Source organism: Duganella fentianensis (assembly GCF_964031615.1).
In the GTDB taxonomy this organism is placed as follows: Bacteria; Pseudomonadota; Gammaproteobacteria; order Burkholderiales; family Burkholderiaceae_D; genus Rugamonas; species Rugamonas fentianensis_A.
Genome location: NZ_CAXIQN010000022.1, coordinates 114940 through 230282 on the forward strand (window position 1 = coordinate 114940; position 115343 = coordinate 230282).

The window sequence follows — 115343 nt, forward strand, 5'->3', positions numbered from 1 at the left end:
CCGTGCCCGCGTGAAAGGCGACTTCATCTGGTTCCGCGATGGTCAGCAAGCCTATGTGATACAGGACGCTGCCACGCTGGCGCAGGCACAGGCCGCATGGGCGCCGGTGGAAAGTCTGGGGGCCCGCATGGAAGCACAGGGCAAGAAGATGGAGCAGCAAGGGCAGGTGATGGACCAGTTGGGCAAGCAGATGGACGCCATGGGCCGCGAGCTGGAGCGCCAGTTCGCTGCCCCTGCGGCCGAGCAGCAGCGCAAGATCGAGGCGCTGGCACGCCAGCAGGAAGCCATCGCGCGCCGTATCGAACAGGCTGCCCGCAAGCTGGGTGACCCGCCGACGGCAGAACAGTTGCAGCAGTTCCATCAGCGGCAGGCCGAATTACAGCGTGAAATGGCGCCGCTGCAACAGCAGATCCAGCAACTGGCCCAGCAGCATGCGCGCCAGCAGGTGCAGGCTCAGGAACAGGCGCTGCAGCAATCCATGCAACGCCTGCACGCCCGTATGGCCGAAGCCAGCCAACCCATGGCTGCGCTGGGTCAGCAGATGGGCGAACTGGGGCGCGAACAGGCGCAGGCCAGCCGTGCTGCCGAGCGGACTTTGCGCGCGCTGCTGCGCGAGGCGAAAAAGAACGGTAAAGCCCAGCAGATCGGCGCGCCCGATCCAGCCTGAGGTGCCAGTGCCGGTATAATCACGGCATGCAAAATCTTTTACACAACCTCAACGAAGAGCAGCTGGCAGCGGTCACGCTGCCACCGCAAAGTGCCCTGATTCTGGCGGGGGCCGGCTCCGGTAAAACCCGCGTGCTGACCACCCGCATCGCCTGGCTGATCCAGACCGGACAGGTATCGCCGTCCGGCATACTGGCCGTGACCTTTACCAACAAGGCGGCCAAGGAAATGCTCACGCGGTTGTCGGCCATGTTGCCGATCAATACGCGCGGCATGTGGATAGGCACTTTCCACGGGCTGTGTAACCGTCTGCTGCGCACCCATCACCGCGATGCCGCGCTGCCGCAGACCTTCCAGATTCTCGACACCCAGGATCAGCTGTCGGCCATCAAGCGCCTGATCAAGGCGCATAACGTGGACGACGAAAAGTTTCCGCCGAAAGAAGTCATGTACTTCATCAACGGCGCGAAAGATCAGGGTCTGCGGGCCGACAAGATCGAGGCTTACAACGCCGACGAGCGCAAAAAGGTCGAGCTGTACCAGCTGTACGACGAACAGTGCCAGCGCGAAGGCGTGGTGGATTTTGCCGAACTGCTGCTGCGCAGCTACGAGCTGCTGAGCCGCAACCAGCCCCTGCGCGAGCACTACCAGCAGCGCTTCCGTCACATTCTGGTCGACGAGTTCCAGGATACCAATGACCTGCAATACAAGTGGCTCAAGCTGCTGGCCGGCGTGCCGGGCCAGCACAGCAGCGCACTGTTTGCCGTCGGCGACGACGACCAGAGCATCTATGCCTTCCGTGGCGCCAATGTGGGCAATATGAGCGCCTTCGAGCGCGAGTTCCACGTTAAGAACCTGATCAAGCTGGAGCAGAACTACCGCTCGCACGGCCACATCCTCGATGCCGCCAACCAGCTGATCTCCAACAACAGCAAACGGCTGGGCAAGAATCTGCGCACCGATGCAGGGCAGGGCGAACCGGTACGCGTGTACGAAGCCAGCTCCGATCTGGCCGAAGCCCAGTGGATCGTGGAAGAAACCAAGAACCTGATCTCTGACGGCGCCGAGCGGCGTGAAATCGCCGTGCTGTACCGTTCCAATGCGCAGTCGCGCGTGATCGAACATGCGCTGTTCTCGGCCGGCATTCCGTACCACGTGTACGGCGGCCTGCGCTACTTCCAGCGCGCCGAGGTCAAGCACGCCATCGCCTACCTGCAACTGATGGACAACCCGCATAACGATTCGGCCTTCCTGCGGGTGGTGAACTTCCCCACCCGCGGTATCGGCCTGCGCAGCATCGAAGCGCTGCAGGCGGCGGCGGACCAGTATGGTATTTCACTGTATGCCGCTGTGCCCCACGTGGCCGGCAAGGCCGGTTCCGCACTGGCCGGCTTCGTGCGTCTGATCGAAGGCGCGCGCTTCGAAACCCAGCAGATGGCTTTGCCGGAACTGGTGCGCGTGGTGCTCGAACAGAGCGGCCTGCTGACCCACTACCAGACGGAAAAAGAAGGCGCCGACCGCATCGAAAACTTGGAGCAGATGGTCAGCGCGGCCACCCAGTTTGTGTCCGAAGAGGGCTACGGGCAGGGCGCGCCAGCCCATCTGGGACCGGCCGCGCAGGCACAGGCAGGTGCTGCCGTGGTCAATCAGGATGGCATCGAAATTCTCGACGCCGACGCACCGCTGCCAGCCGTGATGTCGCCGCTGTCGGCCTTCCTGTCGCATGCTTCGCTGGAAGCGGGCGACAATCAGGCCACGGTGGGGCAGGATGCTGTGCAGATGATGACGGTGCACTCGGCCAAAGGGCTGGAGTTCAACAACGTCTTTATCACGGGGCTGGAAGAGGGACTGTTCCCGCACGAGAGCAGCTCGCGCGAGCATGACGGAGTGGAAGAAGAACGCCGCCTGATGTATGTGGCGATCACCCGTGCCCGTCAGCGCCTGTACATGTGCTTCGCCCAGACCCGCATGCTGCACGGCCAGACGCGCTACAACATGAAATCGCGCTTCTTCGACGAACTGCCGGAAGAATCGCTCAAGTGGCTATCGGCCAAAGTGCAGTCGCACTGGTTTGCCTCGCCCAAGTCGGCCTGGGACGCGGCGCCCGTGCTGGGTTCGGACAACGCGATTGCGCAGAAGATCGCGCACAAAGCTGCCGGCAGCGGCTGGCGCATCGGCGAGTCGGTCCAGCATGCCAAGTTCGGCGAAGGGGTGATCGTGAATATCGAAGGCAGCGGCCCCAGCGCGCGTGCGCAGATCAACTTCGGCAATGTGGGCATGAAAGTGCTCGATCTGAGCATCGCCAAGCTGGAGCGGATCTAGCCGGCTTGCTGGCGGGGGCTGCCGCAGCCTGGCGGGCTGTGTCAGGCAACGCTGTCGCTGCTGGTGCTGGCAGCGCGGCGGCCGGCCAGCTTGGCGCGGACATAGGCCAGTGCTGGCGCTTCCACGCAGTGCCAGCTGAACACAGACAGCGGCAGCACGACGGCCAGCGTGGCCGCCAGCATGGCCCAGATGCCGACGGGCGGCAGCACGGCTTTCAGCATCAGCATAACGGGCCAGTGATAGATGTAGATGGCGTAGGAATAATCGTGGCGCTGCAGATGGCGCCATGGTAGCCAGCGCGAACCCAGCAGGCGCGAACTGCCCACCCACAGCGCCAGCGTGACCGCCACCAGATTCACCCCGAACACGGTCAGGGCCTGATGTTCGAGATCGAGCCAGCGCGTCGAATTCAAGGCCAGCAGCACGCAGGCAACGAGGAAAGGCCGCACACCGATGCGTACCTGCTCGGCCAGCGTCTGCAGCAGCATGCCGCACAGGAACAGACTCCACAGGCGCGCCTCCCAGATATAGCCTGCCAGTACGCCAGGGAACTGGAACGCGGCCAGTGCCAGCAGCAGCGACATCACCATCATCCAGCGCCGCATCGGCAGGATGGCGGCTGCACCGATCAGCGCCACCATCACATACATGCGGCCTTCCCAGTACACCGTCCACAGCGAGCCATTCAGGGCTGCACCGCCCAGCACATCGGGCAGTGCCAGTTCGGCCGGCGGAATGATGTAGACCAGCCAGTGCAGCATGGCGCCGTTGAGGATGTAGCGCCACGGCGCGCCATCGGCCAGTCCGGCCACGCCTTTGGGCGAGAAGCAGATCACGGCAACGATCGTGGTCAGCGCCAGACAGACCAGCAGTCCCGGCACCAGCCGCGCCACCCGCCGCACGGTGAAGCGCAGCAGGTTAGGATCGCGCAGCCAGCTTTGCGTAATGAACAGACCACTGAGAACAAAAAACACATCCACCGCCAGCGCGCCGATATCGGCCACCGGCAGCATCAGAGCGCTGAGCGGGTCCGGCCCCGGCGCCACGGTATTGTGTTCGCCCGCGTGGAATAGCACCACCAGCAGCGCCGCAATCAGGCGCACCAGATTGAAACTGTTATCGCTGGAAGCGATGGCGCTGGCCAGCGTGCGCGGTGTCTGCATGGGCGAAGTCCTGAAGTGCTGCGCGCTCAGGGGCGCTGCAGCGGCACGGCCGGCGTAGTGGCGGCCGGAGTGCCGAAGAAGTGGCGATAGCAGGCATACAGCGTGCAGTGCAACAGCACCACCAGCACCAGAAACACGGCGAAAATCACCGTCAGCTTGAGCTGCGGCGAGCCCAGTAGCAGCACCGGCAGCGCCGTGCCTACCTGAAACAGCATGAACAGCAGCAGCGCGGCGCCGAAGAAGGCGCGGAATTCGCGCGTGACGGTGACCACGCTGAAGAACAGCGCTTTGCCCAGCGCCATTTTCTGCCAGACGATCAATGGCGCCGTCAGACAGGTCAGCAGCCAGCCCAGCATATAGATCAGCGAAGCGACAAACAGGGGGCCGCGCGACTGCTCTAGCGCTTCCTCATCCATGGCCACCTCGCGGTTCGCCATGTGGATCAGATTGCCGTCGTCGAGCAGCGTCAGCACGCCCAGCGCCACCAGCATGATCAGCAGGTACACCAGCCCCATGCCCAGCAAGGGGTGACGGGCCGGCGGGCGGAAGCCGTTGAACAGCACGCGGGGCTGGGCGCGCTGGCCCTGATCGACATCGGTGCAGGCCTGCAGCAGCGCCACCGTGAACATGGGCGCCAGCAGGGTCGGTGCAATCGAGCCGAGCAGGGGCACGAACAGCGTGAACATGGATAGGAACATGCAGCAGAAGAACAGCGCCATCAGGCCGCCCGGCTGCTTGCGGAATAGCTGCCAGCCCTGTTTTACCCAGCCGAAGCCGGCACGCATGGGTAGTCGCTTCATCCGCGTAACTCCGGTGCCGGCGTGGCGATGCGCTCGCGCAGTATGCGCTCGAAGTGGGTGGGATCGTGCGGCGTCAGCATTTCCGCCTCGCGCGGCTGGTAGAAGTCGTACAGACGCGACAGCCAGAAGCGCAGCGCAGCGGCACGCAACATGGGTTGCCATGCAGTCTGTTCGGCATCCGTGAACGGCCGCACCGCGTGGTAGGCATCGAGCATGGCGCGCACCCGCGCCGTATCGAGCACACCGGTGGCGAGGTCGATGCACCAGTCGTTAATCGTCACGGCCACATCGAACAGCCAGGTATCGCAGCCGGCAAAATAGAAGTCGAAGAAGCCGGTCAGGCGCTCGCCATCGAACATCACATTGTTGCGGAACAGGTCGGCGTGGACGGGGCCGCGCTGTAACTGGCGGTAGGTGTCGCAGCCGGCAAAAGCTTCCTGAAAGTGCATTTCCGCACGCAGCAGATGGGCATTCTCGGCCGACAGATAGGGCAGCACTTTGGGCGTGGTCAGGTTCCACCAGTCCAGCCCGCGCAGATTGGGCTGCTCGAGCGGATAGTCCTGCGCGGCCAGATGCATGCGCGCCAGCATGGTGCCCACGGCGGCGCAGTGCACCGCTTGCGGCGCCATCTGCGAACTGCCTTCCAGCTTGGAGACGATGGCGGCCGGTTTGCCGTGCAGCGCCACGATCAGTTCGCCGTCATGGGTGGCTACGGGGGCCGGCACCAGCACGCCCCGCTCGGCCAGATGGTGCATCAGCTTGAGGTAGAACGGCAGTTGCTCGAAGGAGAGGTTCTCGAAGATAGTGAGTACATACTCGCCTGCTTCGGTGGTGAGGAAGAAATTACTGTTTTCGATGCCGGACGAGATGCCTTTCAGGGCAACCGCCTGTCCGAGAGGGAATTGTTTGATCCACTGGGTTAGATCGCCCAGCGTGACCGAGGTAAACACTGCCATGGGTATAAATCAGGTTCGGTGAGCGGTGCCGCCGGAAGGCGGCAGCCGCAGGCGCCCGCAGTTGCGGACGTGCGCGTGGCTAGTCTGGCAAACTATTTCGCGGCAGGTGGTGGCGTAGTGGTTTCGGCTGCGCCTTCTTCCTCTGCCGTTTTTTTCTTTTTCTTGCCGATATCAAATTCCATCACCGTCCACTGCGGGCCGCGGTTGGCGCCGCCCATTGCGTCGCCGGGCAAAGCCGTGCCGGCAGGGTGATTGGGCCGCACTGTGTAAGTGCTAGGGCCGCTCTTGACGGTGGCTTCCACCACTTTGCCCGAGTTATCACGGCGTTCCGTGATCTTGGTTTCCGGCCCCTGCTTGGAGGTGACGGTGATCGGGTCTTCCGTGACTTCCTCGAGCTTTTCCAGTTTTGGTGGCGCCTGACTAGGAGTGGACTGGGCGAACGCCGTGTGGGCGCTCAGGGTCAGAAGCAGGGCAGGCCAGAGGGTGGAAGTGCGCAGCATGGTGGATCGCCTTAATCGGGTACGGGTGTTTAAAACCGGGGGATAAAAATCCGTCAAAATTTTCTGTATGATCCATTGTAACAAACTGACACGCAAGACTGGCTTAAAAGCGCTGCCTGCAGGCGCTTTTTCCCCTGAAGACAGCCTCTACTTGTTTTTTTGAAAAGTTGTCTAATGGGTCAGTCGACCCCTTAAAACCTGCGATAATGCACGTTTATGGCGGCGCCTAGCTGCCTCATCCCAGATTTCAAGCTATGCAAAATACCCTGCTGTTAGTTGACGGTTCCAGCTACCTCTATCGTGCCTATCACGGCCTGCCCGACCTGCGCAGCGCCGACGGCTACCCGACGGGCGCCATGCACGGCATGGTCAATATGCTGCGCCGCCTGCGCGCCGACTATCCGGCCGCGTATATCGCCTGCGTGTTCGATGCCAAGGGCAAGACCTTCCGCGACGATATGTATCCCGAATACAAGGCCACCCGCGCCTCCATGCCGGACGACTTGCGCCTGCAGATCGAGCCTATCCACGAAGTGGTAAAAGCCATGGGCTGGCCCATCCTGATGGTGGAAGGGGTGGAAGCGGACGACGTGATCGGCACGCTGTCGGTGCAGGCCGCGCAGGCCGGCATGAACGTAGTGATCTCGACCGGTGACAAGGATCTGGCCCAGCTGGTCAATCCGCAGGTCATGCTGATCAACACCATGACCAATGAAAAAATGGATGAAGCGGGCGTGCTGGCCAAGTTCGGCGTGCCGCCGAATCGCATTATCGACTACCTGACCCTGATCGGTGACACCGTCGACAACGTGCCGGGCGTGACTAAGTGCGGCCCCAAGACGGCGCTCAAATGGCTGACCGCTTACGACAGTCTGGACGGCGTGATGGCCCATGCTGCCGAAGTGGGCGGCGCCGTGGGCGAGCACCTGCGCAATGCGCTGCCATGGCTGCCGAAAGGCCGCGAGCTGATTACCGTGAAGCTGGACTGCGACCTGTCGGCCCACATGGACAGCATCAGCGCCTCGCTGGTAGCGCAACCGGAAGACAAGGACGGCCTGCTGGCCTTCTTCAGCAAATACGGCTTCAAGACCCTGCTGCGCGAACTGGGCAGCGGCGCGGCCGGTGCCGCTGGTGGCGCCGCCGCTGGCGCGGCAGCATCAGCCTCTGGCCGCGCTGGTGCAGGCGCTGGCATGGGCGCAGGCGCAGGCGGCCAAGCCGCGGCTGCTGCGCCTATCGCCGCCGGCGGTGCAGTCTCGGCCAACCTCGACATGTTCGGCACGGCGCCGGAAATCAAGGCCGAATACGAGACCGTGCTGACGCAGGAACAGCTGGCGCGCTGGATCGCCCTGATCGACGCCGCCGCGCTGACGGCAGTGGACACGGAAACCACCTCGCTGGAACCGATGACGGCCCAGCTGGTAGGCATTTCGCTGTCGGTGGAAGCGGGCAAAGCCTGCTACATCCCGCTGGCGCACGCCTATCCGGGCGTGCCGCAGCAGCTCGATCGCGCTGCCACGCTGGCAGCGCTGCGGCCATGGCTGGAAGACGCCGGCAAAGCCAAGGTAGGCCAGAATCTCAAATACGACGCGCACATCTTTGCCAATCAGGGCATCACTCTGCGCGGCATCGCCCATGACACGCTGCTGGAATCGTATGTATTCGAATCGCACCGCAGTCACGACATGGACAGTCTGGCACTGCGCCACCTGAACTACACCACCATCCCCTTCGTCGACGTGTGCGGCAAGGGTGCCAGCCAGATCACCTTCGATCAGGTCGAGATCGAGCGTGCTACGGCGTATGCGGCGGAAGATGCTGACATCACCCTGCGCCTGCATCAGGCCATGATCGGTGAAGTGGAACCGCACGACAAACTCAACTTCATCTACCGCCAGATCGAGCTGCCGACCGCCGTCGTGCTGCAAAAAATCGAGCGCAACGGCGTGCAGATCGATGCCGCGCTGCTGCAGCAGCAATCGGCCGAACTGGGCGCGCGGATCGCCGAACTGGAAGCCAAGGCGCACGAACTGGCCGAGCAGCCGTTCAATCTGGGTTCGCCCAAGCAGATCGGCGAAATCTTCTTCGAGAAGCTGAAACTGCCGGTGGTGAAAAAGACCCCGAGCGGCGCACCGTCGACGGATGAAGAAGTGCTGCAGAAGCTGGCAGAAGATTATCCGCTGCCGAAAGTCCTGCTGGAATACCGCAGCCTGTCCAAGCTGAAATCGACTTACACCGACAAGCTGCCCAAGGGGATCAATCCGGCTACGGGCCGCGTCCACACCAACTACGCGCAGGCCGTGGCGGTGACGGGGCGGCTCGCTTCTAACGATCCGAATCTGCAGAACATTCCCGTGCGTACCAAGGAAGGCCGGCGCATCCGCGAAGCCTTTGTGGCACCGGCCGGCAGCCACATCGTCTCGGCCGACTACTCGCAGATCGAACTGCGCATCATGGCGCACATCTCCGAAGATGCGGCCATGCTGCGCGCCTTTGCCGACGGCGTCGACATTCACCGTGCCACTGCCAGCGAAATCTTCGGCGTGGCAGCAGAAGACGTGGACAGCGAACAGCGCCGCTACGCCAAGGTGATCAACTTCGGTCTGATCTACGGCATGAGCGCCTTCGGGCTGGCCGGTAATCTGGGCATCGAACGGGGCGCTGCGCAGAACTATATCGAGCGCTATTTCGCCCGCTTTGCTGGCGTCAAACAGTATATGGATGACACCCGCCAGCAGGCCAAGGCACGCGGCTATGTGGAGACCGTGTTCGGCCGCCGTCTGTGGCTGCCCGAGATTAATTCGCCTAACGGCCCGCGCCGTCAGGCGGCAGAACGGGCGGCGATCAATGCACCGATGCAGGGCACGGCGGCCGACCTGATCAAGCTGGCCATGGTGGCCGTGCAGGACTGGCTGGAAGCGCAGCAGCTGCAGACCCGCATGATCATGCAGGTCCACGACGAACTGGTGCTGGAAGTGCCGGACGCTGAACTGGCGCTGGTCAAGGACATGCTGCCGAAACTGATGGCTGGCGTGGCCGCACTGAAGGTGCCGCTGATCGCCGAAGTCGGCGTCGGCAACAACTGGGAAGAAGCACACTAGTCAAGCACAGGGAGAGCAATGCATGGATGATCTGCAAAAAGACGCACAAAGTCTGCTGGCGAAAACCAGCTTGTCGGACGGAATAGCACGACGCGATTTCATCAAGGTGGCACTGGGTACGGGCTTCGCTGCGGCAGCCATGCCGGTGGTGGCGCAGAATGTGATCAGCACCGATACCAAGGGCCTGATCGCTGGCACCGTTGAAATCGAGGTAGCAGGTCAGCGCGTGCCCGTATATCGCGCCCAGCCCGAAGGCAAGGCCAACCCGCCCGTGGTGCTGGTAGTGTCGGAAATCTTCGGCGTGCACGAGCATATCGCCGATGTGGCGCGCCGCTTCGCCAAACTCGGTTACATGGCGCTGGCGCCCGATCTGTTTGTGCGTCAGGGTGATCCGCAGAAAGCGGCTTCGATCGCCGAACTGCAGCGCGACATCATCGCCCGTACGCCGGACGAGCAAGTGATGGCCGATCTGGATGCCACCGTGGCGTGGGCTGCTGCGCAGGGCGCCAATACGGACAAGCTGGGCATCACCGGCTTCTGCTGGGGTGGCCGCATTACTTGGCTGTACTCGGCGCATAATCCCAAAGTCAAAGCAGGTGTCGCGTGGTATGGCCGTCTGGTGGGAACCAGTAGCGCCATGACTCCCAGGCAAGCTAGCGATATCGCTGGATCTCTGAAAACCCCTGTGCTGGGCCTGTACGGCCTGAAAGATGCGGGCATACCGCAAGACAGCATCGCCATCATGCAGAAGGAACTGGCCAAAGGCAGCAGTGGCTCGCAATTCGTCATCTATCCCGATTCGGGCCACGCCTTCCACGCCGACTACCGCCCCAGCTATGTGGCGGCCGACGCGCGCGATGGCTGGCAGCGTTTGCAGAACTGGTTCAAACAATATGGCGTGGCGCCTTGAGCATCCCCGTGCTAGCGCGGCGGGGCGGCCGCTGGTAGCCGCTCCGGCGTAGTTTTAGGCAGAAAACCGGGCTGGGCGTTAAAATAACGCCCCCGCAGTCGCATTTGGCAGCGGTTCCCCCGTAAGAAGAGGCGATAAGATCGATCCCGTACTGATTTCCATCCTGTTAGCCACCACCGTGGCCGGCGTCGTCAGCATTTCTGCTGCCGCGCTGTTTTCGTTCGCCCTGCTATCGAAAATGGTGGAACGGATGGTCAGCCTGTCGGTCGGCATCATGCTTTCGACCTCGCTGCTGCACGCGCTGCCGGAAGCCTTCGAATCGCAGGCCAGCGCGCGCAGCCTGTTCGCCACTTTGCTGGCGGGCCTGCTGGCCTTCTTCCTGCTGGAGAAGCTGGCCATCCTGCGCCACTCGCACCACCACGAAGGCGACGGCCACCACCACCACTACGGCCACGACAAGCACGAAGCAGGTAAAGCGGGCTGGATGATACTGGTGGGTGACGGCATGCACAATTTCACCGACGGCATCCTGATCGCCGCGGCGTTTCTGGCTAATCCGGAACTGGGGCTGGTGACGGGTATCGCCATCGTCGCGCATGAAATTCCGCAGGAAATCGGCGACTTCATCGTGTTGCTCAATGCCGGCTTCTCGCGCACCCGCGCTTACGTCTACAACCTGCTATGCAGCCTGCTGTCGATCGCCGGCGGCCTGCTCGGCTACTACACCCTGGACCGCGCTAGCGGCCTGATTCCCTACGTGCTGGTATTCGCTTCGTCGGGCTTCATCTACATCGCTGTGAGCGATCTGATGCCGCAGATGCAGCGTCGCGCCACGCTGCGCGAAAGCGTGCCGCAAGTGCTGCTGATCGCAGCCGGCGTGGCGATCGTGCTGTGGCTGACCCATAGCCACCACTGAACCGCCCGCACGGCCTGCTGCGTGACAGTCTAGTTGCCGGTTGCGACAGGGCGGGCCGGATCGGCGCACCATTCGCTCCACGAGCCCGGATACAGGGCAGCGCCGGGCATGCCCGCCACTTCCAGCGCGAGCAGATTGTGGCAGGCCGTCACGCCCGAGCCGCACTGCATGATGGCTTGCGCGGCGGTGGCGAACAGCGGCGCGAATTCGCTGCGCAACTGGGCGGCATCCTTGAAAGTGCCGTCGGCTGTCAGGTTGTCCTTGAAGAAGCGGTTGCGGGCATGGGGAATGTGGCCACCGACGGGGTCGATGGTTTCGTTTTCGCCCCGATAGCGGTCGGCCGCACGGGCATCGACCACGATGCGGTCCTGGGTGGACAGATTGAACAGCACATCTTCTACCGTCACGGTCTGCACCAGCGCCGCGCGTTCATTCAGCGTGCCGGCTGCCGCGGCCGACAGGGCCGGCGGCGCATCCGTTTCCAGCGGCTGGCCCAGCGCCTGCCATGCAGGCAGACCGCCATCGAGCACGGCCACACCGGCATGACCCATCCAGCGCAATAACCACCACAGACGGGCCGCAAACATGCCGCCGTGGGCGTCATAGGCCACCACCTGCGTGTTGTCGCTGATGCCCCAGCTGCGCAAGGTCGCCAGCAGGGCAGAGCGTTCCGGCAGCGGGTGGCGGCCACGGAACACGCCGTCGGCGCCCGTCTTGGCGCCCGACAGATCCGTGTCGATATTGGCGAAACGGGCGCCGGGAATATGGCCGGCGGCATAGGCATCGCGCCCCGCCGCAGGATTCATCAGGTCGTGACGGCAATCGAGCACGACCCACTGGCTATCGTGGGTGTGGCGCGCCAGTTCGGCGGCGCTGATCAGGGTGGTGTGCATAACAGGGCTCCTCGTAGGGAATACGGACTCAGACTTCGCTGGCGATCGGATCGGTACTGGCGATGGCCTTACCGCGCTCCGTGTTACGGGTATTGTAGAACGTTGCGGCCACGCCTGACAGCAAGATCACGCTGATGCCTACCCAGCTATGCCAGCTGAAAGCGTCGTCGAATACCAGTACGCCCCACACGCTGGAGAACACGATGCCGGTGTACTGCAGATTGGCTACCACCAGTGTCTGGCCCAGCCGGTAGGCGCGCGTCATGGCGATCTGCGCACTGGTGGCGCAGATGCCTATGCCCAGCAGCAGTAAGCCGCCGTGCCAGCTAGTGATGGGGTGCCAGACGGCCACGCCATGGGGCGCCAGCGCGTAGTTACCGGCGATGCCGGCCACGAGATTCATGGCTGAGAAATACAGCACCACGCGATTTTCCGGCTCGCCGGCCAGCCCCAGTTTGCGCACCTGCATATACGCCATGGCCGACAGCACGCTGGAGCCCAGTGCGATCAGCGCCGTGCCCAGCTGGTTGGCATGGAAAGCCGGTTGCAGCAGCAAGGTGACGCCGCAGAAGCTGGCGCCAATGGCTGCCAGCAGCGGCCACTTGACCTGATTCTTGGCATGCCACCAGCCCATGATGAACAGCCACAGCGCGATCCAGATGGGCGCCATGTAGTTGAGCGTGACGGCCGTGGCCAGCGGCAGATTGGCGATGGCATAGAACCACATCCATAGCGACACTACGCCCACCACGCCGCGCCACAGATGGGCGCCCGGCATGGTGGTGCGGAAGCTGCCGCCCTGCAGGCGGATGATGAGGGACAGTACCACGACACCGACGATGCCGCGGTACATCACGATTTCGGAAGTGGAGAACTGTTGCGACGCCAGTTTCACGCACACGCCCATGGCGGCGAACATGAAACTGGCAAACAGCATCCACAGCGACTGCATCGTTACTCGGGGAGGGTGATGTTAGCGCGGTACCATTCGTGGAAGTGCTGCATGCCGTCTTCCATCGGCGACTGGTAAGGCCCCGCATCGGTCATGCCGCGCTTCATCAGCGCCTTGCGGCCCGCATCCATGCGCTGGCCGATTTCGTCGTCCTCGATGCAGGTTTCCATATAGGCGGCCCGCTCGGCTTCGACAAACTCGCGCTCGAACAGCACGATTTCTTCCGGATAGTAGAACTCCACCACATTCTTGGTGCGCTGCGGACCGTCCGGCCACAGAGTGGACACGATCAGCACGTGGGGATACCACTCGACCATGATGTTGGGGTAGAGCGTCAGCCAGATGGCGCCGTACGGTGGCGCTTCGCCGCCACGGAACTGCAGCACCTGCTCTTGCCAGCGCTTGTAAATCTCCGAGCCGGATTTCTGCAGGCCTTTGTGCACGCCCACCGTCTGCACACTGTAGTCGGTGCCGAATTCCCAGCGCAGATCGTCGCAGCTGACAAAGCTGCCCAGACCCGGATGGAACGGTTCGACGTGATAATCCTCCAGATAGACTTCGATGAAAGTCTTCCAGTTGTAATCGCAGTGGTGCACTTCCACGTGATCCAGCATATAGCCGGTGAAGTCCAGATCCTTGGTGACGGACAGCTGCGCCAGCTTCTCCATCACGTTGTAGCCGTTCTGCTCGAACAGCAGGCCGTTCCAGCTTTGCAGCGTGGTTTTCGGCAGGTTCAGACAGGGCGTGGCAGGGAAGTGCGGCGCGCCGATCAGTTCACCCTTGAGATCATAGGTCCAGCGGTGCAGCGGGCAGACAATGTTGTTGGCATTGCCACGGCCGTTGACCATCACCGCCTGCCGGTGACGGCACACGTTGGAGAGTAATTCCAGTCCGTTGGCATTGCGCACCAGCACGCGGCCCTCGTCTTCGGCCGTCAGGGTGGCATAGTCGCCCACATTCGGCACCATCAGCTCGTGGCCGATGTAGCGCGGACCGTTCTGGAAAAGTTGCTGCATTTCACGCTGCAGTAGCGCTTCGTCAAAATAGACGTCAACCGGTAGTTGCGCGTTAGAACGCGCCAGCTTAGCGTGGGTACCCAGATCGGACATCCCAACCCCCCTTAATATGTACTTCAAACCAAGAAGAGACAGAATCCGTAAAGACCTGAATTCAAGTTTGTTGAAAATGGTATTTCGGACAGAACCGGCGATTATACCGTGTTTCCTCCGTGCCTGCCTCCGATTTCCCGTCCTGCCGGCAGGCTAAAAGGCAGGTTTGCGCTGTCCGCGTGGCTAATTGCGATAAAATCTACGGTTTCCACCGCCGCGCGGGGCGCTAGAGTACCACCGGATCAGGTGGTTTGTTCTAAAATAACGGGCTACACTGCGCGGGCACGTGTATTGCCATACAACTTGAGTAACTATGTCTAAGAAATCAACTGCCGAAGCGGCGGAGGCTGTTCCGGCCTCGTTTGAGGACGCCATGGCCGAACTGGCGCAACTGGTGGCCCAGATGGAAGGCGGCCAGCTGCCGCTGGAAGGCTCGGTGGCGGCCTATGCACGCGGCTCGACGCTGGTGCAGTTCTGCGCCGCCCAGCTGGAAAAAGTGGAAGCTCAAGTCAAAATTCTGGAAGGCGACATGCTTAAACCGTTCGCTCCGGGCGGGGAGGCGGAACAATGACGGCCGCTTTCGACGACTGGATGAAAACCGTACAGGCCGGATCGGAACTTGATCTAGCCGGCTTTTTACCCGCCGCCACGGTGGTGCCGGGCAAGCTGCACGAAGCCATGCGCTATGCGCTGCTGGGCGGCGGCAAACGGGTGCGCCCGCTGCTGGTGTATGCGGCCGGCGCATTATTCGGCGCCGATGCGGAAGCACTGAGCCGCGCTGCGGCCGCAGTGGAAATGATCCACGCCTATTCGCTGGTGCACGACGATATGCCGTGCATGGACGACGATGAACTGCGCCGTGGCAAGCCCACCGTGCACGTGGCCTATGACGACGCCACCGCGCTGCTGGTGGGCGATGCGCTGCAATCGCAGGCCTTCATGGTGCTGGCCGAAGCGACCACGCTGCCGCCGGCCCGTCAGATGGCCATGCTGCGTGTGCTGGCCCATGCATCCGGCTCGGCCGGCATGTGCGGCGGCCAGGCGATCGACCTCGATAGCGTGGGCCTGAGCCTGACGCTAGAACAGCTGGAACAGATGCACCAGCTGAAGACGGGCGCGCTGCTGCGCGCCTCGGTGGTACTTGGTGCGCTGGCCGGCAAGGATCTGGATGCGGCCGAACTGCAGGCGCTGAACGACTATGCGCGGGCCATCGGTCTGGCCTTCCAGGTGGTAGATGATGTGCTCGACGCGACGGCCGATTCGGCCACGCTGGGCAAAACGGCTGGCAAGGATGCCGCCGACAACAAGCCGACCTATGTCTCGATACTGGGTCTGGAACCGTCACGGGCACTGGCGGAAAAATTGCGGCTCGATGCGCATGCAGCGCTCGCGCCGTTCGGAGATAAAGCTTTGCGGTTACGCGAACTCGCGGATCTGATCGTGCAGCGGAAGGCATAAATGGACTTGCTAGCAACTATTAATTCGCCAGCGGATGTGCGCAAACTGGCGCGCACCCAGCTGACGCCACTGGCGCATGAACTGCGCGCCTACCTGCTCGATTCGGTGTCGAAAACGGGCGGCCACCTGTCGTCCAATCTGGGCACGGTGGAACTGACGGTGGCACTGCATTACGTGTTTAACACGCCTTACGACCGCATCGTGTGGGACGTGGGCCACCAGACTTATTCGCACAAAATCCTCACCGGACGGCGCGAGCGCATGCACACGCTGCGCCAGCTGGGCGGCATCTCCGGCTTCCCCAAGCGCGACGAAAGCGAATACGACACCTTCGGAACGGCACACTCGTCGACCTCGATTTCGGCTGCACTGGGCATGGCGCAGGCGGCCAAGATCAAGGGCGAAAACCGTCACGCCATCGCCGTGATCGGCGACGGCTCGATGACGGCCGGTATGGCCTTCGAAGCGCTGAATAACGCCGGTGTGCAGGAAGACCTGAATCTGCTGGTAATCCTGAACGACAACGACATGTCGATCTCGCCGCCCGTCGGTGCGCTGAACCGCTATCTGGCGCGATTGATGTCGGGGCAGTTCTACGCTGCGGCCAAGAACGTGGGCAAATCCGTGCTGCCGGCACCTGTGCTGGAACTGGCCAAGCGGCTGGAAGAACATGCCAAAGGCATGGTGGTACCGGCCACCATGTTCGAAGAATTCGGCTTCAACTACATCGGCCCGATCGACGGCCATGATCTGGAATCGCTGATTCCTACGCTGCAGAATATCCGCCACCTGAAAGGCCCGCAGTTCCTGCACGTGGTGACCAAAAAAGGTCAGGGCTACAAGCTGGCCGAAGCGGAACCGATTCTGTACCACGGCACGGGCAAGTTCAATCCGGCCGAAGGTATCAAACCGCCCACCGCGCCGAGCAAACTGACCTACACGGAAGTTTTCGGCAACTGGCTATGCGACATGGCCGCGGCCGACAAAAAGCTGGTGGGGATTACCCCAGCCATGCGCGAAGGCTCGGGCATGGTGCGTTTCGATCAGGAATATCCGGATCGCTATTTCGACGTCGGCATCGCCGAGCAGCACGCGGTAACGTTTGGCGCCGGTCTGGCCTGCGAAGGGCTGAAGCCTGTAGTGGCGATCTACTCCACCTTCCTGCAGCGCGGTTACGATCAGCTGATTCACGACGTCGCGTTGCAGAATCTGGACGTAACGTTTGCGCTGGACCGTGCCGGTCTGGTGGGCGCTGACGGAGCCACCCATGCCGGTAACTACGATCTGGCCTATCTGCGCTGCATCCCTAACATGGTAGTGATGGCGCCATCGGACGAAAACGAATGCCGCCAGATGCTGACCACGGGTTACCACTATGCGGGGCCGGCGGCGATCCGCTATCCGCGCGGTGCCGGTATCGGCGCGGCTGTGGCAAAAGAACTGACCACGCTGGAAATCGGCAAAGGCGAAATCAAGCGCCGTGGCCAGAAGATCGCCATCCTGGCCTTCGGTTCGATGGTGGCGCCGGCCATGGCAGCGGGCGAAGCACTCGACGCGACGGTCGCTAACATGCGCTTCGTCAAACCGCTGGACGTCGAGCTGGTGCGCCAGCTGGCGGCCGAGCACGACTATCTGGTGACAGTGGAAGAAGGCTGCATCATGGGCGGCGCCGGTGCCGCTGTGGCCGAAGCACTGGCTGCCGAAGGCATCGTCAAACCGCTGCAGATGCTGGGTCTGCCGGACCAGTTCATCGACCATGGCGATCCCGCCAAACTGCTGGCCAGCGTAGGCCTTGACGGCGACGGCATCACCTCCGCCATCCGCCAGCGCGTCGCGAGCGCACCGCGCCTAGCCGTCAGCAACGGCTAATCACACGGGGTCAGGTCGGGCAAAGTGCAGGGGTCAGGTCGGGCGTTTGTGCGTTCTTTGAGAATTCTCAAAAACTGCACTTTGCCCGACCTGACCCCTGCATATTGCCCGACCTGACCCCGATTTATTTGCGGCGCTCGTGCTGCCACAGCACGTCGCTGCCGCCGGCGTGACGGTTCAGTACGCGTGCTAGTACGAACAGCAGGTCGGACAGGCGGTTGACGTACTGGCGCGGATGCTCGTGGATGGTTTCTGCTTTGCCCAGCGTGACGATGGCGCGTTCGGCGCGGCGGCACACGGTACGACAGACGTGGGCCTGCGCGGCGGCGCGCGAGCCGGCCGGCAGGATGAATTCCGTCAGCGCAGGCAGGGTGGCGTTGTACTTGGTCAGATGCGCGTCCAGTCGCAGCACGTGGTCTTCGGTAATCATCTGATAGCCGGGGATGCATAGTTCGCCGCCCAGATCGAACAGGTCGTGCTGGATCGTCACCAGTTCTTCGCGCAGTTCGGCCGGCATGTCTTCACACAGCAGCAGTCCCAGATGGGAGTTGAGTTCATCGACTTCGCCGATGGCCTGTATGCGCACGCTGTCCTTGTCGGTGCGGCTGCCGTCGCCCAGGCCGGTGGTGCCGCCGTCGCCCGTGCGGGTGGCGATTTTCGATAGTCGGTTACCCATGTCGTTTCCTTGTGTTGGAGGTTAGCGCCCCGAAGAATACAACAGTTTGCGTCTGTATTTCAGCGGCAAGCCGGTTTGACGCCACGTTTGTGCTTACAATTCTGCTCTGATCCCGTGCTTTCAGGTGCCCGCTCCATGAACACAGTCAATTCAGATACCACAGCTGCGCCGGCTGCTCCGTACTCGCCGGCCGCGCTTTCTGCCCGCCGTCTTCAACTGGCCGCCGCGCTGCAGCAGGTGCTGCCGCCTTCTGCCATTCTGTCCGATCCCGAAGATACCCGTCCGTATGAGTGCGATGGTCTGGCTGCCTACCGCCAGATGCCGCTGATCGTGGTGCTGCCCGATAGCGAGGCGCAGATTGTGGCGGTGCTCAAGCTGTGCCACGAACTGCAGGTGCCTATCGTGCCGCGCGGTGCGGGCACGGGGCTGTCCGGTGGCGCTATGCCGATTGCGGACGGAGTGGTGCTGTCGACGGCGCGGCTGAACCGTATTCTGCGCATGGATGCGTATTCGCGTACGGCGGTGGTGCAGCCGGGTGTGCGCAATCTTGCGATTTCCGATGCGGCAGCCCAGCATGGTCTGTATTACGCGCCCGATCCATCTTCGCAGATCGCTTGCACCATAGGCGGCAACGTGGCGGAGAACTCGGGCGGGGTGCACTGCCTGAAGTATGGCCTGACCGTGCATAACGTGCTGCGTGTGCGCATGGTGACGATACAGGGCGAAGTGGTGGAACTGGGCAGCGAAGCGCTCGATGCGGCCGGGCTGGATCTGCTGTCCGTGTTTATCGGCTCGGAAGGTATGCTAGGTATCGTCACGGAAGTGACGGTGAAGCTGGTGCCCAAGCCGGCCTGCGCGCGCGTCATCATGGCTTCGTTCAACGAGGTGGTGGCAGGCTGCAATGCGGTTGCTGCGCTGATCGCGGCGGGCATTATTCCGGCCGGTCTGGAAATGATGGACCAGACTTCCTCGCGCATGGTGGAGCCATTCGTGCATGCCGGTTACGACACCGAGGCCGCCGCGATTCTGCTGTGCGAGGCCGATGGTACGGCCGAGGAAGTGGAGGAGGAAATCGCGCGCATGTCGGCCGTGCTGCAGCAGGCCGGTGCCAGCGCGATCGCCGTATCGCAGTCGGAGGCGGAACGGATGAAGTTCTGGTCGGGCCGCAAGAACGCTTTCCCGGCGGCGGGGCGGATTTCGCCCGACTACTACTGCATGGACGGCACCATTCCTCGCAAGCGTCTGGGGCAGGTACTGGAAGGCATCGCGCAGATGGAAGTGAAGTACGGTCTGCGCTGCGCCAATGTGTTCCACGCGGGCGATGGCAATCTGCACCCGCTGATTCTGTTCAACGCCAATATCCCTGATGAATTCGAACGGGCCGAAGCCTTTGGCGCCGAGATACTGGCGCTGTGTGTGGAAGTGGGCGGCACTATCACGGGCGAACATGGTGTGGGCATAGAGAAGATCAATTCCATGTGTGCGCAGTTCGCACCGGCCGAGCTGGAAGCCTTCTTCGGCGTAAAGCGTGCGTTTGATCCGGCCCGTCTACTGAATCCCGACAAGGCCATCCCGACGCTGAACCGCTGCGCGGAATTCGGCAAGATGCGCGTCAGCGGTGGCAAGCTGCCGTTTGCCTACCTGCCGCGCTTCTGAGGGGAATGACATTTATGACGACAGCAAGCATGGCTGCCACTGGCGCAACGCAGGCCGATGACTACGCCGCCATCGCGGCGCAATTTGCCGAGCGTATCCGCGCTGCCAGCGCTAGCGGTAGTCCGCTGTGCCTGCGCGGCAGTGGCAGCAAGGACTGGTATGGCCAGCCGCCGCAAGGCGAGGTGCTCGATACGCGCGCCTATCGGGGCGTGGTGTCGTATGAGCCGACCGAACTGGTAATCACCGTACGCTGCGGCACGGCGCTGGCCGAGATCGAAGCGTTGCTGGCCCAGCATCAGCAGATGCTGGCCTTCGAGCCGCCCCGCTTCGGTGCCGGTTCGACCATAGGCGGGGTGGTGGCCAGTGCGCTGTCCGGCCCGCGCCGTGCCAGTGCCGGGGCCGTGCGTGATTTCGTCCTCGGTGCGGTGTTGATGGACGGGCAGGGCACGATTCTGCGCTTCGGCGGGCAAGTGATGAAGAACGTGGCTGGTTACGACGTGTCGCGTCTGCTGGCCGGTTCGCTCGGAACGCTGGGCCTGATCCTCGAAGTCTCGCTCAAGGTGCTGCCGCTGCCGCTGTGCGAAACCAGTCTGCGCTTCGAGTTGAGCGAGATCGACGCACTGCGCCGTCTGAACGAATGGGGCGGCCAGCCTTTGCCGATTTCGGCCAGTTGCTGGTATCAAGGTGTGCTGGCGGTGCGGCTGTCCGGCGCACAGGCTGCGGTGGCGGCAGCGCAGCAGCGCATGGGCGGCGCGCCACTCGAACATGCGGAAGCATTCTGGAACGCGCTGCGCGACCAGACCCACCCCCACTTCAGCGGCGGCTGTCTGTGGCGGCTATCGCTGCCGTCTGCGGCCAGTGCCGTGATCCTAGGTGGCGAACAGCTGATCGAATGGGGCGGCGCGCAGCGCTGGCTGAAAACTGCCGCCGTCGATGCAGCACAGGCCGAATCGATACGCCGTACGGTGGCGGCGGCTGGCGGCCATGCCACGCTGTACCGCAGCGAGCACAAACCCGTCAGCGTGTTCCATCCACTGGCGGCGCCACTGATGCGCATACACCAAGGGCTGAAAGCTTCGTTTGATCCGGCCGGTATTTTCAACCCCGGCCGCATGTACTGAGAGCGCCATGCAGACTAATCTTGCTGACTTCATCCGCAACACCCGCGAAGGCGAAGAGGCCGATGCCATCCTGCGCGCCTGCGTGCATTGCGGCTTCTGCACGGCTACCTGCCCTACCTACCAGCTGCTGGGCGACGAACTGGATGGACCGCGTGGCCGCATTTACCTGATCAAGCAGGTGCTGGAAGGCGCGCCCGTTACGGCCAAAACCCAGCAGCATCTGGATCGCTGCCTGACCTGCCGCAACTGCGAAACTACCTGTCCGTCCGGCGTGAAATATAGCCGGCTGGTGGATATCGGCCGCAAGGTGGTGGAGCAGCGCGTGCAGCGCCCGTTCATGGAACGCATGCAGCGCCTGCTGGTGCGCGAAGGGGTATCGCGCAAGGCGGTATTCGGCGCGGCACTGGCAGCGGGGCGGCTGGTCAAGCCGCTGCTGTCGCCAGCCATGCAGGACAAGCTACCGGCGCGGCAGGATGCCGGCGTGTGGCCCACGCGCAGTCATGCACGCAAAATGCTGGTGCTGGATGGCTGCGCCCAGCCAGCCATGGCGCCGAATATCAATGCTGCCACGGCGCGCGTGCTCGATGCGCTCGGTGTGCAGTTGCTGGTCGCGCCGCGTGCCGGCTGCTGCGGCGCTTTGCGCCACCACCTCAACGAACACGAGGCTGCGCTGGATGATATGCGGCGCAATATCGATGCATGGTGGCCCATGCTGCAGGATGGTTCGGTGGAGGCCATCGTGATGACGGCATCCGGTTGCGGCGCGACCGTCAAGGATTACGGCCATCTGCTGGCGCACGATGGGGACTATGCCGCCAAGGCGCAGCAGGTAGCTAGCGCTACGCGCGACCTGAGCGAAGTGCTGGCGCCATTCGAAGCGGAACTGGGTATGCGTACCCGTCTGAGCGAGCGGGTAGCCTATCACCCGCCCTGCACACTGCAGCATGGCCAGCAGATACGCGGCAAGGTGGAAGGCATCTTGCGTGCGGTGGGCGTGGATGTGGTGCTGTGCGCCGACAGCCATCTGTGCTGCGGTTCGGCCGGTAGCTACTCGCTGCTGCAGCCGGAGCTGTCGCGCCAGCTGCGTGACCGCAAGCTGGCCACTCTGGCCGACACGGGTGCCAGCACCATCGTTTCGGCCAATGTGGGCTGCAGCGCTCATCTGCAGACGGGCACGCAGACGCCCGTGATGCACTGGATAGAATTGCTCGATCGCGCGTTGAACTAGCTTTGCTGGAAGGCGGGTATCTGCCCTGTGCCCGGCACTGGCTGGTGCAGGCTGTGCTCGTGGTGCAGATTGACGATGGGCGGCAGTTGCGCAGCGGCCTGCCACACGGCGGCGCTGCCGAAGTTGTCCACCCATGGCTGGACTTCGCTGGCCGGCATAGGACGGGCAATGCCGTAGCCCTGCACCAGATCGCAGCCGAGGCGCATCAGCATGGCGCCATGTTCTATCGTCTCCACGCCTTCGGCGATCACGCCTAGCCCGAAGGAGCGGGCCAGCCCGATGACGGCGCTGACCAGATGCAGGTCGTCGCGGTCCACCAGCATATTGCGCACAAAGCTCTGATCGATTTTCAGCACATCGGCCGGTAGGCGCTTGAGGTAAGACATGGACGAGTAGCCAGTCCCGAAATCATCGAGCGCAAAGCTGATGCCCAATGCCTGACAGTCCAGCATGATGTTGCGCACATGGGCCATATCGCTGAGCGCGGACGATTCGAGTATCTCCAGTTCCAGCATGTGGGGCGGCACGTCGGGGTATTCGGCCAGTATGGTTTTCAGCTTGGGCACGAAGTCGGCGCGCTGGAAGTGGCGTGCAGCGATGTTCACGCTGACCACCCATTCGGCGTCATAGCTGCGCCACTGCTGCAACTGGCGCAGCGCTTCGCGCAGCACCCATTCGCCGATGTCCACGATCACATCGCTATGCTCGACGATGGGCAGGAATTCCATCGGCCCGACGATGCCCCGTTCCGGATGGGCCCAGCGCACCAGTGCTTCCATGCCGATGATGCGGCCTTTGCGCATATCCAGCTTGGGCTGGTAGTACAGCCGCAATTCGCCGGCCCGCACGGCGGTGCGTACTTCGGTGCGGCGGTTGTGGTGGGTGCGCACCTGTTCATCGAGATCGGCGTCGAAGAAGTGGGCGCGGTTGCGGCCCGTGATCTTGGCCTGATACAGCGCCTGATCGGCCTGCCGCAGCAGGCTGTCGGCACTGACTTCGCTGCCGCTGTAGATCGTCACGCCGGCACTGGCCGACATGCTGACCTGCTGGCCGTTGCACAGATAGGGGCGCGACAGTTCGGCCAGCAGACGTTCCAGTGCCTGTTCGGTGGCGAGACGGTCATCCAGTTTGGGCAGCAGCATGACGAATTCGTCGCCGCCCAGACGGGCCACATAGTGGCGCGGTCCGGCAAAGTCGTGCAGGCGGCTGGCCGCTTGCTTGAGTACTTCGTCGCCGATGTTCTGGCCCAGCGTATCATTGACGTGCTGGAAGCGGTCCAGATCGAACAGGCAGACGGCCAGCGGATAGTGTTCTTCCCGCGCGCGGAACACTTCCTGCTCGAAGCGGGTGGTGAGGGCAGTGCGGTTGGGCAGGCCGGTCAGCAGGTCATGGCTGCTCTGCCACGAAATCTGCTGCATCAGCTGACGCCGTTCCGTCACATCGCGGAACACCAGCACGGCACCCTGTATTTCGTCTTCGGCCGAGCGGATCGCATTGGCCGTGTATTCCACCGTGTAGAGCTGGCCATTGCGGTTGCGCATACTCTGGTTGCCCACCTTGATCACCGAGCTGCCTGCATAGATGGCGGCCATGGATTTGAGCAGCGAGTGCTGGCCGAAGTTATTCGCCAGTACAAACACCTGATGCAGCTCCATGCCACGGGCGCGTTCTTCCTGCCAGCCTGTCAGCTGCTGCGCCATGACATTGACGCTGGCGATGCGGCCCGACAGGTCGGTGGTGATGACAGCGTCGCCGATCGATGCCAGCGTGACTTCGATGCGTTCCTTTTCCGTCTGCAGGGTAGCCTGTACCTGTAGGGTTTGCGATAACTGGGCACTGAGCTGGGTCTGACTTTGCTGCAGTTTGTGCACCAGCGACTGCATGCGCTGGGCCATGTTGTTGAAGCTGATAGCCAGCGTGCGCGCTTCCAGCGTGCCAGTAACAGGTAGGCGCACACCGTAGTCACCATCCTGAAAACGCGCCGTGCCATCCGTTACGCGGCGCAGCATGCGGGTGTTTGCGTAGATGAGCAGACCTAGCAGGGTGTAGATGATGGTGACGTTTCCTGCGGTGATGAAGGCTTGCTGGCGTAGGGTGCGCCACACCTGCGTCAGCGGCAGGGTCGGTACAAAGCTCATGACCAGCTTGGCATTGCCCAGATCGAGCGTGCGTTGTTGCGGGGTGATGCCGCCCAGTCGGGCAAACCATTCGGGATATTCGGCGACGCTAGGCTGGCTGCGCAGAGCTTCCAGATGGCCACCCGGATAGTCGAGATGGACGGCCGCCAGATCGGCTTCCAGCAGCATGGCGCTGGCCAGTGTGTTATCGAGTGCGGCACGGTCACGCACCAGCAATGACGGCAGCAGTGCCTTGTGCAGATAAGCCTGTAGATCGCCCGCTTCGCGCTGGTAGCGCTGGTTGGCATACTCCGTCTCGTTACCGTACAACATGGAGTAGCGCACGCTCAGCGCGATCAGGATGATGATGAACACGGGGATGAACATGCGCGCGTACATACCGGTGCGCATCCAGCGCGACTGTATTTTCTCGAACAGCGTCATGGGCGCCAGTTTTCCTCTTGTGGTGGCATGGCGGCTTATTCGGCGAGCAGGGTTTCGATATCGGCGATCAGCTGTTCCGGTGTGGTGCTGGGCGCATAGCGTTTGTAGACACGGCCATCTTTACGCACGAGGAATTTGGTGAAGTTCCATTTGATGGCCTGCGTGCCGAGGATGCCGGGGGCGTCTTTCTTGAGCTGCTGGAACAACGGGTGCGCCTGTGCGCCATTCACATCGACCTTGGCGAACAGGGGGAAGCTGACGCCGTAGTTCTTTTCGCAGAAAGCGCCGATTTCCTCGGCCTGTCCCGGCTCCTGCTGGCCGAACTGGTTGCAGGGAAAACCCAGCACGGTCACGCCGCGATCTTTAAACTGCTGATACACCGCTTCCAGTCCTTTGTACTGGGGCGTAAAGCCGCACTGGCTGGCGGTGTTGACGATCAGGAGAACCTGACCACGGTATTGGTCCAGACTGGCCGGCGTGCCGGCCAGCGTATCGGCGCTGTAGTCGAAAATTGTACTCATCAGATAATGCCCAGATGTTCGGTGCCGGCGCTCAGGTCACGGTTGCGTGCGGTTTTGCTTTCCAGTTTGATGGCGAGGCGTAGATCGTTGACGGAATCGGCATTGCGCAGCGCATCTTCGTAGCTGATCAGTTCTGCCTCGTGCAGATCGAACAGCGACTGGTCGAAGGTCTGCATGCCCAGCTCGCGCGATTTCTTCATCAGTTCCTTGATGTCGTGAATCTGGCCCTTGAAGATCAGGTCCGAAATCAGCGGAGAATTCAGCAGGATTTCGATCGCCACCACACGGCCCGCGCCTTCCTTGCGCGGAATCAGGCGCTGCGACACCATACCTTTCAGATTTAGCGACAGATCCATCAGCAGTTGCTGGCGGCGTTCTTCGGGGAAGAAGTTGATGATGCGGTCGAGTGCCTGATTGGCGCTGTTGGCGTGCAGCGTGGCCAGACACAGGTGGCCCGTTTCGGCAAAAGCGATGGCGTGGTCCATGGTTTCGCGGTCGCGGATTTCACCGATCTGGATCACATCCGGTGCTTGCCGCAAGGAGTTTTTCAGCGCTACTTCCCAGTCTTCCGTATCGACGCCCACTTCGCGCTGGGTGACGATGCAGTTGCGGTGCGGGTGCACGTATTCGACCGGATCTTCGATGGTGATAATGTGGCCGTAGCTGTTTTCATTACGGTGCCCCACCATCGCCGCCAGCGTGGTGGATTTGCCCGAGCCGGTGGCGCCCACCATGATGACCAGGCCGCGCTTGGCCATCACGATCTCTTTCAGCACGGGCGGCAGCCCCAGATTTTCCAGTTGCGGAATCTCGGTATTAATCGTGCGCAGCACCATGGCCACGGAACCCATCTGCACCAGCGCGGACACGCGGAAGCGTCCCAGATCGCCGGGACTGATGGCGAAGTTGGCTTCCTTGGTAAGTTCGAACGTGGCGGCCTGTTTGTCGTTCATGATGGAACGCGCCAGATCGGTGGTGTGCGCTGCCGTCAGCGCCTGCGCCGAGACGGGCGTGAGCTTGCCGTCGATCTTGATGGCAGGCGGGAAACCGGCCGTGATGAACAGGTCCGAACCCTTCTTGCTGGTCATCAGGCGCAACAGGTCGAACATGAATTTAGAGGCCTGATCGCGTTCCATGGTGCGTCCTGTCCTTGAGTTTGGGATTAACCGGGGAAGTTATCGGGCGATTTGGCTGCGCTACGCGCCGCCGCCGCACTGATCACGTTCCGTCGCACCAGATCGCTGAGGTTCTGGTCCAGCGTCTGCATGCCCACGTTGCTGCCCGTCTGGATGGCGGAATACATCTGCGCCACCTTGGCTTCGCGGATCAGGTTACGGATGGCCGGTGTGGCCACCATGATCTCGTGCGCGGCCACGCGACCGCTGCCATCCTTGGTTTTTAACAGGGTCTGGGAAATGACGGCCTGCAGCGATTCCGACAGCATGGCCCGCACCATTTCCTTTTCATCGGCCGGGAACACGTCGACGATACGGTCGATGGTTTTGGCGGCCGAGGAGGTGTGCAGCGTGCCGAATACGAGGTGGCCCGTTTCGGCGGCCGACAGGGCTAGCCGAATGGTTTCCAGATCGCGCATCTCGCCGATCAGAATCGCATCGGGGTCTTCGCGCAGCGCCGAGCGCAGCGCGTTATTGAACGACAGCGTGTGCGGTCCCACTTCGCGCTGGTTGATCAGGCACTTCTTCGATTCGTGCACGAATTCGATCGGGTCTTCGATGGTCAGGATGTGGCCATACTCGTTTTCGTTGAGGTGGTTGACCATGGCCGCCAGCGTGGTGGACTTACCGGAGCCGGTCGGCCCCGTCACCAGTACCAGACCGCGCGGCTTGAGCGCGAAATCGGCAAAAATTTTCGGTGCGTTGAGTTCTTCCAGCGTCAGGATCTTAGACGGGATGGTCCGCAGCACGGCCGAAGCCCCGCGTTCCTGATTGTAGGCATTCACCCGGAAACGGGCCAGACCGGGGATGGAGAAGGAGAAATCGCACTCCAGCATTTCCTCGTAGGCCTTGCGCTGGGCATCGTTCATGATGTCATAGATCATGCTATGCACATCTTTATGTTCGAGCGGCGGCAGATTGATGCGGCGTACATCGCCGTGTACCCGTATCATGGGCGGCAAACCGGCGGACAGGTGCAGGTCCGAGGCCTTGTTCTTGACGGAGAATGCGAGTAGCTCGGTGATGTCCATTTATAATTCCTGTGCCTGACATGGAGGAGCGTCGCAATGACGCTTGCCGGTTTACAACGTTTATCTACTGATTATGTCTCTGATTCCCCAGAACTTGCAAGCAATCGCCACCACAATTGTTGCCGCAGCCCAAGAATCCGGCCGTGCGCCAGAAACCGTACAACTGCTCGCCGTGTCCAAGACCTTTGGCGCGGAGGCCGTGCTGGAAGCTGTGGCGGCCGGCCAGCGTGCGTTTGGCGAAAATTATCTGCAGGAAGGCGTGGACAAGATCGCCGCCGTACGCGCTGCGGGTGCACCGGCGCTCGAGTGGCATTTCATCGGCCCTATCCAGAGTAACAAGACGCGCCCCATCGCCGAGCATTTCGACTGGGTACATACGGTGGAGCGGGAAAAGATCGCCCAGCGCCTGTCCGAGCAGCGTCCGGCCGGTCTGGCGCCGTTGCAGATCTGTTTGCAGGTAAATATCAGCGGGGAGGCCAGCAAAAGCGGCGTGACCCCGCAAGAACTTCCGGCGCTGGCCCACAAGGTTGCCGCGCTCCCCAATCTGACCTTGCGTGGCCTGATGGCGATCCCTGAGCCGGTCGAGGACTATGCCCAGCAGCGTGCGGCGTTTGCCGCGCTGCGGGCGCTGTACGAGCAGTTGCGCGCCGAAGGGCTGGCACTGGATACCCTGTCGATGGGCATGTCGGCCGATCTGCGCGCCGCCATTGTCGAGGGGGCGACCATTGTGCGGGTCGGCAGCGCGATTTTTGGATCACGAAATTATCACAAGGCCTGAATATGTCGAGTGTGTCGAGTATGACGAATATGAAAATAGCATTTATCGGTGGCGGCAATATGGCGTCCGCGCTGATCGCAGGGCTGGCTAATAAATTGACGGCCGGTGCGGATATCCACGTAGCCGATCCGAGCGCGGAAGCGCTGGCGCGCCTGCAGCAGCAGTTCGGCGTGAGCACGGCGGCGCAGGCTGATGCCGTGGCCGCAGCCGCCGATGTGATCGTGCTGGCCGTGAAGCCGCAGGCTATGCGCGCCGTGGCTACGCAGTTGCTGCCTTTGCTGCAGGCCGTGCCCGGCCGGCAGCCGCTGATCGTATCGATCGCGGCCGGCATCCGTGGTGCCGATCTGTCGCGCTGGCTGGGCGGCTATGGCGCCATCGTGCGCTGCATGCCGAACACGCCGGCGCTGATCGGTATGGGGATTACCGGCATGGTGGCCACGGCCGGTGTGAGCGCCGCGCAGAAGCAGGCCGCCGACGATATTCTGCGTGCCGTCGGCCCGACCGTGTGGCTCGATGAGGAAGCGCAGATCGATGCCGTAACGGCGGTTTCCGGCAGCGGTCCCGCGTATGTGTTCTACTTCATCGAGGCCATGCAGCAGGCGGCGCAGGAAATGGGACTGAGCGCCGAGCAGGGCGAGCAGCTGGCCATGGCCACCTTTACCGGGGCAGCGCAACTGGCACAGCAGTCGGATGAACCGGTCACCCTGCTGCGCGAACGCGTGACGTCGAAAGGCGGCACCACCTACGCTGCGCTGACCAGCATGGAAGCGGCAGGCGTGAAGCCGGCGATTATTCAGGCGATGAAGGCAGCTGCAGCACGCGGCAAGGAAATGGGCGACGAACTGGGGGCCGCCAGCTAGGGAAGTGTTTGTGTGCCGCACCCTATAAGTGGGGCGGCACACTGCGCAAGCTTTAGCGCTGGTCGCAGCCCTGCTTCATGGCGGCGATCCACTCTTTGATCAGCGCCACGCCTTCGCGGTGCACCGAGCCGCGTCCCAGTTCTGGCATCATTACACCCGTCTCGGCGCTGTTCAGGCGATACACCATAATCGAATCGTCCGGTTTGCCCGGATAGATGCCGAAGGTATGCCCGCCCGTACCGGCGCCGGCTGCCACAGGTGGCTTGCACAGCCCCAGATGCAGATTGGCCGGTGCGCCCATATTCAGATGCAGCGCCGTGGTGTTGGCTGCGCCCTTGTCGTTGTGGCAGTGCGCGCAGTTGATATCGAGGTAGGCACGGGCGCGTGCATCGAGCGACTGGCTGCTGTCGCGCCAGTTGGCGTTGCGCGGCACAGCCTTGGCTACATCTTCCGGTAGTCCGCTCAGGTAGCCCAGCTTGGCCAGATAGGCCAGCTGGTTGCTGCTCACACCGTCATAACTGTAGTCGCGATTCATGTGGCGCGCCTTCGGGCCGATAGGCTGGAACTGGCGCGACTTGATGTCGGCCACGTGGCAGGCTGCGCACTGGTTCACATTCGGTACCACATAGGTGAGCGGTTTGCGGGTCTGGTCTTCATGCAGCACTTCGACGGGAATCTGCTCCCCTGTGCGCGCCAGCACGGCGTCGGTCTGATCGGCATTCCACACATAGGGCAGGGCGATCCAGCCGTCGGCCCGACGCACCAGCAAGCGGGTTTCCATCAGCCGCACATTGGCCAGATCGAGCCGGTCGCCGCCATTGCGGCTGCTATCGTAAGTCGCCAGTACGGCTTTGCCACCGCCCGTTTCTTTCGGATAGTAGAAGGTCTTGCTGATGATGGTGCCAACCGGGAAGTTGAAAGTGTTCTCGGCATCGTAGCTGGCACTCACACCCTTCGGCATCCAGATGGTGCGTAGCTTCTGGGCGTAGTCGGTGAACAGCGGCGTGTTCAGATCGTAGGGCACCACACCGGCATTCAAATTCAGCCTGCCACTACTCACTGTCATCAGATGCCAGTCGCTCAACTTAGCCGGATTGCCTTCCGTGATGAAGCTGACTTCGGGCTGGCTACGCGTGCAGCCACCGAGTAGCAGCGCTGCACCCGCGGCCATGCCTAGCAGCGCCGCTGCAACGGCGCCCGGTTTCCACAGCCGCCGCATCACGATTGCGCCGCCAGCTGGGTAATCGAAACGGCCGGAAGTTTGGCCAGTTCGCAGCGGAACGGTGCGCTATCTTTGTTGGGATTCTTGTACTTGTTAGGGCCATCGGCATTGAGCACTTCCGCATCGTTCTGGATGCAGATGCGGTGCTCGGCCGGCAGTTGGCCTTTGACCAGCAGTTTGGTATCCACATAGCCATCCCACAGCACATCGGGCAAGTGGCCGCTCAGACCATACATGGCGATTTTCAGCGCTTTCAGATCAAGGCCGTCGGGCGAGTCGCCACCGCCTTTGAAGCGGTTGCCGTAGACGTAGATGGCTTTCGGATACGGGTCGTAATTGGCAGCCACGCCTTTTTCCGTGAAGTAGCCGGTTGAATGGTAGCTGGAGATGATCACGTTGGCGGTCTGGTTATCCGTCACATCGTTATCGAAGATTTCCACTTTGGAGTTGGAGTTGATGACGATGCCGGAACCGGCCGGCACGCTGGCCACAGCCGTGCCGCGGGCAGCGAAGTTACCCAGATTGTTCTTCTCCACCTTGTTCTTGAACACCCGCGTACTGTGGCCGGGCTGCGACAGGTTGGGCATATTGAATACGAGGATGCCGCCCGTGTTATTGGTAGCGACGTTGTCGTACACGTCGGCGTTCACAGTGTTTTCGATTTCGATGCCGGCCACATTCTGCTCGGCGCGCGAGCGGCGCACTACCACGCCATTCGACTGGCCCACGTAGATGCCGGCATCCGATGCGGCGATCGCCACGCAGTCTTCGATCAGCACATTGCGTGTCTTGACGGGGTAGATGCCATAAGCGCCGTTGGTGACTTTGGAGCCGCCCGTCCACTGCACTTTGACTTTGCGGATAGTGATGTTGTCGCCGTCATTGATCTTCAGGCCATCGCCTTTGGAGTCTTCGATGGTCAGGCCTTCGATGGTGAAGTCGCTGGCGTAGACCAGCATACCTTCAGGGCCGGCCACCTGATCCTTGAACGAGAGGATGGTCTTGTCCATGCCGGCGCCGCGTATGGTCACGCCGTTGGCGCGCAAGGTCAGGCCGCTGGTCAGGTGGTAACTGCCGGCGGGTATCTCGATCACGCTGCCCGGCTTGGCGTCGAGTAGCTGTTCCTGCAGTTTTTTCTGGAACGCCGCATCGGCGCTCACCTTGTCGGCGCTGGCAGGCGCTTCGGATTTGCTGCAGCCAAGCAGCGCTGCACTGACGGCGCCACAGACGGCGAGTGCGCGTAAAGCCTTAACCATATCATCCCCTCGTTGTTGGTTTTGTTTGATATTTAAAGCAATGCCAGCCGAGTATAGAGCATGACTAAGGGTCAACGTTGTATCATTTCACACCACGCTGTGGCGTGGCTACGACAATATGAAACTAGTATAAGTAATGGGCCAGATAGGGGGATGACATGACAAGCCGACGGATATTCATGCTGGGTAGTTGCGCTGCAGCGCTGGCCGCCATAGCGACACGTAGCGCGCTGGCCGAGGATCGCCAGCCGTTGCGCGAAGACGAGCCGCAGGCGCGCGAGTTCAGCTATGTCAGCGATGCGACCAAGGTCGATCAGAAGAAATTCCCCGACTTCAAGCCGGGCGACCGCTGCAGCAAATGCCAGATCTACGAAGATGGCCCGAACGATATGGGTGGTTGCCCGCTGTTCGCGAAACGCCTAGTGGCAGCAGCCGGCTGGTGCACGTCCTTCGGCTGAAAACAAACAGCGGGGTCAGGTCGGGCATTGGCGCAGAGTCCGCTATATCCTAAGCGAGCTCTGCGCCAATGCCCGACCTGACCCCAGGTTATTTGCGGGCGATGAGCAGGCCGACGATGACGCCGAGCGCGGCACCTAGGCCGACCGACTTCCACGGGTTTTCCTGCACGTAGGCACCAGCCGACTGGGCGGCGCTGCGACCACGTTCCTGCAGGCTGTGCTGAAGTTGCTGCAGGTCTTGGCGCGCGGTATTCAACGTCTCCTGAAACTGTGTCTGGGCGGCAGTGGCGGCCTTGCCGGCGGTTGCGTTGCCGTTGTGCTCGTTATCATCCTGCTGCAGCCAGCCTTCGGCAGCGTCGATCGCGGTTTTCAGTTCACTCATCAGGCGCTCGCGCGCATCGGCGCTGGCGGCTTTGCTCTCGGCTAGGTCTTTGCCGTTCTGCTGGGTTTGTTCCATGCTGTCCTCGCTGTCGATGATCCGGCTCTGGCCGGTGAGCTAAGAATGTAGCCCGCACGCGATGATGCCGGCGCGCGTTTGCCTGCATGCAAAGTGCTGCAGTGCAGGCGAAATTAGCGCAGAGCGTAGTCGAGCAGTACGCCCGCGAACACGGCGGCGCCTAGCCAGTTGTTGTGGCGGAAGGCGTAGAAGCAGGCATCGCGCTCGCGTGTGCGGATCAGGGTGTAGTGATAGGCGGCGATGCCCGCTGCCACTACGATGCCGCCAAGGTAGTACAGGCCCATGTTCAGCATCTTGCCGCACACCAGCAGCAGGCCCAGATGGGCGGCGTAGCACAGCATGATGGCGGCCACGTCGTACTGGCCGAAGGTAATCGCGGACGTCTTGATGCCGATTTTCAGGTCATCGTCACGGTCTACCATGGCGTAGGCCGTGTCATAGGCCACGGCCCAGAACACATTGCCCAGCAGGAGCAGCCAGGCGACCGGCGGTACGCTGTTCTGGATGGCGGCAAAGGCCATCGGCATGCCGAAGCCGAAGGCGATGCCCAGATAGGCTTGCGGGATGGCGAAGAAGCGCTTGAAGTAAGGGTAGCTGGCGGCGATGATGACGGCGGCCACGGAAAGCTGCTTGGTCAGTGTATTTAGCGGCAGAATCAGGCAGAACGACAGCACGGCCAGCAGGCCGGCGATGGCCAGCGCTTCCTTGCCGCTGATGCGACCACTGGTGATGGGCCGTTCGGCCGTACGTTTAACGTATTTGTCGAAATCCTGATCGGCGTAGTCGTTGATGGCGCAGCCGGCCGAGCGCATCAGCAGGGTGCCCAGCGAGAAAATCACCACCAGCATAGCATCGGGCTGGCCGTTCGAGGCCATCCACAGGGCGCACAGGGTAGGCCACAGCAGTAGCAGCGTGCCTATGGGTTTATCGAGTCGGACCAGACGGTAATACAGTGCCAGCTTGTTCATCGTGGGCGCTACAGGATGGGAAAGTAGGGATTATCGCAAATCCTGAGCGCTTGCGGTGCGGCTAGCGCCAACTGGCGCTATGCCAGACTTCAGGCGCCCGCGCTGACGGGCGTAATGCCGGGCAGGTTGCAGCCAGCCACCACTTCGCAGATGGCATCGATGGCCGCTTTGCGGGTAAAGCTCTTGCGCCAGACGATGACCACGCGGCGCGATGGCACGGGCTGGTCGAACGGGCGGAACTGCAGCATGCCGTCCTTGCTTTCCATGTCCGGCACGGAAGCACGCGGCAGCACGGTCAGGCCGATGCCGCTGGCGACCATGTGGCGTATGGTTTCCAGTGACGAGCCTTCAAAGGTGCGCTGCATGCCGTTGCCCGGCGTGGCGTAGCGCGCCATTTCGGGACAGACTTCCAGCACCTGATCGCGGAAGCAGTGGCCATTTCCCAGCAACAGCATGTTTTCCGTTTTGAGGTCGTCGGCGGGGATGCTGCGGCGTTTGCACCACGCGTGCTGGGACGGCATGGCCACCACAAACGGTTCGTCGTACAGCGCCTGCACGGCCATGCCGTGTTCAGGCAGAGGCAAGGCCATGATGGCGGCATCGAGCTCGCCCTGACGCAGCATTTCCAGCAGCCGTACGGTGAAGTTTTCCTGCAGGATCAGCGGCATCTGCGGCACTTTGTCTATCATGCCCTTGACCAGCGGCGGCAGCAGATACGGGCCGATGGTGTAGATCACGCCCAGGCGCAGCGGGCCGGCCAGCGGGTCTTTATTCTGCTTGGCCAGTTCCTTGATAGCGGCGGTCTGTTCCAGCACGCGCTCGGCCTGTGCGACGATCTGCGCGCCCAGCGGGGTCACGGAGATTTCTGCTCCACCCCGTTCGAACAGCACCACGCCCAGTTCGTCTTCGAGTTTCTTGATGGCGACCGATAGGGTAGGCTGCGCCACGTAGCACGCCTCGGCGGCGTGGCCGAAGTGCTTGGCTCGTGCAACAGCAACGATGTATTTCAGTTCGGTCAGGGTCATGCGGGTATTTGAACACAGGCTCTACAGGTATGCAATAAATCTCGCCCGATTGTCGCGCCGTCAACTATATAATGCGGATTGCTCTGAGGCATCGAAAGGCTGACATGACTACCCCGTTTGGTCCGGCAGAGGCGCAAGCCTATCTGCACAAGCTGCTCAAGGTGATGCATCACATGGGCGCGTCCGATCTGTTCATTGCCGCCGATTTTCCGCCCAGCGTGAAAGCACAGGGGGCGATGAAGCCGCTCAGCCAGCAGAAGCTGACGGGGCAGGTGACGCGTGCGCTGGCGCTGTCCATCATGAACGAGAAGCAGCAGCGCGAATTCGAGGCCGAACTCGAATGTAATTTCGCTATCTCGCTGCCCGATGTGTGCCGTTTCCGCGTCAACGTGTTTGTGCAGCAGCAGTGCGTAGGCATGGTAATCCGTACCATCGCTTCGGAAATTCCCAATTTCGAAAAGCTGGCTCTGCCGGAGGTGCTCAAGGATGTGATCATGAGCAAACGGGGGCTGGTGCTGGTGGTGGGTGGTACGGGGTCAGGCAAATCGACCACACTGGCCGCCATGATCGATTATCGCAACACCCATTCTGCCGGTCACATCATCACGGTGGAAGATCCGGTGGAATATGTGCATAAGAACAAGGGCTGCCTGGTGACCCACCGCGAGGTAGGGGTGGATACGCTGTCGTGGCACAGTGCGCTGAAGAATACCTTGCGGCAGGCGCCCGATGTGATACTGATAGGCGAAATTCGCGACACGGAAACCATGGAACATGCCATCGCCTTTGCCGAGACGGGCCACCTGTGTCTGGGCACGCTGCATGCGAACAACGCCAACCAGACCATGGACCGCATCATCAACTTCTTCCCCGAAGAGCGGCGCAATCAGTTGCTGATGGATCTGTCCTCGAATCTGCGTGCCATTGTGTCGCAGCGGCTGATCCGCACGGAAGATGGTACGGGGCGCAAAGCGGCCATCGAAATTCTGCTGAACACGCCCACCATCGCCGAGATGATCTTCAAGGGTAACTTCCAGAGCATCAAAGAGATCATGCACAAATCGCGCGAACTCGGCATGTGTACGTTCGACCAGGCGCTGTATGAACTTTATAATAGCGGTTACATTGCTTACGAAGAAGCGCTGCGCAATGCCGACTCGGTCAACGGTTTACGCCTGCAGATCAAGCTGCACGGCGGCCGCAAGGAACCGGCCGATGGTGCGGCCACGCCGTCCGATACGCTCAGCATGCAGCTCGATGACGAGGCGGCGGAGAACGACCAGCAAGCAGATAGCAAGTAACAGCGCACGTAGCAGCAACACAGAATTCAGTATCACTATAGGAAGTAACTCATGCCACAATTCGAGAAAAAAATCTGTAGCCGCGATCAGCTGGCAGTGCGTGTGGCAGCGCTGCCCAAGCCCGTGGTAATGACCAACGGGGTGTTCGACATCCTGCATCGCGGTCATGTCACCTATCTGGCGCAAGCCCGTGCGCTGGGCGCCTCGCTGGTGGTGGCGGCCAATACCGACGCCTCCGTCAAGCGGCTAGGCAAAGGCGACGACCGTCCGCTCAACAACTGCGCCGACCGCATGGCCGTGCTGGCTGCGCTGGAGTCGGTCGATCTGGTGGTGGAGTTCGATGAAGATACGGCCTTGCAGGCCGTGCTGGCAGCGCATCCGGAAATCTACGCCAAAGGCGGCGATTACCAGATGGATGAAATCCCCGAAGGGCTGGCCGTGCTGGCCTATGGTGGCGAAGCCGTGGCGATCGAATTCGAACATGACCGCTCCACCACCAAACTACTCACCAAAGTGCGTTCGCACAAACTGTAATTCCCTCCCTGCGGAGGGCTCAGGCGCCACCGGCATAGCCGTTCTGGCGCCACGCTTCAAACACCACCACGGCCACCGTGTTCGACAGATTCATGCTGCGGTTGTCCGGCCGCATGGGCAGGCGGATACGCTGGGCGGGCGCAAAACTTTCGCGCAGGGCCGGGTCGAGTCCGCGTGTTTCCGAACCGAATACAAATACATCGCCGGGCTGGAAACTGGCCTGCGCAAACGGCGACGAGCCGTGCGTGGTCATGGCGAACATGCGTTCCGGTGCAGGCTGCACGGCGGCCAGAAAAGCCTCCCAGTTCGGATGCACTTTCATGCGCGCATACTCGTGATAATCGAGTCCAGCGCGTTTCAGCTTGGAGTCTTCCAGCGGAAAACCCAGCGGTTCGATCAGGTGCAGCTGCGCGCCCGTGTTGGCGCACAGGCGGATCACATTGCCCGTATTCGGTGGAATTTCCGGTTGAACTAGTACGACATGAAACACGTGCTTCTCCTTAATGCAATTCAATGGGGTGGTGTACGGGCAAACACCAGATTACTGACACGGCTGGCGCCATAGCGCCTGAGCGTGGCCGCAATTTCCTGCAAGGTGGTGCCGCTAGTCATCACATCGTCGACCACACCGACATGCCGGCCCTGTACCTGTTCCGCTGCGCTGACAGCAAATGCGCCCGCCAGATTATGCTGGCGTGCGCTGGCTGTGACGAGACTTTGCGGCGCTGTCTCGCGCACCCGCACCAGCAGCCGCGGCGTCAGTGCGATGCCCAGCTGGCGCGCCAGCGGACGGGCAATTTCCAGTGCCTGATTGTAGCCCCGTTCGACCAGCCGGCGCGGCCCTAGCGGTACGGGACACAGCAGCTCGGGCAGGCGGTAGTCCGGCTGGCGCAAGATGGCGTCGCGTAACTGCTGCGCCATCAGCCTCGCATAGGCCAGTTGCTGGCCGAACTTCAGCTGCAGTACCAGCTGATCGAGCGGCAGCGCATACTCGCAGGCGATCACCGTCTGCGCATAGTCCGGCCGGCGTTGCTGGCACTGCGTACATAGCGCTACCACGCTCGCGCCTGTGCCCGGCATGCCGAGGGGCGGCGCAGGCGCGGTAGCGAGATTCGGCGGCAGCGGATCGGCGCAGCAGGTGCAGCGTGCTCCCAGCGCCGACGCGCTGAAAAACTGGGCGCAGCAGGCGGGGCAAAGCGGGGCGCCGCTGTCACCGCACAGCGCGCAGGCCGGTGGCAGCACGACGTCCAGCAGACGGGCAGCGTAGCGTCGCAGCGTTTCGGCCCAACTGTGCGGCAGGTGCGGACGGGGTGGCGGTGCAGCGGCAAACATAGCGGCCTCCGGACACGAGTAGCGTCAACCATGTACACTGCCGACATTATCGCATTACATCCCCCATCATCACCATGCAAGCCCCCGCTCAACCTCCGAAACTTAGCGCTCCTATTGATCTGCAGCGAGTACGCAGCCTGTTTAGCCGCCCACAACGGGTGGCGCCGGCCGATTTTCTGCGCCGCGAGATTTCCTCGCGCATGTTCGACCGGCTGGAACTGGTCAAAATTGCACCACAACGGCTGATCGATGCCGGTTGCGGCACGGGTGCCGACCTGCCGTTGTTGCAGAAAACCTACCCTGCTGCCCAGATCTTAGGCGTGGATGCTGCCCTGCCCATGTTGCAGGCAGCGCAGCAACCGGCTGGCCGCGTTTCTTCGCTGAACCAGTTGCTGAGCAAATTGCTGCCGTCCAAGGCCGGGGTCGATCTGCTGTGTGCTGATTTTGCCGATCTGCCACTAGGACATCTGAGCGTCGATCTGCTGTGGTCGAATCTGGCGCTGCACTGGCATCCCCAGCCGGACCGTGTGTTTGCCGAATGGCGCCGTGTGTTGCGGGTGAACGGTCTGCTGATGTTTTCCTGCTTCGGGCCGGATAGCCTGCGTGAACTGCGGGCGGCCTTCGCCGAGGCCGATCTGGCCGAACATACGCTGCCCTTCGTCGATATGCACGACTTCGGCGACCAGCTGGTAGAAGCCGGTTTTGCCACACCCGTGCTGGATATGGAGACCATTACCGTCACTTACGATACCCCGCAAGCCCTGCTAGCCGACGTACGCGCGCTGGGCGGCAACCCGCTGGCCACCGTGCCGCGCGGCCTGATGGGCCGTCAGCGCTGGCAGCGCATGCTGGCAGCGCTGGAGCACGGACGCCGTGCGGATGGCAAGTTAGCGCTCACTTTTGAGGTCATTTATGGCCACGCATTCCGCCCCCAGGCGCGCATGACGTCAAGTGGTGAGGCCATAATTCGCTTTGATTTACCACGAAAAGGGCCGAAATAGGATTTTTCTATCGGAAGTGTGGTAAGCCTAGCAAGTCGAAATCTTGATTTAGATTATTTCTTGAGCGTGGTAGTCTCCTTATATATAATCGGCCAACAAATTTTGCCTTTGGACCAAGCTGCCAGCCATAAAAAAGCAGCCTGAACCGGAGGCGGATAGCAGCGAGCACGAACGAGCAGTGGAATTAAGCAGAATCGGGCTTTTTTATTGTCCTCAGGCAGTATCGAGGGCGCTAGCTAGGCCCTAAGGCCCCGCCATTCTGGCATGGGGCCTGAGGTTGTTTAAGGAGCGACGCCGGTTCAGTTCACCGAAATCCGGAGTCGTTAAAAAATATACTAATTTTTAATTTCTTGGGTGGTTGGGGACAACATGAAACATGCGAAACGACTTCCATCGTTGATGCTCGGACTGTCAGTAATGGCAGCCAATATCCCAGCGTGGGCGGCTGAAGCGGCAGGCACTTATACGTCGGCCACGGGCGGTACCGGCGGACCTGTCGCCGGCGAACTGAATCTGCAACCGCCGGCAACCCAGATTGCATCGGAAATCTACAGTCTGCACACGTGGATGATGATGGTCTGTCTGGTCATCTTCGTCGCCGTGTTCGGCGTGATGTTCTACTCGATCTTCAAACACCGTAAGTCGCTCGGTCACAAACCGGCGACCTTCCACGAATCCACCGCCGTCGAGATCGCCTGGACCGTGGTGCCTTTCCTGATCGTGATCGGGATGGCGCTGCCAGCCACGCGCACCGTGGTGGGCATGAAAGACACCTCGAATGCCGACATCACCATCAAAGTGACGGGCATGCAGTGGAAATGGGGCTATGACTACCTGAAAGGCGAGGGCGAAGGGATTTCCTTCCTGTCCAACCTGTCGACCCCGCGCTCGCAAGTGGGCGCGCCCGGCTTCGAAGCGACGGAAAAACGCGGCGACAACTACCTGATGGAAGTCGATCAGGAAGTGGTTGTGCCAGTCAACAAGAAAATCCGTCTGGTCACCACCGCCAACGACGTGATCCACTCGTGGTCGATTCCCGCCTTCGGCGTGAAACAGGATGCGATTCCCGGCTTCGTACGCGATACCTGGTTCAAAGCAGAACACACGGGCACTTTCCGCGGTTACTGCTCGGAACTGTGTGGCAAAGAACACGCCTTCATGCCTATCGTCGTGCGCGTGGTGAGCGATGCCGACTACAGCGCCTGGGTTGCCGCCAAGAAGAAAGAAATGGCCGCACTGGCCGATGATCCGAACAAAACCTGGACTATCGACGAACTGAAAACCAAGGGTGAAAAAGTGTATGCCGCTAACTGCGTGGCCTGCCACCAGGCTAACGGTAAAGGCATTCCTGCCACCTTTGCACCACTGGATGCTTCGCCTGTCGTGACGGGCCCGAAAGCGGAACAGATTAACGTGCTGTTGCACGGTAAGAAGAGCGGTAAATATGGCACGGAGATGCCAGCGTGGAAGCAACTGTCGGATACGGATATTGCTGCGGTGATCACCTACACCCGCAATAGCTGGTCGAACAAGGCCGCCGAAAACATCGTCCAACCAGCCGAAGTTGTGGCTGCACGTAAGTAATCAGGAGCGTTACAAATGAGCACTAGCACTTTAGATCACGCGCACCACCATGACCACGCGCACGACCATCCACATGGCCTGTCGCGCTGGCTGTTTGCTACCAACCACAAGGATATCGGTACCCTGTACCTGTGGTTCTCGCTGATTATGCTGATGTCGGGCGGCGTACTGGCCCTGATGATCCGCACTGAGCTGTTCAAACCGGGCCTGCAGTTCTTCCAGCCCGAGTTCTTCAACCAGCTGACCACCATGCACGGTCTGGTGATGGTGTTCGGCGCCATCATGCCAGCCTTCGTCGGCTTCGCTAACTGGATGATCCCGCTGCAGATCGGCGCATCAGATATGGCGTTTGCCCGTATGAACAACTTCTCGTTCTGGCTGCTGCCACCGGCAGCGCTGCTGCTGGCCGGTTCCTTCTTCGTACCGGGCGGTGCCACGGCGGCCGGCTGGACCCTGTACGCTCCGCTGTCGAGCCAGATGGGGATCGGCATGGACATGGGTATTTTCGCCATGCACCTGATGGGCGCTTCGTCCATCATGGGTTCGATTAACATCATCGTCACCATCCTCAACATGCGCGCCCCCGGCATGACGCTGATGAAGATGCCGATGTTCTGCTGGACCTGGCTGATCACCGCCTACCTGCTGATCGCCGTGATGCCTGTGCTGGCTGGCGCCATCACCATGACCCTGACCGACCGTCACTTCGGTACTTCCTTCTTCAACGCCGCTGGCGGCGGTGATCCGGTGATGTACCAGCACATCTTCTGGTTCTTCGGTCACCCAGAGGTGTACATCATGATTCTGCCGGCCTTCGGCATCGTTTCGCAGATCCTGCCAGCGTTCGCCCGCAAGCAGCTGTTCGGTTACGCTTCGATGGTGTACGCCACTGCCTCGATCGCGATTCTGTCCTTCATCGTGTGGGCCCACCACATGTTCACCACCGGTATGCCCGTGACGTCGCAGCTGTTCTTCATGTACGCCACCATGCTGATCGCCGTACCGACTGGCGTGAAAGTATTCAACTGGGTCGCTACCATGTGGAAGGGTTCGATGACTTTTGAAACCCCGATGCTGTTCACCGTGGGCTTCATCTTCGTGTTCACCATCGGCGGCTTCACCGGCCTGATTCTGGCGGTGACTCCGATCGACATCCAGCTGCAGGACACCTACTACGTGGTGGCGCACTTCCACTACGTACTGGTCGCCGGTTCGCTGTTCGCCCTGTTCGCCGGCTTCTACTACTGGTCGCCGAAATGGACCGGCCACATGTACAACGAAACCATGGGCAAGATCCACTTCTGGGCTTCGCTGGTGACCTTTAACATCACCTTCTTCCCTATGCACTTCCTGGGTCTGGCCGGCATGCCGCGCCGCTATGCCGATTATTCGGCCCAGTTCACCGACTTCAACACCATTGCCACCATCGGTGCTTTCGGTTTCGGCCTGTCGCAAGCCTTCTTCCTGTTCTTCGTCGTGCTGCCGACCATCCGTGGCGGTAAAAAAGCCGAAGCCAAACCATGGGAAGGCGCTGAAGGTCTGGAGTGGACGGTGCCTTCGCCAGCACCATTCCATACCTTCGAAACCCCGCCACAGGTGAAGTAATCGTGAGCCAGCCAGACAAAAAGGCGAACAATGCCCGGACCGGCTGGCTGCTGGCCGGTCTGGCACTGTTCTTCTTCGTGATGCTGTTCGTTAAACGCCTGTGGCTGAGCTAACGTGAGCGACCAACAAGCCAGCCGTGGTCTGAATCGCACTTTGCTGGGCAAGTTGATTGTCGTCGCGGTGGTGATGTTCGGCTTTGCCTATGCGCTCAATCCGTTCTACCGCCAGATCTGCGAAGCACTGGGCCTGAATGTACTGACGCAGAAAGACGGTACGGTGAGCGCACCGGTGAATACCCAGGTCGATACCACGCGTCAGGTGGTGGTGGAGTTCGACGGCAATGCGCAAGGACCATGGCGTTTCCGTCCCGTGACGCACAGCATGACCGTGCATCCCGGTGAACTGGTAACGGCCATGTATGAAGTGGTCAACACGCTGAACCGTCCTGTCAGTGCGCAAGCCATACCGAGCTACGCACCGCAGAACGCCATGCCGCATTTTAAGAAGGTCGAGTGTTTCTGCTTCAAGCAGCAGACCTTGCAGGCCAACGAAGCACGGCAGATGCCGGTGGTGTTTTTCATCGATCCGGCCCTGCCTAAGGATGTGAAAACGATTACCCTGTCCTACACTTTCTTCGAAGTGGGTGGACTGGAAAAAACAGCAGCACGCTAAAGGGGAGTCATGGCATCGAACAAGCAGGCCTCGTTCCTGTATTCGCTGAAAGCGGTGATCTGGTCGTTCTTCGGCCTGCGCCGCAAAAGCGATTTCGACAGCGACGAAGCGAAACTCAATCCGCTGCACATCATCATTGCAGCGCTGATTGCCGTAGCCTGCTTTATCGGCACCCTGATCACCATCGTCAAATATGTAGTTTTAAAATAAAACGAAGCACTCTCGAATAAAGTGAGGAGATGAAGATGAGTTCACATAACGCTGCGGCACCGTACTATTTTGTGCCAGGTCCATCCAAGTGGCCTGTGCTCGCCGGTATGTCCCTGCTGACCACCATGATAGGCGCTTCGGCGTGGGTCAATGATGTGTCGTGGGGTTCGACCGTGAATTACATCGGTCTGGCAGCCACGCTGGCCGTGCTGTTCTGCTGGTTTGGCGATGCCATCCGCGAATCGGAAGGTGGTCAGTATAGTCAGCGTATCGATTACTCCTACCGCTGGTCGATGGGCTGGTTTATCTTTTCCGAAGTGATGTTCTTCGGTGCCTTCTTCGGTGCGCTGTTCTATGCCCGTTCCATCACCATGCCATGGCTGGGCGATCTGGACCACAAAGCCATCTGGCCTGATTTCGTGCCACACTGGGGCAACACGGGGCCGGCCGGTACGGTGCAGGACTTCAAGACCATGGGGCCGTATCCTATCCCGACCATCAACACGGCACTGCTGCTGACTTCGGGCCTGACCCTGACCATCGCCCACCACGCGCTGCGCGCTGGTCACCGTAGCAAGACCGCCTTCTGGCTGTTCGCGACCGTGCTGCTGGGTGCGGTGTTCATGGGCTTTCAGGCTTACGAATACCACCACGCTTACACTGAACTGAACCTGAAGCTGACCTCGGGCATCTACGGTTCCACCTTCTTCATGCTGACCGGCTTCCACGGCTTCCACGTGACCATGGGCGCGATCATGCTGTCGGTGGTGCTGCTGCGCGTACTGAAAGGCCACTTCACGCCGGAAAACCACTTCGCCTTCGAAGGTGCGGCTTGGTACTGGCACTTTGTGGACGTGGTCTGGCTGGGTCTGTACGTCGTGGTGTACTGGCTGTAAGCTGGACTCTGGCCGACCGCAGCGCCAGCGCTGTGGTGGCCGGACGGACGAAAAAGCCGCATGCGGGGAAGCCCGGATGCGGCTGTTTTTTTAGCGCAGCGAGATGCTACATGCGGATGCCGGTCGGGTGGATGTAGCCCAGCTTGTTGGCCAGCAGCAGGGCGGCAAACAGGGCGATCGACAGGCCGACACGCACAGCTAGCGCGCGCACGGTATTATTCGTCTTGCCCTTGTCGCGCATGAGGAAGAAAAATGCCGAGGCGAGACTGCCGATGATCAGAATGAAGGCGATGGCAACAACGATTTTCATGTGAGCGGCAGTCCTGAGTGTTAGGAAAGGGAGAACTCATTGTAATGCGTATTCGCTTCCGTTTTAAGCTAATTCCGTTCATTGCGACGGTGCTGGTGGTCACGCTGGGTATACAGCTGGGTAACTGGCAGCAGCGCCGCGCCGCGCAGAAGCTGGTGATGCAGAGCCAGCTCGAACAGAGCCGGCATGCCGCGCCGCTGCAGCTCGACGGTGCGGCCGTGGCCGCCGAGGCGGTGGCATTCCGCCGCGTTCAGCTGGACGGAGAATTTGTCCGTCACTGGCCGCTGTATCTGGATAACCGGCCGTATCAGGGCCGCGCCGGATTCTATGTGCTGATGCCGTTTCGTCTGGCCGGTAGCGGCATGCACGTGCTGGTCATGCGTGGCTGGGTGCCGCGTGACGGCCAGCAGCGTGACAAGCTGCCGGCGCTGGTGACACCGGCCGGGCGGGTGACGCTGACGGGCCTAGCGAGAACGGGTACGGGCCATGTGATGGAGCTGGGCAGCGCCGCGCCGCTTACACCCGGCGCCATCGTCTCGAATGTCGACCCGCTGCAGCTGGCCAAGGATAGCGGCCTGACCATGCAGCCTTTCGTGGTGGAGCAGCAGGGCGCTGCCCAGCCTGACGGCGATGACGCGCAATTATTGCGCGACTGGCCGGCACCGGCGCTGGGCGTGGAAAAAAATCAGGGCTATGCAGTGCAGTGGTATGCACTGTCTGCCATGGCCGTTATCTTCTTTGTTGTGAATGGATTGAGACGTGGACAAAAAACAGCTTAGCCGATTGAAACTGCTGGCCGTGCTGGCCGTGTGCGCTGCACCGCTGCTGGCTTCCTACTTTACCTATTACGTGATCAAGCCGGAAGGCGGCGCCACCAAATCCGGCACGCTGATCGATCCGCGTCAGTACCCGATACCGGCCATGGCCAGCACCACGCTGGACGGCCAGCCGCAGACGCTGGAGCAGTACAAGGGCAAGTGGATCATGCTGAAAGTGGGGCCGTCGGACTGCCAGCAAGCCTGTCAGGACCAGCTGTTTGCCATGCGCCAGCTGCGTACCATGCAGGGCAAGGAAATGGAGCGCATCGAACGGGTCTGGCTGATTACCGACGCCCAGCCGCTCGATACCATGCTGCTGCGGGTGAATGACGGTACCCGTATGCTGCGTGCCCCGGCCGAGGTGGTGGCGCGCTGGCTGCCGACTGCCGCTGAGGGCGATCAGGCAGCTGACCACGTCTATCTGATCGACCCGCTGGGCAATCTGATGATGCGCTTCCCGAAAGGCGCCGTATCGAGCGATATCGAGCAGGTCAAACGCGTGCATAAAGATATCGCCAAACTGCTCAAGGCTTCTGCCATAGGTTAATCATGCATCTGACTCTGGCGCAAATGGCCGTGACGGCCCTGCTGGTGGCGCTGCTGCCACTGACGCTGGTGTGGACTTCGTCCGACGTCAGCAAATACCGCAAGCTGGTGTGGGTAACGGTGTTCCTCACCTTCGATCTGATCGTGTTCGGCGCGTTCACCCGCCTGACCGACTCCGGCCTCGGTTGCCCCGACTGGCCCGGCTGCTATGGCGCGGCCAATCCCTTCCTCGCGCGCGAGGAAATCGTCGCAGCGGAAGCGCTGATGCCGACCGGCCCCGTCACCGTCGTCAAGGCATGGATAGAAATGATCCACCGCTATCTGGCCATGGCCATCGGCGTGCTGATTGTGGCGATGATGGCGCAGGCGTGGTACCAGTGGCGCCGCAGCAGTGCCACGCCGGCTGCGCGCCGGGCCGACTATGCGCCGCTGATACCTACGCTGCTGTTCTTCGCGGTCTGCCTGCAGGGCGCGTTCGGCGCGTGGACCGTCACGCTCAAGTTACAGCCGGTGATCGTCAGCACCCATCTGCTGCTGGGCATGGGGCTGCTGGCCATGCTGGTGTGGTATGGCTGCCGCCAGGATCAGCTGATTACCCCGGCGCGCAGGCTGACCGCTTCGCCGCCTGCCATGCGGCGTATCCGCTGGCTGGCTGGCGTGTCAGGCGCGCTGCTGCTGGTGCAACTGGCGCTGGGCGGCTGGACCAGTACCAATTACGCCACGCTGGCCTGTACCGAGTTCCCCCTGTGCGGCGGAGTACTGGTGCCGGCCATGGACTTCGAGCATGGCTTCACCCTGTGGCGCGAACTGGGCAAGACGGCGGCCGGTCATTACCTGCCATTTGCCGCGCTGACGGCGATCCACTGGGTGCACCGTAACTTCGGCCTGCTGCTGGCCGTGGTGGCTGGCTACACGGCATGGCGCGCGTGGCAGCACGCGGCGCTGCAGCGCACGGCGCGCTGGCTGGCGCTGACTTTGCTGCTGCAGCTGGCTACGGGCATCGCCACCATCTATCTGAACTTCCCGCTGGCGATCGCGGTGCTGCATAACGCCGGTGCGGCGCTGCTGGTGCTGTGGCTGACCATGTTAAACTATCAGGCAAAATGCCAGTTTGCGCTGGCCATTGCTACCAATGCTACTTCGGCCGCGCATGCGCAACATGGCCGCAAAGATAACACCCCCTCATGACCACACAGACCGTCTCCTCCAAGCTTCCTAGCCGTGCCGCCCAGTACTGGGCGCTGACCAAGCCGCGCGTGACCCAGCTCGCCGTTTTCTGCGCCGTGATCGGCATGTTTCTGGCGACCGATGGCATGCCCGACTGGCGCTTGCTGCTGGCGGCCACGGCCGGCATCTGGCTGCTGTCCGGTGCCGCGTTTGCTGTTAATTGTCTGGCCGAGCGCGAAATTGATGCGCGCATGGCGCGCACGGCGCGCCGCCCCATGGCACTGGGTGAAATCACCGTGATGCAGACGGTGGTGTTTGCTGCCGTAATCGGCGGCGCCGGCATGTGGATACTCTACACGCTGGTCAACCCGCTCACCATGTGGCTGACCTTCGTCACCTTCGTCGGCTACGCCATCATCTATACCATGATTCTGAAACCGGCCACGCCGCAGAACATCGTCATCGGTGGCCTCTCCGGCGCCATGCCGCCGGCGCTGGGCTGGGCTGCCGTGGCCAACGATGTGCCGATGCAGGCCTGGTTGCTGGTGCTGATCATCTTCGTCTGGACCCCGCCGCACTTCTGGGCACTGGCCATGTACCGGCGTGATGACTACGCCCGTTCCGGTCTGCCCATGCTGCCCGTCACGCATGGCATGCAGTTCACCCGCTTCCATGTCTGGCTGTATTCGATTGCACTGGCGGCTACCACGCTGATGCCGTATGCAGTGCGGATGTCCGGCCTGATCTATCTGGTCAGCGCGATCGTGCTGAATGCCGTGTTCCTGCACCATGCATGGAAAATCTACCGTCATTACACCGACCTGATTGCGCGTAAGGCGTTCACCTGGTCGATCATTTATCTGTCGCTGCTGTTCGCCGCTCTGCTGGTGGACCACTACTTCAAAATATGAAAAAACTGTTTGCTGTGGGCTGCACAGCCCTTGCCCTGACCCTGCTGACCGCTTGCGGTGAAAACAAATCGTCTGCACCGCGCGTCGCGTTCCAGAACACTGACCTGACGGGACTACCCTACGCCAAGGACTTTGCCCTGACCGACCACACGGGCAAGCCGCGCACGCTGGGCGACTTCAAAGGCAAGGTGGTGGTGATGTTCTTCGGCTATACCCAGTGCCCCGATGTCTGCCCCACCACGCTGACGGAAATGGCGCAGGTGATGCAGGAACTGGGGCCGCAAGCCGATCAGGTGCAGGTGCTGTTCGTGACCGTCGATCCCGAGCGCGACACCCAGCCGCTGCTGGCGCAGTATGTGCCCGTGTTCGATAAGCGTTTCATCGGCCTGTATGGCACGCCGGAGCAGACGGCGGCCGTGGCCAAGGAATTCAAAGTGTTCTATGCCAAGGTGCCGGGCAAGAATCCCGGCAGCTACTCGATGGACCACACGGCGGCCAGCTATGTGTTTGACCGTCAGGGCAAGATCCGTCTGATGGTGCGCAATGGTCAGGGCCCTGCCACGGTGGTGCATGACGTGAAGTTGCTGCTGGCCCAGTCCTGATCCATGCACGACCGCTACCAGCCCTACACCCGTCTGGCCGCCATCGTTCTACTGCTGATCGGCTGCTTGGCCGTGCTGCGGCCGTTTCTGGCGGCGATACTGTTCGCGGCGGCGATCACTGTGGCCAGCTGGCCGGTCTATCTGTATGTGCTGGCACGCTGCCGCCAGCGCCGGTCGCTAGCCGCCGCGCTGATGAGCGTGGCGCTGACCCTGCTGATCATCGTGCCGCTGACGGCGGTGACGTGGAATGTGGCCGATAACATCAGTGTGTTTTACGAGCACGTGAAAGCCAGTCTGGATGGCGGTACGCTGGCGCCACCCGCGTGGCTCAAGGATATTCCTCTGCTGGGCGAAGCGGCTGACAATTATCTGCGCAAGCTGCTGGGCAGCCGCGATGAGTTGCTGAATCTGGCCAAGAATCTGCTGGAGCCGGCGCGTCGTGTGCTGCTGGGCGCCAGTGTGGTGCTGGGCAGCGGCGTGGCGCAAGTCAGTCTGGCCGTGTTTGTCAGCTTCTTCCTGTACCGCGATGGCGCGACCCTGCACGAAACTTTGCAGAGCGCCATGCAGCGCCTGATCGGGCCGCAGACCCAGCTGGTGATGGAAACCGTCAGCCGCACCGTGCGCGGGGTGGTGTATGGCTTGCTGGGGACGGCGCTGGCGCAGGCAGGCGTGGCTGCTATCGGTTTTCTGATTGCCGGCGTGCCGGCCGTGGCGCTGCTATCGGCCGCTACCTTTTTGTTATCGCTCGTGCCGGTAGGGCCGCCGCTGGTGTGGGGCGGTGCGGCGATCTACTTGTTCGATGCAGGCCAGACCGGCTGGGGCATTTTCATGGCCGTGTGGGGCTTCTTTGTGATCAGCAGCGTGGATAATGTGGTCAAGCCCATGCTGATCAGCCGTGGCAGCAGCCTGCCCTTCATTCTGGTGCTGCTGGGTGTGACGGGCGGGGTGCTGGCCTTCGGTTTTGTCGGCCTGTTCATCGGCCCGGCCCTGCTGGCGGTGGCGCTGGGCCTGCTGCGCAACTGGAGCGCGCCGGCCGCCTGATGCCGGCCGCGCGCTAGTCGCCTCGCGCTAGTCGCCTCGCGCTAGTCGTGTTCGGCGTGGTCGTCCGTATCGTCGCGCGGAATGACTTTCACCAGCAGGATGCGGGGGCCGTTCATTTTGCGGGCGACGATGTCGAATTCTTTGAAGCTCACGCGCTGGCCCTGCTTGGGAATGTCGCCCAGCTTGAGCATCAGCAGGCCACCCACCGATTCCACTTCCTCTATCCCCAGTTCCTCGTTTTCGATATCGATACCGAGGGCCCGTTCCAGCGACACGATGGGCAAGCTGGCTTTGCCGATCAGGGTGCCGTCCGGCTGCTTGAGCCAGTCGTTTTCATTCAGGCGGAACTCGTCATGGATTTCGCCCACCATGGCGCCCAGCAGATTATCCAGCGTGATAAAACCCAGCGGGCGCTTGCCTTTTTCGCCGATCAGGGCGAAGTGGGGCGCACCGTCGCGGAAGCGGCGGAACTGCTCCAGCGCCGGCGTGCGGGCGGCGATGGTTTCAACCGGACGCAGGAACGGCGCGAGGTCGGTCACGGGCTTGCCGGATTGCTGGGCGAAGAACAGGTCCTTCAGGTGGATCACACCCAGCACGGTTTCATCATCCTTGTCGTAGTACGGGTAGCGGCTGAAGCGGTTGCGCAGCATGGTGTCCAGATTTTCCTGCAGCGGGCGGCTGGCATGCAGGGCGATCACCTCGTTAATCGGCCGCATCAGATCGGACACCGTCATATCGCTCAGGTCCAGCGTGTGTGCCAGTATCTTGCGCTCCTCCTGATTGAAATTTTCACCGGGCTGGCTGGTACGCAGGATCAGCTTCAGTTCGTCGATCGAATAGTGGCTGTCATGCCCGCCTTTGCCGGACAGGCCGGCCAGACCCAGCACCATGGCTGCGCTGGCATTGAGTACCCAGATGAAGGGATACATGGCCCAGTAGAATGCATACAGGGGCAGGGCGCTCCACAGGCTGACGGCTTCCGGCAAGCGGATAGCCAGCGATTTAGGTGCCAGTTCGCCCACCACGATGTGCAGGAAAGAGATCACGCCAAAGGCGAATACGAAAGCGATGCCGTGTACCAGCTCCGGCGAATCGATGCCGATGGCCGTCAGCAGCGGCTCCAGCAGGCCGGCAAACGCCGGTTCGCCGACCCAGCCCAGACCCAGCGAGGCCAATGTGATGCCCAGCTGGCAGGCCGACAGATAGGCATCCAGTTCGCCGTGTACGGTAGCGAGGATGCGGCCGCGCAGGCCCTGGGTTTTGGCGATGGCGCGCACACGGGTTTTGCGCAGGGTGACGATGCCGAATTCGGCCGCCACGAAGAAGCCGTTGAGGGCCACCAGTATCAGGGCCAGCACGACAAGCAGAAGGTTTTGCATAAAAAGACGGAGACCGTCCGTAGTGAAGGAACCCGTATCTTAGCTGACTTGGCTGACTGTTGCCTTTCTCACTAAAACGGCGCGACTGAAACAATGTGTGCAAATTGGCGCAAGTGCTTGCGGTATAGTGGGCTGATTATAAAAATGACATCGACCACCGGACATGGAAACCGCCGACTACCAGAGCATAGGCCAGATCATCTATGGCTATGCGCGTGCCCGTAACGAGTTTGCCATGCTGCTGGCCTCGCTTTGCGGCATCGCCCTGCATGGACCGCTGACACTGGATGCGGAACTGGCACTGATAGACAATGCCCGTGCGCGCGTGCGCTCGGCGGGTCTGGCGCGTCAGGTGGTGACGGACTTCGAAGCGCTGCTGGATTGCTTCCGCGCCCTGCAGCAGATCGACAGCCTGCTGCATCCGGCCCCGCGCGGCAGTGATGGCGATGCCATACTGCCATATCAGCGCCAGTTGCAGACGGCACGCAAACTGCTGGAGAGCTGCCGTCACAGTCTGACCGCGCTGCTGTAGTTCCTCAGCTATGCACTTTGAATGGGCCGTCGTGGACGGTATTCAATATCGCCTCGATGGCGGGGTGGGTAATCTTGCGCGCGTTGGAAATGGCATAGAACTGTTCACGCAATTCCGGCGCGTGGCCTACCAGCACCGCGCCTAACTGAGTCTTGATATCGGCTTCCAGCGCGGATGGGGCAAAGAACAGCCCCATGCCGTTACGGCCGAACGTATTCAGCATGGCGTTGTCTTCGAACTCGCCGGCGATTTCCGGCCGCACGCCATGCTGGATGAACCATGCATCGATGCGCCCGCGCAAAGCATTGTTACGGGTGGGGAGTAACAGCGGCGCGCCATCCAGACTGGCGGGGAAATTGCGCCGGAAGCGACGTGCCAGCGACTGGGTGCCAAACAGTTGCATATCGCTCTCGCCCAGCAGGTGGCTGAATACTTTCAGGCTGCCGCCGGCGCGCACGGTGCGGTCAGTCAGCACCACGTCGAGTTTGCCCAGTGCCAGATCGGCAAGCAGCGATTCGAATTCGTCTTCCATGCACACCAGCCGCACCTGCTGCGCCATCTGCTGGGTAGCCTGCAGCAGACGGTAGGCCACCAGTTTGGGCAGCGAGTCGGAAATGCCCACGGTGAGGCGCATCTTGCCCGCATCGGATTCTTCCAGTGCGTCCTGCAACTGGTCGCCCAGCAGGAAAATCTGCTCGCAGTAATTGAGTGCCAGCTTGCCCGCTTCCGTCGGTACCAGCCGTCGCCCCTGCGGCTCCAGCAACTGCTTGCCTAGGCTCTGCTCCAGCAAAGCCAGCTGCATGCTGATGGTCTGCACGGCCAGACCCAGCCGCTCCGCCGCACGGGTTACGCCGCCTTCTTTGGCCACCATGTAGAAGAAATACAGGTGGCGGAAATTCAATCCGGAATTCTTCATATCTTCTGTTTTTTCGAAGTAATGCTTCAATTATCTTCTATTTTTTAAAATCCGTTTTTTCTCTACACTGCATCCCATCGTTAAAACAACAAGTGGGTAAAACATGAAGCACTTCAAAGTGTCTTTCCTCGTCACTGCGCTATGTCTGGCAGCGGCGGGCTGGTGGGGATTCGAATTAAGCGGCTGGGGCGGCGCCCTGTCGGCCGTGGGTATCGCTGCAATTCTGGCGGCGATGGAAGTCTCGCTGTCGTTCGATAACGCAGTGGTGAATGCTTCAGTGCTGAAGACCTGGGATGAATACTGGCAGAAGCTGTTCCTCGGCGTGGGCATCATCATCGCCGTGTTCGGTATGCGTCTGCTGTTCCCGCTGGTGATCGTGGCGGTGGCTGCGGATATCGGCATCACGGATGTGTGGCATCTGGCGCTGAACGATCCTAAGACCTACTCCATGCACCTGACTAATCACCACGCGGAAGTGGCAGCCTTTGGTGGCATGTTCCTGCTGCTGGTATTCCTCAATTTCCTGTTCGACCACGAGAAGGAAGTGCACTGGCTGGGCCACGTCGAGCAGAAGCTGGGCGCACTGGGCAAGGTGTCTTCCATCGCGGTGATGATCGCCATGGGCGTGTTGCTGGGCTCCATGAGTCTGGTGGCGGAAGCGCAGAAGCTGGTCGTGCTGATTTCCGGTCTGTGGGGCATTCTGATCTACGTCGGTGTGGACGCTATCAGCAACCTGCTGGAGAAGGAAGAAGAGGGCAGCAATGTCGGTGATCTGGTGAAGAAGGGCGGTATCGGTGGCTTCCTGTATCTGGAAGTGCTGGATGCTTCGTTCAGCTTCGACGGTGTGATCGGTGCGTTTGCGATTACGACGGACGTGGTGATCATCATGCTGGGTCTGGCGATCGGTGCAATGTTCGTGCGTTCGCTGACGGTGTATCTGGTGAAGAAGGGCACGCTCGACGAATTCGTCTTCCTCGAACACGGCGCCCACTATGCCATCGGTATCCTCGCAGCGATCATGCTGGCCAGTATGAAGTACCACATTCCGGAACTGTTCACGGGTCTGATCGGCGTGGCCTTCATCGTTGCCTCGCTGTGGTCCTCGGTGCGCCACCGTCGCCAGCAGGAAGCTGCTGCGCTCACGGCCTGAACCGGGACCAACCAAGAATTCGGCGCGCCGTTAAAAACGGACACGGCACGCCGCCTGTAGTGTAGTGAGTCCGCTGTTTTTTTTAGGAGAAATACATCATGGCAATTAGTCTGCAAAAAGGTGGCAACGTTAATCTGAGCAAGGAAGCTCCCGGCCTGAACAAAGTGGTAATCGGTCTGGGCTGGGATGTGCGCAGCACCGACGGTAATCCCTTCGACCTCGATGGCTCGGCCTTCCTGCTGAAAGTCGATGGCAAGGTGCGTGCCGATAACGACTTCATCTTCTACAACAACCTCAAGTCGGCCGACCAGTCGGTGGCCCACTCGGGCGATAACCGCACCGGTGCCGGTGATGGCGACGACGAAACCGTCACCATCGATCTGACCCGCGTACCGGCCGATGTAGAACGCATCGCCATCTGCGCCACCATCCACGAGGGTGACCAGCGACGCCAGAACTTCGGCATGGTGCAGCGCGCATTCATCCGCTGCGTGAACGCGGCCAATAGTGGCGAGATCGCCCGCTTCGATCTGTCGGAAGACGGTTCGACCGAATCGGCCATGATCTTCGGTGAAGTCTATCGCCATGGCGGCGACTGGAAATTCAAGGCGGTCGGTCAGGGTTACAAGGGCGGTCTGGGCCCACTGGCCGCTTCGTTCGGCGTACGCGTTTAAACGGAAGGGGACCTTATCATGCCTGTATTTTCGATTACCGGTGACATCGATCCCTTCCTGCACGTGTCGCTCGCGCATGGCGAAAAAATCTATTGCGAATCCGACGCGATGGTGATGATGGAAGCGGGCCTCGATCTGAAGGGCAAGATAACCGGCGGCCTGGGGGCGGCGCTGATGCGTCGCTTCGCCAACGGCGAGTCCTTCTTCCAGCAGCATATCGAAGCCGTGCGCAGTGGCGGCGACTGCCTGCTGGCGCCACGCCTGCCTGGAGCCATGCAGGTGCTCGATGTGGGTGCGCGCCAGTATCTGCTGAGCGATGGCGCTTTCGTCGCCGCCAGCGACAAGGTGGAACTGAAAGTGCGCACCCAGAGTCTGGGCAATGCGCTGTTCGCCCAGAGCGGCGGCTTCTTCATCACCGAGACGGCCGGGGTAGGGCAGGTGGCGGTGTCGGGCTTCGGCGCGATCTCGCAGCTGGAAGTCACGCCCGGCAACGACATGATTATCGATAACGCCCACGTGGTGGCCTGGGATAGCACGCTGCGTTACGAGATCTCGGTGACCACTGGCAGCAGCGGCGGCTTCCTCGGCAATCTGGTGAATAGCCAGACCAGCGGCGAAGGCATGGTGCTGCGCTTCTCGGGGCAGGGCAAGATTCTGATCTGCTCGCGTAACCGCGCCGCCTTCCAGCTGTGGACACAGCGCGGTGCCGAGCAATAAACGATTTCAAGGAGTCAGCAATGACAGTTAATCTGAGTAAGGGCCAGAAAATTTCGCTGGCCAAAGAGAGTGGCGGCGCGCTCGGTCGCGTCACCATGGGGCTGGGCTGGGACGCCATCAAGAGCAAGGGCTTCTTCGGTTTCGGCGCGAAGTCGGAAGCCGTCGATCTGGATGCCTCCTGCGTGATGTTCGATGAAGCGGGACGCCCCGTCGATGTGATCTGGTTCCGCCAGCTGCGTAGCCGCGATGGCAGCGTGCTGCACACGGGCGATAACCGTACCGGCGCCGGTGATGGGGATGATGAGCAGATCAATGTGGATCTGAATGCCGTGCCGGAGTCCGTCAAGAGTCTGGTATTCACGGTGAACAGCTTTACCGGTCAGAATTTCGCGCAGGTGGAAAACGCCTATTGCCGACTGCTCGATGCCAGCCAGAACAAGGAAGTGGCACGCTTCAATCTGTCCGTGCAGGGCCCCCACTCGGCGCAGATCATGGCCAAGCTGTATCGCCATAACGGCGAATGGAAAATGCATGCGATCGGTGAAAACGGCAATGGCCGCACGTTCGATGAATTGCTGCCGCAGATAGCCGCCCACCTGTAATCCGTTTCTGTAGTCCGGCTTTTGTAGTCGCCCTTGGCAGCGGGGAAGTTCTCCCGCTGCTTTTTTTCGCCCAAAATTTCTGTATGGGAAAGTTAATGCATGTGAAGCATGTCGTACGACGTGTAACATCTATGTAATATGACAATGTTACTGTTCCGCCACTTTAACTAACAGTAACGGATTCTGTCATGCGTCATTTCGCTCCCCGTCCTTTGATTCTGGCCTTCAGTGTGGCACTCGCTGTCAGCGGCTGCGGCTCCAATGTGGAAGATCAGCCTTTGGTCATTCCGCCAGCACCGGCCGATCAGGGTGCGGCCGAGGTGGTGGCCATACCGGCTGCGACCGCCTTTGTCGATACTATCGCCACCAATCAGCGCGGCGATGCGCGCTATGCCACGCTGGCCACCAATGCCGGTGTGCGCGTGCTGGGCGGCTTCCTGCAGATCTGGAAACCGCTGACGGAAATTGTCGATGCCGGTGTGACGGCCCCTGCCGTTGATGGCTTTCCGGCCGTGGTGGCATCCAAATGGACGGGGGTACCGAACGATGGTACGCCGGACGGTACGGTGCTGAATGCCGCCGTGCATGCCGCCAACATCGGCTATGTGGTCACGGCCACGGCCAACCGCACTGCCGCACAGGGCGTGCAGGCCTACCTCGATGACCGCCGCGGTAAAGGCTATAGCGTCACCGAAGGTCTGGGCCCGTTGACGGCCGCATGGCGTAGCGCTGCCCAGCAGACCACCACCATTACCGGCGTGCCGGCGGATGCCACCAGCGTGCTGTACAACGATGGCGGCAACAATACGGGCGTGGGCGGCACTGCCAATCCAGCCTTTGGCAGCGTGGTCGATCTGGTGAACCTGGTGGGTAATAATGCTTCGACCGAACCGGCCAAGCGTTTCTACAAATATGCCCGTCCGTACCGCTGGAGCAGCAGCGTGCAGGTATTGCCGGCGCTGATGCCGGCCAAGAGCAGTACGCCGGCTACGGATGGCGGTTTTACCAGTGGTCACTCGGCTGAGGCGGTGCGCGATGCCGTGGCCATGGCTTATGCTTTGCCCGAGCGTTATCAGGAAATTCTCAGCCGTGGTCTGGAGCTGGGCGAATCGCGTATCTTTGCCGGTATGCACTCGCCACTCGATGTGCTGAGTGGCCGTATTCTCGGTCAGGCCAGCGCCGCTGCCAATCTGGCGGATGCCGCTAACGCCGCCAAGAAGGCTGCTGCCGTGACGCAGGCCCATACCACGCTGATGGCGGCCACCGGCACCACGGCCGATACCTTTGCCGCGTTTGCCCAGTCCGGCACGCTAGCGAATGACCGCTTTGCCGATTACAGCGTCAACAAGGCGAACTACCTGCGCCGCAGTACCTATGGCTTGGCAACTATCGGCGCGACCAATCAGGCGGCGGTGGTGCCTAAGGGGGCCGAAGTGCTGCTGGAAACCCGTCAGCCTTACCTCAGCGATGCGCAGCGCCGCGTGGTGCTGAAAACCACGGCATTGCCGTCCGGCTACCCAGTGATGGACGACGCCGAAGGCTGGGGCCGTCTGAACCTGTTTGCGGCGGCCGATGGTTATGCCGCCTTCACGGGCAATGTGGTGATCAGCATGGATGCCAGCAAGGGTGGTTTCAATGCGGCCGACCGCTGGCGCAACGATATCAGCGGCACGGGCAAACTGGTGAAACAGGGCACGGGCGTGCTCAAACTGGCCGGTAACAATAGCTGGAGCGGCGGGGTAGAGCTGACGGCCGGCGGCCTGCAGGGCGAATCCGTTACAGCTTTCGGTAGCGGTGATGTCTATGTGAGCGGCGGTACGCTGACCGTGGCTGCGCCGGGCGCACTCAAGCTGGCAGGCAAATACACCCAGCTGAGCGGTACCACGGCTACGGAACTGGTGCTGGGGGCTAACGGACAAGGCAGCCTGAGTGTGGGTGGTACGGCAACACTGGGCGGCGGTACGCTGCGCGTCAAGTTCGCCAACGGCTACAAACCTAAGGCGGGCGATAGTCTGGCCGTGCTGACTGCTGCGAGTCTGAAAGGCCGTTACACCAGCATCAGCGTGGACGGCTTCAGCAATGTTACGCCGGTGTATGGTGCCACGACGTTGACCTTGAATCTGGCTAACTAAGCGAGTTCTCCCCCGCATGTATCTGTGGATTGTGCAGGAATTTGCCGATTTTTTGTGAATTATTCATAGCTATTGGCAATTTTTGCACAATTTATAGAAAGTTCCTTCGCGGAATAATACTTGAGCCTAAGCTACGGCTATAATCAAGCCATGGAAAAGCTCAAGGATTATGCGGAAGTCGTGAGTCGCGCCGAGCGCGGCGAACTGGTATTTCCCACCAGCGTCAATGCAGCCTTGCGGCTGCAGCTGGCGCTGGCTGATCCGGATTGCGAGATGGAAGACGTGATCCGCAAAGTGCTGGCCGAGCCGCAACTGGCGGCCCGCACGGTGGCGCTGGCCAATGCGGCTGCGTTCAACCGCAGCAGTTCGCCCGTTACCAGCGTGCGGGTAGCGGTGCAGCGGCTGGGTTTCCGTCACCTGTATTCCATGGCCGCGTCCATGGTGGTGCGTCAGTTCGGCAACCGCATCAATGATCCCACATTGCGTGCCAAGGCCGATCAACTGTGGCAGCACACGGCCCACGTGGCGGCACTGAGCTACATCATCGGCCGCAAACTGACCCATACCGATCCTGACACCGCGCTATTCGCTGCCATCGTGCACGAGGCAGGCGGTTTCTATCTGCTGTCCTGCGCCGACGAATTGCCCGGGCTGCTGGACCATCCGGAACAGTGGCAGGGCGCTGCGCAGGAAATCATCACGCGCGAAATGATGCGCAAGATGGCGATACCTGAGCCTGTCAGTCAGGCCATCGTGGCGCTGCGTGGCGCCAGCCTGATGCCGCCACCGATAGGCTTGCGCGATACGCTGCTGGTGGCGCGTGCGCTGGCACCTGTGCCATCACCGCTGGCCACCGAGCCTACCCACGCCAGTCTGCTCGAGTTCATCGACGGCAATGTGGCGCTGGCCCAGATACTGGAAGAATCGGCCGAAGACGCTGCTTCCATGAGCGCCGCGCTGCTGGCCTGATTTTGCCTGCCTCTTTCTCTGACCTGCCGTAGCGTGTATGCTAACGGTCATCAGACAACCTTACGCTTACCATGAATCAGAATTTAGCCCAGCCTAGCAGCCTGCCTCCCGCGCCGGTGAAAAAGCATCGCAACCTCGCCCAGGGCGTGGTGGCGACCATCACCGGCAGCATACAGGCGGGTACGCTCAAGCCCGGCGAAAAGCTGCCGACCGAATCCGTCATCATGGAAATGCACGGCGTCAGCCGCACCGTGGTGCGCGAAGCGATCTCCCATCTGCAGGCCGCCGGGCTGGTGCAGACCCGTCACGGCATCGGCACGTTTGTGCTGGAGCCGCCTGCAGCCAGCCTGCGCATCTCGGCCGATACCATCCGCACCATCGCCGATGTGCTGGCGATACTGGAACTGCGTATCAGTCTGGAGACGGAAGCCGCATGGCTGGCGGCCACCCGCCGCAGTGAGGAGCAGGTAGCGGAAATGGGCGCAGTGCTGAAACGCATCCAGGCATCGCAGAGCCGGCCCGGTTCGGTCGAATCCGATGTGGCCTTCCACCTGCTGATCGCGCAGGCTACCGGCAACCGCTATTTCGTCGATATCCTCAGCGATCTGGGCCACACCATCATTCCCCGTGCCCGCGTCGATTCGGCCCAGCTGGCCCATGATGACCCGAATGTCTATCTGGAACGCCTGAACCGCGAGCACGAGGATATCTACAACGCCATCGCCCGCAAAGATGCGGAAGCGGCCCGTGCCGCCATGCGCACTCACCTTAGCAATAGCCGTGAACGCCTGCGCCGCGCGCAGGATGGCATTGCTGCGCAAGACGCCTGAAAACCACGATTTTTCAACGCTGCAGGAGATTTTGCTAAATCGCTTGCCTGCGTTTCGATATAGTTGTACGATGTCATACAACACGACGCAATCAGAGCGCGCGCTTTTACGTCCACCTTATCAACCCCACACACTGGAGACTGTATGCAACCGAATGACCTCAAAAAAATCCTCTCTTCCGGACTGCTGTCGTTTCCGGTGACCGACTTCGACGCGGAAGGTAATTTCCGTAAGTCGACCTATATCGAACGTCTGGAATGGCTGGCGCCATACGGTGCTAGCGCGCTGTTCGCCGCCGGTGGTACGGGCGAGTTCTTCTCGCTGGAAGCGGGCGAATACAGCGACATCATCAAGACCGCGGTCGATACCTGCGCCGGTAAAGTGCCAATTCTGGCCGGTGTTGGTGGCCCGACCCGCGTGGCTGCCGCGTATGCGCGCGAAGCCGAACGTCTGGGCGCCGATGGTCTGCTGCTGTTGCCGCACTATCTGACCGAAGCTAGCCAGGATGGTCTGATCGATCACGTCGAACAGGTCTGCAAAGCCACCCGTCTGGGCGTGGTGGTGTACAACCGTGCTAACTGCCGCCTGACGCCGGACTCGCTGGCCAAACTGGCCGATCGCTGCCCGAACCTGATCGGCTTCAAGGATGGCGTGGGCGATATCGAACTAATGGTATCGATCTGGCGCCGTATGGGCGACCGCTTCAGCTACCTCGGTGGCCTGCCAACCGCGGAAGTCTACGCTGCCGCCTACAAGGCACTGGGTACGCCGGTGTACTCGTCGGCCGTGTTCAACTTCATGCCGAAACTGGCGATGGACTTCTACCATGCCGTGGCTTCGGACAACCACGCCGAACAGAATCGCATGCTGGACGAGTTCTTCCTGCCGTATCTGGAGATCCGCAACCGCAAAGCCGGTTACGCAGTCAGCATCGTCAAGGCGGGTGCCCGTCTGGTTGGTCATGACGCCGGCCCTGTGCGCGCTCCGCTGACCGACCTGACGGCAGAAGAATGCGATATGCTCGATAAACTGATCCGCAAGCAAGGCCCGCAATAAGCCTGCGCTGGTTTCAATCTCTGTACGCACCGCCGCGGCATCTGGCCGCGCGGTGCGCTTTAACTTCGGGTGAAATATGAGTAAACCATTCAAACGTATTCTGCTGACCGGCGCGGCCGGTGGTCTGGGCAAAATTCTGCGCGAGCGCATCAAGCCCTGGGCCGATGTGGTACGCCTGTCCGACATTGGCGAAATGGCGCCGGCCGGTGAAGGCGAGGAAGTCGTGCGCTGCGATCTGGCTGACAAGGCAGCCGTGATCAAGCTGCTGGAAGGCGTGGATGTGGTGCTGCACTTCGGCGGTATCTCGACCGAGAATACTTTCGAAAACATCATGGCGGCGAATATCGCCGGTACCTACAACCTGTATGAAGCGGCGCACAAGAACGGCGTCAAGCGTATTGTGTTCGCCAGCTCGAATCACACCATCGGCTTCTACAAGACCACCGATTACATCGACGCTGACAGCCCGACGCGTCCGGACAGCCTGTATGGCGTCAGCAAATGCTTCGGCGAGTCGCTGTCGCGCTACTACTACGACAGCGTGGGCATCGAGACCGTTTGCCTGCGTATCGGTTCGTCCTTCCCTGAGCCAATCAATCCGCGCATGCTGGTGACGTGGTTCAGCTACGACGATCTGGTGGAATCGCTGCGCTGCTCGCTGTTCGCGCCGCGCGTGGGTCACACCATTCTGTTCGGTGCGTCCGCCAATCCGGCTAGCTGGTGGGATAACAGCAAGGCCGAGCATCTGGGCTTCCGGCCGAAAGATAGCTCGCTGCAGTTTGCCGACAAGTTCCCGCCGACGGGTAACTATCCGGCGGCCGACGATCGCGCCACCATCTATCAGGGCGGTGGTTTCGTGGTGCCCGGTCCGCAATATCAGCAGACCTGATCGCACCAGTTTGCGATAGCGGAGTATACTGACCGGCGCCCACTAGTGGCGCTGGTTTTGTCTTTGCGCCGCTTATGCGCAGTACAACAGAACACTTATGCTGAACACCGCGCAGGTGTTGCAGCAATCAGCACAATTCATGATGTAGCAAGGTGTGGCGAGGCCGCACTGAGGAATCAATTTACGGAGGCTTTATGCAAGTTGCAGGCGAAATGATCATCGGCCGTAGCGCGTTGTTCGGCAAAGAAGGCACGATGAAGGCAGTGGACCCATCGCGTAACGTGGAAATCGAACCGGCATTCGGTCTGGCTGGCGTAGCAGATCTGCAGCGCGCTTGCGAACTGGCCGAGCAGGCTTTCGATGTGTACCGCGCTACCGGTCTGGAAGCGCGCGCCAAGTTCCTCGAAACCATCGCTGACCGCATCATGGATCTGGGTGCTACCCTGATCGAACGCGCGATGCAGGAAACCGGTCTGCCGCAAGTGCGTCTGGAGGGTGAACGTGGCCGTACCTGCAACCAGTTGCGCCTGTTTGCCAAAGTGGTGCGCGATGGCCGCTGGCAGTCGGCTACGCTGGATTCGGCGCTGCCGGAACGTACCCCGCCACGTCCTGATCTGCGTCTGCGCAAGATCGGTCTGGGCCCGGTCGCCGTGTTCGGCGCCAGTAACTTCCCGCTGGCTTTCTCGGTAGCCGGTGGTGATACCGCTTCGGCACTGGCAGCCGGTTGCCCTGTGGTCGTCAAAGCTCACTCGGCCCACCTTGGCACCTCCGAGCTGGTAGGTAAAGCGGTGGCACGCGCAGCAGAAGAATGCGGTATGCCGGAAGGCGTGTTCTCGCTGCTGATCGGCTCCGGCCAGACCATCGGTCAGGAACTGGTCGCCCATCCGGCCATCAAGGCCGTCGGCTTCACCGGCTCGCGCCATGGCGGCATTGCGCTGATGCGCACTGCGGCGGCACGTAAAGAGCCGATCCCTGTGTATGCCGAAATGAGCTCCATCAATCCGGTGTTCCTGCTGCCGGGCGCCCTCGATAATCCTAAGCTGCCACAGGCGTTTGCTGATTCGCTGACCATGGGCTCGGGCCAGTTCTGCACCAACCCCGGCATGCTGGTTGGTCTGAAGAGCGACAAGCTGGATGCTTTCGTAGCAGCGGTCGCCGGTACCATCGGCGCCAAGCCGGCCACCACCATGCTGACTCCGGGCATCCATAAAGCCTATGTGACGGGCGTTGCAGCGCTGGCCAGCATTGCCGGCGTTAGCCAGAAGGCCGCCGGTCAGGGCACCGATGCGCCATGCGCAGCACAGGCTTTCCTGTATCAGGTTCCTGCTAGCGAATTCCTCAGCAACCCAGCACTGGAAGGCGAAATCTTCGGACCGACTTCGCTGCTGGTGGTGTGCGACGATGAAGCGCAGATGCTGGCCGTGGCCGAACACGTGGAAGGCCAGCTGACGTCGGCCGTACACGCGACGGCAGATGACCGCGCACTGGCCGCCAAGCTGCTGCCTACGCTGGAGCGCAAAGTGGGCCGCATTCTGTTCAACGGCTTCGGCACCGGTGTGGAAGTGGCGCATGCCATGGTGCACGGTGGTCCATTCCCGTCCACTTCGGACAGCCGCACCACCTCGGTGGGCGCTTCCGCGATCGACCGCTTCCTGCGTCCGGTCTGCTATCAGGACGTGCCATCCTACCTGCTGCCGGAAGCACTGGCCGACGCCAACCCGCAGAACATTCCGCGTGTGGTGAACGGTGATCTGGTCTGGAACGGCTAAGTTGGAAAAGCTGAACAACGTTAGCTGCAAGGTGGGCGAAAGCCCTACCTGGCATGCTGGCGAGGGCGCGTGGTACTGGGTCGACATTGCGCAGCAGCGCGTATGGCGACTCGATGCCGCCACCGGCGCCACCCGTTACTGGGTGGCGGACGAGATGGTGGCCTGCGTGGCGCCCCGTTCGGACGGCGGCCTGATTGCCGGCATGGAGTCCGGCATCTTCGCGCTCGAGCTGGATGCCTGCACGGCACTGGCGCAGCGCAAGCTGGCGGCGCCGGCCAGTGGTCTGGGCGAGGGCATGCGCTTCAACGATGGCCGCTGCGACCGTCAGGGCCGCTACTGGAGCGGCACCATGTTCATGGACATGGCGGCAGCCCGTGCGGTGGGCCAGCTGTATCGCTATGACTCGGTGCGCGGGCTGTCGGCACCGTTCGTCTCGGGCTTGCTGACCCAGAACGGGCTGGCATTCTCGCCCGATGGCCGCACCATGTATCTGTCGGATTCGCATCCGGTACGGCGCATGGTGTGGGCGTTCGATTACGACATTGCTGATGGCGTGCCCAGTAATCAGCGCGTGTTTGCCGACATGACGGCGATGGCTGGTCGGCCGGATGGTGCGGCGATCGATGCCGATGGCTGCTACTGGGTATGCGGTAACGATGATGGCTGCGTGCTGCGCTTTACGCCGGATGGCAAGCTCGATCGCCGGCTGGACGTACCAATGCTGAAGCCATCCATGTGCGCGTTCGGCGGCAAGAACCTCGACACGCTGATGGTCACCTCTATCATTTCCGGCAAACCGGAAGATGCCGAGTGGGGCGGTGCAGTCGTGCTGCTGCAGCCCGGAGTACAGGGCGTGGCGGACACGCTATTCGCGGCCTGAGCGCAACGCGGGCCAGCCCTTCATTCACACCACATGAAGCAGTGAGTCGCAGCGCGCTGCGCTCACTGCTTTTTCAATTGCAGACGGAACTGCGTAGTCCACTGGCCGTTCAACAGCATCTCGCTGTGGGCTTCGTAGCCATCGGCTGAAGACGGCGTCCAGTGCACGCGATAGCGTAGCGCTTTGCCGGCTGCCACGTAGTCTGTCTCGGGGAATTCCAGCCCGTCCTTGCTAGCGAGCATAGTGCCACGACTATAGCCACCGCCATTCTCTACATACAGGAACGCTACCTGTTTGCTGGCGCTGTCGTAGTAGTACAGCGTTTCGCCGACATAGTCGGGCCGTCCTGCCGCCCTGACGGTATGCACATCACGCAGCACGTGCCCCTCATACTGCCACTGGAAGCAGTGTTCATCCGTGGTTTTGCCATCGGCGAAACTACCTTTCCAGCAGTGCCCTGCCAGAAAAGCCATAGGCTGCAATGGCGTGGCCGGTGCAGCCTGTACGCCCGTTGCTGCCAGCAGAAGTATCGGTATGAGTTTGCGCATGGCCCAGCTCCTCGTAAAGCGATGGGCCAAGTATACGCTAGCTTCAGACGGACAGCGTGATGCTGCGGCTCAGGCGGTGTTTTCTATTCATCCGAATTATTGAATTCACCGAGGAAGATCATGGCCGGCGCGGGGCGTGACGAGTAGCCCAGATCACGCACCGGATCGATGCCCGCCTGCTGCAGGTAGTTCCAGTGGTCGTCCGAGTTGTACTGGGCTGGCCGGTAGGACAGTCCCCCCTTTTTGTTCCAGTCCGACCACGGCGCGAGCCGGTTGATATGGCTGCCGATGCGCGAGTTGAGTACCACCATTTTGCCGACCGCTTCCAGCGAAGTGCGCGCTACCGTACCCTTCGGTGCCTGATAGCCGTTGCTGGCACCGTAGCTGCAGACATAGCCATCCACCGCTACCGGTGCGTACGGGCTGCAGCGCGCGCTATGGAACCACTGGCGCAGCAAGGAGAATTTGCCGGCGCGGGCGTTGGCTGAATTGTCGTGCGTGAAGTGGCACTGGTCGAACACGAAGCCGTAGCGGGTGTTGAGGTGGGTATCCGGCGCGGCGACGTAAGAGGTGCCACGATCGCCCAGCGTGCGGATTTCGCTCTGGTAGAAATAGGCTGTGCTGTCACCGAAGATGAAGTCCACATCGCCTTCGATATACGACTTGTTGAAGAAGCTGCGGCTGGTGCTGCCGATCTGGGGCGACTTCAGATACAGGGTGTCCTGAAAGCCCAGCAGGCGGATATTCTCGAACTGTGCTTGGTCGGCACCGTCGACCTGTAGCGCTAGCGCCTGATGGTGCACATTGTTGACGTTAGGGAGTTCTTCCGCACGGGCGTTGCCGATATCCTTGTTGTAGCCGTTTTCGAAGGTCAGGTTACGTGCCTGAAACCCGTTATTCTGCACCCACACCGTGGCAGTGGCCATGGTGCCGATCTGGGGGCGGTCTTTGATGTTGGCAAACATGGCCTGTACTTCAGGCGCTGCGTCGCTGAACTGGGCACCATGGCGGGCGCTATATTCCGCGCCGGAATTCGAGGCGTCAAGCTTGGCCGTGATGCGTGTCGCACTGGCGTCTTTGCCTTCACCATACATCGTCAGCGGTGCAGTGACTGCCGGCACGTAGACCAGTTCATGGTAGACACCCGGCTTGATCAGCAGGTAGCGCCGGCGCGCAGGGTCGCGCTTGCTGTCGCTGATGGCGCGGTTAACGGCCTGCTGCACGGTGCGGAATTGTCTGACGCCGTCGGCAGAACCGTTCTGATCGACGATGTAGTCCGGCGTAAAGCTGGCGCCACGTGCCAGTGGATCATTCAAGGGATCCCATGGATCGATGCGCTCCTTGCCTGCCAGGCCGACGTACTTCAGCACTTCGCTGTAGCTGTACTGCTTGGCCTGTTCCAGACTTAACTGGGGACGGCTGGCGCGCGCTACCATCTCGGGGTAGGGCTGCAGACGCTGTTCGCAGTTGCTGCGCGCGGCAGCGTCGGCGCCATCTACCGTGCCGCTAACGCTGGCAAATTCTATGGTGCTAGCGCTGCCCGCTGCTATGGAAACCTGATCGAGCTTCACCTGCAGCGGATGGGCTGCATCGTAGCCGGCAATCACGACGCGGCCGGGCGTCACGCTATGCACATTTTCCAGCGTAATGTCGCGGTAGAGCGGTATCAGCTTGCCGCTGGCGCGCGGATTGTAGCGCGTGCTGATATCGATTGGCGTTTTGACCGTGCGCTGGCAGACATCGCGGTACTGCACCTGTTCGACTATGCCGCCGCGCGAGATATCGCTCTTGATGCGCAGGCCGGAAGTGGTGCCGTCCAGCGTGAGGTCCTGCACCAGCACGCGGCGCACACCGCCATTGGTCTCGCTGCCGATGGACATGCCGTGGCCGCTGTAAAAATGGTTGTGCAGGATCGAGATATTTTCCGATGGACCGCTGCTATTGGCCTTGATGGCGATGTTGTCGTCGCCCGTGCGGATAAAACTGTGGGCAATCGTGATGTTGCGCGAGGAGATAGGATCGATGCCATCCGTGTTGCGCGCCGTGGCGGGCGTATCGATGCGCACGCTCCATGCGGTAAAACCGTCTACACCGTTCAGCGTGACATGGAAGTTAGGTGAATTGCGCAGGGCGATACGGTGCAGCGTGAAATTGCGCGAGCCTGTTACTTCGATCAGGCGCGGCACGTTCTGATGCGCGTCTTCTTTCTGGGCGCGGCGTGCCAGCTGCCACCACGATACGCTCAAGCCCTCCACCACACGGCCACCCTGACCGTCGATGATGCCATCGCCGTAGATGCCGCTGCCGTCGGTATTCTGGGCACTGATGAAGGGCTTGCAGCCTTTGCTGGCATCGGTGATGGTGCCGCAGGTTCTAGCGCCACGGTCATACAGTTTGGGGTTGCGGCTGGCGTACAGTGTCACGCCCTGATCGATCAGCAAGCTAACGCCGCTGCGCAGGGTGAGCGGGCCGGCGACGAACCCGCTCTGGCCGGCGGCGGCACTCAGGCGCACTGCCTGACCGGCCGCACAATGGTCGATGGCCTGCTGCAGGCGCGCGGTATCGTCGCTGGCTGAAGTGGACGCGGCTGCTGTTGCTACTAGCGTGCTGCAGGTGGGCGGCGCAATCGGTTCCTGCACTTTGCGGCTGTCCTGCGCCTGCGCTGTTATTGCTAGTGCACTGGCGTAGAGCAGGCCTGCCATCTGAGCCAGATCTGGCAGGGCGCGCTTCATTGCTCGCTCTCCGGTTTGAAGTAGCCGGCAGTTTCGGGCAGCGCACGCTTCATTTCATCCATCACCATGCGCGAGAAATAGGCTGCGCCTTTGCTGCCCACATGGGTGCGGTCAAAGGCGGATTTGGCGGCGCCCGCCACTTCCACTTTGGTGCTGCCATTGGCGGCATCGTTGAAGTTTTCCGGCCGTGGTACCACGGCCAGCGTATCGGCTTCATCCTGCCCCATGGCCTGTACGGCGGCATAGCTTTCGGCGTTCAGGTCAAGCAGGGCGACCTGCTGCTCGGCAGCGGTAGCGCGTATCACTTCTGCCCATGGCTGCAGATTATTTTCCAGAACCTTGTCCTTGAAGGTGCGGCGCGTCAGCGGCGTCAGCAGCACGGGGATACCGCCCAGTGCGCGTACTTCGCGCACATAGCGCGCCATATTGACGGGGAATTCGGTTTTCAGATCGGTCGAGCGGCCCGGCTTGCCCGGCTGGTCGTTGTGGCCGAACTGTATCAGCACATAGGTGCTGCGGTAGGCGGCGCTGCCGCGCAGCAGCCCTTCGACTTCATCCCAGCGGCCTTCGGCGCGGAAGCTGCCGGAACTACGGCCCCCTTTGGCCAGATTCAGACAGGTGTGGGCGCGATTCACGCGGGCGCAGAAGGCATCGCCATAGCCACTGCTATTGGCCATGGTGGAATCGCCCACCAGCACTATGCGGATAGGTTTGGCGGGAACCTCGGCAGCGTGGCCGGTGGCTAGGCAGAGCATCAGGGTGCTGGCCAGTGCGCTGGTGCGGCAGAATCGGAGTAGTTTCATGGATGGTCAGGCAGATAAAAAAAGCGCCGGCCTAGAACAGACCGGCGCTTAAACTCAGGCGGAGAGTTTGACGGATCAGGTCTAGGCTGGGTAAGCCGTGACGAGGCAGGCCTCGTCACGGGATTTAACATCTAGACTCTGTTAGAACGTGTAGGTGGCACGTACATTGTAGGCGCGGCCGATCGGGCTGGCAGCGCTACTCAGGTAACCAAAGCTATACAGGCTGCTGTTGGTGACTGGCGGATTCACGTTGAACAGGTTGGTGATACCGGCGGTAACCGAGATGTTCTTGAAGCCGCTGTAGGTGGTGGTCAGGTTCCACACCTTGTAGGAATTGATGTTGCGCCAGTATTGCTGCGCCACCAGATTCTGGTCGGTGTATTTGGAGTTGTAGTTCTGGGTCAGCTGGCTGTTCCAGTTGCCGGCAGCCCAGTTCAGTTTCAGCGTGTGCTTCCAGCGATAGGTAATGATAGGGAAGCTGGAAGTGGTGCCGTTGCTGGCCAGACCGAACTGACCGACGTTGGAAACATAAGGGCTGCCTTTATCCAGCTGGTTGTCGAACTGGGTCAGATAGGTGCCATCGAGCGAAACCTTGAAGGTGCCGAACGAGGTTTTCGGGAACATATAGGCAGCCGACACGTCGATACCGGCAGCTTTCTGGCCACCCAGATTCATGGTGGTGTTCTTGATGAAGTTGATGGTGCCGTCGGCGTTACGCACGAAGTAGGCCGCGTACTTCACTGGATCGAGGAAGTAGACCTGTTCTGGCAGATTGGCCAGCATGTCGGTCATCTTGATGTTCCAGTAGTCCAGCGAGATCGACGAGCTGGAAGTTGGCTCGAACACGGTCCCCAGCGTGAAGCCTTTGGATTTTTCCGGTACTAGTTCCGAATTGGAGCCGGTCTGCTTAGGCAGGGTGGTGTTGCAGACGGTGGAAGCCACATAGCCCGGCAGCGCTTTGCCGGTGCCAGCGACGCCTGGCGTGCCGCCTGGGCAGAGCACCGGATCATCCCACTTGGCAGCGGTCAGGCCGGTAGCGCCGGGCAGACGGTAGCCGTAACGGTCGAACAGGGTCGGTGCACGGAAGCCGGTGTTGGCCGAGCCGCGGAACATCAGCTGTTTCGAAGGCTCGTAGCGGAAGCTGATTTTCGGATTGATGGTGTTACCGAAGTCGCTGAAATGGTCGTCACGTACGGCGGCATTCAGTTCCAGTTTTTTGGTCAGCGGGATATTCAGCTCGGCGAACAGTGCGGCCACGTTGCGCTGGCCTTCGCCGTGCGAGGGCGAGCTGTTGGCGTAGGTGACTTCGCCCGACAGCGGCAGCTTGGTGTCTTCCGTGGTGTCGCGGTGCAGATCGGCACCCAGTGCCAGTGCCAGTGCGCCGCCTTCCAGATCCATCAGCGAGCGGCTAGCCGTGACGTCGATGCCGGTAAAGGTGGATTTCGAAGTACGGTTCTTCTGGCCGTCGACCTTGATCGATTCCAGATAGGCTTTGCCGTCGGCGTCCTGCAGTCCGAACGGATTGAGCTGGCCGCCTTTCAGGCCATCGAGCAGACCCTGACCTTTGACGTAGCCCGAGTGGTAGTAGTTATCGCGGTTGGAAATACCGATGACCAGGCCGGCCTTGTAGTCCCACTCGCCGACTTTGCCTTCGTCGCTGATGGCGAAGCGCTGGTTCAGCTGCACGTCTTTGGTGGTCGCCAGACCCAGATCGGCTACCGCCCAGGTGACCGTCAGCGGTGCGTTGTTCAGACCAGCCACGGCAGGCACGCCGCCCGCTTTACCCGGATACCATTTGCTGGTCGATGGCAGGGTTGCTGCGACACCGTTGACAGCCAGTGCGTTGGTCGGGTTCTTGGTGCCGAGGATGAATTCTTCGCCGCGCGAGTAGTCCAGAGTGATGACGTGATCTTCACTCAATTTCTTGGCAGCGCGAGCGTAGAAAGTCACCTGCTGGTTAGCATACAGCGAGGTGCCATATTCGTTGGCGTTGAGGATACAGGTGCCTTTCTGGCCGCTGATCGAGTAAGGAGCCAGACAGCCGGTGCTGCCATACGGGTTCTGTGCGGTTTTGTTGGTGGCGGTGGTGAAGTTGGCCGGGGTAGCATTGCCGCCCGTGCCCAGCGTCGGGGCGCGGCCGATGCTGGTCAGCAGTTCGGCCGAGCTCAGGTCGGCGCGATCGGACGAGGCCAGACGGGTGCGCTGGTGGGCATCGATGGTGCCGTAGAAGCTCCAGCCGTCGCGTTCCAGATTACCTTTACCCCAGGTGATGCTGGCACGCTGTTCGTCGCCGCCGCCGTTGCGTTCTGGCTGAACTGCCTGACCCGTCAGCGACAGACCTTCGAACGAGGTCTTGGTGATGAAGTTGACCACGCCGCCGATGGCGTCCGAGCCGTAGATCGAGGATGCACCGTCACGCAGAATTTCCACACGGGCGATAGCGCTCATCGGAATCACGTCCAGATTGGCGTAACCGTCGGCGATCGCTTCGTTGGCCAGACGGCGGCCATTCAGCAGCACCAGCGTGCGGTTCACACCGAGGCCGCGCAGATTGATGTTGGTGCCGGAGCCGGCGTTGGATGGTGCCAGCGAAGCCGATTGCGGCAGCGTCATCATCACATCGGCCAGTGTGGTCATACCCTGCTTGATGAAGTCTTCGGCCTTGACGGTGCTGACCGGCAGCGAAGCTTCCGTGGCCAGACGCTTGATGCTGGAACCGGTGACTTCCACGCGGGTGATGGCGCCTTCGCCAGTCTGTTGTGCAGCGGCCTGATTGGCCAGGGTCAGTACGGCCACCGTGATGGCCGACAGCAGCAAGCGAGGTTGTGCAGAGCGTTGCTGTGCGGGCTGTTTCATACGAGTCTCCTTGGTTTTGAATAAAGTTATACGCGCGCTGAAAAGCGCTAGCGTGTGTGGAGCACCTCGCGTACTCCGTGCCGTTGAGACGAGGGTCGCTGCGTGGAACGCGCGCCGAGGTCGCAAGCCGGTCGATAACTTGATTACTTTGTTATGCGCGGACCAGCAGCTAGGCTGGCCCTGCGTTACTGCTTGATTCTTAATGCTACTGCTACTGCTACTGCAACGCGCCGGCGGTTAGCCGCGCGAGAAGGTACGGGTCACACGCTCGAGGTGGGAGCGCATGGCTTTGCGTGCTGCAGCCGGATCGTGGGCGGCAATCGCCTCCAGAATGCGGCGGTGATCTTTCAGGGTTTCCTGCCGCAGTTCCTCGGTCTGGAAGTGTTCTTTCAGTTTGTGCCACAGGCGGCCACGCTGGTCCCACAGATAGTTGAGCGAACCTACCAGCGCGCTATTGCCGGTGGCACGCGCGATCGACAGGTGGAAGTTGCGGTCGGCCTGCTCATTGCTGGCGTAGTTGTCGTGGTTCTTTTCCATCTCTTCGACGGCGTGCAGAATGTCGTCGATGGCGCTATCGGTGGCCACGCGCGCTGCAATGGCAGCGATTTCCGATTCGATCAGGCGGCGTGCCGACAGCACTTCGAATGGGCCCGGACCGGCTTCGGCCAGTTCGGCTGCACTCGGTTGTGCTTCCTCGCACACATACACGCCAGAGCCGCCACGTACTTCGATCACGCCACTGAGTTCCAGCGCAATCAGTGCTTCGCGCAGCGAGGCACGGCTGACATTGAGCTTGGTAGACAGGTCGCGTTCGGATGGCAGGCGCTCGCCGCCGGCGATATGTTCTTCACGGATCAGTTCCTGTATGCGGTTAGCCACCACGCGATACAGACGCGGTTCGTGGGTGGAGCTATCGGCAACGGAGGACAGTTTTTTCTGCATGGTCTCGTTATGTTCTTGGTAAGCATCTAAGTGCTTAGTGGTTAGACGAATTCTAAGGTGGTCAGACCAAAGAAGCAATGTGGACTAGCCAAAATAATTTTTAGCTGTCATACTCGAATCGTGTTGTAACGCTGGATTATCCCTATTTACAGGGGTAAAGCTTTGAAAAATAAGCGATTTTACACTGTGGCGCGTAGACCACAAAGCGCAGGCGGAAGATGCCGCCGGAAGTGGCCTGACCACTTTTTACAACACCTGCAACAGAAAAAAACAACGATATTCGAGACGCCGAACACAGCAAAGGACGCCAGATGAGCACACCCGCCAGCGCCGCCACACCGCGCTACATCCTCATGCATGAAAACGATAACGTTGCGATCGTCGTCAACGATGGCGGCCTGCCGGCCGGCACCGTGTTCGAGAACGGCCTGACGCTGCGCGAGGCCGTGCCGCAAGGGCACAAGGTCGCGCTGCGTGCGCTGGCCAAGGGCGAAGCGGTACGGCGCTACAACGTCACCATCGGCTATGCGGCCTGCGATCTGCCAGCCGGTAGCTGGGTAGCGGAAGCACAGGTGGAGATGCCGGATGCGCGCGAACTGGTCAACCTGCCCGTATCGACCAATCTGGCGGCGCCGGCAGCGCCGCTGGAAGGCTATACCTTCGAGGGCTACCGCAATCCTGATGGTAGTGTTGGCACGCGCAATATTCTGGCGATAACCACTACCGTGCAATGCGTGTCCGGCGTGGTGGACTTTGCCGTACAGCGTATCAAAAATGAATTGCTGCCCAAGTATCCCAACGTGGATGATGTAGTGGGGCTCGAACATACTTATGGTTGTGGCGTGGCGATCGATGCGCCCGGTGCCATGGTGCCTATCCAGACGCTGCGCAACATCACCCTCAATCCCAACTTCGGCGGGCAGGCCATGGTGGTCAGCCTCGGTTGCGAAAAGCTGCAGCCTACGCGTCTGTTCCCGAAAGGCGCCATCCCCATCCAGAATGGCGGCGGTGCCGATCCGGCGCTGGTCTGTCTGCAGGACGCCCAGCATGTGGGCTTTATGTCGATGATCGAGTCGATCATGCAGCAGGCCGAAACCAATCTGGCTGCGCTGAATGCACGGCGGCGCGAGACGGTGCCGGCTTCCGAGCTGGTGGTGGGCGTGCAGTGCGGCGGCAGCGATGCCTTCTCCGGTGTGACGGCGAATCCGGCAGTAGGTTTTGCGACGGATCTGCTGGTGCGCGCCGGTGCCACGGTGATGTTCTCGGAGGTGACGGAGGTACGCGACGGTATCGATCAGCTGACGGCGCGCGCGGCCACGCCGGAAGTGGCGCAGGCCATGATCCGCGAAATGGAGTGGTACGACAATTATCTGAAGCGGGGCGGGGTAGACCGCAGCGCCAACACTACGCCGGGCAACAAGAAGGGCGGCCTGTCCAACATCGTGGAAAAGGCCATGGGCTCTATCGTCAAATCCGGCAGCAGTCCGATTTCGGGTGTGCTGTCGCCCGGTGAAAAACTGCGCCAGAAGGGGCTGATCTACGCGGCTACGCCGGCCAGCGATTTTATCTGCGGCACGCTGCAACTGGCGGCCGGCATGAATCTGCATGTGTTCACCACGGGCCGCGGCACGCCTTATGGTCTGGCCGAAGTGCCGGTGATTAAAGTGGCGACGCGTAACGACCTGGCGGCGCGCTGGCATGATCTGATGGACATTAATGCTGGCCGTATCGCCAGCGGTGAAGCCAGCATTGCCGACGTGGGCTGGGAACTGTTCCACCTGCTGCTAGAAGTCGCCAGCGGCCGCGAGACGTGGGCCGAGAAGTGGAAACTGCATAACTCCCTTGTACTGTTTAATCCAGCTCCCGTGACTTGACTCCCCTTGCACTGGTTTTACTGGAACGCCGCTGCGCTCACGCACAGCGGCGTTTTTTTCATCTAGCCCGCTAGCTGGACTGTGATGACGACTGCGTTGTATAGCGCATGCACCAGCATGGGGGCCAGCAAGGTATGGCTGCGCTGGTAAGCCCACGCTGTGCACAGGCCTAGTACAAAGACAGGCAGCATGGACAAGGGCGGGTGCACGGCGGCAAAGACGGCTGCGCTGACCAGTGCCGATAGCAGCGGCGTCAGCGTGCGGCGCAGACCGCCGAAGATCAGGCCACGGAAGATGAATTCTTCGCACAGTGGCGCAGCGACGACCGCTAAGCCTAGCAGCCAGTATTTCAGGGTGGCGCTGCCATCGATTTTCAACCCGAGCATGGGCGCGTATGCCGTGTGACGTATCACGTAGATGCTGAGCAGGCCGGCCGCAATGGCCAGCAGGGTGGCGGGTAGCACGGCCTTGAACGTCGCTGCCCAGCGGATGCCGCGCAGGATGGTGGGCACGCCTTGTGTGCGGGCGCGCCAGTAATACAGCCGCATCACAGCAAACACCAGTAGGCCGGCGCTGACAAAAGCCAGCGTGGTGACACGCATATCGATGTCAGCGGGATCTTGGGCGAGGATGAAGGTAGCGATGCCCTGCAGGATGAAGAAGGCAGTGGCGCCGATCAAGCCATCGGCCAGTGCCACCCGTGCTGGCGGAGCAGCGGCAGGATCGAGCAGATAGGGCATGGCATCGCGCGCTTTCTGCCACAGTGCCAGCGCCATGGAAGTGATCAGGACGGCGACGATCAGCTTCTGCCACCAGAAGCTGGCCGTGATCGACCAGACATAGAAGCTGGACAGCAGCATGTACAGATAGACGAAGCTTGGCCGCACGCGGTTACGGTTGTCGACTGCGTGCGGGTTGCAGGCAAATACGCCCAGTGCCACCGCCAGTATCGAATAGATGGGAATGCCGGCCAGTACGGTGAGCATGAGTGCCAGCATGCTCCATGCGAATTCGCTGGTGTAGTAGGCACTGATAGCGCATACGGCCAGCGGATACAGCAGGCCCAGTACGGCCCACAGGCGGGCTTTCTGCTTGAGGATGTGGTTGAGCGACTGCGGTACGGTGTATAGCAACCACAGTACCTGACCTTCGTTATTCAGGGTCTGGAAGGCCGACAGCATCAACACGTATGCGCCGATGCTGAACGCGATGGCGGCCGTGGCGGTGTGGTGCTGCCCCAGCTCGGCCAGACTTTCGAGCTGGCCGTTGAAGATCAGCTGGCTGAATACGATCACGAGCGGCAGCACCAGCGTCTGCACGAGGAAGTTGCGGTCGCGGCTCAGCAGGCGCAGTTCGCGCCGCTGTATCGGCGATAGCAGGTACTCTAGCCAGTGGGCGGCAGAGCTGCCGGTCGCTGCGACGGTCTGGGTGTCTGGCCGCTGTGACGCTGCCGCAGGCTCCGCTGCATGGCTAGCGCTAGCGCTCGCGCTAGCGTGGGCAATCCGCCGGCTACTTTCACGCGCACCGGAGCGCACCACGCCGTGGCGCAACTGATAGGCCAGCAGGATCACACCGCCCCACAGTAGCGCGATACTCTGCAATGCGAACAGACACAGGCTGGCGATCAGCGCGCCGCTGCTGCCGGCCTGCGTGGCCTGCAGCAGCAGACCCGGTGGGGTCCATAGCAGCCACGCAGGGCTGGCGCGCACCCAGTCGATGATGAAGTTGCTGGGATGCGGCATGCTGGTGGCGATCACCAGATACATCAGCGGTAGACCCAGCAGCGAAATCAGTGCCTGCAGATTGCGTAGCTGCGAAGCGGGCAAGGCCATGCGCAATCCCGTGTCGGCCAGCGTCTGCACGATGGCGGCCAGCGGCAGCAAGGCCAGCGTGGCTAGCAAGGCTAGTGGCACGCTGTACCAGCCATGACCGCCATACCATGCGATCATGCCGTAGGCAGCAGCGAGCATGAAGATACCCAGTAAGTTGCCTACGCTGCGTTCAACGATGCGCCCCCACAGTAGGCTGGAACGGCTGGCAGGCAAGGTCACCAGCCATTCCAGATCCCAGTCCGGTTGGGCCAGTTCCTTGCTGCCCAGCGAGAGCAGTATGCTGACCAGGAACAGGGCGCCCAGTTCCAGGGCGAGTGCGCGCTGCAGCGCTGGGGCAAAGCTGGTAGCCCGTTCCAGTTCGCTGGCAGCGATGTGGTTGTGCTCCGCGCCACCCGTGCTGGCAGTGCTGTGATGGCAGTCGCTGCTACTGACCGTGTGGCACTGCAGATTGAGCACGATGTTGCTGGAGACGCTAAGTAGCGAAATCGCCATGGTCACGGCCACCAGCACGGCGAGTATCCAGCTAGTGGTGTTCTTGCCGCCATTGCCATCGCGTGCGCCTTTGTGGCCGAAGCCGCGCAGTAGCGCGTTGTGTAGCAGATTGCGCTGACGCAGGCAGCGCATTCTGGTCAGCAGCCAGATCGTGTGCAACGCGGGCAGGCGCGGCATCATGCGGCGTGGGCGCTGTCAGCGTCGGTGATCTTGAGGAAGACTTCTTCCAGCGAGCCGCTGGCGGAGGCCTGTGCGCGCACTTCGTCCAGCGTGCCGGTGGCGACTAACTGGCCATGGTGGATGATGCCGACGCGGTCGCACAGCTTCTCTGCCATGTCGAGCAGATGGGTGGAGACAAAAATGGTGACGCCCCGTGCCGCAGCGGCCAGCAGGCGTTCCTGCACATCGCGCGAGGCGCGCGGATCGAGTCCGTTGATGGGTTCATCGAGGATCAGTACGGCCGGATCGTGGATCAGCGCGCAGGCCAGTCCCAGCCGCTTCTTCATGCCCAGCGAGTAGTTGACGGCGTAGTCTTCGGCCGCTTCCTGCAGACCGAATTCCTCCAGCAGACGGGCGCTGCGGGTGCGTGCTTCGGCGCGGCTGTAGCCATGCATCTCGGCGACGAACTGCAGAATTTCGCGCCCGCGCAGGTAGTCGTAGAACACCGGCGTATCGGGCAGATAGCCGACCCGCCGTTTGACTTCGGTGGCATCGGCGTGGCAGTCGAGGTGATCGATCAGTACCCGTCCGCTGCTGGGTACCAGTATGCCCATCATCATGCGGATGGTGGTGGTCTTGCCGGCGCCGTTGGGGCCGAGGAAGCCGAAGACTTCGCCGCGCCGTACTTCCAGCGCGATGGGATGAACGGCGTGAAAATCGCCGTAACTTTTGGCCAGTGCTTCGAAAGTAATCATGCAGTCTCGCGCGCCGTGTCGTCTAGCGTATCCGGCAATGTTAAAAAGATGCTACCAATCATAACATTGCCGCGTGACGGCGGCGAGTGGCCGGTTTTGCCTTTACGGCTGGGCGTACAGGCTCATGCCGAAGCGCTCGGTGCGCGGCAGCCAGTTACCCTGAATGTCAGCCGAAGCCAGCACCCGCTCGGCGCGGCCGATCAGCAACGCGCGCGGCACCATGCCGATGTAGCGCGAGTCGGCGCTGTTGTCGCGGTTATCGCCCAGCATCAGGTACTGCCCGGCTGGCACTACCAGTGCCGCCATATCGCGCTGGGCCTGTACCTGCGGCAGAATCTGGATGGTGTGCGGGCGGCTGCGGCCCACCGTTTCGGCTACCTGCAGTGCGTTGAGCTGACCCAGACCTTTGATGGTTTCGGCCGCCTGTACGGCATCGGCATAGTCGGCCGGCTGGCCATTGATGATCAGACGTTCGTTGCGCATTTCCACGCGGTCGCCCGGCAGCGCCATCACGCGCTTGATCAAACGGGTGCCATCTTTGGGCGAAGAGAAGGTGACGATATCGCCGCGCTGCGGTTCGCCCGTGTGTCCCAGCACGATGTCGGTCAGCGGCAGTTTGACGTTGTAGGCCAGACGGTTGACGAACACTACATCGCCTTCCAGCAGATTGGGGTGCATGGAAGCGGAGGGGATCGGATTCCAGTCCGCCACGGCGGTACGGAAGATCCCGAACAGCAGCAGAAACATGACAAAGCCTTTGTTGGCGCGCATCCAGTTTTTCATGACGACTCCCGATTAGTGAAGTTGTCATTGTGTTAGCGCTGTCTTAAACATGGCTTAGTGTGGCGTGGTGGCCACGCGGCAAAGAGGTATAGCCTAGTTGCTGCTGTTTTGCGGCTCGGGGCCGTACAGCGGCAAGGTGAGAGTGAAGCGGGTGCCGGCATCGGGCGCCGTATCGAGCGTAATGTCGCCACCGAGCGCACCGTGTATGAGGTTGTAGACGATGTACAGCCCCAGTCCCGAGCCGCCCTGACCGAAGCGCGTGGTGAAGAAGGGATCGAAGGCCCGTTGCGCTGTCTCGGCCGACATACCGGCACCGTCGTCGGCAAACTCCAGCAGCACATGGCTGTCCGGCTGTTGCGGATCGGGGCGGGCGCGGACGCTGATGCGCAGGTGCTCGCGGCCCAGCAGGCCGTAGATGGCGGCGTTCTGCAGCAGATTGGCCAGGGTCTGTTCCAGCGGGCCGGGGAAGCTATCGAGTTCGATGCTGTCGGCCACGTCGATGTCGATGTCGATGGGCTGGCGTTTGTGGTTGAGCGCTACCATGGAAATCGCATCGTGCACCACGGTGGCCAGACGGAAGCGGCGCCGCAGCATGCTGGTCTGGTCGACGGCCACCTGTTTGAAGCTGGCGATCAGGTGCGAGGCGCGGTCGGCATTGCGCTGTATCAGTTCGGCAGCCTCGCGGCTGTTGGCAAGGAATGCATTGAGCTGGGTCTTGCGCAGCGTGCCGCCTTCGCTGGCGCGGGTCATTTCACGTACGTGATCGAGCATAGTGCTGGCCGTGGTCAGGGTATTGCCGATAGGCGTATTCAGCTCGTGCGCCACACCGGCCACCAGCCCGCCCAGTGCGGCCAGCTTTTCCGACTGCAGCAGATGTTCCTGCGTCTGTTTCAGATGGTTGAGCGCCTGCTGCAGTTCGCGGTTGCTGGCATCAGCGTCGGCTTTAGCCTGTGCCAGCGCCAGACTGGCCAGCTTGCGTTCCGTGATATCGGCCACGCTGCCTATCATGCGCAGTGGCTGGCCGCTGGCATCGCGCTCCGTCACATCGCCGCGGTCATGCACCCAGATGATGCTGCCATCGCATTTGCGCATGCGGTGCTCATGGCAGTAGGACGCGCCGCTGGCCAGACTATGTTCGATCGCGGCCTGCACGCCTGCTCTTTCGTCCGGATGCAGGTGTTCGATGAAGACGCTGACCTGATGCTGACCTTCCTGTGCCGGATAGCCAAACATTTCGGCCCAGCGGGCATTGTTGTACATGCTGCCCTGACGGATGTCCCAGTCCCAGATGCCGTCGCCGGTGGTATCGAGCACGGCGCGCAGACGCTGCTCGCTGACGCGCAGTTCCTGCTGGGCGGCCTGCAGCTGTGCGGTACGCCGTTCGACTTCCGCTTCCAGCGTGGCCAGCATTTGCTGTTGTTGCTGCTGCAGCGCGGCGTCGGCGGCCGTGCGCGCGGCCAGTTCGCGTGCCAGCGAATCGCGCAGACGGTTTAGCGTGATGGATAGCAGGGCCACGCCGATCAGTGTGAACGGCAGCGCAGCGAAGTAGCGCGCCAGTGCTACCTGCACGCCGGCGCCGAGTAGCAGGGCCAGCGTGATGGGCTGCACACACAGCACCGCGCACAGCAGTGGATGGTTGGCCTGCCGTTCGGTGCGTGCAGCCTGCGCTACCAGCCAGGCGCAGTACAGAAATACGCTGACCGAACTCAGATCGCCGGCCAGCGGGAATGGCCGTATCGTCAGCAGCACCACCAGCATCAGCACCGGCCAAAGCAGCAGGAATTCATAGCGGCCACGCAAGCGCTGCCGTCCCGTGTAGGCGCGCAGGCCCACTACGAGCGCGGCCAGACAGGCAAAGCCGCTGAAGAACAGGAACAGCGAGACGGGTTGCGGTGCGCGGATGAAGGTGCCTTGCGGCAGGAAGGGCGTGATCAGATAGTGCGCGCTGAGGTTGATCCCGGCTGAACAGGCCATCGCCATGGCCACCCAGCGCAAGCCCCAGCGTGGCTGCAGATGATGGTGGCGCCACAGTAGTACAGCCAGTAGCGCCTGCACGAAGCCGGCGCAGGTTGCAAAGGCTTCAGCGTAGTGGAGGTCGAAGTCCATGCTGAGCGCGCCGGTCTCGGGTGGGCTAGTGTGCGCTGTGCTGCACCATGGCGCTGCCGACGCCGTGGCGCTTGCCTTCGCTCACGGCTGTCACGGTGCCGTCCGGATTGAACACGAGGGCATTGGCGGCGCCGATTTCTTCCGGCTGGCCCCAGCGCTGGCCCAGTTTTTCCAGTGCCTGCGCCTGCGCCGTGCCGGCGAAACCGGGCTCTACATCGGTGGCCATGCCGTTACGTTCGGAGATGCGCGGGGCATTCAGTGCCTCCGGCATGCTCATGCCCAGATCGAGGTAGTTGACCATGGTTTGCAGCACCGTGGTGATGATGGTGGCGCCACCGGGGCTGCCGATGGTGAAGGCCGGTTTGCCATTGCGGAAGGCAATGGTGGGCGACATGCTGGAACGGGGCCGTTTGCCCGCTTCCGGCACATTCGGTGCAGGACCGGAAAAATCGAAGTCCGTCATTTCGTTATTCAGCAGGAAGCCGTAGCCGGGCACCACGATGCCGCTGCCGCCCCACGATTCGATGGTATAGGTGTAGGAAACGATATTGCCTTCCTTGTCCGATACCGTCAGGTGGGTGGTATGGGCGCCTTCCGCCAGCAGCTTGTTGCTACGTGGCCGCTGGGGCACGCTGACATCGTTCTGGAACGGATACGGATCACCGGCATCGGCATGGTGGCTGGCCTGCTGCGGATTGATCAGTTCACGCCGGCGCGCCGCATATTCCTTGCTGAGCAGGCCAGCCACCGGGGCATCGACGAATTCCGGATCGGCCAGATAGGCGTTGCGGTCGGCAAAGGCCAGCCGGCTCGCTTCCAGATACAGGTGTTCGGCCTGGGCCCGTGGCAAAGCTTTCAGATCATAGCCTTCTAGAATGTTGAGCGCTTCGGCGATGGCGATGCCGCCGCTGCTGGGCAGTGCCATGCCGTAAATATCGTAGCCGCGGTAGGTGCTGTGGATGGGCTGGCGGATGCGCGCTTCGTAATTGGCCAGATCGGCCATGCTCATTTTGCCGGCGCGTACCTGCACGCCGGGCGCTACCGGTGGCTGGTTGACGGCGGCCACGACCGCGCGCCCCAGCTTGCCTTCATAGAAAGTGCGGATGCCGCCGCTGGCCAGTTCACGGTAGGCTTTCGCCAGATCGGGGTTGCGCAGCAGCGTGCCGGCCGGCAGCGCTTTGCCATCTTTCATGTACAGCGCGGCAGTGGCAGGGAACAGCTTGAACTTGTTGAGGTTCTCGTCGATCAGGTGGCTGAAGTTGGCATTCACGGTAAAGCCTTTGCTGGCCACACCGATGGCCGGTGCCAGCACCTGTGCAAACGACATGCTGCCATAGCGCTGCAACGCTTCGTGCCAGCCCCGTACCGTGCCTGGTACACCGACCGCCATGCCGCTGGCGATGGCGGTATCGTAATCGAGCTCCTTGCCATCCTGCTGGAATGCGGTCGGCGTGAAGCTGGCCGGTGCCGTTTCGCGGTGGTCGATGGTGATCACACGCTTGTCCTTGGCCAGATAGATCACCATCAGGCCACCGCCACCGATGCCGCAGCTGAACGGATCGGTCACGCCCAGCGTGGCAGCGGCTGCCACGGCCGCATCGATGGCATTGCCACCCTTGTTGAGGATGGTAATGGCGGCTTGCGATGCCGGTTCGCTGATGGTGGCGACGGCGCCGCCGGTGCCCGTCGCGACCGGGGTCTTGGCCCAGGCTGCCGTGGGCGCACTAAAGCTGATGGTCAGCGTGGTGATGAAGGTGGTGGAAACAAGGAAGGACAGGGTGGGCTGGCGGAGCTGGGTCATGGGCGCTTACTCGGGTTAGGATGAAGGTGCGTTGCTCACCCTCAAGCTTACCCGATAATTTGGCGCGATTTCATCTTTTGCCGGGGCCGTCTGTGGCTCCAGTCCCGTGAGGGTAATGGTCCAGCCCTGCTCGGTGATGCTGGGGCGGGCGTTCGGCATGTTGTCAGAAAGCACAAACTGGCTGGTGCTGCCGTCCGTCCCCGTCAGGACGAAGCTGTAGCTGATATAGCCGGCCCACACGCACACCACACCTGTACGGCAGCGACTATCGTTGACGCGCTCCAGTTTCAGTTGTGGCGCGCTGCTGGTATCGCTGGCGTCGCTAGCGCGATTGGGGCTGGCGATGGCTGTCAGCGCCACGCTGGCGCCCTGCGTGAGCACTATGTCGCGAGTGACAGGCGTGGGGGTGGCGGCGGCCCGCCCCAGCGCGCCATTGCAGGCATACAGCAGGGCCATGCAGGCGATCAGCGTAGGCAGTATGACCAGTTGCCGCAGTAGGCCGGATTTCATGGGAGTACCTCGGGACTTCGTATCGAACGTGGTGTTGGCAGCGGGCCACGTGATCAGCTTAGCAAAAACACCATGGCCGCAGCGCACGCCAGACTGCAGCGTGGCTCGCCACGAAAAAAAACAGCCGCGCGGGGGAACCGGCGGCTGTTCGGTGGGCGGGGCTGGCTTACATGTATTCGGCCAGTGCACCTTTCATTTTCTTCAGCGCCGCCACTTCGATCTGGCGGATCCGTTCGGCGGAGACGCCGAACTCGTCAGCCAGTGCATGCAGCGTGGCGCCGCTGCCGTCGTCGTTGGCCAGCCAGCGGGCTTCGACGATGCGGCGCGAACGGGCATCGAGCTTGGCCAGTGCCTGCTCCAGCCCTTCCGAATGCAGACGGGTGACCTGTTCCGCTTCCAGCACGCGGGTCGGCTCGCTCGCTTCCGAGGACAGGTAGGCGATCGGTGCAAATTTGTCGTCTTCGTCATCGCTGGGCGATTCCAGCGCGATGTCGCGGCCGCTCAGGCGGGTTTCCATTTCGATCACTTCCTCGCGCTTGACGTCCAGCGTCTGCGCCAGTTGATCGATCTGCGCCGGGCTCATCGCATCCAGCCCCGTTTTGTGGCTGCGCAGATTGAAGAACAGCTTGCGCTGGGCTTTGGTGGTGGCCACTTTGACCAGACGCCAGTTCTTCAGGATGTATTCATGCATCTCGGCCTTTATCCAGTGCATGGCGTAGGACACCAGACGCACGCCCTGATCGGGGTCGAAGCGTTTCACGGCCTTCATCAGACCGATGTTGCCTTCCTGAATCAGGTCGGCGTGTGGCAGGCCGTAGCCCAGATAGCCACGGGCGATCGACACCACCAGACGCAGGTGCGACAGCACCAGTTCCTGTGCGGCGGCCAGATCGTTGTGTTCTTTCAGACGCTTGGCGAGCGAAGTTTCCTCGTCATGGCTGAGCATCGGCAGACGGTTGACGGCCGAAATATAGGCATCGATATTGCCCAGATTCCCAGTGAATCCCAGTCCCAAGGCGCGATTGGTGACCGGTACCAGAGCGTTCGGTGCGGACATCGTAGTCATATTCATTCCTTAGTAGTGAGTGCGTCTTAGCAATATTTTGGTCTTACTTATTTGCTGTAGAGAACTAATTTTGCTCTGCAGTCGAGATATATTAGCACTCTCTGTCGTTGAGTGCCAATCACTGCAAATTTATCGCATTGATAGCAAAAAAGCTATAGGCCTCAGCAGACAACAGCCACAGAATGCGCGCCGGATCTTAGGCCGGACTTAATACAGGGAAGGGTAGAGCTAGAGGCGGCGTAGCGTCCGTGCGCAGCCGCACGGACGCTAGCGGGAGGCTTTAATTCATGCGCGCCAGATGGCGCTGTACCGACAGCATCGCGCCCAGCAGGCCTAGGCCGGCCGACAGGGCCAGCAGACCGGCCATGGCCAGCGGTGGCAGCGGGGTCAGCTGGAATTCCGAAGCATATAGTCTGGCAAATTCGGCAATGGCCTGATTCAGCGGGTGCAGTGCCAGTGCCACCGCGCCTAGTGCCACGCCACCGGCGCACAGGCCCAGCAGGGCGCCCGTGTAGAAGAAGGGGCGGTGGATAAAGTTATCGGTAGCGCCGATCAGCTTGCAGACGAGGATTTCTTCGCGCTGCGTCAGTACCTGCAGGCGGATGGTATTGAAGATTACCGCCACCACCACGGTGCCCAGCGTGGCGGCCAGGATCAGCAACGCCATGCGCAGTACATTGATCAGCGCGGCCAGCCGCTTGACCCAGGCTGAATCCACCTGCACCGATTCGACGGCCGGCAGGCTGCGCAGCTGTTCGGCCAGCTGGTCGACATCGCCACCGGCCTGGGCATTGCGGAAGGCATCGATCTTGATCACATAGCTATCGGGCAGTGGGTTTTCGCCCAGCGTGGTCAGTACATCGGCCAGCCCGTTTTTATCGCGCAGCTGGTCGAGCGCTTTTTCGCGCGGGGTGAAGATGATTTTGGCCTGCTTGTCCTTGACCGCCTGACGCAGCGAGGAAGCCAGTGCCTGCGCCTGTTCGCGCGGGGTGTCCTGACGCAGGAATACGCTCACTTCAGGATCGACCGACAGCTGTTCCGACATGGGGCGCACGTTGTCGAGCAGAGTCACACCGGCAAACGGCAGCGCCAGTGCAATCGCCACCACGAGGATGTTGAACAGGAAACCGCCCGGCGAACGGCGCAGGTGCACCAGTGCGGCGCCCAGTGCATAGCGGTGTTGGCGTAACCAGTTGGTCATGCTGCGCCCTCCAGTTGGCCTTGGTTGAGGTGGATCACGCGGGCGGCCGCATCCAGCATCTGCTCGTCGTGGCTGGAGATAATGCAGGTCACGCCCACCGAGTTGAAGGCTTTTAGCGCATCGAGCACGCGGTTGGCGCTGGCGCGGTCCAGATTGGCCGTAGGTTCGTCGGCCAGAATCAGCTGGGGACGGTTGACGATGGCACGCGCGATCGACACGCGCTGCTGCTCGCCGCCCGATAGCGACAGGGGCTGGGCATCGGCCCGATCAGCCAGGCCGACTTTTTCCAGTGCGGCACGGGCGCGGGTTTCTGCTTCCTTGTGGGCGGCACCGGCCACCAGCAGGGGCAGCATCACATTGGCCAGTATGCTGCGGTCGGTCAGCAGCCTTTGCTGCTGGAAGATCAGGCCCAGATTGCGCCGCAGCGAGGGAATCGCCGCGGGCCGGATACGCGAAATATCGGTGCCGTTGATCAGTACCTGACCGGCGCTAGGGCGCTCGATGGCAGCGATCATTTTCAGCAGGGTGGATTTGCCGGCGCCGGAAGGGCCGGCCAGAAACACCAGCTCGCCCTTGGCCACCGTGAAGGAGACATCGTGCAGAGCGTAAGTATCAGTGGAGTATTGCTTGGAAACGTTGCGGAATTCGATCATAGAACGGTTATCCGGTCATTCACCCAGTAAAGCATCGACAAATTCGGCTGCCACGAAGGGCTGCAGATCCTCTATCTTCTCGCCTATGCCGATGAAGTAGACGGGCACAGGACGCACGCGGGCAATCGCTGCCAGCACGCCGCCTTTGGCCGTGCCGTCGAGCTTGGTAATTACCAGCCCCGTCAGATGCAGCGCATCGTCGAAGGCTTTCACTTGCGCCAGTGCATTCTGCCCGGTATTGCCGTCGATCACCAGCAGGGTTTCATGGGGCGCGCCATCCATGCCCTTGCCCAGCACGCGCTGGACTTTCTTCAGTTCTTCCATCAGGTGCAACTGGGTAGGCAGGCGGCCGGCCGTATCGACCATGACGACATCGTGACCACGGGCTTTGCCCGACTGCACAGCATCGAAGGCCACGGCGGCGGGGTCGCCGGACGCTTGCGAAATGACCGTGATGTTATTGCGCTGGCCCCACACCATCAGCTGTTCGCGCGCAGCGGCGCGGAAGGTGTCGCCTGCAGCCAGCAACACGGACTGGTTATGCGTCTGCATGTGCTTTGCCAGTTTGCCGATGGTGGTGGTTTTGCCGGCGCCATTGACGCCGGCAATCATCATGACCATGGGCTGATGGCGGCCCAGTTCGAATGGACGCTGCAGCGGCAGCAGCAGTTCTATCAGCAACTGTTTCAGCGCGGCTTTGACGGCCGCCGCATCGAGCAGTTTGTCCTGCTTGACCTTCTGTTTGAGTGCGCTGAGCAGATACTCGGTGGCTTCCACGCCGGCATCGGACATCAGCAGCGCCGCTTCCAGTTCGTCATACAGGTCGTCATCGATCTTGGCACCGACAAACAGGATGGACAGATTGGAGGAGGTTTTGGACAGGCCAGCTTTCAGGCGCGCCATCCACGACTGGCGCGGTGCCGGCTCTTCCACCTGCGGCGGGACGGCAGGGCTGGTATCAGTAATGGGGGCAACGGGCGCTGGAGCAAGCTCGGCAGCAGGAGTGATCGCCTCAGGCGGCGTGACGGGTTTTTTCTTGAAGAAACTAAACATGGGTAGGTGGTTACGGGCGCTTCAAGTGGAGGCTGGCATAGCCAGCCACTAGGAAACGCCTATTCTACCAGAGCGCCATAGCGATTCCGCGCGGGGGATGGCACGGCGCAGATCGCCTAGCGGGGATGGCGCTGGCGCCAGTCGGCAATGGCGGCCTGGATGTCGTTGAGGGCATACACCCGCACATACGGTGGACGGCGGCGCTTGAGGGCCACATTGCTGCCGCCAGCCCATAGCTCGGCATGGCCGCCCAGACGGTTATGCAGTTCGGCCAGACCATCGAGCGCCTGCCGGGCATTCATGGCTACCGAGAACGACAGTGCAATGATGTCGACGCGCTGGGCCTGTGCCGCTTCGACGATGTCGATCAGCGGGGTCTGTACGCCCAGCGAAATGCAGTGTGCCCCTTCGGCTACGCACATGGCTTCGGCCATCAGCAGGCCCAGCCCGTGGCGTTCCTGCGGCAGCGTGGTCAGCATGATGCGTGGTGCCCCATGGCCGTTGCCATTGGCCTGAGGCATGGCAAAGATGGCGCTGCGCATCACCACGGTCAGCGATTCCGTGTACAGATGCTCTTCGAAGGTGGCGAGGATGCCGCTGGCCCAGGCTTCGCCCACCAGCGAGGTGAGCGGAGCGACCAGATCGATCACAAAGCTTTTCAGCCCCATCATCAGCAGCGCCTGCGACAGCTTGCGGCGCAGCGCTTCCATCTGATGGCTCTTGCACAGATCGATATAGCCCTGCAGTTCGGGCGGGGTGACGCAAGTGGTCTTGACCACGGCGGCCTGACCGGTCAGCGCTTTGAGTTCGTCGACACTGTGCTGGATGATCTTGCTGGGACGGTAGCCGAGGTCGATCAGCCGCTTCACCAGTCGCAGTTTCTGCACCTGGTCCTGCGGATAGATACGCTCGCCGTTAGGATCGCGCAAAGGCTGCGGGAAGGCATAGCGGCGCTCCCACACACGCAAGGTCTCCTTGGCAACGCCGGTGTCGCGTTCCACGTCACTAATCGTGCTCAGTGCAAGTGGTGTTTTTTCTTTATTAATCATCAGGCTACAGCAGCCACTTTTTTCGATGGCCGCAAGGGTTGGCACAGGGTCCGGGTGCACAACGCGCAGGGTCACGCCGGATAACGCGACCTGCATTCTACATTCGATTTATGAACGCAAGTATGGCACGCGGCTAGCCGCTTGTCCGTTCGCGCACGCAGAAATCCCCTTGTCCACGACATGTTTGAGACAGTCAGAATGAATCATGTGATTCTGCCTGTTGTGGAAATTTTGTCATAGACAAAATATTTTTCTCAGGAAATTTTGTCGCCAGACTGATAACTGTTGTTTTTAGTTCTTACTTCTTTGATGAAATCGACCTATATCTGCACAAAAACCACATGTGCGCAATCTTTTTAACTATTAATGTTGTGAAAATGTGACAAGTAGCAATTACTTACAAATTGCTGATGCGACGCAACAGCTTGCCCGTTTGGCTGAATTTAATTGAGCGATAAAGTGTTTTTGTATGAATATAGTTGGTGTTGCGCGATATTTCTCCGTCGAAATCACCGAATTTTCTGCGGAGTTGTAAGCTTATTACCAATTAGTTGAGGCTGTTGCTGGCAGGCTCCGGTATAAAATGACATGGTTAATAGCAAATGTAGCTATTTTCACTTGGTCCGACCAGACTGACCGAGCCGCGAGGGGAGGTTGGTGTGGAGTGTAGAAATCGGGCGGAATATCCGGGCTAGTTGGCTCTAACGGCAGGAAATATTGCGATGCGGTAAAATGCTGGCGTTTTGAAATTCTGCCAAGAGTAACAAACGGCAATCTTGCCCTTGTGACTCTTGATAGACAAGCAAAGCATCAGTATAGTGCCGCCTCCGGCGCGCAAGCGCGCCGCGATAAAGCCAGCGGCGACCGTATCGGCCGCATTTAAGTGAACGCGTCACGTACCCCGCGACGCAAAGTGGCAGCTGGGGAGTTTGCCCTCACAAATACACGGCGCTTCAAGTGGCGTCGATAAGCACCGAACATGCCGTAATACTAGCTTTACCTATTTACAGCAACACAACTGAAGGAAACACGTTATGAAAAAATCCCTTATCGCCCTGGCCGTTCTGAGCGCCACCAGCGCTGCAGCCTTTGCCCAGTCGAACGTCACCATCTACGGTATCGTTGATGCCGGTCTGGTGAGCGAGCGCGGCGGCGTAGCCAACACCACTAAAGTTTCCAGCGGCGTAGGCGCAGCCTCCCGTCTGGGCTTCAAAGGTACGGAAGATCTGGGCGGTGGTCTGAGCGCTGTCTTCGTGCTGGAATCGGGCATCAAAGCTGACACCGGCGAATCCGACGTTGCTGGTTCGATCGCTAACCGTCAATCCTACGTTGGTCTGAAATCGACCACCGCTGGTACCCTGACCCTGGGTCGTCAGTACACCCCTTACTACGAGTCCGTACGTGACGTAGCTGATCCATTCGCAATGGGCTACGCTGGTACCGCTAAAAACCTGTTCGGCGTGGCTGGCAACAACACCCGTAACAGCAACGCTATCGTTTACCAGTCGCCAGTGGTTGAAGGCTTCGTGGGCGAAGTGTCGTACAGCGTTGGCGAACAAGCTGGCGATGCATCGGCTCAGCGTCAAATCGGCGGCTACGTTGGCTACGCTAACGGCCCACTGAACGTACGTGTTGCTTACAACGCACGTAACAACGACCTGCCAGCATCGAAGCTGAGCACCGACGTTGGCCACAACACCCTGATCGCCGCTAACTACGACTTCGCAGTTGTTAAAGCTTACGCTGCTTTCAGCAAAGACAAGGGCACCAACAGCTCGGCTCTGGGTAACACCGGCAACCCATTCGGCTACACCGTGGCTCCAGTCGCTTCGAAAGACAGCACCGTTGCGCTGATCGGTCTGACCGCACCAGTGGGCCCAGCCGGCACCCTGATGGCTTCGTACACCCGTAAGAACGACAAAGAAGTCGCGAACCGTGACGCTGACCAGTGGGCAGTGGGTTACTCCTACGCTCTGTCGAAACGCACCAGCACCTACGTTTCGTACGCTAAGATCCACAACAAAAACGGCGCCAGCTACACCGTTGGTAACAACGCTGAATCCGGTACCGGTGACAAAGCCTTCAACGTGGGCGTACGTCACTCGTTCTAATCTGATCTGATCAGGTAGAATCATCAACGGCTGCCTAGTGCAGCCGTTGTTCATTTCTGCGCCCGACGCCTGATCCTTATTTTTGTCGAAAGCCCCTGCCATGCTGCTGTCGCGTCGCACCCTCATTGCCAGTGCTCTGTTGCTCGCGTCGTTTGCCGTACTGGCGGCCCCCAAGCTGGCACGCAAGCCGGCTGCGCAAGTGCTGCCGCGCTACGGCATGCTGGTGTTTTCCGACCTGTGCATCAGTCCGGAGAATGGCGAATTTGGCGGCCAGCGCATTACGCTGCAACGTTTTGCCGAAGTCGATACGGTACTGTACGAATATACGGCCGGTGGCCTGAGCTGGCCCGTGGTGGCGAATGAAGTGGTGATCGATCCCCGTGGCCGGCAGTTCTATTTCACCGTGCAGCCGCCGGATGAGGAGGAGCGCACCATCCGTGGCACGCTGAGCGAGGATGGCAAAGCATTAGTGCTCGACGGTAGTTACTGCAACGACCCGAAAGTGCCCATGAAGCTGCTGCGCGTGAGCGATTTCGGCCGGCAGGCAGGTGTGTGCCGGGTCTGCCCGCCGCTGAAAAACCCTGCGCCGGCCGAGCCTGAAGGGCCTCAGCCGGACCAGCCAGCGCAACCCGCCGCGCCGGCCATACTCCCCAAGCTGGAAGCTGGCCGGACCACGGCCAGCCTGTAGTCCGCTTATTGCGCGGCCTTGGCTTTCAGTGCATTGCTGCGGATGGTTTCCAGCGTGGCGCCCGGCGTAATCAAATTGCCGTCATAACGCAGTTCGATCACGGCCGGCAGGTTCTGGCTGCGTGCAAACGCCAGCGCACGCTCCAGTGCCGGCGCAAACGCGGCCGTCGTTTCCACCACTTCACCATGGCCGCCATAGGCGGCAGCCAGTGCGGCAAAGTCAGGGTTATGTAGCTGGGTGCCCGACACGCGGCCCGGATAGTGCAGTTCCTGATGCATGCGGATGGTGCCGAACATGCCGTTGTTGAAGACAATGATGACAACACCGGCGCGGTACTGCACGGCGGTAGCCAGTTCCTGACCATTCATCATGTATTCGCCGTCACCGGCGAAAGTGATCACGGTACGATCCGGATCAATGATTTTGGCGGCCACACCGGCCGGTACGCTATAGCCCATGGCACCGCTGGTGGGGGCCAGCTGGGTGCGCATGCCGCCATAGCGGTGGAAGCGGTGCGCCCACGTGGCGTAGTTGCCGGCGCCGTTGGTGATGATGGTATCGGCCGGCGTCAGCTGATCGAGCTGCTGTACCAGCTGCCATAGATCAAGTGGCGCTTTGCCATCCTGGAAAATCGGCGGCTGCTGCTGCCATGCGGCCAGATCGGCTTTGGCGGCGGCCACGCTGTCGCGCCATGCGCTGCTATCGACGGGCGCCATGGCGGCCAGCATGCTGGCGATCTGCGGCATGCCGCTGTTGATCATCAACTGGGCCTGATACACGCTGCCCAGTTCTTCCGTGTCGGCGTGCACATGCACCAGTTGCTGGCGTGGCACGGGCGCTTCGATCAGACTGTAGCCGCCCGTGGTCATTTCGCCCAGACGTGGGCCGATGGCGATCAGCACGTCGGCTTCGCGCACGCGCGCCGCCAGTTTCGGGTTGATGCCGATGCCCACATCGCCCACATAGTTAGGGTGGGCATTGTCGAGCAGATCTTGGAAGCGGAACGCGCAGGCCACGGGCAGGTGGTTGGCTTCGGCAAAGCGCTGCAGATCGGCGCAGGCGGCCGGATTCCAGCCGCCACCGCCGAGCAGTACCAGCGGCTTTTTGGCGCCGGCCAGCAGGCTGCGCAGCTGTTCGATCTGGTTAGCGGCAGGGGCGGCTTGCACCGGCTGGTAGCAGCGCGTATCGGCCACGCTGGCGACGGCCGTCAGCATATCTTCCGGCAGGGCCAGCACTACGGGGCCGGGGCGGCCGCTGGTGGCGATCTGGAAGGCGCGGGCAATATATTCCGGCACGCGGTCGGCACGGTCGATCTGCGCCACCCACTTGGCCATCTGGCCATACATGCGGCGGTAGTCGATTTCCTGGAAGGCTTCGCGGTCGATGAAATCATTGCCCACCTGGCCGATGAACAGAATCATCGGGGTGGAATCCTGAAACGCCGTGTGCACGCCGATCGAGGCATTGGTGGCGCCGGGGCCGCGGGTGACGAAGCAGATGCCGGGCTTGCCCGTCATTTTGCCGTAGGCGTCGGCCATGAAGGCGGCGCCGCCTTCCTGCCGGTTGATGATGAAACGGATGCCGGAGTCGTGCAGGGCATCGAGTACGTCCAGATAGCTTTCGCCGGGTACGCCGAAAGCCGTGTCTACGCCGTGGATCTTCAGGGCATCGACCAGAATCTGGCCGCCAGTACGGGATGGATGGGTCATTGCTCGCCTTATAGTTCTGCGGTGGTCTGATGGGTCAGACGGGTGTCAGGATGTCAGCCATTCTACGGCGCGTGCCGCGGCGCGGCTTTTCTAATGGCGACACCAAATTTCAGATTTCTGGCACGGCGAGGGCGGACGGTGGCAGGGGGCGGGCGGCAACTGGTACAATAGCGCCCGAAGCAAGCCAGACAGCCGCTGGTCAGCGCGTAATGCCTGACGGGAGGAAGGTCCGGACTCCATAGAGCGGGGTGACGGTTAACGGCCGTCCGTTGAAAGCCTGCTGTGTCGTGCTGGTACTTGTACCGGTACGGTGCAGGGGTATAAGGCGAGGAATAGGGCCACAGAGACGAGCGTATTAAGTTACGGTGAAACGCGGTAACCTCCACCTGGTGCAATTCCAAATAGGCACGCGATGATGTGGCTCGCGGAGCGTGCGGGTAGGAAGCTTGAGCGCCGGAGTAATCCGGCGCCTAGAGGAATGGCTGTCATAGCGCAGGTTCGCCTGTGCCGTAACAAAATCCGGCCTATCGGCTTGCTTCAACTAATTTACAGTGCGCGGCTGGAGCGCCGTCGGCGTGCAGCATGGCGCCGACGGGGACGATGCCGATGAAACACTACATACTGGCCCTCGATCAGGGCACAACCAGCTCGCGCGCGATACTGTTCGATCGCGCGGGGCAGATCTGCGCTAGCGCGGCGCAGGAATTTCCCCAGCATTTCCCCCAGTCCGGTTGGGTGGAGCACGACCCCAACGAAATCTGGAATAGCCAGCTCACGGTTGCCCGCAAAGTGCTGCACGAGCATGGCGTGAGTGGCGCCCAGATCGCCGCGATTGGCATCGCCAACCAGCGCGAGACGACGCTGGTGTGGGACCGTAAAAGCGGCGAGCCGATCGCCCCCGCGATTGTGTGGCAGGATCGCCGTACGGCCGATCTGTGCCAGCAATTGCGCGCCGCCGGCAAGGCCAAGCTGATCGCCGATGCCTCGGGGCTGGAGCTGGACGCCTATTTTTCCGCCACCAAGCTGAAATGGCTGCTCGATCATGTGCCTGGTGCGCGTGAGCGGGCCAGGAAGGGCGCACTGGCCTTCGGCACCATCGATAGCTGGCTGACCTACAAGCTGACGGGCCAGCATGTGACGGATGTGAGCAATGCCTCGCGCACCATGCTGTTCAACATCCACCTGATGCGCTGGGATAGCGATCTGCTGCACCTGTTCGATATTCCCGAGCAGATGCTGCCGCAGGTGGTGTCGTCCAGCGAAGAAGTGGGCAAGACCCACGCGGCGCTGTTTGGCGCGGAAATTCCCGTGGCCGGCATCGCCGGCGATCAGCAGGCCGCCACTTTCGGGCAGGCCTGCATGACCCCCGGCATGGTGAAGAACACCTATGGCACGGGCTGTTTCATGCTGATGCATCTGGGGCGCCATCCGGTAGCTTCGCACAACCGCCTGCTGACTACCGTGGGCTGGCGCGTCGATGGCGCTACCGACTATCTGCTGGAAGGCAGCGTATTCATGGGCGGCGCCACTGTGCAGTGGCTGCGCGACGGGCTGGGCATCATCAGTCAATCGTCCGAAGTGGAAGCGCTGGCAGCCAGTGTGCCCGATAGCGGTGGTGTGTATATGGTGCCGGCTTTTGTCGGCCTCGGTGCGCCGCACTGGGATCCGTATGCACGCGGCACGCTGGTGGGGCTGAGCCGCGGCAGCAACCGTGGCCACATCGCCCGCGCCGCGCTGGAAGCCATCGCCTACCAGAGCGCCGAACTGATGGCCGCCATGCAGAAGGATGTGGTGGCAGCGCAGCGCCAGATCCCGCTGACGGAAGTGCGCGCCGATGGCGGTGCAGCCTGTAACAATATGCTGATGCAGTTCCAGGCCGATCTGCTGGGCGTGCCCGTGATCCGTCCCACCGTGACGGAAACCACGGCGCTGGGTGCGGCCTATCTGGCCGGGCTGGCGGTGGGCTACTGGGAAACACAGGAAGAAATCCGCGCCCAATGGCGCTGCGAGCGGCGCTTCGAGCCATCGATGGCGGAGCAGCGCCGGCTTGAGCTGCTGGGCCAGTGGCAGCGTGCAGTCGAGCGTTCGCGTGGCTGGGAATTGCCTGTCTGACCCCGTCCCCGTCCCAATCCCTGCCCCGCTGATCGTTAGCCACTCCGAATAGATAGCCGCCCATGTCCAGCAGCGCCACCTTCGATAGCTCCAGACCAGTCGTGATCGTCGCTGCCAGTGGTACGGGTGGCGATATGTATCCCTTCATCACGCTGGCGCGTGGCCTGCAGGCGCGCGGCCATCAGGTGCTGATGCTGGCGCCGGCCTACCATGCGGCGCTGGTAGAAGCGGCGGGGCTGCCATGCCGCGGCTTTTCCACGCCGGCGGCGTTCCAGAGCATGCTGGCTGATCCTGCGCTGTGGGACGAGCGGCGTGGCTGGGGTGTGCTGTGGAACGGGATGGTGCCGTATCTGGATGCGCTGCGCGAACTCGTGCGCCAGCTACCGGCCCAGCAGCCGTGTGTGGTGCTCAGCCATCCTATTCTGTTGCCGATGGCCGATCTGGCGCGTTCGGTGCGGCCGGATTTGCGCATCGTCGGCGCCTATCTGGCACCGTCCAATCTGTGCAGCAGCTATGACATGCTGTGTGCCGGTTCGCTAACAATGCCGCGCTGGGTGCCGCTGGGCTGGCGCCAAGGCCTGTGGAGCATGATTCACCAGCACATGATCGATCCGCTCATGCTGCCCGGCCTGAATGCGCGCCGCAGCCAGCACGGCATGGTGCCGGTGTCGCATTTCTTTGAGCACATGTTCGAGGTGCCTGACGCCTCGCTGGGATTGTTCCCTGAATGGTATGCCGCACCCCAGCCGGATTGGCCGCCGGGCATGCTCTGTAGCGGTTTCGTACAGGGTGAAACGGCCGCAGTGGCAGCGCCGCTGGCGCCTGAACTTGAGCAGTTTCTGGCAGCGGGCGCAGCGCCCGTGCTGTTCACGCCCGGTACGGGACACCAGCATGCGGCCGAATATTTTGCCGCAGCGCTGCAAGCCTTGCAGCGTCTGGGGCGGCGCGGCCTGCTGGTGACGTCGCACGCGGCGCAGTTGCCGCCAGCGCTACCGGCCAATGTCATGGCGCTGGCACAGGCACCGTTCCATGCGCTGCTGCCACGGGTAGCAGCCATCGTCCATCACGGCGGCATTGGCACCATGGCCGAGGCGCTGCGCTGTGCCACACCGCAGCTGATCGTGCCGTTCGCCTACGACCAGTTCGATAATGGCCTGCGCGCGCGTCAGCTAGGCGTGGCCGAAGTGCTGCTGGCCAAGCGCCTGTCGGCGCGCGGCTTGCAGCAGCGTCTGCAGCACCTGCTGACGGCGCCGCAAGTGGCGCAGGCCTGCCAGACGCAGGCCCATCGGCTGAGAAATAGTATTTCGATGCCAGAGCTATTGACGCAGCTTGAAATGGCCTTATTCCCGCTGGCATGAGTGCAGCCAGCAGCGCCGTAGTTTGAGCGAATGCGTTGCATAGCCTGATTGTGATGGCTATATTGATTTGATCAGGCGTCTGATTCGCGAGGGTTTGCTATGCGTAAAGTTGCGATTCTTAAAAATGGCAAGAATCAGGTGATCCGTATTCCCACGGATATGTCCTACGAGGGTATCGGCGAGCTGGAAATTAGCCGTGATGGCGACGTAATAACGCTGCGTCCGGCGCGTCCGGGGTGGCTGTCATTGGCTGGCCTGCCCAAAGCTGATGCAGATTTCATGCAGGATCGGCCAGCGATTATCAGAAATGAAGGCCGCTTTAAGCCGTGACAAGCTATATGCTCGATACCTGTATCTGTTCGTTCATCATGCGCGAACAAGCCTTGCCGGTCTTGCAGCGCTTGGCCTTTGCGGTTGCGCAGAATGACCGGATTGTAATTTCTGCCATTACCTATGCTGAAATGCGCTATGGGCAGATAGGAAAGAAAGCCAGGCCTCAGCACAAAATCCTGGTGGACGAATTCGTGCTGAGGCTCGACGCTATCATGCCCTGGGATCGGGCAGCGGTCGATGCAACGATAGAGGTGCGTACACCGCTAGGTAAGCTAGGACGACCAATCAGTGAAAACGATAGTGCGATTGCTGGGCATGCCATAGCGACCGGTAGTGTTCTGGTGACCAATAACGTGCGTGAATTTGCCCGCGTAGCTGGGCTGAATTATGAAGATTGGGCGTCCTGAAGGTGCACGTCGCCGCTCCCATTCTGCAGATTGCAGTATTCGATACCGTTCCTTAACGATGGTATGGCGCTATCTGCGGTATCATTACATGTCTTGATCTCCCCGCTAATCCCCGCCTAACTGCTTACATCCCTCCGACTCAGTGTTGCCGATTTGGCACTGTCATGTTGTCGCGCTGCAACTATGTGCAATTAATTCAGCATAGCAATTTCGCCAGAAACCCATGTGCATACGTGAAGTAGCACTTTCACTAACTGGCATAAGTGCTTAATTTGGCTGATTATTTTATTTCTATCCGGCTTCAACGAATTGCGCTAAGTCCTTAATTTCATTACTAAAATCGGTGTTTCGATTGCCTGAAACCGCTTGACCACGGATCAGCCATCCTCTAAAGTGGGCACATGTGTGGAAAAGTGTCATTTTGTGGGAAATTTCACCCGACTTAGCGGCGGGGGAGATGGAACCGAAATAGCACACTGACCACGCGCCGCTAACCCAAGTGAGGTATTCCGTGTTTCAAGGTGCGTCTGCAATCAATCTCGATGCGAAAGGCAGGATGGCTATCCCTGCCAAGTATCGTGACGCGCTTGCGATCCAGTGCGAAGGCCGCCTCACGCTCACCCGTCACCCTGATGGCTGCGTCATGTTGTTCCCCCGTCCCGTGTGGGAACAGCATCGCCAGCAAATTGCCGCCTGGCCTATGCAGGCCCGCGCATGGCAGCGCATCTTCCTTGGTTATGCCACCGACGTCGAACTCGACACGGCCGGCCGCATTCTGGTGTCGCCGGAGCTGCGCGCGGCCGTCGGCATCGATCGCGAAGTGATGATGATGGGGATGGGTTCTCATTTCGAAATCTGGGATGCCGCCAAGATGGCCGAGAAAGAGCAGCAAGCTCTGGAAGCAGGCACCCCTGATGTTCTGGCTAATTTCTCTTTCTAAGGCACTGGAATGACGATGACATCGGTGCCGGAATTTCAGCATCGTACGGTGCTGCTTAACGAAGCGGTAGACGCACTCGAACTGGCTGGCGCACGCGCCGACGGCGTGTATGTGGACGGTACGTTTGGCCGTGGTGGCCATTCGCGCCTGATCCTGTCGCGCCTCGGTGCCAGCGGCCGTCTGATCGCTTTCGATAAAGATTTGCAGGCTATCGCCACGGCGCAGCAGGTGCAGGACAGCCGCTTCACCATCGTGCACGATAGTTTCGCCACCATGCATGACGCGCTGGCTGAGCGCGGCGTTCAGGCCGTGGATGGCATTCTGCTCGATCTCGGCATCTCCTCGCCTCAGGTGGATGATGCTACACGCGGTTTCAGTTTCCGCAATGATGGTCCGCTCGACATGCGCATGGATACCACGCGTGGTCTGTCGGCGGCCGAGTGGCTCGCCACAGAATCCGAACAGACACTGGAAAAGGTGATCAGAGAATATGGGGAAGAACGGTTTGCTTTTCAGATTGCAAAGGCGATTGTTGCTCGCCGGGCAGTCGAGCCAATTTCAAGCACACGACAGCTTGCCAGCATCGTGGCAGGCGCGGTCAAGACTCGGGAAAAGGGCAAGGATCCGGCCACCCGTACTTTTCAAGCTATCCGGATTTTCATCAATAAAGAGCTTGAAGACCTCGAGACCGGACTGAATCAGGCCTGGGCTAGTCTGGCACCGGGCGGCATCATGGCCATCATCAGCTTCCATTCGCTGGAAGATCGCATGGTCAAGCGTTTCCTCGCTGCCAAGGCGAACGTCGCGCAACCCGACCGCCGTCTGCCGATCCGCGCCGTCGACCTGCCGCAGCCGGAACTCAAGCTGCTGGCCAAGATCAAACCTTCCGACGCCGAAGTGGAGGAGAACCCGCGCGCCCGTTCCGCCGTGATGCGGGTGGCACGCCGTCTGCCGGTGGCAGCGAAGGGGGCGGCATGAGCGGCAAGATCAATCTGTTCCTGACGGTGCTGCTGGTAGGCTGCGCCCTGTCGCTGGTAAACGCCCAGTATCAGGCACGCCACCTGTTTATCGAGCTGGAACGCACCCAGTCGCAGGCACGCCAGCTCGATATCGAATGGGCCCAGCTGCAGCTCGATCAGTCGACGCTGGGCAAGCACGCGCGTATCGAAGAAATCGCCCGCCGTGAACTGAATATGACGCCGCTGACGGCAGCGCGTACGCAGTACCTGACGCCGGAAGGATCGAAATGAGCCGCGGCAGCAGTCTGAACTCGTCCCGCGTGGCCGCCGCTAAAGGCGTGCCATTCTCCAAGAGCCCCGTACTGGCAGTGCGTCTGCCCGTATGGCGTTCGCGCGTGGTGCTGTTCGTACTGTTTGCCGCTTTCGCTGCACTGGCCGGCCGTGCCCTGTGGCTGCAAGGTCTGTCCACCCAGTTCCTGCAGAAGCAGGGTGAAATCCGCTATGCCCGTACCATCGACCTGCCCGCCACGCGCGGCAAGATCACTGACCGCGATGGTCAGGTGCTGGCTTCTTCGCTGCCCGTGAAAGCCATCTGGGCGATTCCGGACGATCTGCAGAATGCGCCTAAGGACAAGCTGAAAGAACTGGCCCGCCTGCTGGAAATCAGCGACTTTGAACTGCAGAAAAAACTCGATTCGGACCGTAGCTTCGTTTACCTGAAGCGTCAGGTGGAACCGGAAGTGGCCGAGCAGATCGCCAAGCTGGGTCTGGAAGGCATACAGACCCGTAAAGAATACAAGCGTTACTACCCGCAGGGCGAAGTAACCACCCACGTGGTGGGCTTCACCAATGTGGAAGACGTCGGTCAGGAATCGATGGAGCTGGCGCAGCAGAAAAATCTGGTGGGTCAGCCGGGCAGCCGTCGCGTCATCAAGGACCGTCTGGGCCGTATCGTCGAAGATATCCAGTCGGTGCGCGAACCGCATGACGGCAAGGATCTGACCCTGTCGATCGACAGCAAAATCCAGTACATCGCCTTCACGCAAGTGAAAGACGCGGTGGAGAAGTTCCACGCCAAGGCCGGTGCCGCGGTAGTGCTGGATGTGCATACGGGTGAAGTGCTGGCGCTGGCCAACTGGCCTACCTACAACCCCAATGACCGCTCCAAACTGACGGGCGAGCAGCTGCGTAACCGCGTGATGACGGACACCTTCGAACCCGGTTCGTCGCTGAAACCGTTCACTGTGGGGCTGGCGCTGGATGAAAAACGCATCACCCCGCACTCCATGTTCGATACTGGTAACGGCGCGATGGTGATTGCCGATCACGTGATTCACGATACCCACCCGCACTTCGTGATCGATGTGCAGACGATTATCCAGAAGTCCTCGAATATCGGTACTTCCAAGATCGCGCTGGGCATGCCGGCACAGGATATGTGGGAGATGTTCACCAAGGTGGGTTTCGGTCAGCAGCCCAAGTGGGGCTTCCCCGGTGCTGTGGCTGGCCGCGTGCGTCCGTATAAATCGTGGCGTCCGGTGGAGCAGGCCAATATGAGTTTCGGTCAGGGTATTTCGGTATCGCTGATCCAGCTGGCCCGTGCCTACATGATTTTCGCGCGCGATGGCGACATCATCCCGCTGTCGTTCCAGAAAGTGCACGAAGCGCCGCACGGCACGCAGGTGATCAGCCCGAAGACGGCGGCGCAGATGCGTGAAATGCTGGAAATGGTGACCCAGCCCGGCGGCTCGGCCGTCAAGGCACAAGTGCCCGGCTATCGCGTCGGTGGCAAGACCGGTACCGCCCAGAAGGTGGTCAACGGTCGCTACTCGCAGACTAAATACATTGGTAACTTCGTCGGCATGGCGCCGATGACGAATCCGCGTTTCATCATCGCCGTCATGATCGACGAACCCGGTGGTCCGGTGCACGTTGGCGGCGACGTGGCAGGCCCGGTGTTTTCCGCACTGGCAGCGAACGCGCTGCGTGCCAAGAACGTGACGCCGGATTCGACCCTCACCCATATCATCATTCCTGATAAAGCAGCACAGGAGAAAATGTGACGACTTATAACTTCGCCCCCATGGCAGACGTACAGGCCATCGCCGCGACCATCCGCAAGCTGGCGCCTTCCGCGCAACTGGCATCGGATTCGCGCCGCATCAAGCTGGGCGACGTATTCTTTGCTTTTGCAGCCGCCAGCGGTGACGCCGCCGATGGCCGCAACTTCATCGAAGGCGCGATCGAACAGGGTGCCGCCCTGATCGTACTCGACCCCGCAGGCTTCAGCTGGAACGCCAGCTGGAAGGTGCCGTACATCACGGTAGAACAACTGAAACAGCAGGCGGGCGCCATTGTGCACGCCTATTACGAGCAGCCCGATGCGGCCATGTTCACGGTGGGCGTGACTGGCACCAACGGCAAGACTTCCAGCGCCGTGTGGCTGGGTCAGGCGCTGTCGCGTGCGGGCGAACTGACTGCCGTCGTCGGCACGCTGGGCGTAGGCATGTTCCGCGCCCGTGGCGAAGTGGAATTCGAAGCCACCGGCTACACTACGCCGGACGCAGTGCTGCTGGGCCGTACGCTGGCGCAGTTGCGCGAGCAGGGCGCTGGCGCACTGGCGATCGAAGTCTCTTCGCACGCGCTCGAGCAGGGCCGTGTGGCCGGTATGCACTTCGACGTGGCATTGTTTACCAATCTCACGCGTGACCATCTCGATTACCACGGCACCATGGAAGCCTATGAAGCTGCCAAGGCACGCCTGTTCGACTGGCCGGGCCTGAAAACTGCCGTGATCAATCTGGACGACCCAGCCGGTGTGCGCCTGATGAATAGCCTGAAGGCCAAAGCGCCTCTGGGCGGTGCGATTCCGCTGATCGGCTACACCTTGCAGGACGCCGCCACTGTGCCGGATATGGCGGGCGTGCTGATGCTGCGCGCCAGCCAGCTGCGTGCAGGCCGTAGCGGTGGCACGGAATTCCATCTGGAGTGCGCACTGGGCGCGGCGGTCATCAAGACCCAGCTGGTGGGACACTTCAATATCAGCAATGCGCTCGGTGTGATGGGAGCACTGCTGGCCAAGGGTATGGGTCTGCGTGCCGCCATCGAGGCGGTGGAAGCACTGCAGGCGGCACCGGGCCGTATGCAGCAGGTGGGTGGTCAGGATGCGCCGCTGATCGTGATCGATTATGCCCATACGCCAGACGCGCTGGAAAAAACTTTGCAGGCGCTGCGCAGCGTGGCCAGCGATCGCGCCGGCCAGCTGTGGTGCGTGTTCGGTTGCGGTGGTGACCGCGATCCGGGCAAGCGTCCGCAGATGGGCAAGATTGCCCAAATCGCTGACCATGTACTGGTGACCAGTGATAATCCGCGTAGCGAAGATCCGCAAACCATCATCAGCCAGATCGTCGCCGGTATGGATCTGGCCAATCCGGCATCGACCGTGCAGCAGCAGGCTGACCGTGCGGCCGCCATCCTGTCCGCCATCAAACATGCGGCCAAGACGGATGTGATTCTGCTGGCCGGTAAAGGCCACGAGCCGTATCAGGAAATCAAGGGCAAGAAGCTGCCATTTTCCGACGCTGACCACGCCCAGCTGGCGCTGTCGGCACGTTTAACCATGATGAGGCCGAATTAATGCGCGCTGTACTCGCACAGATTCTGCCTGCACTGACGGGCGCGCAGCTGGTGAATAGCACCGGCGGCGAAGTCGCATTCAACGGTGTCTCGACCGATAGCCGCAGTGTGGCTGCCGGTTCGCTGTTTGTCGCCCTGCGTGGCGAAGTATTCGATGCACATCAGTTCTTGGCGCAAGTGGCCGAGAAGGGCGTCGCCGCCGTGGTGGTAGAGGAACTGCCGGAGGGCTGGACCCTGCCAGCAGTGGTAGTACCGGACACGCTGGTAGCACTGGGTCAGATCGCTAACTACTGGCGCAGCCAGTTCGCCATGCCCGTGATTGCGGTCACCGGCAGCAATGGCAAGACCACCGTCAAGGAAATGATCGCCTCGATTCTGGCAGCAGCCCATGGCGAAGAAGGTCGTCTGGCCACGCGCGGCAATCTGAATAATGAAATCGGTGTGCCGCTGACGCTGTTCCGCATGGAAGCCAAGCAGCAATCCGCCGTGGTGGAACTGGGCATGAACCATCCGGGCGAAATCGCCCGACTGAGCGCAATCGCGGCACCGACTATCGCCATGGTCAATAACGCGCAGCGCGAACACCAGGAATTCATGCACACGGTGGAAGCCGTGGCGCACGAGAACGGCGCCGTGCTGGCCAGTCTGCCTGCTGATGGCGTGGCGGTGTTCCCGTTCGGTGATCAGTATTCGCCTATCTGGCAGCAACTGGCTGGCAGCCGCCGCGTGCTGCGCTTTGGTCTGGACCAGGGCGCCGAAGTGCGCTGCAGCTTCCGCGCCAATGATTTCGGCAGCGAGATGTTCATCACCGTACAGGAAGGCGAGGGTGAAGCGCAGCAGTTCTTCGTCAATCTGCAGGCAGCCGGTGTGCACAACGTACTCAATGCGCTGGCTGCCGTCGCTTGCACTTATGCGGCCGGTATCGCGCTGGAGCAGATCAAATATGGTCTGGATACTTTCGCGCCGGTCAGCGGCCGACTGCAGCGCAAGACTGCCAGCAACGGCGCGCTGGTGATCGACGATAGCTATAACGCCAATCCGGATTCCGTGCGCGCCGCGATCGAAGTGCTGGCCAAAGCCGCCGCGCCGCGCGTGCTGGTACTCGGCGATATGGGCGAAGTGGGCAGCCTCGGTCGCGAGTTCCACGAAGAGATTAGCGCTTACGCGCAAATGAAAGGCATCGAACAGGTGCTGGTAACGGGCGAACTGGCCCGCCATATGCATGGCGGGGTAGTGCGTCATTTCGATCAGTTCGGCGATCTGATTGCGGCAGTCGATGCCGCCGTCACGCCACAGGCAACCGTATTAATCAAGGGCTCCCGCTTCATGAAAATGGAGCGGGTCGTGCAGCATTTGATTGGATCGCAACAAGCTAACAAGGAAACACACTAATCATGCTGCTCTGGCTCGCGCAATACTTCCAGCAGGATCTCGGACCACTCCGGGTCTTCAACTTCATTACTTTCCGCGCCGTGTTCGCCACGGCGACGGCGCTGCTGATCGGCCTGTGCGCTGGTCCCGCCGTGATCCGCAAGCTGACCGCAATGAAATACGGTCAGGCCGTGCGTACCGATGGTCCGCAGACCCACCTGAAAAAACACGGTACCCCGACCATGGGCGGCGTACTGGTGCTGATCGCCATCGGCGTTTCCACCCTGTTGTGGTGTGACCTGTCCAACCGTCTGATCTGGCCTGTGCTGGTGGTAACGCTGGGCTTTGGCGCGGTGGGCTGGGTGGATGACTATCGCAAGGTGGTGCGTCAGGACCCTGAAGGCATGCGCTCGGCAGAAAAATACTTCTGGCAGTCGCTGGTGGGCATCGCTGCTGCGCTGTATCTGGCTTTCTCCGTGTCGGCACCGAATGCCACGAAAGTATTCGAACTGTTCTACGCATGGGTGCAGTCGGGCTTCTCGATGGATCTGCCACCCAAGGCCGATCTGATCGTACCGTTCTTCAAATCGATCAGCTATCCGCTGGGCGTGTGGGGCTTCATCGCGCTGACCTATTGCGTCATCGTCGGCACCAGTAATGCGGTGAACTTCACTGACGGTCTCGATGGTCTGGCCATCATGCCGACCATTATGGTGGGTGCGGCACTGGGCTTGTTCGCCTACCTGACCGGTAGCGCCACCTATTCCAAATACCTGCTGATCCCGCATATCCCGGGCGCGGGCGAACTGATTATCTTCTGCGGCGCACTGGCCGGTGCCGGTCTGGCCTTCCTGTGGTTTAACACCCACCCTGCGCAAGTGTTCATGGGTGACGTGGGTGCGCTGGCACTGGGTGGTGCACTGGGCACCATCGCCGTGATCGTACGTCAGGAAATCGTCCTGTTCATCATGGGCGGCATCTTCGTGGCCGAAACCGTGTCCGTAATTATTCAGGTGGGCTGGTTCAAATTCACCAAGAAGCGTTACGGCGTAGGCCGTCGCGTGTTCCTGATGGCACCGCTGCACCACCACTTCGAACAAAAAGGCTGGAAAGAGACCCAGGTTGTCGTGCGCTTCTGGATTATCACGATGATGCTGGTACTGATTGGTTTGTCGACCCTGAAACTGCGCTAATGATCTACGACGGCAAAAACGCACTGGTACTCGGACTCGGTGAGTCCGGTCTGGCTATGGCACTGTGGCTGGCCCGCAGTGGCGCACGCGTGCGCGTGGCCGACACGCGCGAGTCGCCCGAGCGCCTGCCGGCGCTGCGCCTGTCGGTACCGGATGCGGAATTTGTCGCCGGCCCCTTCAGCGCCGATCTGCTGCAGGGCGTGGACTTCGTCACCGTCAGCCCCGGCTTAGCGCCTAACCGCGAACTGGCGCAAATTGCGCCGGCCGCTGCCGCTGCGAATATCCCTGTGTGGGGCGAGATCGAACTGTTTGCACAGGCGCTGGAAGCGCTCAAAGAGCAGCAGGGTTATGCGCCGAAAGTCATTGCCATTACCGGCACCAATGGCAAAACCACCGTGACCACGCTGGTGGGGCAACTGTGCGAACGCGCCGGCAAGACGGTGCGCGTAGCGGGCAATATTAGCCCTGCCGCGCTGGATGTACTGCGTCAGGTGAGCGACAGCGGCACGCTGCCGGAAGTGTGGGTGCTGGAACTGTCCAGCTTCCAGCTGCAGACCACCTTTACGCTGGAAGCCGATGCGGCCACTGTGCTCAATGTCACGCAGGACCATCTGGACTGGCATGGCGACATGGCTTCCTATGCCGCCGCCAAACACCGCATCTTCGCAGCTGACACCGTGCGCGTTCTGAACCGCGACGATGCCACTGTCATGCGCATGGCCAGCGCCACCGGCCAGAACGTCACTTTCGGCACGGATGCCCCCGTGCTGCGCGACGATCTGGGCTTGAATACGGAACGTGGCGTGCTGTGGCTGGCCACGGCCGTGCCGGTGGAAGAAGAGGGCGAACCTAAGAAACGCCGCAAGAACGATCCGCCACCGCCGCCAGTGGAATGCATGGCGAAGAATCTGATGCCGGCCGATGCGCTGCAGATCCGTGGCGTGCACAATGCCGCCAACGCGCTGGCCGCGCTGGCGCTGTGCCGCGCGATTGATCTGCCGCTGGCGCCGCTGCTGCATGGCCTGCGCGAATATCGCGGCCAGCCGCACCGCGTCGAACTGGTGTCGGCGATTCACGACGTTGAATACTACGACGACAGCAAGGGCACCAATGTGGGCGCCACCGTGGCTGCGCTGATCGGTCTGGGCAAAGCCTTCGCCGGTGCCGAGCAGCGACTGGTCGTGATCATGGGCGGCGACGGCAAAGGTCAGGATTTCGCACCGCTGGCCGATCCCGTCAGCCGTTATGTGCGTGCCGTGCTGCTGATCGGCCGCGATGCGCCGCAACTGCGCGCGGCCCTGCAGGATAGCGGCGTGCTGCTGGAAGACTGCGGCACCGATCTGCCGGCCGCCGTCAAGCGTGCTGCCGCACTGGCCCGGAGTGGCGATGCGGTGCTGCTGTCGCCCGCCTGCGCCAGCATGGACATGTTCAAGAACTACGCGCATCGCGCTCAGGTGTTCATCGACACCGTGCGCGATATCGCCCTCGACGCCGGACAGGAGCTCTAATGGCCTTCCAGATGCCGTTCCGCTTTGCTGAGAAATCGACGCCGTCGATGGACAGCCGCGCACGGCTGTCGAAAATGATGGAGTACGATCAGCCGCTGGTGTGGGTCACGCTGCTGCTGATGCTGCTCGGTATGGTGATGGTGTATTCGGCGTCCATCTCGCTGCCCGATTCGCCCAAGTTCGCCAACTATGTGCGCTGGCAGAATACCTACTTCCTGCAGCGTCAGGCCATGTTCGTGGCCGTGTCGCTGGTGGCCGCACTGTTCGTGTTCCGCATCCGCATCGCCGATCTGCAGAAGGCCGCGCCGTATCTGTTCATCGGCACACTGGTGCTGCTGGTGGCCGTGCTGATTCCCGGCCTTGGTGTAGTGGTCAACGGTGGCCGCCGCTGGCTGTCGCTGAAGGTGTTCAATGTGCAGCCGTCCGAACTGATGAAAGTGGTGATCGTGCTGTATGCCGCCGACTACACGGTGCGCAAACAGGAATACATGCACAAGCTGACCAAGGGCTTCATGCCGATGGCCGCTGCCGTGGCTTTCGTCGGTGGCCTGCTGCTGCTGGAACCTGACCTGGGCGCGTTCGGTGTGATCGTCTGCATCGCCATGGGCATTCTGTTCCTCGGCGGGATCAACCTGATCTGGTTCGGTGGCATCGGCGCGCTGCTGGCACTGATCTTCGCGTCCATCATCGCGCTGTCCAAATTCCGTCGCGAACGTTATTTCGCTTACCTCAATCCGTGGGAAGAAGACAATGCGCTCAACAAGGCTTACCAGCTGACTCACTCGCTGATCGCCTTCGGTCGCGGTGAACTGTTCGGCGTGGGGCTGGGCGGCAGCGTGGAAAAACTGCACTATCTGCCGGAAGCCCATACCGACTTCCTGCTGGCCGTGATCGGTGAAGAGCTGGGACTGGTGGGCGTGATGGTGGTGATCGCCATGTTCTACTGGCTGATCAAGCGCGCCTTCGATATCGGCCGTCAGGCCATTGCCATCGACCAGACCTTTGCCGGCCTGACGGCCAAGGGCATCGGCATCTGGATCGGTGTGCAGACCTTTATTAACATGGGTGTGAACCTTGGTCTTCTGCCGACCAAGGGGCTGACCCTGCCGCTGATGAGCTATGGCGGCACGGGTGTTGTAATTAATTGCGTCGGACTCGCGATCCTGCTCCGGATCGATTACGAGAACCGGGTTCTGATGCGAGGTGGCAGATTATGAAACGATTAATGATCATGGCGGCCGGTACCGGCGGTCATATTTTCCCCGGTCTGGCGATTGCGCACACTATGCGCGCGCGCGGCTGGGAAGTTAGCTGGCTCGGTACGCAGACTGGCATGGAACAGGAACTGGTGCCCAAGCAGGGCGTGGCGATGGACAGCATTAACTTTACCGGCATGCGCGGTAAGGGCTGGAAGCACACGCTGGGCGGCGCCTTCAAGATGGTGCAGGCGTTTGCCGACTGCTTCCGCTTCGTCGGCCAGCGCAAGCCGGACGTGGTGCTGGGCATGGGCGGCTATGTCACCGTGCCGGGCGGCCTGATGGCGCGCCTGCGCGGTGTACCGCTGGTGCTGGTGAATGCCGACGCGGCGCTGCTGCTGTCGAATAAAACGCTGGTGCCGTTCGCCCAGCGCGTGTGCTTCGGCTTCCCTGCCAACTTCGGCAATGCTGCCAGCAAAGCTGTCGTCAGCGGTAATCCCGTGCGCAAGGAAATCCTTGAAATGGCCTTGCCGGTACAGCGTTTTGCCGGCCGTGAAGGTCCGCTGCGCATCCTCGTGGTAGGCGGCAGTCTGGGTGCCAAGGCGCTCAATGACAGCCTGCCGGCAGCGCTGGCGCTGATCCCTGAAGATCAGCGTCCGCTGGTCACGCATCAGTCGGGCAAGAAGAATATCGATGCGCTGCGCGCCGCCTATGCACAGGCTGGCGTGAGCGCCAACGTGGTGGACTTCATCGACGATATGGCCGGCGCCTACAGCGCGGCCGATCTGGTGATCTGCCGTGCCGGTGCCATCACCGTATCGGAACTGACGGCGGCCGGTGTGGCCAGTGTGCTGGTGCCGCTGGTGGCATCGACCACCAGCCACCAGCGCGACAACGCGCAGTGGATGGCAGCACAGAAGGCGGCGATCCATCTGCCGCAGACAGAATTGAGCGCCCGCAGCATGGCTGCGCTGCTGGAGTCCCTGACCCGCAGCGCCTGCCTTGAAATGGCAACGGCCGCACTGGGCGCAGGCAAACGCGATGCGAATGACGCGATCGCTCAGGTATTGGAACAACTGACATGAAGCATAAAGTACAAAATATTCACTTCGTCGGCATCGGCGGCAGCGGCATGAGCGGCATCGCCGAAGTGCTGCTCACGCTGGGCTACACGGTATCGGGCTCCGACCTTGGCAGCAACGCTGTAACCCAGCGGCTGGCCGACATGGGCGCCACCGTGCATCAGGGGCACGCGGCGGAAAACATTGGCGCAGCCGATGCGGTGGTCACTTCGACTGCCGTTCAGCAGGATAATCCGGAAGTGGTAGCGGCACGCAGCCGCAAGATTCCTATCGTGCCCCGTGCCGTGATGCTGGGTGAGCTGATGCGCCTCAAGCGCGGCATCGCCATCGCCGGTACGCACGGCAAAACCACCACCACCAGTCTGGTGGCTTCCGTGCTGGCACAGGGCGGGCTTGATCCGACCTTCGTGATCGGCGGCCGCCTGACGGCGGCGGGCGCCAACGCCAAACTGGGTACGGGCGACTATCTGGTAGCGGAAGCTGACGAATCCGATGCCTCGTTCCTGAATCTGTCGCCGATGATCGAAGTGATCACCAATATCGACGCCGATCACATGGAAACCTACGAGCACGATTTCGAAAAACTCAAGCAGGCTTTCGTGCAGTTCACCCACCGTCTGCCATTCTATGGCCGTGCCATGCTGTGTATCGATGATCCGCATGTGCGCGCCATCATTCCGCACGTGACCAAGCCGGTCACCACCTACGGCTTCCACCAAGAAGCCGAAGTGCGCGCCGTGAATGCGCGCGCGGTGGGCGTGCAGATGCATTTCACCGTGCTGCAGGAAGGCTATCCCGATCTGGACGTGGTGCTGAACCAGCCCGGCCTGCACAATGTGCAGAATGCCTGCTCGGCGGTAGCGATTGCGCGCGAAATCGGGATCGAAGACCAGCATACGCAGGCCGGTCTGGCCGGTTTTGCCGGTGTGGGCCGTCGCTTCACCCGCTATGGCGACATCGCCATTCCTGACGGTGGCAGCTTCGCGCTGGTGGATGATTTCGGTCACCATCCGGTCGAAACGGAAGTGACGCTGGCGGCTGCCCGCGCTGCCTTCCCTGGCCGCCGTCTGGTGCTGGCGTTCCAGCCGCACCGTTACACCCGTACGCGTGACCTGTTTGAAGATTTCGTCAAAGTGCTGGGCCATGCCGATGTGCTGGTGCTGGCCGAAGTATATGCCGCCGGTGAAGCCCCGATTGTGGCTGCCGATGGCCGCTCGCTGGCGCATGCGCTGCGGGCACGCGGTAAAACCGAACCGATTTTTGTTGAGGCGATCGGCGATATGCCGGAAACCATCATGGGCGTGGTGCGCGACGGCGACGTCGTACTCACCATGGGCGCAGGCTCGATCAGCGGCGTCCCAGCCAAACTGACTAACTATACGAAGGTCTGAACGTGAATCAAGCAATTGCAACTGAAGTTAAGCCTGAAGCATACGGCAAGGTGGGCGTGCTGTTCGGCGGCCGTTCCGCCGAGCGCGAAGTGTCCATTATGTCCGGCACCGGCGTGGCCAAGGCGCTGCAGAGCAAGGGCATCGATGCCCACCTGTTCGATACGGGCGAGCGCTCGCTGGCCGAACTGGCCGCCGAAAAATTCGACCGCGTGTTCATCGCGCTGCATGGCCGCTACGGCGAAGACGGCAGTCTGCAGGGCGCGTTGGAGCTGCTGGGTATTCCTTACACCGGCAGTGGCGTGATGGCTAGCGCGGTCGGCATGGACAAGATCACCACCAAGATCGTCTGGCTGGCAGCTGGTCTGCCAACCCCGCGCTATGCGGTGCTGAACGTGCAGTCCGATCTGGCTGGCGTATGCGCCGAGCTGGGTCTGCCGCTGATCGTCAAACCACCGCATGAAGGTTCGACTATCGGCATTACCAAGGTCAGCGAAGCCGGCGCACTGAAAGCGGCCTATGACGTGGCCGCAGCGCTGGACGATGCCGTGCTGGCGGAAGAATTTATTACTGGCCGCGAGTTCACCGTGGCGGTGCTGGGCGCCGGTGCCGCAGCGCGCGCGCTTCCAGTGGTGGAAATCGTCGCACCGCAGGGCAATTACGATTACCAGAACAAGTACTTCAGCGACGACACCCAGTACTTCTGCCCGGCGCAGCTGTCGGCAGAACTGACGGCCGAGATGCAGCGCATCGCGGTGGAAGCCTACCGTGCGCTCGGTTGCGAAGGCTGGGGACGGGTTGATGTACTGCTGCGCGAACGCGACCAGAAGCCTTTCCTGCTGGAGGTGAATACCTCGCCCGGCATGACGGGGCACTCGCTGGTGCCGATGGCGGCGCGCGCGCTGGGCATTAGCTATGAAGATCTGTGTGTCGAGATTCTGGCCAGCGCACGCTTGAAGATGAAGGGTTAAGTAGCAGGATGTGGCAAGACGTAAAGGCATTGAATGCAACTTCGAGCACGCTGTTCGTGCTGACGCTGTTGGCATGCATAGCCTCCGGAGTGTGGTGGGTGTCGCAGCGGCCGATGTTCAATCTGCGCACCATCCGGGTTGAGACGATAGGTGAGGACGAGTTACGGCATGTGAACAATCTGACTCTGCGCAACAACGTGCTGGGCAAGATCAAGGGGAATTTTTTCACCACCGATCTCGATGCAGTGCGTCAGGCCTTCGAGTCGGTGCCTTGGGTACGTCGTGCCACCATCCGGCGCGAATGGCCGGACCAGCTGATTGTGGCGCTGGAAGAGCATGAAGCGCTGGGCACGTGGGGTGAAGATGGGCGGCTGCTGTCGGTGAAGGGCGATATCTTCACTGCCAATCTGGCCGAAGCAGAAGAGGATCATGTGCTGCCGGAGTTCGATGGACCGGATGGCAGCGAGAAGGAAGTACTGTCGCGTTATAGCGAGTTGCGCAAGTGGTTCGCGCCGCTCAAGCTGGTGCCGGAAGCGCTGTCGTTATCGAGCCGGTATGCGTGGACGGTGCGGCTGAATAACGGCATGAGTGTGGCGCTGGGACGGGAACAGAGCAGCACCACGCTAAAGGAAAGGGTAGACCGGCTGACGGGCATTTATCCGCAACTGGTAACGCATCTGCAAAACATCGAGACCATCGATATGCGTTATCAGAACGGACTGGCGCTCAGTGCCAAAGGCTTGAAGATACCGGCCGAAGGCGCCAAGCCCAAGCCTGTGGTGGCAGCACACTAGGTAGTAGGCAGTAGCGAACAAGAAGACAGAACACGTTGTTAAGACTAACCACAAAACATAGCAGCATCAGCGGGTAAGAGAGTAGGTTAAAAGACATGACTAAAGACGCGAAAAACCTGATCGTCGGCCTCGACATCGGCACCTCGAAAGTGGTGGCCGTGGTGGCCGAGGTAATGGCCGACGGGCGCCACGAAGTGATCGGGCTGGGTCAGCATGAATCGCGGGGCCTGAAAAAAGGCGTGGTGGTCAACATCGAGGCGACGGTGGAATCGATCCAGCGCGCGCTGGAAGAAGCCGAACTGATGGCCGACTGCAAGATCCGCAATGTGTATGCAGGCATTGCGGGCAGCCATATCCGCAGCTTCAATTCGAGCGGGATGGTGGCCATCAAGGACAAGGAAGTCACGGCGACCGACGTGGCGCGCGTGATCGAAACCGCCAAAGCCGTCAATATCTCCACCGACCAGCAGTTGCTGCATACGGTGCCGCAGGAATTCATCGTCGACAATCAGGAAGACGTGCGCGAGCCGATCGGCATGAGCGGCATCCGGCTGGAAGTTAAAGTGCACATCGTCACGGGCGCCGTGTCGGCCGTGCAGAACATCGTCAAATGCGTGCGCCGCTGCGGTCTGGAAGTATCCGATCTGATCCTGCAACCGATGGCTTCGGCCGATGCAGTGCTGACGGCCGATGAAAAAGAACTGGGCGTGGTGCTGATCGATATCGGTGGTGGTACCACCGACGTGGCCGTGTTCTCCGATGGCGCGATCCGTCATACCGCCGTGCTGCCGATTGCCGGTGACCAGATCACCAGCGACATCGCCATGGCGCTACGCACCCCGACCGCGGAAGCAGAGGAAATCAAGATCCGCTACGGCGTCGGCAAGCAGGTGCTGGCTGATCCGGGCGAAACGCTGGAAGTGCCGGGCCTCGGTGACCGTTCGCCGCGCACGCTGTCGCGTCAGGCGCTGGCCGCCGTGATCGAGCCGCGCGTGGAAGAGCTGTTCGCCATGGTGCACACGCTGGTGCGCGAATCCGGTTACGAAGGCGTGCTGTCGTCGGGCATTGTGCTGACGGGCGGTAGCTCCATCATGCCGGGCATGGTGGAAATGGCAGAAGACATTTTCCTCAAACCGGCGCGTCTGGGTACGCCCGACTACCGTGGCCAGCTGGCCGACGTGGTACGCAGCCCCCGTTACGCCACCGTGCTGGGTCTGTTGATGGAAGCGAAAAAGCAGTATCTGCGCGGGCATATCGTCACGCGTCAGGATGGTTCGGTTAAAGCAGTCTGGCAGCGCATGAAGGAATGGTTCCTGGGTAATTTCTGACGTAATTTTTGCAGTAACTTTGCAGTACCAAACACACACAATCTTTTTTATATAAAAACCGCAGTTTTCAATCTCCAGTTCTCCTACTAATATGAGGCCTGGCGCTTGAAAACCGCATTCTGATAGGAGCACATCATGGAGTTTGATATGGTCGATAACGCAGCTTTGGGCACCGTCATCAAGGTCGTCGGAGTCGGCGGCGCAGGTGGCAATGCAGTTCAACACATGATTAACAAGGGTATGTCCGGCGTAGAGTTCATCGCCGCCAATACCGACGCCCAGGCACTGTCGACTTCCAAGGCGAACAACATCATCCAGATCGGCGAGACCGGTCTGGGTGCTGGCATGAAGCCTGACGTCGGCCGTCAGCTGGCGGAAGAATCGCGTCAGCGCATCGAAGATTCGCTGCGTGGCGCACACATGGTGTTCATCGCTGCCGGCATGGGCGGCGGTACCGGCACCGGCGCTGCGCCTATCGTGGCCGAAGTGGCCAAGTCGCTGGGCGCGCTGACCGTAGCGGTAGTCTCCAAGCCTTTCTCGCACGAAGGCCAGAAGTGCATGGACATCGCTGACGAAGGTCTGGAACAGCTGTCGGCCAATGTCGATTCGCTGATCGTGATCCTCAACGAGAAGCTGGAAGAAATCTACGAAGACGAATCGCTGATCGAATGGCTGCAACACGCCGACGACGTGCTGAACAACGCCGTCGCCGGTATCGCCGAGATCATCAACGTGCCGGGCCACATCAACGTCGACTTCAACGACGTGAAGACCATCATGGGCGAGCAGGGCAAGGCCATGATGGGTACCGCCACCGCTTCCGGTATCGACCGCGCACGTATCGCTGCCGAACAGGCTGTGGCTTCGCCGCTGCTGGACGGTGTGGATCTGTCGGGCGCCCGTGGCGTGCTGGTCAACGTGACCGCCAGCCGTGGCCTGAAAGGTAAGGAAATCAAGGAAGTCATGGCAGCCGTACGCGCTTTCGCTGCACCGGATGCGTCGATTGCACAGGGTATCGCTTACGACGACAGCATGGGCGACGATATCCGCGTGACCGTGGTGGCGACCGGTCTGGGCAAGGCCAAGAAACACGTACAACTGGTGCCACAGCAGATGCTGCGTACCGGTACCCACAATGCGCCGATGGTGCCATCGGCAGCCATGGGCGGTGCCGCCACCACCAGCGTTTCGATGGGCGTGGGCAGCAGCATCGACGGTGGTGCCAATGCTGCCATGCGCGGCATGAAAGCACCGGCCGTATGGCGGCGTGATTCGGCCGCCGAACAGGTGGCTGCGCTGGAGAAAAACGGCATGGAGCAGTACGACATTCCAGCCTTCCTGCGCAAGCAAGCTGACTAAAATTTATCCGCGTCCGGCAAGAACCGCAGGCTTCAGGCATACTGCGCGTTCTATGCCGGTTTAGGCCGCGCTAGAGCGCGGCTTTTTTACGTTTACATTCATTGCGGAGATTATTATGACCATCAAGATCGGTGACACCCTGCCAGAAGGCACCCTGTCCGAATTCATCGAGACGGCAACCGAAGGCTGCTCGCTGGGCCCGAATACTTTCCAGGTGAAAGATCTGGTGAAAGGCAAGAAGATCGCTATCTTCGGCCTGCCAGGCGCCTACACCCCGACCTGCTCGGCTCAGCACGTGCCAGGCTATGTTCAGCACGCCGACGCGCTGAAAGCCAAGGGCGTGGATGAAATCTGGTGCATTTCCGTCAACGACGCCTTCGTCATGGGCGCATGGGGCCGCGACCAGAAAGCCACCGGCATCGTCCGCATGATGGCTGACGGTAACGCCGATTTTTCGAAAGCACTGGGTCTGGACGCCGACTTCAGCAAGTTCGGCATGGGCACCCGCTCGCAGCGCTACTCGATGCTGGTGGTCGACGGCGTAGTCACCCAGCTCAACGTGGAGCAGGGCGGCAAGTTCGAAGTATCGAACGCCGAAACCATGCTGGCACAGGCGTAATTCGCTAGTAGCATAGAAAAATGGCGCTGCGGCGCCATTTTTTTTCGTCAGTGTCAAATGACTTGGGCTGGGCAGCTAGCACGTAACTAATGAGGCCATTTTCCCAGCTGATTTTTATAGCAAAGGGATTGTGTTCGTTATACGGCGCCGTAGTCATAGGTAGCCCTATAACTAGGCTGGTCGCATTACAAAAAATCCGAGGAGTCAGCACGAGTAAGGGATGGAGGTCTCTCATTTCCGCACCGACGTGAGGATTGAAATCGATCCAGATGATGTCGCGCCGATCGGGTACCCATGCAGATGAACGTTTCATTTGATGATTTCGCATCCGACGTTGGTGCTAGGCAGATATTCACCTCCGTACTGGTCAGGATCAAAGAGCGCCAGCATCTGCTCTAGCGTCGCGATACGGGCAAGTTGGGCTGCTGTTTTAGCTTGTCGTTCAGGCACTGTAACAGTGAGTGACTGCCCTTGGGTTAGGCGGTGCAGTTGTGCGAACTCGCTGGGAATGCAAAGTGCGAGATGCTCGCCGATTTTCTGTAGTACCAGTGTTACCTGCGTATCCATCGTGGTCTCCTGTGCATGGCTGAGCAGCTTGCTATAATCTTCAGGCTTGTATCGTCATTCTTTTATACTTGATTCCGGCTCCCGACGTCGCCACGTTTGATGTCCTCTTCGTTCGAAAGAACCCCCTGCAAGGAGCTTGCTCTGTCTTCTGCTACCCGTTCCGATAATCTGCGCAGTATCTATGCGATGCTGGTGTCCGTGGCCATGTTTTCGCTGATGGACACGGCCATGAAAGTGCTGTCGGCCCACTATCCGGCCACGCAGGTGACGGCCATGCGGGCTTTGAGCTCGCTGCCCTTGCTGTGTGCTTATATGCTGGCGCGCGGTGCCTTCCGCGGTATTACCAAGGTGCGCTGGCCAGTGCATGTGCTGCGCAGCGTGCTGGGCGTGACCATGCTGACCTGTTTCGCTTTCGGGCTGAAGGAACTTTCGCTGGCACAGGCTTATACGCTGTTCTTTATTGCGCCGACCTTGATTACGGCGCTGTCGGTCTGGGTGCTCAAAGAGAAAGTCGGGCTGGGGCAGTGGGTGGCCATCGTGGTGGGCCTGCTGGGCGTGCTGGTGGTGCTGCGCCCCGAAGGCAGCGGCTTTATTTCGCTGGGCGGCCTGGCTGTGCTGGGCGCCGCCACTTGCTATGCGCTGGCGGCCATCGTCAGCCGGGTGCTGGCGCGTACGGACAGCAATGAATCCATGATGTTCTGGTATCTGCTGATGATGGCGGCCGGTGGGCTGGCCATGTCGCTGGCACACTGGGTGCCGCTGCGAGCCGAAGATGGCTGGGTGTTGCTGGCGCTGGCGCTGAGCGGCTTCTTCGGCCAGCTGGCAATTACCCGTGCCTTTAGTTCGGGCCAGGCTTCGGTAGTGGCACC

Annotated in this window: 105 protein-coding genes and 1 other RNA gene (2 of these 106 only partly in view); 65 read left to right on the plus strand and 41 right to left on the minus strand. The window is 61.1% G+C overall.

Translation table 11 applies throughout. The features are described from left to right. Both ABNT42_RS17630 and ABNT42_RS17635 read left to right on the plus strand, forming a co-directional pair. Positions 1-667: the end of a M56 family metallopeptidase gene (locus tag ABNT42_RS17630; protein ID WP_348699137.1), read on the plus strand. The gene continues 1556 nt to the left of window position 1, outside the view; 667 of the gene's 2223 nt are visible here — the last part of the coding sequence; its start codon lies beyond the left edge, outside the window; its stop codon occupies positions 665-667. A 26-nt stretch (positions 668-693) separates the two neighbouring features. Next, entirely contained in the window at positions 694-2988 is a 2295-nt protein-coding gene (locus ABNT42_RS17635) for a UvrD-helicase domain-containing protein (RefSeq protein ID WP_348699138.1), read from the plus strand. A gap of 41 nt (positions 2989-3029) precedes the next feature. Here ABNT42_RS17635 and ABNT42_RS17640 read toward each other — a convergent pair whose 3' ends face one another. From ABNT42_RS17640 to ABNT42_RS17655, 4 genes are all read right to left on the minus strand, one after another. Next, entirely contained in the window at positions 3030-4151 is a 1122-nt protein-coding gene (locus tag ABNT42_RS17640) for an acyltransferase (RefSeq protein ID WP_348699140.1), read from the minus strand. 26 nt (positions 4152-4177) lie between these two features. Then, positions 4178-4951 carry a BPSS1780 family membrane protein gene (locus ABNT42_RS17645; protein WP_348699142.1) on the minus strand — a complete coding sequence of 258 codons (774 nt, stop codon included), beginning with the start codon at positions 4949-4951 and terminating at the stop codon, positions 4178-4180. Further along, entirely contained in the window at positions 4948-5907 is a 960-nt protein-coding gene (locus ABNT42_RS17650; RefSeq protein ID WP_348699144.1) for a homoserine kinase, read from the minus strand. The genes ABNT42_RS17645 and ABNT42_RS17650 overlap by 4 nt, the downstream gene beginning before the upstream one ends. A 92-nt stretch (positions 5908-5999) precedes the next feature. Beyond that, positions 6000-6407, minus strand: a complete 408-nt coding sequence (locus ABNT42_RS17655; RefSeq protein WP_348699146.1) for a hypothetical protein — start codon at positions 6405-6407, stop codon at positions 6000-6002. A 254-nt stretch (positions 6408-6661) separates the two neighbouring features. Between ABNT42_RS17655 and polA the strand changes: the two genes are divergently transcribed. The 3 genes from polA to ABNT42_RS17670 all read left to right on the plus strand — a co-directional run bounded on the left by polA (position 6662) and on the right by ABNT42_RS17670 (position 11331). Then, complete coding sequence (polA, locus tag ABNT42_RS17660; protein ID WP_348699148.1) at positions 6662-9505, plus strand: DNA polymerase I; 2844 nt, start codon at positions 6662-6664, stop codon at positions 9503-9505. Positions 9506-9527: 22 nt separating this feature from the next. Further along, complete coding sequence (locus ABNT42_RS17665) at positions 9528-10415, plus strand: dienelactone hydrolase family protein (RefSeq protein ID WP_348699150.1); 888 nt, start codon at positions 9528-9530, stop codon at positions 10413-10415. A 211-nt stretch (positions 10416-10626) separates the two neighbouring features. Next, positions 10627-11331, plus strand: coding sequence for a ZIP family metal transporter (locus ABNT42_RS17670; RefSeq protein ID WP_348700111.1), 705 nt, complete (start codon positions 10627-10629; stop codon positions 11329-11331). A gap of 29 nt (positions 11332-11360) precedes the next feature. On the opposite strand, the gene ABNT42_RS17675 is transcribed toward ABNT42_RS17670, so the two are convergent. From ABNT42_RS17675 to ABNT42_RS17685, 3 genes are read right to left on the minus strand one after another with little or no spacing between them, the layout of a single operon-like run. Then, on the minus strand, positions 11361-12224 hold the full coding sequence (locus ABNT42_RS17675; RefSeq protein ID WP_348699152.1) for a sulfurtransferase: 864 nt from the start codon (positions 12222-12224) through the stop codon (positions 11361-11363). 28 nt (positions 12225-12252) lie between these two features. Continuing rightward, complete coding sequence (locus ABNT42_RS17680; protein ID WP_348699154.1) at positions 12253-13176, minus strand: DMT family transporter; 924 nt, start codon at positions 13174-13176, stop codon at positions 12253-12255. Positions 13177-13178: 2 nt separating this feature from the next. Continuing rightward, on the minus strand, positions 13179-14285 hold the full coding sequence (locus ABNT42_RS17685) for an aromatic ring-hydroxylating dioxygenase subunit alpha (RefSeq protein WP_348699156.1): 1107 nt from the start codon (positions 14283-14285) through the stop codon (positions 13179-13181). Between the two features lie 313 nt (positions 14286-14598). On the opposite strand from ABNT42_RS17685, the gene ABNT42_RS17690 reads away from it, so the two are divergent. The 3 genes from ABNT42_RS17690 to dxs are packed head-to-tail and all read left to right on the plus strand — an operon-like array spanning position 14599 to position 17612. Continuing rightward, on the plus strand, positions 14599-14856 hold the full coding sequence (locus ABNT42_RS17690) for an exodeoxyribonuclease VII small subunit (RefSeq protein ID WP_348699158.1): 258 nt from the start codon (positions 14599-14601) through the stop codon (positions 14854-14856). After that, entirely contained in the window at positions 14853-15743 is an 891-nt protein-coding gene (locus ABNT42_RS17695; protein WP_348699159.1) for a farnesyl diphosphate synthase, read from the plus strand. Before ABNT42_RS17690 ends, ABNT42_RS17695 begins: the two co-directional genes overlap by 4 nt. Next, positions 15744-17612: a 1-deoxy-D-xylulose-5-phosphate synthase gene (gene dxs / locus ABNT42_RS17700; protein WP_348699161.1), complete on the plus strand. Its 1869-nt coding sequence runs from the start codon at positions 15744-15746 to the stop codon at positions 17610-17612. Between the two features lie 124 nt (positions 17613-17736). Here dxs and ABNT42_RS17705 read toward each other — a convergent pair whose 3' ends face one another. Continuing rightward, positions 17737-18288 (minus strand): cob(I)yrinic acid a,c-diamide adenosyltransferase, encoded by a 552-nt coding sequence (locus ABNT42_RS17705; protein ID WP_348699162.1) that lies wholly within the window; start codon positions 18286-18288, stop codon positions 17737-17739. 135 nt (positions 18289-18423) lie between these two features. Here ABNT42_RS17705 and ABNT42_RS17710 point away from each other — a divergent pair, with 135 nt between their 5' ends. Genes ABNT42_RS17710 through glcF form a run of 3 tightly spaced genes read left to right on the plus strand, consistent with a single transcriptional unit; the run spans position 18424 to position 22293 of the window. Then, a complete protein-coding gene (locus ABNT42_RS17710) occupies positions 18424-19944 on the plus strand; it encodes an FAD-linked oxidase C-terminal domain-containing protein (protein WP_348699164.1) in 1521 nt (506 codons plus the stop codon). A 29-nt stretch (positions 19945-19973) separates the two neighbouring features. Further along, positions 19974-21065 carry a glycolate oxidase subunit GlcE gene (gene glcE, locus ABNT42_RS17715; RefSeq protein WP_348700113.1) on the plus strand — a complete coding sequence of 364 codons (1092 nt, stop codon included), beginning with the start codon at positions 19974-19976 and terminating at the stop codon, positions 21063-21065. Between the two features lie 7 nt (positions 21066-21072). Further along, complete coding sequence (gene glcF / locus ABNT42_RS17720; RefSeq protein ID WP_348699166.1) at positions 21073-22293, plus strand: glycolate oxidase subunit GlcF; 1221 nt, start codon at positions 21073-21075, stop codon at positions 22291-22293. On the opposite strand, the gene ABNT42_RS17725 is transcribed toward glcF, so the two are convergent. The 4 genes from ABNT42_RS17725 to ABNT42_RS17740 are packed head-to-tail and all read right to left on the minus strand — an operon-like array spanning position 22290 to position 27581. Then, the gene (locus ABNT42_RS17725) at positions 22290-24854 is read right to left on the minus strand and encodes an EAL domain-containing protein (protein ID WP_348699168.1); all 2565 of its coding nucleotides are present in this window, start codon (positions 24852-24854) and stop codon (positions 22290-22292) included. The two genes, glcF and ABNT42_RS17725, sit on opposite strands and share 4 nt — an antisense overlap. Positions 24855-24889: 35 nt before the next feature. Beyond that, positions 24890-25375 (minus strand): glutathione peroxidase, encoded by a 486-nt coding sequence (locus ABNT42_RS17730; RefSeq protein WP_348699170.1) that lies wholly within the window; start codon positions 25373-25375, stop codon positions 24890-24892. After that, complete coding sequence (locus tag ABNT42_RS17735) at positions 25375-26511, minus strand: PilT/PilU family type 4a pilus ATPase (protein WP_348699171.1); 1137 nt, start codon at positions 26509-26511, stop codon at positions 25375-25377. Before ABNT42_RS17735 ends, ABNT42_RS17730 begins: the two co-directional genes overlap by 1 nt. A 26-nt stretch (positions 26512-26537) precedes the next feature. Further along, the gene (locus tag ABNT42_RS17740) at positions 26538-27581 is read right to left on the minus strand and encodes a type IV pilus twitching motility protein PilT (protein WP_348699173.1); all 1044 of its coding nucleotides are present in this window, start codon (positions 27579-27581) and stop codon (positions 26538-26540) included. 73 nt (positions 27582-27654) lie between these two features. Here ABNT42_RS17740 and ABNT42_RS17745 point away from each other — a divergent pair, with 73 nt between their 5' ends. Further along, positions 27655-28359, plus strand: a complete 705-nt coding sequence (locus ABNT42_RS17745) for a YggS family pyridoxal phosphate-dependent enzyme (RefSeq protein ID WP_348699175.1) — start codon at positions 27655-27657, stop codon at positions 28357-28359. Positions 28360-28388: 29 nt separating this feature from the next. Continuing rightward, positions 28389-29219 carry a pyrroline-5-carboxylate reductase gene (gene proC, locus ABNT42_RS17750; RefSeq protein WP_348699177.1) on the plus strand — a complete coding sequence of 277 codons (831 nt, stop codon included), beginning with the start codon at positions 28389-28391 and terminating at the stop codon, positions 29217-29219. A 52-nt stretch (positions 29220-29271) separates the two neighbouring features. Here proC and ABNT42_RS17755 read toward each other — a convergent pair whose 3' ends face one another. Both ABNT42_RS17755 and ABNT42_RS17760 read right to left on the minus strand, forming a co-directional pair. After that, positions 29272-30438, minus strand: a complete 1167-nt coding sequence (locus ABNT42_RS17755) for an SO2930 family diheme c-type cytochrome (RefSeq protein ID WP_348700115.1) — start codon at positions 30436-30438, stop codon at positions 29272-29274. Further along, complete coding sequence (locus tag ABNT42_RS17760; protein ID WP_348699179.1) at positions 30438-31697, minus strand: parallel beta-helix domain-containing protein; 1260 nt, start codon at positions 31695-31697, stop codon at positions 30438-30440. The genes ABNT42_RS17755 and ABNT42_RS17760 overlap by 1 nt, the downstream gene beginning before the upstream one ends. Positions 31698-31876: 179 nt before the next feature. Between ABNT42_RS17760 and ABNT42_RS17765 the strand changes: the two genes are divergently transcribed. After that, on the plus strand, positions 31877-32155 hold the full coding sequence (locus ABNT42_RS17765; protein WP_348699181.1) for a high-potential iron-sulfur protein: 279 nt from the start codon (positions 31877-31879) through the stop codon (positions 32153-32155). Positions 32156-32243: 88 nt separating this feature from the next. Here the strand turns inward: ABNT42_RS17765 and ABNT42_RS17770 are convergent, their stop codons facing one another. The 3 genes from ABNT42_RS17770 to ABNT42_RS17780 all read right to left on the minus strand — a co-directional run bounded on the left by ABNT42_RS17770 (position 32244) and on the right by ABNT42_RS17780 (position 34605). Then, positions 32244-32612, minus strand: a complete 369-nt coding sequence (locus ABNT42_RS17770; RefSeq protein WP_348699183.1) for a DUF883 domain-containing protein — start codon at positions 32610-32612, stop codon at positions 32244-32246. Between the two features lie 113 nt (positions 32613-32725). After that, entirely contained in the window at positions 32726-33580 is an 855-nt protein-coding gene (gene ubiA, locus ABNT42_RS17775) for a 4-hydroxybenzoate octaprenyltransferase (RefSeq protein WP_348699185.1), read from the minus strand. A gap of 89 nt (positions 33581-33669) precedes the next feature. Then, entirely contained in the window at positions 33670-34605 is a 936-nt protein-coding gene (locus tag ABNT42_RS17780) for a hydrogen peroxide-inducible genes activator (protein ID WP_348699186.1), read from the minus strand. A gap of 104 nt (positions 34606-34709) precedes the next feature. Here ABNT42_RS17780 and ABNT42_RS17785 point away from each other — a divergent pair, with 104 nt between their 5' ends. Then, positions 34710-35906 (plus strand): PilT/PilU family type 4a pilus ATPase, encoded by a 1197-nt coding sequence (locus tag ABNT42_RS17785; RefSeq protein WP_348699187.1) that lies wholly within the window; start codon positions 34710-34712, stop codon positions 35904-35906. Positions 35907-35957: 51 nt separating this feature from the next. Further along, on the plus strand, positions 35958-36440 hold the full coding sequence (rfaE2, locus tag ABNT42_RS17790) for a D-glycero-beta-D-manno-heptose 1-phosphate adenylyltransferase (protein ID WP_348699189.1): 483 nt from the start codon (positions 35958-35960) through the stop codon (positions 36438-36440). A 19-nt stretch (positions 36441-36459) separates the two neighbouring features. Here the strand turns inward: rfaE2 and trmL are convergent, their stop codons facing one another. Both trmL and ABNT42_RS17800 read right to left on the minus strand, forming a co-directional pair. Next, positions 36460-36930: a tRNA (uridine(34)/cytosine(34)/5-carboxymethylaminomethyluridine(34)-2'-O)-methyltransferase TrmL gene (gene trmL / locus ABNT42_RS17795; protein WP_348699190.1), complete on the minus strand. Its 471-nt coding sequence runs from the start codon at positions 36928-36930 to the stop codon at positions 36460-36462. Positions 36931-36950: 20 nt separating this feature from the next. Further along, positions 36951-37772, minus strand: a complete 822-nt coding sequence (locus ABNT42_RS17800; RefSeq protein ID WP_348699192.1) for a ComF family protein — start codon at positions 37770-37772, stop codon at positions 36951-36953. 74 nt (positions 37773-37846) lie between these two features. On the opposite strand from ABNT42_RS17800, the gene ABNT42_RS17805 reads away from it, so the two are divergent. The 6 genes from ABNT42_RS17805 to ABNT42_RS17830 all read left to right on the plus strand — a co-directional run bounded on the left by ABNT42_RS17805 (position 37847) and on the right by ABNT42_RS17830 (position 43740). Continuing rightward, complete coding sequence (locus ABNT42_RS17805; RefSeq protein WP_348699194.1) at positions 37847-38773, plus strand: methyltransferase domain-containing protein; 927 nt, start codon at positions 37847-37849, stop codon at positions 38771-38773. 369 nt (positions 38774-39142) lie between these two features. Beyond that, on the plus strand, positions 39143-40357 hold the full coding sequence (coxB, locus tag ABNT42_RS17810; protein WP_348699195.1) for a cytochrome c oxidase subunit II: 1215 nt from the start codon (positions 39143-39145) through the stop codon (positions 40355-40357). 15 nt (positions 40358-40372) lie between these two features. Beyond that, a complete protein-coding gene (gene ctaD, locus ABNT42_RS17815) occupies positions 40373-41962 on the plus strand; it encodes a cytochrome c oxidase subunit I (protein WP_348699196.1) in 1590 nt (529 codons plus the stop codon). A gap of 114 nt (positions 41963-42076) precedes the next feature. Further along, positions 42077-42634, plus strand: coding sequence for a cytochrome c oxidase assembly protein (locus ABNT42_RS17820; protein ID WP_348699198.1), 558 nt, complete (start codon positions 42077-42079; stop codon positions 42632-42634). Positions 42635-42643: 9 nt separating this feature from the next. Then, positions 42644-42844 carry a DUF2970 domain-containing protein gene (locus tag ABNT42_RS17825; RefSeq protein WP_348699200.1) on the plus strand — a complete coding sequence of 67 codons (201 nt, stop codon included), beginning with the start codon at positions 42644-42646 and terminating at the stop codon, positions 42842-42844. Positions 42845-42879: 35 nt separating this feature from the next. Then, positions 42880-43740: a cytochrome c oxidase subunit 3 gene (locus ABNT42_RS17830; RefSeq protein ID WP_348699202.1), complete on the plus strand. Its 861-nt coding sequence runs from the start codon at positions 42880-42882 to the stop codon at positions 43738-43740. 106 nt (positions 43741-43846) lie between these two features. On the opposite strand, the gene ABNT42_RS17835 is transcribed toward ABNT42_RS17830, so the two are convergent. Beyond that, complete coding sequence (locus ABNT42_RS17835; RefSeq protein WP_161036370.1) at positions 43847-44050, minus strand: twin transmembrane helix small protein; 204 nt, start codon at positions 44048-44050, stop codon at positions 43847-43849. A 44-nt stretch (positions 44051-44094) separates the two neighbouring features. Here ABNT42_RS17835 and ABNT42_RS17840 point away from each other — a divergent pair, with 44 nt between their 5' ends. Genes ABNT42_RS17840 through ABNT42_RS17865 form a run of 6 tightly spaced genes read left to right on the plus strand, consistent with a single transcriptional unit; the run spans position 44095 to position 49135 of the window. Further along, on the plus strand, positions 44095-44829 hold the full coding sequence (locus ABNT42_RS17840) for an SURF1 family protein (RefSeq protein ID WP_348699204.1): 735 nt from the start codon (positions 44095-44097) through the stop codon (positions 44827-44829). Beyond that, complete coding sequence (locus ABNT42_RS17845; RefSeq protein WP_348699205.1) at positions 44810-45415, plus strand: cytochrome C oxidase subunit I; 606 nt, start codon at positions 44810-44812, stop codon at positions 45413-45415. Before ABNT42_RS17840 ends, ABNT42_RS17845 begins: the two co-directional genes overlap by 20 nt. 2 nt (positions 45416-45417) lie before the next feature. Then, the gene (locus ABNT42_RS17850; RefSeq protein ID WP_348699206.1) at positions 45418-46602 is read left to right on the plus strand and encodes a COX15/CtaA family protein; all 1185 of its coding nucleotides are present in this window, start codon (positions 45418-45420) and stop codon (positions 46600-46602) included. Beyond that, positions 46599-47492, plus strand: coding sequence for a heme o synthase (cyoE, locus tag ABNT42_RS17855; protein ID WP_348699208.1), 894 nt, complete (start codon positions 46599-46601; stop codon positions 47490-47492). The genes ABNT42_RS17850 and cyoE overlap by 4 nt, the downstream gene beginning before the upstream one ends. Next, positions 47489-48094 carry an SCO family protein gene (locus ABNT42_RS17860; protein ID WP_348699210.1) on the plus strand — a complete coding sequence of 202 codons (606 nt, stop codon included), beginning with the start codon at positions 47489-47491 and terminating at the stop codon, positions 48092-48094. The genes cyoE and ABNT42_RS17860 overlap by 4 nt, the downstream gene beginning before the upstream one ends. 3 nt (positions 48095-48097) lie before the next feature. Further along, positions 48098-49135 carry an AI-2E family transporter gene (locus tag ABNT42_RS17865; protein WP_348699212.1) on the plus strand — a complete coding sequence of 346 codons (1038 nt, stop codon included), beginning with the start codon at positions 48098-48100 and terminating at the stop codon, positions 49133-49135. Positions 49136-49176: 41 nt separating this feature from the next. Here ABNT42_RS17865 and ABNT42_RS17870 read toward each other — a convergent pair whose 3' ends face one another. Next, a complete protein-coding gene (locus ABNT42_RS17870) occupies positions 49177-50514 on the minus strand; it encodes a hemolysin family protein (RefSeq protein WP_348699213.1) in 1338 nt (445 codons plus the stop codon). A gap of 163 nt (positions 50515-50677) precedes the next feature. Between ABNT42_RS17870 and ABNT42_RS17875 the strand changes: the two genes are divergently transcribed. Further along, on the plus strand, positions 50678-51046 hold the full coding sequence (locus ABNT42_RS17875; RefSeq protein WP_348699215.1) for a hypothetical protein: 369 nt from the start codon (positions 50678-50680) through the stop codon (positions 51044-51046). A 4-nt stretch (positions 51047-51050) separates the two neighbouring features. On the opposite strand, the gene nhaR is transcribed toward ABNT42_RS17875, so the two are convergent. Next, positions 51051-51962 (minus strand): transcriptional activator NhaR, encoded by a 912-nt coding sequence (gene nhaR / locus ABNT42_RS17880; protein WP_348699217.1) that lies wholly within the window; start codon positions 51960-51962, stop codon positions 51051-51053. Between the two features lie 103 nt (positions 51963-52065). Between nhaR and ABNT42_RS17885 the strand changes: the two genes are divergently transcribed. The 11 genes from ABNT42_RS17885 (at position 52066) to ABNT42_RS17935 (ending at position 63630) form a co-directional block, all read left to right on the plus strand. Beyond that, positions 52066-53112 (plus strand): DUF475 domain-containing protein, encoded by a 1047-nt coding sequence (locus tag ABNT42_RS17885; RefSeq protein ID WP_348699219.1) that lies wholly within the window; start codon positions 52066-52068, stop codon positions 53110-53112. A gap of 98 nt (positions 53113-53210) precedes the next feature. Next, a complete protein-coding gene (locus ABNT42_RS17890) occupies positions 53211-53786 on the plus strand; it encodes a TerD family protein (protein ID WP_348699221.1) in 576 nt (191 codons plus the stop codon). 18 nt (positions 53787-53804) lie between these two features. Beyond that, positions 53805-54503: a TIGR00266 family protein gene (locus tag ABNT42_RS17895; RefSeq protein ID WP_348699222.1), complete on the plus strand. Its 699-nt coding sequence runs from the start codon at positions 53805-53807 to the stop codon at positions 54501-54503. Positions 54504-54523: 20 nt separating this feature from the next. Continuing rightward, the gene (locus ABNT42_RS17900) at positions 54524-55105 is read left to right on the plus strand and encodes a TerD family protein (protein ID WP_348699224.1); all 582 of its coding nucleotides are present in this window, start codon (positions 54524-54526) and stop codon (positions 55103-55105) included. 188 nt (positions 55106-55293) lie between these two features. Further along, a complete protein-coding gene (locus tag ABNT42_RS17905; protein ID WP_348699226.1) occupies positions 55294-57237 on the plus strand; it encodes a phosphatase PAP2 family protein in 1944 nt (647 codons plus the stop codon). A gap of 150 nt (positions 57238-57387) precedes the next feature. Then, positions 57388-58206, plus strand: a complete 819-nt coding sequence (locus ABNT42_RS17910) for an HDOD domain-containing protein (protein WP_348700117.1) — start codon at positions 57388-57390, stop codon at positions 58204-58206. A gap of 71 nt (positions 58207-58277) precedes the next feature. Continuing rightward, a complete protein-coding gene (locus ABNT42_RS17915; RefSeq protein WP_348699228.1) occupies positions 58278-59036 on the plus strand; it encodes a FadR/GntR family transcriptional regulator in 759 nt (252 codons plus the stop codon). A 144-nt stretch (positions 59037-59180) separates the two neighbouring features. Continuing rightward, entirely contained in the window at positions 59181-60092 is a 912-nt protein-coding gene (gene kdgD / locus ABNT42_RS17920; protein ID WP_348699230.1) for a 5-dehydro-4-deoxyglucarate dehydratase, read from the plus strand. Positions 60093-60168: 76 nt separating this feature from the next. Next, positions 60169-60981, plus strand: a complete 813-nt coding sequence (locus ABNT42_RS17925; protein ID WP_348699232.1) for an NAD(P)-dependent oxidoreductase — start codon at positions 60169-60171, stop codon at positions 60979-60981. 194 nt (positions 60982-61175) lie between these two features. Then, complete coding sequence (locus ABNT42_RS17930) at positions 61176-62750, plus strand: aldehyde dehydrogenase (NADP(+)) (RefSeq protein ID WP_348699233.1); 1575 nt, start codon at positions 61176-61178, stop codon at positions 62748-62750. A 1-nt stretch (position 62751) separates the two neighbouring features. Continuing rightward, the gene (locus tag ABNT42_RS17935; RefSeq protein ID WP_348699234.1) at positions 62752-63630 is read left to right on the plus strand and encodes an SMP-30/gluconolactonase/LRE family protein; all 879 of its coding nucleotides are present in this window, start codon (positions 62752-62754) and stop codon (positions 63628-63630) included. A 62-nt stretch (positions 63631-63692) separates the two neighbouring features. Here ABNT42_RS17935 and ABNT42_RS17940 read toward each other — a convergent pair whose 3' ends face one another. From ABNT42_RS17940 to ABNT42_RS17960, 5 genes are all read right to left on the minus strand, one after another. Further along, positions 63693-64178 (minus strand): hypothetical protein, encoded by a 486-nt coding sequence (locus ABNT42_RS17940; RefSeq protein WP_348699235.1) that lies wholly within the window; start codon positions 64176-64178, stop codon positions 63693-63695. A gap of 83 nt (positions 64179-64261) precedes the next feature. Further along, complete coding sequence (locus ABNT42_RS17945) at positions 64262-66910, minus strand: pectinesterase family protein (RefSeq protein ID WP_348699236.1); 2649 nt, start codon at positions 66908-66910, stop codon at positions 64262-64264. After that, positions 66907-67713 (minus strand): rhamnogalacturonan acetylesterase, encoded by an 807-nt coding sequence (locus ABNT42_RS17950; protein ID WP_348699238.1) that lies wholly within the window; start codon positions 67711-67713, stop codon positions 66907-66909. Before ABNT42_RS17950 ends, ABNT42_RS17945 begins: the two co-directional genes overlap by 4 nt. 141 nt (positions 67714-67854) lie before the next feature. Further along, on the minus strand, positions 67855-70569 hold the full coding sequence (locus ABNT42_RS17955; RefSeq protein WP_348699240.1) for a TonB-dependent receptor: 2715 nt from the start codon (positions 70567-70569) through the stop codon (positions 67855-67857). Between the two features lie 237 nt (positions 70570-70806). Beyond that, positions 70807-71511 carry a FadR/GntR family transcriptional regulator gene (locus tag ABNT42_RS17960; protein WP_348699241.1) on the minus strand — a complete coding sequence of 235 codons (705 nt, stop codon included), beginning with the start codon at positions 71509-71511 and terminating at the stop codon, positions 70807-70809. 311 nt (positions 71512-71822) lie between these two features. Between ABNT42_RS17960 and garD the strand changes: the two genes are divergently transcribed. After that, complete coding sequence (garD, locus tag ABNT42_RS17965; RefSeq protein WP_348699243.1) at positions 71823-73385, plus strand: galactarate dehydratase; 1563 nt, start codon at positions 71823-71825, stop codon at positions 73383-73385. 62 nt (positions 73386-73447) lie between these two features. On the opposite strand, the gene ABNT42_RS17970 is transcribed toward garD, so the two are convergent. The 11 genes from ABNT42_RS17970 to ABNT42_RS18020 form a co-directional block, all read right to left on the minus strand. Then, positions 73448-75889, minus strand: a complete 2442-nt coding sequence (locus tag ABNT42_RS17970) for a type II CAAX endopeptidase family protein (protein WP_348699246.1) — start codon at positions 75887-75889, stop codon at positions 73448-73450. Continuing rightward, complete coding sequence (locus ABNT42_RS17975) at positions 75886-76623, minus strand: ABC transporter ATP-binding protein (RefSeq protein ID WP_348699248.1); 738 nt, start codon at positions 76621-76623, stop codon at positions 75886-75888. The genes ABNT42_RS17970 and ABNT42_RS17975 overlap by 4 nt, the downstream gene beginning before the upstream one ends. Before the next feature lie 102 nt (positions 76624-76725). Beyond that, on the minus strand, positions 76726-77406 hold the full coding sequence (gene lepB / locus ABNT42_RS17980) for a signal peptidase I (RefSeq protein WP_348699250.1): 681 nt from the start codon (positions 77404-77406) through the stop codon (positions 76726-76728). Positions 77407-77499: 93 nt separating this feature from the next. After that, entirely contained in the window at positions 77500-79512 is a 2013-nt protein-coding gene (locus ABNT42_RS17985) for an ATP-binding protein (protein WP_348699251.1), read from the minus strand. A 25-nt stretch (positions 79513-79537) separates the two neighbouring features. Next, entirely contained in the window at positions 79538-81313 is a 1776-nt protein-coding gene (gene ggt / locus ABNT42_RS17990) for a gamma-glutamyltransferase (protein WP_348699253.1), read from the minus strand. Positions 81314-81328: 15 nt separating this feature from the next. Continuing rightward, positions 81329-81823, minus strand: a complete 495-nt coding sequence (locus tag ABNT42_RS17995; RefSeq protein WP_348699255.1) for a hypothetical protein — start codon at positions 81821-81823, stop codon at positions 81329-81331. A gap of 166 nt (positions 81824-81989) precedes the next feature. Next, entirely contained in the window at positions 81990-82889 is a 900-nt protein-coding gene (rpoH, locus tag ABNT42_RS18000) for an RNA polymerase sigma factor RpoH (RefSeq protein WP_348699257.1), read from the minus strand. A 280-nt stretch (positions 82890-83169) separates the two neighbouring features. Next, entirely contained in the window at positions 83170-84090 is a 921-nt protein-coding gene (ftsX, locus tag ABNT42_RS18005; protein ID WP_348699258.1) for a permease-like cell division protein FtsX, read from the minus strand. After that, complete coding sequence (gene ftsE, locus ABNT42_RS18010; RefSeq protein WP_348699260.1) at positions 84087-84743, minus strand: cell division ATP-binding protein FtsE; 657 nt, start codon at positions 84741-84743, stop codon at positions 84087-84089. Before ftsE ends, ftsX begins: the two co-directional genes overlap by 4 nt. 15 nt (positions 84744-84758) lie before the next feature. Then, a complete protein-coding gene (gene ftsY, locus ABNT42_RS18015) occupies positions 84759-85796 on the minus strand; it encodes a signal recognition particle-docking protein FtsY (protein WP_348699262.1) in 1038 nt (345 codons plus the stop codon). 116 nt (positions 85797-85912) lie between these two features. After that, positions 85913-86797 (minus strand): MerR family transcriptional regulator, encoded by an 885-nt coding sequence (locus ABNT42_RS18020; protein ID WP_348699264.1) that lies wholly within the window; start codon positions 86795-86797, stop codon positions 85913-85915. Positions 86798-87879: 1082 nt separating this feature from the next. On the opposite strand from ABNT42_RS18020, the gene ABNT42_RS18025 reads away from it, so the two are divergent. Further along, entirely contained in the window at positions 87880-88956 is a 1077-nt protein-coding gene (locus ABNT42_RS18025; protein ID WP_348699265.1) for a porin, read from the plus strand. Positions 88957-89038: 82 nt separating this feature from the next. Further along, a complete protein-coding gene (locus tag ABNT42_RS18030; protein ID WP_348699267.1) occupies positions 89039-89644 on the plus strand; it encodes a hypothetical protein in 606 nt (201 codons plus the stop codon). A gap of 5 nt (positions 89645-89649) precedes the next feature. Here ABNT42_RS18030 and ABNT42_RS18035 read toward each other — a convergent pair whose 3' ends face one another. Continuing rightward, positions 89650-91353 carry a thiamine pyrophosphate-binding protein gene (locus tag ABNT42_RS18035; RefSeq protein WP_348699269.1) on the minus strand — a complete coding sequence of 568 codons (1704 nt, stop codon included), beginning with the start codon at positions 91351-91353 and terminating at the stop codon, positions 89650-89652. Positions 91354-91529: 176 nt separating this feature from the next. Here ABNT42_RS18035 and rnpB point away from each other — a divergent pair. The 21 genes from rnpB (at position 91530) to ABNT42_RS18140 (ending at position 113907) form a co-directional block, all read left to right on the plus strand. Further along, an RNA gene (gene rnpB, locus ABNT42_RS18040) (RNase P RNA component class A) lies at positions 91530-91896 on the plus strand. A gap of 63 nt (positions 91897-91959) precedes the next feature. Next, a complete protein-coding gene (gene glpK / locus ABNT42_RS18045) occupies positions 91960-93465 on the plus strand; it encodes a glycerol kinase GlpK (protein WP_348699271.1) in 1506 nt (501 codons plus the stop codon). Positions 93466-93527: 62 nt separating this feature from the next. After that, on the plus strand, positions 93528-94823 hold the full coding sequence (locus ABNT42_RS18050; RefSeq protein ID WP_348699273.1) for a glycosyltransferase: 1296 nt from the start codon (positions 93528-93530) through the stop codon (positions 94821-94823). A gap of 99 nt (positions 94824-94922) precedes the next feature. Continuing rightward, positions 94923-95153 (plus strand): type II toxin-antitoxin system VapB family antitoxin, encoded by a 231-nt coding sequence (gene vapB, locus ABNT42_RS18055; RefSeq protein ID WP_348699276.1) that lies wholly within the window; start codon positions 94923-94925, stop codon positions 95151-95153. An 8-nt stretch (positions 95154-95161) separates the two neighbouring features. Continuing rightward, the gene (locus ABNT42_RS18060; RefSeq protein ID WP_348699278.1) at positions 95162-95563 is read left to right on the plus strand and encodes a type II toxin-antitoxin system VapC family toxin; all 402 of its coding nucleotides are present in this window, start codon (positions 95162-95164) and stop codon (positions 95561-95563) included. Between the two features lie 511 nt (positions 95564-96074). After that, positions 96075-96503: a division/cell wall cluster transcriptional repressor MraZ gene (gene mraZ / locus ABNT42_RS18065; protein WP_161036408.1), complete on the plus strand. Its 429-nt coding sequence runs from the start codon at positions 96075-96077 to the stop codon at positions 96501-96503. A gap of 9 nt (positions 96504-96512) precedes the next feature. Further along, positions 96513-97481: a 16S rRNA (cytosine(1402)-N(4))-methyltransferase RsmH gene (gene rsmH, locus ABNT42_RS18070; RefSeq protein ID WP_348699280.1), complete on the plus strand. Its 969-nt coding sequence runs from the start codon at positions 96513-96515 to the stop codon at positions 97479-97481. Then, a complete protein-coding gene (gene ftsL / locus ABNT42_RS18075; RefSeq protein WP_348699282.1) occupies positions 97478-97753 on the plus strand; it encodes a cell division protein FtsL in 276 nt (91 codons plus the stop codon). Before rsmH ends, ftsL begins: the two co-directional genes overlap by 4 nt. Then, the gene (locus ABNT42_RS18080; protein ID WP_348699284.1) at positions 97750-99525 is read left to right on the plus strand and encodes a penicillin-binding protein 2; all 1776 of its coding nucleotides are present in this window, start codon (positions 97750-97752) and stop codon (positions 99523-99525) included. Before ftsL ends, ABNT42_RS18080 begins: the two co-directional genes overlap by 4 nt. Positions 99526-99545: 20 nt before the next feature. Next, positions 99546-101099 carry a UDP-N-acetylmuramoyl-L-alanyl-D-glutamate--2,6-diaminopimelate ligase gene (locus ABNT42_RS18085; protein WP_348700118.1) on the plus strand — a complete coding sequence of 518 codons (1554 nt, stop codon included), beginning with the start codon at positions 99546-99548 and terminating at the stop codon, positions 101097-101099. Next, positions 101099-102490: a UDP-N-acetylmuramoyl-tripeptide--D-alanyl-D-alanine ligase gene (murF, locus tag ABNT42_RS18090; protein ID WP_348699286.1), complete on the plus strand. Its 1392-nt coding sequence runs from the start codon at positions 101099-101101 to the stop codon at positions 102488-102490. Before ABNT42_RS18085 ends, murF begins: the two co-directional genes overlap by 1 nt. Before the next feature lie 2 nt (positions 102491-102492). Then, complete coding sequence (gene mraY, locus ABNT42_RS18095) at positions 102493-103662, plus strand: phospho-N-acetylmuramoyl-pentapeptide-transferase (RefSeq protein ID WP_348699289.1); 1170 nt, start codon at positions 102493-102495, stop codon at positions 103660-103662. Further along, the gene (gene murD / locus ABNT42_RS18100) at positions 103662-105170 is read left to right on the plus strand and encodes a UDP-N-acetylmuramoyl-L-alanine--D-glutamate ligase (RefSeq protein ID WP_348699290.1); all 1509 of its coding nucleotides are present in this window, start codon (positions 103662-103664) and stop codon (positions 105168-105170) included. The genes mraY and murD overlap by 1 nt, the downstream gene beginning before the upstream one ends. 47 nt (positions 105171-105217) lie before the next feature. After that, positions 105218-106387 carry a putative lipid II flippase FtsW gene (gene ftsW / locus ABNT42_RS18105; RefSeq protein ID WP_348700120.1) on the plus strand — a complete coding sequence of 390 codons (1170 nt, stop codon included), beginning with the start codon at positions 105218-105220 and terminating at the stop codon, positions 106385-106387. Continuing rightward, entirely contained in the window at positions 106384-107451 is a 1068-nt protein-coding gene (murG, locus tag ABNT42_RS18110) for an undecaprenyldiphospho-muramoylpentapeptide beta-N-acetylglucosaminyltransferase (protein ID WP_348699292.1), read from the plus strand. Before ftsW ends, murG begins: the two co-directional genes overlap by 4 nt. Further along, positions 107448-108839, plus strand: coding sequence for a UDP-N-acetylmuramate--L-alanine ligase (murC, locus tag ABNT42_RS18115; RefSeq protein ID WP_348699293.1), 1392 nt, complete (start codon positions 107448-107450; stop codon positions 108837-108839). Before murG ends, murC begins: the two co-directional genes overlap by 4 nt. Before the next feature lie 2 nt (positions 108840-108841). Next, the gene (locus tag ABNT42_RS18120; protein ID WP_348699295.1) at positions 108842-109807 is read left to right on the plus strand and encodes a D-alanine--D-alanine ligase; all 966 of its coding nucleotides are present in this window, start codon (positions 108842-108844) and stop codon (positions 109805-109807) included. An 8-nt stretch (positions 109808-109815) separates the two neighbouring features. Next, on the plus strand, positions 109816-110601 hold the full coding sequence (locus ABNT42_RS18125) for a cell division protein FtsQ/DivIB (protein ID WP_348699296.1): 786 nt from the start codon (positions 109816-109818) through the stop codon (positions 110599-110601). Positions 110602-110696: 95 nt separating this feature from the next. After that, positions 110697-111929 carry a cell division protein FtsA gene (gene ftsA, locus ABNT42_RS18130; protein WP_155434370.1) on the plus strand — a complete coding sequence of 411 codons (1233 nt, stop codon included), beginning with the start codon at positions 110697-110699 and terminating at the stop codon, positions 111927-111929. 135 nt (positions 111930-112064) lie between these two features. Further along, positions 112065-113288: a cell division protein FtsZ gene (ftsZ, locus tag ABNT42_RS18135; protein WP_348699297.1), complete on the plus strand. Its 1224-nt coding sequence runs from the start codon at positions 112065-112067 to the stop codon at positions 113286-113288. Between the two features lie 115 nt (positions 113289-113403). Next, the gene (locus ABNT42_RS18140) at positions 113404-113907 is read left to right on the plus strand and encodes a peroxiredoxin (RefSeq protein WP_348699300.1); all 504 of its coding nucleotides are present in this window, start codon (positions 113404-113406) and stop codon (positions 113905-113907) included. Between the two features lie 4 nt (positions 113908-113911). Here the strand turns inward: ABNT42_RS18140 and ABNT42_RS18145 are convergent, their stop codons facing one another. Beyond that, positions 113912-114235: a type II toxin-antitoxin system PemK/MazF family toxin gene (locus tag ABNT42_RS18145; RefSeq protein WP_348699302.1), complete on the minus strand. Its 324-nt coding sequence runs from the start codon at positions 114233-114235 to the stop codon at positions 113912-113914. Beyond that, positions 114217-114474: a hypothetical protein gene (locus ABNT42_RS18150; RefSeq protein ID WP_348699304.1), complete on the minus strand. Its 258-nt coding sequence runs from the start codon at positions 114472-114474 to the stop codon at positions 114217-114219. The genes ABNT42_RS18145 and ABNT42_RS18150 overlap by 19 nt, the downstream gene beginning before the upstream one ends. Positions 114475-114660: 186 nt before the next feature. Between ABNT42_RS18150 and ABNT42_RS18155 the strand changes: the two genes are divergently transcribed. Further along, positions 114661-115343: the 5' portion of a DMT family transporter gene (locus ABNT42_RS18155; RefSeq protein ID WP_348700122.1), read on the plus strand. The gene runs 160 nt beyond the window's last position; 683 of the gene's 843 nt are visible here — the first part of the coding sequence; the start codon lies at positions 114661-114663; its stop codon lies off the right edge, out of view.

Coding starts and splice junctions, on each gene's coding strand:
- ABNT42_RS17635 (WP_348699138.1), top strand. CDS start 694: ATGCAAAATCTTTTACACAACCTCAACGAAGAGCAGCTGGCAGCGGTC.
- ABNT42_RS17640 (WP_348699140.1), bottom strand. CDS start 4,151: ATGCAGACACCGCGCACGCTGGCCAGCGCCATCGCTTCCAGCGATAAC.
- ABNT42_RS17645 (WP_348699142.1), bottom strand. CDS start 4,951: ATGAAGCGACTACCCATGCGTGCCGGCTTCGGCTGGGTAAAACAGGGC.
- ABNT42_RS17650 (WP_348699144.1), bottom strand. CDS start 5,907: ATGGCAGTGTTTACCTCGGTCACGCTGGGCGATCTAACCCAGTGGATC.
- ABNT42_RS17655 (WP_348699146.1), bottom strand. CDS start 6,407: ATGCTGCGCACTTCCACCCTCTGGCCTGCCCTGCTTCTGACCCTGAGC.
- polA (WP_348699148.1), top strand. CDS start 6,662: ATGCAAAATACCCTGCTGTTAGTTGACGGTTCCAGCTACCTCTATCGT.
- ABNT42_RS17665 (WP_348699150.1), top strand. CDS start 9,528: ATGGATGATCTGCAAAAAGACGCACAAAGTCTGCTGGCGAAAACCAGC.
- ABNT42_RS17675 (WP_348699152.1), bottom strand. CDS start 12,224: ATGCACACCACCCTGATCAGCGCCGCCGAACTGGCGCGCCACACCCAC.
- ABNT42_RS17680 (WP_348699154.1), bottom strand. CDS start 13,176: ATGCAGTCGCTGTGGATGCTGTTTGCCAGTTTCATGTTCGCCGCCATG.
- ABNT42_RS17685 (WP_348699156.1), bottom strand. CDS start 14,285: ATGTCCGATCTGGGTACCCACGCTAAGCTGGCGCGTTCTAACGCGCAA.
- ABNT42_RS17690 (WP_348699158.1), top strand. CDS start 14,599: ATGTCTAAGAAATCAACTGCCGAAGCGGCGGAGGCTGTTCCGGCCTCG.
- ABNT42_RS17695 (WP_348699159.1), top strand. CDS start 14,853: ATGACGGCCGCTTTCGACGACTGGATGAAAACCGTACAGGCCGGATCG.
- dxs (WP_348699161.1), top strand. CDS start 15,744: ATGGACTTGCTAGCAACTATTAATTCGCCAGCGGATGTGCGCAAACTG.
- ABNT42_RS17705 (WP_348699162.1), bottom strand. CDS start 18,288: ATGGGTAACCGACTATCGAAAATCGCCACCCGCACGGGCGACGGCGGC.
- ABNT42_RS17710 (WP_348699164.1), top strand. CDS start 18,424: ATGAACACAGTCAATTCAGATACCACAGCTGCGCCGGCTGCTCCGTAC.
- glcE (WP_348700113.1), top strand. CDS start 19,974: ATGGCTGCCACTGGCGCAACGCAGGCCGATGACTACGCCGCCATCGCG.
- glcF (WP_348699166.1), top strand. CDS start 21,073: ATGCAGACTAATCTTGCTGACTTCATCCGCAACACCCGCGAAGGCGAA.
- ABNT42_RS17725 (WP_348699168.1), bottom strand. CDS start 24,854: ATGACGCTGTTCGAGAAAATACAGTCGCGCTGGATGCGCACCGGTATG.
- ABNT42_RS17730 (WP_348699170.1), bottom strand. CDS start 25,375: ATGAGTACAATTTTCGACTACAGCGCCGATACGCTGGCCGGCACGCCG.
- ABNT42_RS17735 (WP_348699171.1), bottom strand. CDS start 26,511: ATGGAACGCGATCAGGCCTCTAAATTCATGTTCGACCTGTTGCGCCTG.
- ABNT42_RS17740 (WP_348699173.1), bottom strand. CDS start 27,581: ATGGACATCACCGAGCTACTCGCATTCTCCGTCAAGAACAAGGCCTCG.
- ABNT42_RS17745 (WP_348699175.1), top strand. CDS start 27,655: ATGTCTCTGATTCCCCAGAACTTGCAAGCAATCGCCACCACAATTGTT.
- proC (WP_348699177.1), top strand. CDS start 28,389: ATGAAAATAGCATTTATCGGTGGCGGCAATATGGCGTCCGCGCTGATC.
- ABNT42_RS17755 (WP_348700115.1), bottom strand. CDS start 30,438: ATGCGGCGGCTGTGGAAACCGGGCGCCGTTGCAGCGGCGCTGCTAGGC.
- ABNT42_RS17760 (WP_348699179.1), bottom strand. CDS start 31,697: ATGGTTAAGGCTTTACGCGCACTCGCCGTCTGTGGCGCCGTCAGTGCA.
- ABNT42_RS17765 (WP_348699181.1), top strand. CDS start 31,877: ATGCTGGGTAGTTGCGCTGCAGCGCTGGCCGCCATAGCGACACGTAGC.
- ABNT42_RS17770 (WP_348699183.1), bottom strand. CDS start 32,612: ATGGAACAAACCCAGCAGAACGGCAAAGACCTAGCCGAGAGCAAAGCC.
- ubiA (WP_348699185.1), bottom strand. CDS start 33,580: ATGAACAAGCTGGCACTGTATTACCGTCTGGTCCGACTCGATAAACCC.
- ABNT42_RS17780 (WP_348699186.1), bottom strand. CDS start 34,605: ATGACCCTGACCGAACTGAAATACATCGTTGCTGTTGCACGAGCCAAG.
- ABNT42_RS17785 (WP_348699187.1), top strand. CDS start 34,710: ATGACTACCCCGTTTGGTCCGGCAGAGGCGCAAGCCTATCTGCACAAG.
- rfaE2 (WP_348699189.1), top strand. CDS start 35,958: ATGCCACAATTCGAGAAAAAAATCTGTAGCCGCGATCAGCTGGCAGTG.
- ABNT42_RS17800 (WP_348699192.1), bottom strand. CDS start 37,772: ATGTTTGCCGCTGCACCGCCACCCCGTCCGCACCTGCCGCACAGTTGG.
- ABNT42_RS17805 (WP_348699194.1), top strand. CDS start 37,847: ATGCAAGCCCCCGCTCAACCTCCGAAACTTAGCGCTCCTATTGATCTG.
- coxB (WP_348699195.1), top strand. CDS start 39,143: ATGAAACATGCGAAACGACTTCCATCGTTGATGCTCGGACTGTCAGTA.
- ctaD (WP_348699196.1), top strand. CDS start 40,373: ATGAGCACTAGCACTTTAGATCACGCGCACCACCATGACCACGCGCAC.
- ABNT42_RS17825 (WP_348699200.1), top strand. CDS start 42,644: ATGGCATCGAACAAGCAGGCCTCGTTCCTGTATTCGCTGAAAGCGGTG.
- ABNT42_RS17830 (WP_348699202.1), top strand. CDS start 42,880: ATGAGTTCACATAACGCTGCGGCACCGTACTATTTTGTGCCAGGTCCA.
- ABNT42_RS17835 (WP_161036370.1), bottom strand. CDS start 44,050: ATGAAAATCGTTGTTGCCATCGCCTTCATTCTGATCATCGGCAGTCTC.
- ABNT42_RS17840 (WP_348699204.1), top strand. CDS start 44,095: ATGCGTATTCGCTTCCGTTTTAAGCTAATTCCGTTCATTGCGACGGTG.
- ABNT42_RS17850 (WP_348699206.1), top strand. CDS start 45,418: ATGCATCTGACTCTGGCGCAAATGGCCGTGACGGCCCTGCTGGTGGCG.
- cyoE (WP_348699208.1), top strand. CDS start 46,599: ATGACCACACAGACCGTCTCCTCCAAGCTTCCTAGCCGTGCCGCCCAG.
- ABNT42_RS17860 (WP_348699210.1), top strand. CDS start 47,489: ATGAAAAAACTGTTTGCTGTGGGCTGCACAGCCCTTGCCCTGACCCTG.
- ABNT42_RS17865 (WP_348699212.1), top strand. CDS start 48,098: ATGCACGACCGCTACCAGCCCTACACCCGTCTGGCCGCCATCGTTCTA.
- ABNT42_RS17870 (WP_348699213.1), bottom strand. CDS start 50,514: ATGCAAAACCTTCTGCTTGTCGTGCTGGCCCTGATACTGGTGGCCCTC.
- ABNT42_RS17875 (WP_348699215.1), top strand. CDS start 50,678: ATGGAAACCGCCGACTACCAGAGCATAGGCCAGATCATCTATGGCTAT.
- nhaR (WP_348699217.1), bottom strand. CDS start 51,962: ATGAAGAATTCCGGATTGAATTTCCGCCACCTGTATTTCTTCTACATG.
- ABNT42_RS17885 (WP_348699219.1), top strand. CDS start 52,066: ATGAAGCACTTCAAAGTGTCTTTCCTCGTCACTGCGCTATGTCTGGCA.
- ABNT42_RS17890 (WP_348699221.1), top strand. CDS start 53,211: ATGGCAATTAGTCTGCAAAAAGGTGGCAACGTTAATCTGAGCAAGGAA.
- ABNT42_RS17895 (WP_348699222.1), top strand. CDS start 53,805: ATGCCTGTATTTTCGATTACCGGTGACATCGATCCCTTCCTGCACGTG.
- ABNT42_RS17900 (WP_348699224.1), top strand. CDS start 54,524: ATGACAGTTAATCTGAGTAAGGGCCAGAAAATTTCGCTGGCCAAAGAG.
- ABNT42_RS17905 (WP_348699226.1), top strand. CDS start 55,294: ATGCGTCATTTCGCTCCCCGTCCTTTGATTCTGGCCTTCAGTGTGGCA.
- ABNT42_RS17910 (WP_348700117.1), top strand. CDS start 57,388: ATGGAAAAGCTCAAGGATTATGCGGAAGTCGTGAGTCGCGCCGAGCGC.
- ABNT42_RS17915 (WP_348699228.1), top strand. CDS start 58,278: ATGAATCAGAATTTAGCCCAGCCTAGCAGCCTGCCTCCCGCGCCGGTG.
- kdgD (WP_348699230.1), top strand. CDS start 59,181: ATGCAACCGAATGACCTCAAAAAAATCCTCTCTTCCGGACTGCTGTCG.
- ABNT42_RS17925 (WP_348699232.1), top strand. CDS start 60,169: ATGAGTAAACCATTCAAACGTATTCTGCTGACCGGCGCGGCCGGTGGT.
- ABNT42_RS17930 (WP_348699233.1), top strand. CDS start 61,176: ATGCAAGTTGCAGGCGAAATGATCATCGGCCGTAGCGCGTTGTTCGGC.
- ABNT42_RS17940 (WP_348699235.1), bottom strand. CDS start 64,178: ATGCGCAAACTCATACCGATACTTCTGCTGGCAGCAACGGGCGTACAG.
- ABNT42_RS17945 (WP_348699236.1), bottom strand. CDS start 66,910: ATGAAGCGCGCCCTGCCAGATCTGGCTCAGATGGCAGGCCTGCTCTAC.
- ABNT42_RS17950 (WP_348699238.1), bottom strand. CDS start 67,713: ATGAAACTACTCCGATTCTGCCGCACCAGCGCACTGGCCAGCACCCTG.
- ABNT42_RS17955 (WP_348699240.1), bottom strand. CDS start 70,569: ATGAAACAGCCCGCACAGCAACGCTCTGCACAACCTCGCTTGCTGCTG.
- ABNT42_RS17960 (WP_348699241.1), bottom strand. CDS start 71,511: ATGCAGAAAAAACTGTCCTCCGTTGCCGATAGCTCCACCCACGAACCG.
- garD (WP_348699243.1), top strand. CDS start 71,823: ATGAGCACACCCGCCAGCGCCGCCACACCGCGCTACATCCTCATGCAT.
- ABNT42_RS17970 (WP_348699246.1), bottom strand. CDS start 75,889: ATGATGCCGCGCCTGCCCGCGTTGCACACGATCTGGCTGCTGACCAGA.
- ABNT42_RS17975 (WP_348699248.1), bottom strand. CDS start 76,623: ATGATTACTTTCGAAGCACTGGCCAAAAGTTACGGCGATTTTCACGCC.
- lepB (WP_348699250.1), bottom strand. CDS start 77,406: ATGAAAAACTGGATGCGCGCCAACAAAGGCTTTGTCATGTTTCTGCTG.
- ABNT42_RS17985 (WP_348699251.1), bottom strand. CDS start 79,512: ATGGACTTCGACCTCCACTACGCTGAAGCCTTTGCAACCTGCGCCGGC.
- ggt (WP_348699253.1), bottom strand. CDS start 81,313: ATGACCCAGCTCCGCCAGCCCACCCTGTCCTTCCTTGTTTCCACCACC.
- ABNT42_RS17995 (WP_348699255.1), bottom strand. CDS start 81,823: ATGAAATCCGGCCTACTGCGGCAACTGGTCATACTGCCTACGCTGATC.
- rpoH (WP_348699257.1), bottom strand. CDS start 82,889: ATGACTACGATGTCCGCACCGAACGCTCTGGTACCGGTCACCAATCGC.
- ftsX (WP_348699258.1), bottom strand. CDS start 84,090: ATGACCAACTGGTTACGCCAACACCGCTATGCACTGGGCGCCGCACTG.
- ftsE (WP_348699260.1), bottom strand. CDS start 84,743: ATGATCGAATTCCGCAACGTTTCCAAGCAATACTCCACTGATACTTAC.
- ftsY (WP_348699262.1), bottom strand. CDS start 85,796: ATGTTTAGTTTCTTCAAGAAAAAACCCGTCACGCCGCCTGAGGCGATC.
- ABNT42_RS18025 (WP_348699265.1), top strand. CDS start 87,880: ATGAAAAAATCCCTTATCGCCCTGGCCGTTCTGAGCGCCACCAGCGCT.
- ABNT42_RS18035 (WP_348699269.1), bottom strand. CDS start 91,353: ATGACCCATCCATCCCGTACTGGCGGCCAGATTCTGGTCGATGCCCTG.
- glpK (WP_348699271.1), top strand. CDS start 91,960: ATGAAACACTACATACTGGCCCTCGATCAGGGCACAACCAGCTCGCGC.
- ABNT42_RS18050 (WP_348699273.1), top strand. CDS start 93,528: ATGTCCAGCAGCGCCACCTTCGATAGCTCCAGACCAGTCGTGATCGTC.
- vapB (WP_348699276.1), top strand. CDS start 94,923: ATGCGTAAAGTTGCGATTCTTAAAAATGGCAAGAATCAGGTGATCCGT.
- ABNT42_RS18060 (WP_348699278.1), top strand. CDS start 95,162: ATGCTCGATACCTGTATCTGTTCGTTCATCATGCGCGAACAAGCCTTG.
- rsmH (WP_348699280.1), top strand. CDS start 96,513: ATGACGATGACATCGGTGCCGGAATTTCAGCATCGTACGGTGCTGCTT.
- ftsL (WP_348699282.1), top strand. CDS start 97,478: ATGAGCGGCAAGATCAATCTGTTCCTGACGGTGCTGCTGGTAGGCTGC.
- ABNT42_RS18080 (WP_348699284.1), top strand. CDS start 97,750: ATGAGCCGCGGCAGCAGTCTGAACTCGTCCCGCGTGGCCGCCGCTAAA.
- ABNT42_RS18085 (WP_348700118.1), top strand. CDS start 99,546: ATGGCAGACGTACAGGCCATCGCCGCGACCATCCGCAAGCTGGCGCCT.
- murF (WP_348699286.1), top strand. CDS start 101,099: ATGCGCGCTGTACTCGCACAGATTCTGCCTGCACTGACGGGCGCGCAG.
- mraY (WP_348699289.1), top strand. CDS start 102,493: ATGCTGCTCTGGCTCGCGCAATACTTCCAGCAGGATCTCGGACCACTC.
- murD (WP_348699290.1), top strand. CDS start 103,662: ATGATCTACGACGGCAAAAACGCACTGGTACTCGGACTCGGTGAGTCC.
- ftsW (WP_348700120.1), top strand. CDS start 105,218: ATGGACAGCCGCGCACGGCTGTCGAAAATGATGGAGTACGATCAGCCG.
- murG (WP_348699292.1), top strand. CDS start 106,384: ATGAAACGATTAATGATCATGGCGGCCGGTACCGGCGGTCATATTTTC.
- murC (WP_348699293.1), top strand. CDS start 107,448: ATGAAGCATAAAGTACAAAATATTCACTTCGTCGGCATCGGCGGCAGC.
- ABNT42_RS18125 (WP_348699296.1), top strand. CDS start 109,816: ATGTGGCAAGACGTAAAGGCATTGAATGCAACTTCGAGCACGCTGTTC.
- ftsA (WP_155434370.1), top strand. CDS start 110,697: ATGACTAAAGACGCGAAAAACCTGATCGTCGGCCTCGACATCGGCACC.
- ftsZ (WP_348699297.1), top strand. CDS start 112,065: ATGGAGTTTGATATGGTCGATAACGCAGCTTTGGGCACCGTCATCAAG.
- ABNT42_RS18140 (WP_348699300.1), top strand. CDS start 113,404: ATGACCATCAAGATCGGTGACACCCTGCCAGAAGGCACCCTGTCCGAA.
- ABNT42_RS18145 (WP_348699302.1), bottom strand. CDS start 114,235: ATGCGAAATCATCAAATGAAACGTTCATCTGCATGGGTACCCGATCGG.
- ABNT42_RS18150 (WP_348699304.1), bottom strand. CDS start 114,474: ATGGATACGCAGGTAACACTGGTACTACAGAAAATCGGCGAGCATCTC.